At 38.2% G+C, this 94,763-nt stretch carries 76 protein-coding genes and 1 riboswitch (1 of these 77 cut by a window edge); of the genes, 57 read left to right on the forward strand and 19 right to left on the reverse strand.

Features of this window, described 5'->3' with window-relative positions; genetic code table 11:
* Positions 1-367: the 3' portion of a hypothetical protein gene (locus SPK86_RS08480; RefSeq protein ID WP_330949105.1), read on the forward strand. 209 nt of this gene lie to the left of the window's left edge; only the last 367 of its 576 coding nucleotides appear in the window; the start codon falls outside the window, past its left edge; it ends in the stop codon at positions 365-367.
* Between the two features lie 243 nt (positions 368-610).
* Here SPK86_RS08480 and SPK86_RS08485 read toward each other — a convergent pair whose 3' ends face one another.
* Positions 611-2,176 carry a BCCT family transporter gene (locus tag SPK86_RS08485; RefSeq protein WP_330949106.1) on the reverse strand — a complete coding sequence of 522 codons (1,566 nt, stop codon included), beginning with the start codon at positions 2,174-2,176 and terminating at the stop codon, positions 611-613.
* A 422-nt stretch (positions 2,177-2,598) separates the two neighbouring features.
* Positions 2,599-3,984: an NADP-specific glutamate dehydrogenase gene (gdhA, locus tag SPK86_RS08490; protein ID WP_330949107.1), complete on the reverse strand. Its 1,386-nt coding sequence runs from the start codon at positions 3,982-3,984 to the stop codon at positions 2,599-2,601.
* Between the two features lie 304 nt (positions 3,985-4,288).
* On the opposite strand from gdhA, the gene SPK86_RS08495 reads away from it, so the two are divergent.
* From SPK86_RS08495 to SPK86_RS08530, 8 genes are all read left to right on the forward strand, one after another.
* Positions 4,289-5,194 carry a LysR family transcriptional regulator gene (locus SPK86_RS08495; protein WP_330949108.1) on the forward strand — a complete coding sequence of 302 codons (906 nt, stop codon included), beginning with the start codon at positions 4,289-4,291 and terminating at the stop codon, positions 5,192-5,194.
* A 110-nt stretch (positions 5,195-5,304) separates the two neighbouring features.
* A riboswitch (cobalamin riboswitch) is annotated at positions 5,305-5,501 on the forward strand.
* Positions 5,502-5,667: 166 nt separating this feature from the next.
* Positions 5,668-7,905 carry a ribonucleoside-diphosphate reductase subunit alpha gene (locus SPK86_RS08500; RefSeq protein ID WP_330949109.1) on the forward strand — a complete coding sequence of 746 codons (2,238 nt, stop codon included), beginning with the start codon at positions 5,668-5,670 and terminating at the stop codon, positions 7,903-7,905.
* A 167-nt stretch (positions 7,906-8,072) separates the two neighbouring features.
* The gene (locus SPK86_RS08505) at positions 8,073-8,507 is read left to right on the forward strand and encodes a flavodoxin (RefSeq protein ID WP_284140244.1); all 435 of its coding nucleotides are present in this window, start codon (positions 8,073-8,075) and stop codon (positions 8,505-8,507) included.
* Positions 8,488-9,531: a ribonucleotide-diphosphate reductase subunit beta gene (locus tag SPK86_RS08510; protein WP_330949110.1), complete on the forward strand. Its 1,044-nt coding sequence runs from the start codon at positions 8,488-8,490 to the stop codon at positions 9,529-9,531. Before SPK86_RS08505 ends, SPK86_RS08510 begins: the two co-directional genes overlap by 20 nt.
* A gap of 464 nt (positions 9,532-9,995) precedes the next feature.
* Positions 9,996-11,057 carry a Fe(3+) ABC transporter substrate-binding protein gene (locus SPK86_RS08515; RefSeq protein ID WP_284140242.1) on the forward strand — a complete coding sequence of 354 codons (1,062 nt, stop codon included), beginning with the start codon at positions 9,996-9,998 and terminating at the stop codon, positions 11,055-11,057.
* A 361-nt stretch (positions 11,058-11,418) separates the two neighbouring features.
* On the forward strand, positions 11,419-12,999 hold the full coding sequence (locus SPK86_RS08520; RefSeq protein WP_443089769.1) for an ABC transporter permease: 1,581 nt from the start codon (positions 11,419-11,421) through the stop codon (positions 12,997-12,999).
* A gap of 4 nt (positions 13,000-13,003) precedes the next feature.
* Positions 13,004-13,741, forward strand: coding sequence for an ABC transporter ATP-binding protein (locus SPK86_RS08525; RefSeq protein ID WP_330949112.1), 738 nt, complete (start codon positions 13,004-13,006; stop codon positions 13,739-13,741).
* Positions 13,742-14,422: 681 nt separating this feature from the next.
* Positions 14,423-15,463 carry a MerR family transcriptional regulator gene (locus SPK86_RS08530; RefSeq protein WP_330949113.1) on the forward strand — a complete coding sequence of 347 codons (1,041 nt, stop codon included), beginning with the start codon at positions 14,423-14,425 and terminating at the stop codon, positions 15,461-15,463.
* A 78-nt stretch (positions 15,464-15,541) separates the two neighbouring features.
* On the opposite strand, the gene SPK86_RS08535 is transcribed toward SPK86_RS08530, so the two are convergent.
* The gene (locus tag SPK86_RS08535) at positions 15,542-16,627 is read right to left on the reverse strand and encodes an N-acetylmuramoyl-L-alanine amidase (protein ID WP_330949114.1); all 1,086 of its coding nucleotides are present in this window, start codon (positions 16,625-16,627) and stop codon (positions 15,542-15,544) included.
* Between the two features lie 191 nt (positions 16,628-16,818).
* Between SPK86_RS08535 and eutH the strand changes: the two genes are divergently transcribed.
* Complete coding sequence (gene eutH / locus SPK86_RS08540; RefSeq protein ID WP_284140237.1) at positions 16,819-17,901, forward strand: ethanolamine utilization protein EutH; 1,083 nt, start codon at positions 16,819-16,821, stop codon at positions 17,899-17,901.
* A gap of 70 nt (positions 17,902-17,971) precedes the next feature.
* Here the strand turns inward: eutH and SPK86_RS08545 are convergent, their stop codons facing one another.
* Entirely contained in the window at positions 17,972-19,216 is a 1,245-nt protein-coding gene (locus tag SPK86_RS08545) for an ABC transporter permease (RefSeq protein WP_284140236.1), read from the reverse strand.
* Positions 19,209-20,135, reverse strand: a complete 927-nt coding sequence (locus SPK86_RS08550) for an ABC transporter ATP-binding protein (protein ID WP_284140235.1) — start codon at positions 20,133-20,135, stop codon at positions 19,209-19,211. Before SPK86_RS08550 ends, SPK86_RS08545 begins: the two co-directional genes overlap by 8 nt.
* Before the next feature lie 345 nt (positions 20,136-20,480).
* On the opposite strand from SPK86_RS08550, the gene SPK86_RS08555 reads away from it, so the two are divergent.
* The 5 genes from SPK86_RS08555 to SPK86_RS08575 all read left to right on the forward strand — a co-directional run bounded on the left by SPK86_RS08555 (position 20,481) and on the right by SPK86_RS08575 (position 27,861).
* Complete coding sequence (locus tag SPK86_RS08555) at positions 20,481-20,987, forward strand: DoxX family protein (protein ID WP_284140234.1); 507 nt, start codon at positions 20,481-20,483, stop codon at positions 20,985-20,987.
* Between the two features lie 162 nt (positions 20,988-21,149).
* Complete coding sequence (locus SPK86_RS08560; protein ID WP_284140233.1) at positions 21,150-21,767, forward strand: superoxide dismutase family protein; 618 nt, start codon at positions 21,150-21,152, stop codon at positions 21,765-21,767.
* 143 nt (positions 21,768-21,910) lie between these two features.
* Entirely contained in the window at positions 21,911-23,095 is a 1,185-nt protein-coding gene (locus SPK86_RS08565) for an MFS transporter (protein WP_284140232.1), read from the forward strand.
* A 183-nt stretch (positions 23,096-23,278) separates the two neighbouring features.
* Positions 23,279-26,452 (forward strand): DEAD/DEAH box helicase, encoded by a 3,174-nt coding sequence (locus SPK86_RS08570; RefSeq protein ID WP_330949115.1) that lies wholly within the window; start codon positions 23,279-23,281, stop codon positions 26,450-26,452.
* 182 nt (positions 26,453-26,634) lie between these two features.
* A complete protein-coding gene (locus SPK86_RS08575; protein WP_284140230.1) occupies positions 26,635-27,861 on the forward strand; it encodes a TsoY family (seleno)protein in 1,227 nt (408 codons plus the stop codon).
* An 82-nt stretch (positions 27,862-27,943) separates the two neighbouring features.
* Here the strand turns inward: SPK86_RS08575 and SPK86_RS08580 are convergent, their stop codons facing one another.
* Both SPK86_RS08580 and SPK86_RS08585 read right to left on the reverse strand, forming a co-directional pair.
* A complete protein-coding gene (locus tag SPK86_RS08580) occupies positions 27,944-29,236 on the reverse strand; it encodes a hypothetical protein (protein ID WP_330949116.1) in 1,293 nt (430 codons plus the stop codon).
* Positions 29,237-29,491: 255 nt separating this feature from the next.
* Entirely contained in the window at positions 29,492-31,111 is a 1,620-nt protein-coding gene (locus SPK86_RS08585; RefSeq protein WP_330949117.1) for a long-chain fatty acid--CoA ligase, read from the reverse strand.
* A gap of 263 nt (positions 31,112-31,374) precedes the next feature.
* Between SPK86_RS08585 and SPK86_RS08590 the strand changes: the two genes are divergently transcribed.
* The 5 genes from SPK86_RS08590 (at position 31,375) to SPK86_RS08610 (ending at position 36,523) form a co-directional block, all read left to right on the forward strand.
* Positions 31,375-32,361: a TAXI family TRAP transporter solute-binding subunit gene (locus tag SPK86_RS08590; protein WP_284140228.1), complete on the forward strand. Its 987-nt coding sequence runs from the start codon at positions 31,375-31,377 to the stop codon at positions 32,359-32,361.
* A gap of 134 nt (positions 32,362-32,495) precedes the next feature.
* Complete coding sequence (locus SPK86_RS08595) at positions 32,496-33,032, forward strand: DUF1850 domain-containing protein (RefSeq protein ID WP_284140227.1); 537 nt, start codon at positions 32,496-32,498, stop codon at positions 33,030-33,032.
* Positions 33,025-35,025 carry a TRAP transporter permease gene (locus SPK86_RS08600; RefSeq protein ID WP_284140226.1) on the forward strand — a complete coding sequence of 667 codons (2,001 nt, stop codon included), beginning with the start codon at positions 33,025-33,027 and terminating at the stop codon, positions 35,023-35,025. Before SPK86_RS08595 ends, SPK86_RS08600 begins: the two co-directional genes overlap by 8 nt.
* Positions 35,026-35,348: 323 nt before the next feature.
* Positions 35,349-35,969 carry a lysozyme family protein gene (locus tag SPK86_RS08605; protein ID WP_284140225.1) on the forward strand — a complete coding sequence of 207 codons (621 nt, stop codon included), beginning with the start codon at positions 35,349-35,351 and terminating at the stop codon, positions 35,967-35,969.
* Positions 35,970-36,145: 176 nt separating this feature from the next.
* Complete coding sequence (locus tag SPK86_RS08610) at positions 36,146-36,523, forward strand: RidA family protein (RefSeq protein ID WP_284140224.1); 378 nt, start codon at positions 36,146-36,148, stop codon at positions 36,521-36,523.
* 80 nt (positions 36,524-36,603) lie between these two features.
* Here SPK86_RS08610 and SPK86_RS08615 read toward each other — a convergent pair whose 3' ends face one another.
* Both SPK86_RS08615 and SPK86_RS08620 read right to left on the reverse strand, forming a co-directional pair.
* Positions 36,604-36,849: a DUF1450 domain-containing protein gene (locus SPK86_RS08615; RefSeq protein ID WP_284140309.1), complete on the reverse strand. Its 246-nt coding sequence runs from the start codon at positions 36,847-36,849 to the stop codon at positions 36,604-36,606.
* 126 nt (positions 36,850-36,975) lie between these two features.
* Positions 36,976-38,169 carry an MFS transporter gene (locus SPK86_RS08620; protein ID WP_284140223.1) on the reverse strand — a complete coding sequence of 398 codons (1,194 nt, stop codon included), beginning with the start codon at positions 38,167-38,169 and terminating at the stop codon, positions 36,976-36,978.
* 263 nt (positions 38,170-38,432) lie between these two features.
* Between SPK86_RS08620 and SPK86_RS08625 the strand changes: the two genes are divergently transcribed.
* The 19 genes from SPK86_RS08625 (at position 38,433) to SPK86_RS08715 (ending at position 61,391) form a co-directional block, all read left to right on the forward strand.
* The gene (locus SPK86_RS08625; RefSeq protein WP_284140222.1) at positions 38,433-39,359 is read left to right on the forward strand and encodes a DUF1002 domain-containing protein; all 927 of its coding nucleotides are present in this window, start codon (positions 38,433-38,435) and stop codon (positions 39,357-39,359) included.
* A gap of 106 nt (positions 39,360-39,465) precedes the next feature.
* A complete protein-coding gene (locus SPK86_RS08630; protein ID WP_284140221.1) occupies positions 39,466-41,001 on the forward strand; it encodes an MFS transporter in 1,536 nt (511 codons plus the stop codon).
* A gap of 578 nt (positions 41,002-41,579) precedes the next feature.
* The gene (locus SPK86_RS08635; protein WP_284140220.1) at positions 41,580-42,587 is read left to right on the forward strand and encodes an ABC transporter ATP-binding protein; all 1,008 of its coding nucleotides are present in this window, start codon (positions 41,580-41,582) and stop codon (positions 42,585-42,587) included.
* The gene (locus SPK86_RS08640) at positions 42,584-43,516 is read left to right on the forward strand and encodes an ABC transporter ATP-binding protein (RefSeq protein ID WP_284140219.1); all 933 of its coding nucleotides are present in this window, start codon (positions 42,584-42,586) and stop codon (positions 43,514-43,516) included. Before SPK86_RS08635 ends, SPK86_RS08640 begins: the two co-directional genes overlap by 4 nt.
* Before the next feature lie 6 nt (positions 43,517-43,522).
* Positions 43,523-44,485, forward strand: a complete 963-nt coding sequence (gene opp4B, locus SPK86_RS08645) for an oligopeptide ABC transporter permease (protein WP_284140218.1) — start codon at positions 43,523-43,525, stop codon at positions 44,483-44,485.
* A 27-nt stretch (positions 44,486-44,512) separates the two neighbouring features.
* Positions 44,513-45,427, forward strand: coding sequence for an ABC transporter permease (locus SPK86_RS08650; RefSeq protein ID WP_284140217.1), 915 nt, complete (start codon positions 44,513-44,515; stop codon positions 45,425-45,427).
* A 440-nt stretch (positions 45,428-45,867) separates the two neighbouring features.
* Positions 45,868-47,655, forward strand: a complete 1,788-nt coding sequence (opp4A, locus tag SPK86_RS08655) for an oligopeptide ABC transporter substrate-binding protein (protein ID WP_284140216.1) — start codon at positions 45,868-45,870, stop codon at positions 47,653-47,655.
* Between the two features lie 374 nt (positions 47,656-48,029).
* Entirely contained in the window at positions 48,030-49,706 is a 1,677-nt protein-coding gene (locus SPK86_RS08660; RefSeq protein ID WP_284140215.1) for a peptide ABC transporter substrate-binding protein, read from the forward strand.
* A 333-nt stretch (positions 49,707-50,039) separates the two neighbouring features.
* Positions 50,040-50,975 (forward strand): ABC transporter permease, encoded by a 936-nt coding sequence (locus SPK86_RS08665; protein WP_284140214.1) that lies wholly within the window; start codon positions 50,040-50,042, stop codon positions 50,973-50,975.
* Complete coding sequence (locus tag SPK86_RS08670; RefSeq protein WP_284140213.1) at positions 50,975-51,898, forward strand: ABC transporter permease; 924 nt, start codon at positions 50,975-50,977, stop codon at positions 51,896-51,898. Before SPK86_RS08665 ends, SPK86_RS08670 begins: the two co-directional genes overlap by 1 nt.
* A gap of 16 nt (positions 51,899-51,914) precedes the next feature.
* Positions 51,915-52,943, forward strand: coding sequence for an ABC transporter ATP-binding protein (locus SPK86_RS08675; RefSeq protein WP_330949118.1), 1,029 nt, complete (start codon positions 51,915-51,917; stop codon positions 52,941-52,943).
* The gene (locus SPK86_RS08680; RefSeq protein ID WP_284140211.1) at positions 52,936-53,946 is read left to right on the forward strand and encodes an ABC transporter ATP-binding protein; all 1,011 of its coding nucleotides are present in this window, start codon (positions 52,936-52,938) and stop codon (positions 53,944-53,946) included. Before SPK86_RS08675 ends, SPK86_RS08680 begins: the two co-directional genes overlap by 8 nt.
* 340 nt (positions 53,947-54,286) lie before the next feature.
* Entirely contained in the window at positions 54,287-55,303 is a 1,017-nt protein-coding gene (locus SPK86_RS08685) for an ABC transporter ATP-binding protein (RefSeq protein ID WP_330949119.1), read from the forward strand.
* Positions 55,290-56,222: an ABC transporter ATP-binding protein gene (locus SPK86_RS08690; protein WP_284140209.1), complete on the forward strand. Its 933-nt coding sequence runs from the start codon at positions 55,290-55,292 to the stop codon at positions 56,220-56,222. Before SPK86_RS08685 ends, SPK86_RS08690 begins: the two co-directional genes overlap by 14 nt.
* 6 nt (positions 56,223-56,228) lie before the next feature.
* Positions 56,229-57,191 carry an oligopeptide ABC transporter permease gene (opp4B, locus tag SPK86_RS08695; protein WP_284140208.1) on the forward strand — a complete coding sequence of 321 codons (963 nt, stop codon included), beginning with the start codon at positions 56,229-56,231 and terminating at the stop codon, positions 57,189-57,191.
* Positions 57,192-57,205: 14 nt separating this feature from the next.
* Complete coding sequence (locus tag SPK86_RS08700; RefSeq protein WP_284140207.1) at positions 57,206-58,120, forward strand: ABC transporter permease; 915 nt, start codon at positions 57,206-57,208, stop codon at positions 58,118-58,120.
* 384 nt (positions 58,121-58,504) lie between these two features.
* Complete coding sequence (locus SPK86_RS08705) at positions 58,505-58,765, forward strand: hypothetical protein (RefSeq protein ID WP_330949121.1); 261 nt, start codon at positions 58,505-58,507, stop codon at positions 58,763-58,765.
* Positions 58,663-60,336 carry an oligopeptide ABC transporter substrate-binding protein gene (opp4A, locus tag SPK86_RS08710; RefSeq protein ID WP_330949142.1) on the forward strand — a complete coding sequence of 558 codons (1,674 nt, stop codon included), beginning with the start codon at positions 58,663-58,665 and terminating at the stop codon, positions 60,334-60,336. The genes SPK86_RS08705 and opp4A (SPK86_RS08710) overlap by 103 nt, the downstream gene beginning before the upstream one ends.
* A 296-nt stretch (positions 60,337-60,632) precedes the next feature.
* Positions 60,633-61,391: a 3D domain-containing protein gene (locus SPK86_RS08715; protein WP_284140205.1), complete on the forward strand. Its 759-nt coding sequence runs from the start codon at positions 60,633-60,635 to the stop codon at positions 61,389-61,391.
* A 71-nt stretch (positions 61,392-61,462) separates the two neighbouring features.
* Here SPK86_RS08715 and SPK86_RS08720 read toward each other — a convergent pair whose 3' ends face one another.
* Positions 61,463-61,591 (reverse strand): hypothetical protein, encoded by a 129-nt coding sequence (locus SPK86_RS08720; RefSeq protein ID WP_284140204.1) that lies wholly within the window; start codon positions 61,589-61,591, stop codon positions 61,463-61,465.
* Positions 61,592-61,952: 361 nt separating this feature from the next.
* Here SPK86_RS08720 and SPK86_RS08725 point away from each other — a divergent pair, with 361 nt between their 5' ends.
* Complete coding sequence (locus tag SPK86_RS08725) at positions 61,953-63,143, forward strand: glycine C-acetyltransferase (protein ID WP_330949123.1); 1,191 nt, start codon at positions 61,953-61,955, stop codon at positions 63,141-63,143.
* Between the two features lie 130 nt (positions 63,144-63,273).
* Positions 63,274-64,209, forward strand: a complete 936-nt coding sequence (locus SPK86_RS08730) for an L-threonine 3-dehydrogenase (protein WP_330949124.1) — start codon at positions 63,274-63,276, stop codon at positions 64,207-64,209.
* 208 nt (positions 64,210-64,417) lie between these two features.
* Here SPK86_RS08730 and SPK86_RS08735 read toward each other — a convergent pair whose 3' ends face one another.
* Positions 64,418-66,037 (reverse strand): ABC-F family ATP-binding cassette domain-containing protein, encoded by a 1,620-nt coding sequence (locus tag SPK86_RS08735; protein WP_284140201.1) that lies wholly within the window; start codon positions 66,035-66,037, stop codon positions 64,418-64,420.
* A 242-nt stretch (positions 66,038-66,279) separates the two neighbouring features.
* Between SPK86_RS08735 and SPK86_RS08740 the strand changes: the two genes are divergently transcribed.
* Both SPK86_RS08740 and SPK86_RS08745 read left to right on the forward strand, forming a co-directional pair.
* Positions 66,280-66,891 (forward strand): hypothetical protein, encoded by a 612-nt coding sequence (locus tag SPK86_RS08740; RefSeq protein ID WP_284140200.1) that lies wholly within the window; start codon positions 66,280-66,282, stop codon positions 66,889-66,891.
* Between the two features lie 81 nt (positions 66,892-66,972).
* Complete coding sequence (locus SPK86_RS08745; RefSeq protein WP_284140199.1) at positions 66,973-67,953, forward strand: helix-turn-helix transcriptional regulator; 981 nt, start codon at positions 66,973-66,975, stop codon at positions 67,951-67,953.
* A 65-nt stretch (positions 67,954-68,018) separates the two neighbouring features.
* Here SPK86_RS08745 and SPK86_RS08750 read toward each other — a convergent pair whose 3' ends face one another.
* The 3 genes from SPK86_RS08750 to rarD form a co-directional block, all read right to left on the reverse strand.
* Complete coding sequence (locus SPK86_RS08750) at positions 68,019-68,648, reverse strand: YpmS family protein (protein WP_284140198.1); 630 nt, start codon at positions 68,646-68,648, stop codon at positions 68,019-68,021.
* A 5-nt stretch (positions 68,649-68,653) separates the two neighbouring features.
* Positions 68,654-69,571: an SGNH/GDSL hydrolase family protein gene (locus SPK86_RS08755; RefSeq protein ID WP_330949125.1), complete on the reverse strand. Its 918-nt coding sequence runs from the start codon at positions 69,569-69,571 to the stop codon at positions 68,654-68,656.
* 186 nt (positions 69,572-69,757) lie between these two features.
* Positions 69,758-70,666: an EamA family transporter RarD gene (gene rarD, locus SPK86_RS08760; RefSeq protein ID WP_284140196.1), complete on the reverse strand. Its 909-nt coding sequence runs from the start codon at positions 70,664-70,666 to the stop codon at positions 69,758-69,760.
* A 440-nt stretch (positions 70,667-71,106) separates the two neighbouring features.
* On the opposite strand from rarD, the gene megL reads away from it, so the two are divergent.
* Positions 71,107-72,330, forward strand: a complete 1,224-nt coding sequence (megL, locus tag SPK86_RS08765; RefSeq protein ID WP_284140195.1) for a methionine gamma-lyase — start codon at positions 71,107-71,109, stop codon at positions 72,328-72,330.
* Between the two features lie 45 nt (positions 72,331-72,375).
* Here megL and SPK86_RS08770 read toward each other — a convergent pair whose 3' ends face one another.
* Positions 72,376-72,924, reverse strand: a complete 549-nt coding sequence (locus SPK86_RS08770; RefSeq protein WP_284140194.1) for a short-chain dehydrogenase — start codon at positions 72,922-72,924, stop codon at positions 72,376-72,378.
* A 121-nt stretch (positions 72,925-73,045) separates the two neighbouring features.
* On the opposite strand from SPK86_RS08770, the gene cls reads away from it, so the two are divergent.
* From cls to hutG, 7 genes are all read left to right on the forward strand, one after another.
* Positions 73,046-74,488: a cardiolipin synthase gene (gene cls / locus SPK86_RS08775; RefSeq protein ID WP_284140193.1), complete on the forward strand. Its 1,443-nt coding sequence runs from the start codon at positions 73,046-73,048 to the stop codon at positions 74,486-74,488.
* A 41-nt stretch (positions 74,489-74,529) separates the two neighbouring features.
* A complete protein-coding gene (locus tag SPK86_RS08780) occupies positions 74,530-75,051 on the forward strand; it encodes an acyl-CoA thioesterase (protein ID WP_284140192.1) in 522 nt (173 codons plus the stop codon).
* Positions 75,052-75,260: 209 nt separating this feature from the next.
* The gene (locus tag SPK86_RS08785) at positions 75,261-76,679 is read left to right on the forward strand and encodes an alanine/glycine:cation symporter family protein (RefSeq protein ID WP_330949127.1); all 1,419 of its coding nucleotides are present in this window, start codon (positions 75,261-75,263) and stop codon (positions 76,677-76,679) included.
* 336 nt (positions 76,680-77,015) lie between these two features.
* A complete protein-coding gene (gene hutH / locus SPK86_RS08790) occupies positions 77,016-78,536 on the forward strand; it encodes a histidine ammonia-lyase (protein ID WP_330949128.1) in 1,521 nt (506 codons plus the stop codon).
* A gap of 78 nt (positions 78,537-78,614) precedes the next feature.
* Complete coding sequence (gene hutU, locus SPK86_RS08795) at positions 78,615-80,264, forward strand: urocanate hydratase (RefSeq protein ID WP_330949143.1); 1,650 nt, start codon at positions 78,615-78,617, stop codon at positions 80,262-80,264.
* 21 nt (positions 80,265-80,285) lie between these two features.
* Complete coding sequence (hutI, locus tag SPK86_RS08800; RefSeq protein ID WP_330949129.1) at positions 80,286-81,569, forward strand: imidazolonepropionase; 1,284 nt, start codon at positions 80,286-80,288, stop codon at positions 81,567-81,569.
* Complete coding sequence (hutG, locus tag SPK86_RS08805; protein WP_330949130.1) at positions 81,548-82,504, forward strand: formimidoylglutamase; 957 nt, start codon at positions 81,548-81,550, stop codon at positions 82,502-82,504. Before hutI ends, hutG begins: the two co-directional genes overlap by 22 nt.
* Positions 82,505-82,592: 88 nt before the next feature.
* Here the strand turns inward: hutG and SPK86_RS08810 are convergent, their stop codons facing one another.
* Entirely contained in the window at positions 82,593-82,892 is a 300-nt protein-coding gene (locus SPK86_RS08810) for a winged helix-turn-helix transcriptional regulator (RefSeq protein ID WP_284140306.1), read from the reverse strand.
* A 248-nt stretch (positions 82,893-83,140) separates the two neighbouring features.
* Between SPK86_RS08810 and SPK86_RS08815 the strand changes: the two genes are divergently transcribed.
* The gene (locus tag SPK86_RS08815) at positions 83,141-84,388 is read left to right on the forward strand and encodes an aminopeptidase (protein WP_330949131.1); all 1,248 of its coding nucleotides are present in this window, start codon (positions 83,141-83,143) and stop codon (positions 84,386-84,388) included.
* Between the two features lie 67 nt (positions 84,389-84,455).
* Here the strand turns inward: SPK86_RS08815 and recQ are convergent, their stop codons facing one another.
* On the reverse strand, positions 84,456-86,600 hold the full coding sequence (gene recQ, locus SPK86_RS08820) for a DNA helicase RecQ (protein WP_330949132.1): 2,145 nt from the start codon (positions 86,598-86,600) through the stop codon (positions 84,456-84,458).
* Between the two features lie 679 nt (positions 86,601-87,279).
* Here recQ and SPK86_RS08825 point away from each other — a divergent pair.
* Positions 87,280-89,130, forward strand: a complete 1,851-nt coding sequence (locus SPK86_RS08825) for a cation:proton antiporter (protein WP_284140185.1) — start codon at positions 87,280-87,282, stop codon at positions 89,128-89,130.
* 30 nt (positions 89,131-89,160) lie between these two features.
* Here the strand turns inward: SPK86_RS08825 and SPK86_RS08830 are convergent, their stop codons facing one another.
* The gene (locus tag SPK86_RS08830; RefSeq protein ID WP_330949133.1) at positions 89,161-89,346 is read right to left on the reverse strand and encodes an SE1832 family protein; all 186 of its coding nucleotides are present in this window, start codon (positions 89,344-89,346) and stop codon (positions 89,161-89,163) included.
* Positions 89,347-89,469: 123 nt separating this feature from the next.
* On the opposite strand from SPK86_RS08830, the gene SPK86_RS08835 reads away from it, so the two are divergent.
* Both SPK86_RS08835 and SPK86_RS08840 read left to right on the forward strand, forming a co-directional pair.
* The gene (locus tag SPK86_RS08835) at positions 89,470-89,676 is read left to right on the forward strand and encodes a hypothetical protein (RefSeq protein ID WP_330949135.1); all 207 of its coding nucleotides are present in this window, start codon (positions 89,470-89,472) and stop codon (positions 89,674-89,676) included.
* Between the two features lie 33 nt (positions 89,677-89,709).
* Entirely contained in the window at positions 89,710-90,321 is a 612-nt protein-coding gene (locus SPK86_RS08840; RefSeq protein ID WP_330949136.1) for a GNAT family N-acetyltransferase, read from the forward strand.
* A gap of 86 nt (positions 90,322-90,407) precedes the next feature.
* On the opposite strand, the gene SPK86_RS08845 is transcribed toward SPK86_RS08840, so the two are convergent.
* The gene (locus SPK86_RS08845; protein WP_284140182.1) at positions 90,408-91,490 is read right to left on the reverse strand and encodes an AI-2E family transporter; all 1,083 of its coding nucleotides are present in this window, start codon (positions 91,488-91,490) and stop codon (positions 90,408-90,410) included.
* Between the two features lie 202 nt (positions 91,491-91,692).
* On the opposite strand from SPK86_RS08845, the gene SPK86_RS08850 reads away from it, so the two are divergent.
* Entirely contained in the window at positions 91,693-93,429 is a 1,737-nt protein-coding gene (locus tag SPK86_RS08850) for a phospho-sugar mutase (protein ID WP_330949137.1), read from the forward strand.
* Between the two features lie 407 nt (positions 93,430-93,836).
* On the forward strand, positions 93,837-94,610 hold the full coding sequence (locus SPK86_RS08855) for a TerC family protein (RefSeq protein ID WP_330949138.1): 774 nt from the start codon (positions 93,837-93,839) through the stop codon (positions 94,608-94,610).
* The last annotated feature ends 153 nt before the right edge of the window (positions 94,611-94,763 follow it).

Genomic DNA, 94,763 nt, shown 5'->3' on the forward strand with positions numbered 1-94,763 from the left:
ATTACATATGGATGAAATGGCTACGGATAAACATCCAGACCGTTTTCAAGTTATTGCTACCTCAGAATTTGTTTTGGCGATTGAAAAAAGCAAATTAATAGGCTTTATGACAGAAGCAGAAGATGCGCATACAACAGCTGGAATCGTTATGAATGACTCTGTTGATAAGCTAGTAAATAGCTACCCAAATTATACAATCTACCACGCGATGCAAACATATTATATGTTTGATGAAAATTACTTTTTACTATTTGATGCAGAAGATATGGTAATTAAACGAATCGGCTTATTTGCTCGAGACGCTTATTTAGATGCCGTACAAATGAAGCTAGAGGATCTAATAGCAGAGTCTGAAATATTCCATTAGTTCAAAACAAAATTGTAATGGTTTGATACAACTCACCATAAATATGTAATCAAATTATCCTCTGTTTAGGTATCTGGAACGAATGGGGCCTGAATTCGTTTCCGCGGAAAGCAGCCTCTGTAGTGTAAGTCAACAAAGGTGCTACCTCAAAGAGTGATAAAAAGACCTTATAAAAAGTCAGGCCGTCCATCAAAAGATGAACGATCTGACTTTTTTACATTTACTAGAATGCCTCAGCCCTTATTACTTTGTTTTGCGATTAATATAGATGGTTGGTGGATCATAATCTCGTGCCGCTCGTAAATCGTGATTAGAGGCCTTTAAAAAGGACCAAGCAAGTAAAAACATAATAAATATAACTGGAAACCCAGCAACAATACTTGCTGTTCGTAACGTTTCTAAATCGCCTACAAACATCAGTACGAGTGGTAATAAACATAATGTAAACGCCCAAAATAAACGATTCCAACGTAATGGTTCTGTTTGCACCTGTTTTTGAACGACAGAAGCGAGAATGTAAGACGACGAATCAAAGGTTGTTGCTAAGAAAATAATTGCGAGAACCGTAAATACACCGACGATGATATTGGACATTGGTAGCTGATGTAAAATAGCAATTATCGCTGCAGGTGCTCCATTAGCGTTCATAAAACTAATAACATCAAAGCTTCCTGTTAGCTGTAAATATAGACCGAAATTACCAAGAATACCAAAGAAAAGTAAGCAGCCTAACGTTCCGTATATCATTGTCCCTAATATCATTTCTTTTATTGTTCTACCACGAGAGATTCGCGCTACGAAAAGTCCAACAAATGGTGCATAAACAACCCACCAAGCCCAATAGAAGATGGTCCATGATTCGGGAAATTCGGTTTCGGTAAAACCAGCTAAATTTCCAAATGGTTCGAGCCATGTTGCCATATGGAAGAAATTATCCGCAATAAGCCCGATGCTTGTAAAAGTTGTTTCACTAATGAAAAGTGTTGGACCAAATATAAATATAAATAGTAATATAAAGATAGCTAACCAAAGGTTTACATCACTTAAGATTTTAATTCCTTTTCGTAATCCGGAATATGCACTTACAGCAAAAATGATCGTACATAAAAGCATAATTACCGCTTTCATCCCAAGTGTTATCGGGATACCTGTTAAATCATGGATACCTTCAGCAATCATAGGGGTTCCAAGGGCAAGTGTTGTTCCAGCGCCCCCCATAAGACCAAACATAAATAACACATCAATCACGACACCGAGCGGGGTATCCACGAGCTTACCAAGCACAGGTCTTACAGCTTCACTAATTTTTAATACAGGCTTTTTTCGAACATAGTAAAAATATGCGATCGGAAGAGCTGGCAATGTATAAATTGCCCATGCAATAGGACCCCAATGAAAAATCCCATATGTGGATGCCCACGAAATGGCTTCCTTTGAGCCAGCTTCAATCCCGAATGGGGGTGTTTGATAATAATACGCCCACTCGATCATTCCCCAATAAAGAATACTAGAGCCGATTCCTGCTGCAAAGAGCATGGCTGCCCATGAAAAAGTCCCAAACTCTTTACGGTCCTCACGTTTACCTAACTTTATATGGCCGTTTTTACTAAAGGCAACAAAGATAAGAAAGGCAAATGCAGCTAATCCGACAAGTAAATAAAGTATGCCGAAATTTCCTGTCATAAATGCGTTTGCCATATCTACAATTTTCTTGCCAGCGGTTGGATAAACAACTAATGGGATGGAAACGCCTAAAATAAGGATTAAAGCTCCAATAAAAGTAGGCCAATCAATTAACTTTGCTTTCATAACGATAATCTCCTTCGTGTTGTCTTTTTTAAATGTAGCATATTTGTTGTTCATACAATATGCGATAGAATGGTGTTGGTTTAAATGAATGTGTACAAATGGAGTTAATGTATGTAATCCAAGGAAGCGGAATGCAGAAGAGCATCACAATGCATATTTCAAGGGATGTATGATGCGAGCGTATATGTTCAAAAATAATGAATCTAAAAACCCAAAAAAACTCCATTTTAATTTACCCACTTATTACAAATGTGAAACATGTTCCGCTGAAAATGAAAAAAAGAGTAACATTTTAATCGCTATGTTACCCCTGTAAATAATATAGATGATTTTCAGACTATATTAAAAGATGCTAGCGATTCCACATTAAAACAAGCTTATCACAAAAGCGATAAGCTTGTTAAATGGACATAAAGAGTAAATTATATTACACCTAGATCAATCATCGCATCAGCTACTTTAATAAAACCGGCAATATTTGCCCCGACGATTAAATTTCCAGGTTGGTTGTATTCCTTTGCGGCTTCTTTACAATTTTGATAAATATCGGTCATAATTTCTTGGAGCTTCGTATCGACCTTTTCAAAAGACCAAGCCATTCGTGAACTGTTTTGTCCCATTTCTAAAGAAGAAACAGCTACACCCCCAGCATTTACAGCTTTGGCAGGACCGAACAAGACGTTGCTTTCTAGAAATATCCCAATTGCTTCAGGTGTGGATGGCATGTTCGCCCCTTCGGCAACCACTTTTACTCCGTTATTTACTAGTGTCTGTGCTGCAGCTGCGTCGATTTCATTTTGTGTAGCACAAGGAAGTGCAATATCACAGGCTATCGACCATATACCAGTACAGCCTTCTTGATAATGGGCATTTGGATGAAATTCTACATAATCATGAATTCTTCTTTTTTCGACTTCTTTTAACTGTTTGACCGTTTCCAAGGAGATTCCACTTTCATCATAAATATACCCGTCTGAATCACTGCATGCAATGACTTTGGCGCCTAATTCTATTGCCTTTTCCATTGCATAAATTGAGACATTTCCAGATCCTGAAATAACAACCTTTTTTCCAGCTATGTCAAAGCCATGATCCTTAAGCATTTCCTGAACAAAATAGATCGTTCCGTATCCTGTTGCTTCTTTACGGGCAAGACTCCCTCCATAGCTTAGGCCTTTTCCTGTTAGAACGCCAGCTTCAAAGGTGTTCCGCATTTTCTTGTATTGCCCGAATAAATATCCAATTTCCTTTGCCCCAACCCCGATGTCTCCAGCGGGAACGTCAATATCCTTGCCGATATGCTGCGCTAGTTCTGACATGAAGCTTTGACAAAAACGCATGATTTCACGGTCGGATTTTCCTTTAGGATCAAAATCACTACCGCCTTTACCACCACCAATTGGTTGACCAGTAAGTGCATTTTTAAAAATTTGTTGAAAGCCAAGAAACTTTACGATGCTTGTATTAACAGATGGGTGAAAACGGAGTCCGCCTTTGTATGGTCCAATGGCGCTATTAAATTGAACGCGAAAGCCTCGATTCACTTGAACGGTGCCATTGTCATCCATCCATGGCACGCGGAATGTAATTAAGCGTTCTGGTTCAACGATACGTTCCAAAATATTGTGGTTTCTATATGCGGGATTTTTCACTAGAGCTGGTTTAATAGAACGGAAGATTGTGCTTACAGCTTGGTGAAATTCTTTTTCATGTGGATCTCGTTTCACGATCGTTTCAAAAACCTCATCCATATATGCTTGGACAAGCTCTTCTTCCTTTGAAATGGTATCTTTTACGTATGCTTCCATACATTCATTCCCTCCTAAAAATAAATGAAATCGGCAAGTGTGCCGACTTTTTGTTTTAATCCGTATTCATAATGATACCCAATGCAAGAACCGTATAAAATCGCATCCGATCTCTAATACGTACCACCTGTTTGATTCAACGTCCGATAACGTTCTATAAGAATATACGATGTTACTATTCATTGTAACGGTTGAAAATGATCGAAGCAATATTAATTATAGATATAATTAATGCCGATATGAGATAATGAAAAGGAAAAGTCGGAATATAGTAACGAAGAAAAGTTTGGTAAGGAGGGACGTTATGGAGCTAAGGCAAATTAAGTATTTTATAGAAGTAGCAAAGCGAGAGCATGTTACAGAAGCAGCAAATGCGTTGCATGTTGCGCAATCTGCTGTCAGTAGACAAATTTTTAATTTAGAGGCGGAACTTGGAGTAGAGTTGTTTATTCGTGAAGGGCGCAATGTAAGATTAACGCCAATGGGACGGATTTTTTTAGATCATATGGAACAGGCTATGAATGTCATTAACAATGCCTTACAAGTTGTGGAGGAATATATGGAGCCAGAACGTGGAACGATTCACATTGGTTATACAAGTAGTATGGCTTCTTATCTGTTGCCAACAGCGATATCAGCATTTCGTGTGCAATATCCAAATGTAAAATTTGAGCTAAATCAAGGAGCATATCATGAATTAATTGATTGGGTTCATCGCGGAAACATTAACCTTGCGTTATTGGCACCATTACCAAAGGAAACGAAAGGCATGGAAGGAAGCGTTCTGTTTCATGAACGTATTGTTGCTTTATTGCCCCGAAACCATTCGCTTGCAACCGCATCCTCAATTAAATTAAATCAGCTTCGAACGGATGCGTTTATCTTTTTTCCGGAGGGCTTTATGCTTCGTGATATCACGTTAAAAGCATGCCAGCAGCATGGGTTTCAACCGGATATTGCCTTTGAAGGAGCGGATATGGATGCAGTGAAAGGAATGGTGTCGGCTGGTTTAGGAGTAGCGTTAGTGCCTGAAATAACATTGGTAGATAATATTCCTCGCTCAGCAGTAAAGGTTCCTATCGTAGATCCGAGTATTATGCGAACAGTTGGGGTTCTCGTTTCTGAGGAACGAAAATTACTGCCGACAGAAAAATTATTTCATACGTTTTTGCATCATTTTTTTAGAAGGCTAGAGCAATATCAAAAATAAAAATCGATTCTTTTATAAAAAATGAAATGATACGCTATTGCTTTTAAGAATGTTCTATGATAGTCTTTAAATACAATATATTGTTATTTTTAATAATTTAAACACTATATATAGTGTTTTTGAGTTACGGTGACAAGAAATTGTCTTAAAAGGGAATTCGGTTTAAATCCGAAGCTGCCCCCGCAACTGTAAGTGTGGACGAACGGGATATCCACTGTGTCGAAGTGCTTGATAGGCAGCGATATGGGAAGGACACCTAGTAGAAGGAAGCACAAGTCAGGAGACCTGCCATAATTCATTAGTTTCATTTCTTCGGGGTGATAGAATGGTGAAACGGTAGGAGTGCATAGGCTATTTCTGTCGTTTAATCCGTTCACACTGAAGGTGGGCGGTTTTTTTATTTGGGAATCCGTTTCTAGTAAAACGTGTTTATTAAGCTATATACATATTGTTTTTAAACAGGAGGAATTGCCATGACAACAGAAGCTCTGCAAAATCATCAAGAGCAAATGATTCACGTGATCGATGAAGCAAATAAGGGGTTACAGCTTGATACAGAAATGTATAAAGCAAAGGCGGTAAAAGCCATCTCTCCAGAATCTTCTATGGAGAAGACAATGGATGTTCTTGTAAAGAATGCACTAGAAAACATCGATGAAGCCAGTCCGGATTGGACTTTTTTAGCTGCGCGCATTTATTTGCAAGATTTATATCGACGTGCAGCGCGCAATCGAGGAGAAGCTGTATCTAATCAATATGGCAGTTTTTATAAACTAATAAATCGATTAATAGAGGAAGGAATCTATTCGCCACACCTCCTCGAACAATATACGCAGCGTGAGATCGAGCACTTTGCAAAACATATCGATCCGAAGCGAGATTTACTGTTTACATACCTTGGGATTCATACATTGGCAACCCGCTATTTAGCAACAGACCATGAAAAGAATCCATTTGAATTACCACAGGAGCGTTGGATGATTATTGCCATGCACCTCATGCAGGATGAGCCAGAGGAAAATAGATCAGAGCTCGTACTGGAAGCGTACTGGGCATTAAGTAACTTATATATGACCGTTGCTACCCCAACTTTAAACAATGCTGGAAAAACGCATGGACAGCTTTCTAGTTGTTTTATAGATACCGTTGATGATAGCTTGCAATCTATTTACGATAGTAATTCAGATATCGCCAAGCTTTCTAAAAATGGTGGAGGAATTGGTGTGTATATGGGGAAAATCCGTGGGCGAGGAAGCGCTATTAAAGGCTTTAAAGGAATGTCGAGTGGCGTTGTTCCGTGGATTAAGCAATTAAATAATACTGCAGTAAGTGTAGATCAGCTCGGTACACGTAAAGGTGCCATTGCGATTTACTTGGATGTGTGGCATACAGACATTGAATCGTTCCTTGATTTAAAGCTAAATAATGGTGACGATCGTATGCGTGCACATGATATTTTTACAGGTGTTTGTTTGCCGGATTATTTTATGGAACAAGTGGACAAGCGTGGTGATTGGTATTTGTTTGACCCGCATGAAGTAAGACAGGTCATGGGATTTTCTTTAGAAGACTTTTACGATGAGCAAAAAGGATCTGGTTCTTGGCGGAGCAAATACGAGGCTTGCATAGCTAATGAAACGTTATCTCGAAAGCAAGTTCCGGCAATTACGATTATGAAACGTATCCTAAAATCGCAATTAGAGTCAGGAACACCGTTTATGTTTTACCGTGATGAAGTAAATCGGCAAAATAGTAACGCCCATGCCGGTATGATTTATTGCTCGAATCTTTGTACAGAAATTACCCAAAATCAGTCTCCAACACAATTTATTGAAGAATTTATCGAACAGGATCAAACAATTGTTAAAAAATATCACGCAGGAGATTTCGTTGTTTGTAATCTAAGCTCGATTAATTTGGGTAGAGCAGTACCAGATGATGCATTAGAGCGCTTGATTTCCATACAGGTTCGTATGCTAGACAATGTAATTGATATTAATACGTTACCGATTTTACAAACACAGATGACAAATAAAAAATATCGTGCGATTGGCTTAGGGACATTTGGCTGGCATCACCTGCTTGCTTTAAAGGGAATACATTGGGAAAGTGAAGAAGCGGTAGCCTTTGCAGATGACTTATATGAACGAATTGCTTATTACACAATTAAAACAAGTCTTCAGTTAAGCAAGGAGAAGGGAAGCTATCCTGCTTTTGAAGGTAGCCAGTGGAGCAATGGAGCGTACTTTGAAACGAAGGGCTATCAGGATGAAAAATGGACTGCTCTAAAAGAAGAAATTAAGAGGCACGGAATTCGAAATGCGTATTTGATGGCTGTGGCACCTAATTCGTCAACATCCATTATTGCGGGGTCGACTGCCAGCATTGATCCGATTTTTAAACCTTTTTACCATGAAGAAAAGAAGGATTTTAAAATCCCGACGACAGCACCAGATTTAAGCCATCATACGTATGATGTTTATCGCCGGAGTGCTTATATTGTTGATCAGCGTTGGTCGGTAAAGCAAAATGCCGCTAGACAAAAGCATATCGATCAGAGTATTTCTTTTAATTTCTATGTGCCATATAACATCCGTGCTTCTGTACTTCTTGAGTTACATCTACAAGCATGGAAAGAAGGCTTAAAAACAACATACTATGTACGTTCAACAGCTAACGATGTGGAAGAATGTGAATGGTGTGAGAGCTAATTAGATTGTAACTTGTAAGTGATGGTTTTCTAATAAAAAGACCAGCGGTGACAGCATCCGCCTGTAGGGAAAGGTATTGGATTTATAACCCTTTGTATGCTTGAATAGGGTTCAGAATAATTAGGCTCAAAATCGATGCCTGGATTATTATATGAGGAGGGCTCACGTTGAGAGCGTTGGTAGCTTATTTATCATACAGCGGAAATACAGAAGAAGTAGCAGATTTCATTGCGAATAGGCTAACAATGGATGGGCTAGCAGTATCGATGCATCGAATTGGCATCGATCCTCCTGTCTTTCCTTCTGATTATGATTTCATTTTTATCGGTACATTTACGTGGGATCAAGGCAGTACGCCTGATGAAGTAAAGGACTTTGTAGCAGAAATTGGCTACAAGCCAGAAAATGTAGCTGTATTTGGAACAGGAGATACACAGTTTGGTGGAGATGACCTATTTTGTCTAGCAGTGGACAAGCTAGTGCGCTTTTATGAAAGTAAGTGGCCAGGATTAAAAATTGAACAATCTCCACGAGGAAATCAGGAATTGAAAATTGTTAATTGGTTGGAAGGGGTTCTTGAAAATGCCAAAGCTTTTGCTTGATCGTGCAAAAACATTAGAGCCGCGTAACCCGAATAAATCAACAGGTTTATTTGGCGGAGAATCGAGCGGGATTTTAAATTGGAATGATATTGCATATCCACATTGGTATAAAATGTACAAACGACTCGTAGGTAATTATTGGCAGGCTGACGAGGTGAATATGTCGAGCGACGTCAAGCAATTTTCTGCTTTATCAGCGGAAGAACGTGACGCATATTTGAAAATAATCGGGCTTTTGTCTACATTAGATGCACCGCAAACAAGAACAGCGTTGCTGCTATCCTTGTATGCAACAGATCCATCCGTGCAATCTATTATGGCGGTAATTGCTCAGCAAGAGGCCGTGCATAACGAAAGCTATTCTTATGTGCTTTCCTCTGTTGTATCATTGGACGAGCAAAATGAATCGTTTCAGCTTGGCAGAAAGGATCCAGTATTGCTGAAGCGAAACGAGCATTTAATGGCACAATATAACGCTTTTGTTGAAGAGCCTTCATTGGAAAATATATTGAAAACTTTAGTTTATACTGCCTTGTTAGAAGGAATGTTTTTTTACTCTGGTTTTGCCTTTTTCTATAATTTAGCTCGTAACAATAAAATGGTTGGTACGTCTACGATGATTAGTTATATTAACCGAGATGAATTAGAGCATGGTCGTTTTATCGCGGAACTGTTTCGTGCGACATTGGCAGAGCATCCAGACCACAATACGCCTGAATTTGTTAACTGGGTATACGACCATTTTCAACAATCTGTTGAACTTGAAATTGAGTGGTCTTCATATGTGTTAGCAGATGTAGATGGAATCGACCTAGACGAGATGGCAGGCTATATTAAATATCGGGCAAATAAAATGCTTCGTATAATGGGATTAGATGAAGTGTATTCAGAACATGTCGACAATCCAATGAAGTGGATTCGAGCATATGTTGATAATTTTGATGGAACGAAGACAGATTTCTTTGAACAGAAATCGAGACAATATACGAAAACAAGTGATTTAAACGGCTTTGATGATCTATAAAAAGATGGAACGCGAATGGTAATTAGTTCCGATATTGTGGAGAAATCTAAAATAAAAGTTGAAATATCATAAGAAAACACAGACTATTTATGGTCCAAATAACACTACGCATCCATCGGCTAAAGGCTACTTATCACCGATACTTACGAGAAAAAGGATGCGCAACAAATGAATGCAACGGAAGAAGTGAAAGTTTAGTTACCTTTCATTTCTTTTTTTCTGCAATGATTTTTTGCAGCTCACGCTCATCGTACATTATTTATTACCTCTTAAAAAACCGACCTTTAAAAAATATTCTTCCCCTTAGAGGAAGTTCAGGACTACTAGTTCCGATGACGCATGGCTCATACTTGTTTTACATATTTTATTAAAAAACGCTTGACTTGAGAATCGTTATCAATAATAATATGAGTTGTAATGATAATCGTTCTCAATAAAATCAATATAAAAAGGGGTTACATAACATGCGTAAAACGATTTTTTTCTTCAGTTTCATTTTCTTAATCGTCTTGTTATCCGCTTGTGGCAACCAAGAAGACACTAGTGATGATAGTAAAAACAAGAATGATGCTAGCAGTGAAGAAGTAAACCTTTACACAAGTCGGCATTATGATATTGACGATGAGCTTTATAACCAATTTGAAGAGAAAACAGGCATCAAAGTGAATGTTATTGAAGGAAGTGCAGATGAGTTAATCGAACGGATGAAGCGTGAAGGTGATCAAACAGCTGATTTATTCTACACAGCTGATGCGGGACGTCTCCATCGTGCAAAAGAGCAAGGCTTATTACAGAGTGTGGAAAACGATGTATTAAACAAAAATATTCCAGAAAATTTACGTGATGCGGATAACGAATGGTTTGGCTTAACGAAACGGGCCCGTGTTATCGTCTATCATAAAGACCGTGTGGACCTAAATGAATTATCTACTTACGAAGACTTAACTGATCCAAAGTGGGAAGGTCGTATTCTGATTCGGTCATCAGAAAACATCTATAACCAATCTCTTTTAGCTTCCTTTATCGATTTAAACGGCCGCGATGAAGCAAAAACGTGGGCAGAAGCGATTGTAGCAAATATGGCGCGTGACCCACAAGGTGGCGATCGAGACCAAGCGAAAGGCGTTGCCGCTGGCGAAGGAGATATTGCCGTTATGAACACTTATTACCTTGGTGGAATGTTAAATTCAGCAGATGAGGCAGAAGTGAATGTGGCAAAGCAGTTAGAGGTTTTCTTTCCTAATCAAGATACAACTGGAACCCACGTAAATGTTAGTGGTATTGGCATTACCAAGCAAGCGCGAAACAAAGAAAACGCAGTGAAGCTAATTGAATTTTTATCATCAGAAGACGTACAAGCACAATTTGCCAGTGCTAACTATGAATATCCAGTCAACCCGAATGTTGAACCTGACGAAACGCTTAAACAATGGGGCGACTTTAAAGAACAGGATATTAACCTATCTATTTTAGGTGAAAACAATACAGAAGCTGTAAAAATCTTTAACGAGGTTGGTTGGAAATAAGAAAATTTTGAAATTCATAAAACAAAACATCCATGTGAAATCGCATGAAGTCCAGTTTAAACACTTGATTTCATGCGGTTTGTTCATTTCAGTAGAAGTTCATGCCATAAAAAGAGCAGATTTATTTAAAAAAGTAGCGTACTAATATATGAAGCTCTCATGTAAAAAGCTTGCATTGTATAAGTATTTTCACACATAATTGGAAGTGGTTTTGTCAGCTTCTATTTTTGACTATATTTAAACATTTGAAAGAAGTAAATCATTCGATACAGATGTTTTGCTAAGGAAACAGTGTCAAGATCTGAAAGGCGTGAAACAGTTGAACTGGATTAGAAACATGAAAAGTAGCATAAACGGATGGATGATATTTAGCTTCGTATTTATTATCCTCATCATACTACCTAACATATCCATCATATTACAATTTTTCCATGAGTCAAATGACAATTGGGCCCACATAAAAGAGTATATGCTCAACACCTATATCATGAATTCATCGCTGCTTGTTTTAGTTGTCGGTTTATTGACGGCGATCATTGGCTCTAGCTTAGCGTGGCTAATTTCCGCCTATGATTTTCCGTTACGTGGTTTTTTTCAGTGGGGGATGATTTTACCGCTCGCTATCCCTCCCTATATTGGCGCTTATACGTATCATGGTATTTTAAATTACACAGGCGTCATTCAAACCACCTTAAGAAACCAGTTTGACGTCACGGTCAATCAACAATTCTTTAATATCATGAATATGCCAGGCGCAATTTTTATATTTGTTATATGCCTATACCCGTATGTTTTTACGATCACGAAAGCTTTTTTGGCTAGACAATCTACTTCTTTAATTGAAAATGCACGCTTATTAGGAAGTGGATCTTGGCGCATTTATTTTAAAATTGTTCTCCCAATTGCCAGAGCATCCATTGTGGCGGGGGTAAGTTTGGTCATTTTAGAAGTCCTCAATGATTATGGTGTGGTGAAATATTTTGGTATCCAAACATTTACGACGGCGATTTTTCAGACGTGGTTTGGATTCGGGGATCTCAACTCTGCAATCAAATTATCGGGTTCCCTTATGTTTATCATTTTAGGGCTTCTCCTACTCGAGCGACTATTACGAGGACGAAAACGATTCAGTTTTACGACGACAAAAGTAAAATTATTACAGCCGATTGCGTTAAAAGGACGCAAAAAATGGCTCGCGTTTGGTTACTGTATGTTTATCTTTGCCATTGCTTTTATTATCCCTTTCATCCAATTAATGGCTTGGGCTGTTTTAACGTATGATCAACTGTTTTCTCAAGAATTTTTGACGATCATCCGAAATACCGTTTTTGTTGCTTTTGTAGCGGCGACAGTTATTACCATTATGGCTGTTGTGATTAGTAACTTTTCACGGCTCCATCGCGGCTTAATGGCAAAGCTCTTTCCTAAAGTAACGATTTTAGGTTATTCTATACCTGGAGCAGTTATTGCAGTGGGCATCGTAACCCTTGTAACGGGTATTGATGCAAAAATTTACCAATGGGGCTGGGTATCCTCTTACATCTTAAGCACAAGTATCTTTATGCTCGTTTTTGCCTATATCATACGATATTTAGCCGTTGCATACAATTCCGTTGATGCTGGTTTTGAACGAATTGGCACAAAATTCACAGAAGCTTCACGCATGCTCGGCAACAATGTGACACAGTCATTTTTTAAAGTTGATATCAAAATGATTCGAGGCGCCATTTTTAGCGGTTTCATTCTGGCGTTTATCGATATACTAAAAGAACTACCATTAACATTAATTTTAAGGCCATTTAATTTTGAAACGCTAGCAACCAACGCCTTTACTTATGCAACAAATGAGATGATTCACGAAGCTGCCATTCCATCGATTTTAATTATTATCATAAGTGCTGTTTCGATTTACGTTTTCCATTATGTCTTAGAAAGGGTGTAAGCTGATGTTTATTCAAATTCGCGATTTACATTTCAAATATCCAAACGCAAATGATTTCACGATCGATGCGTTCAACTTAACCATTAATAAAGGTGACATAACCACGATATTGGGTGAATCAGGTAGTGGTAAAAGTTCGTTACTACGATTGATTGCAGGTCTAGAAATACCAACAAAAGGAACGTTTATGGTTGGCGATGACTGTATGTGCAGTCCATCGAAATTTGTGCAACCTGAAAAACGAGATATTGGAATGGTCTTTCAAGATTACGCGCTATTTCCTCATATGACAGTGGAAGAAAATATAATGTTTGGCTTGGTCAAATGGTCACGGAAAGAGAAAAAAGAACGATTGAAAGACGTACTTGAACTCATTGATCTTAATGGCTATGAAAAACGTTATCCTTATGAGTTAAGTGGTGGTCAGCAGCAACGAGTCGCTTTAGCACGTGCCCTGGCTCCAAATCCGAAATTATTACTTTTTGACGAACCATTTAGTAACCTTGATGCCGACTTACAAATTAGAATTAGAGAAGAATTACGCACGATTTTAAAAACAACTGGTGTCACGTCGATATTTGTCACCCATGATCAAGAAGATGCCCAAGCGATTGCTGATCGCATTGTTATTTTAAGAAAAGGAAAAATTACCGCGACGGGCACACCTGATGAAATCTTTAATACCGACTGCGACATCACCAAACGCCTCCCCATCAAACCGAGAGTGCTGTCTAGGCTATAAAATGGGTCTGTCCCCCGACCCTAAAGTGTTAAAAAAGAAGTGAATGGTGGCTATATAACCGGCTGAAAATAAAAAACAGAGGCCATTCTAATTAAACAAGGATGACCTCTATGTATAGCTATTCAAAACCTTTACTCCGTTTTCTTATTATATTTTTGAGTGGTTTATTTGTATTTTCGCTCAATCCTTATAGCGGTTTAGTCTATTAATCTTTCATCTTGCAGCAAGTGTTGTTTATTTTCATTTGTAAGTTTTTATTAACTCCTGCCTTCAGACTGCTCCTTTGCATTTCCTTGCAAACCATCCAACAAAGGTATGGTGCACAAAAGCAAAACAAATATCTGATAATAAAACCTTCGAGAATTTTTTGTGTTGTTTGTTGGCAACCCTATTAGTTAAATCCTCCTGCTTGTTTAAGAACATTTATTATATCCCAAAATTACAATTTCCTACCTGATACCAAACAATCAACCTTATAAAAGCAAAGGTCTAAATTTACAAAAATAGAATTGAAGAGGCAGCATGACAATAACTTGATTCACTAGCTTGCAGTATGTTTTCTTCCAATAACGGATAGACATAAATAAATATACGTTTATTTGGAAACGAGTCCTTGTTTAAAATTACACTTTACATTCTACTTACGTTAAGGTTTAGACTGAGTGGGAGGAGGGATTCACCATGCAAATAAAAGAAGTTGCAAAAGAATTGAACATTTCAGCAAGAACCATTCGTTTTTATGAAAAACAAGGGTTGATACAGCCGGCGAAAAAACCAGAAAATGATTACCGAGTTTTCTCAGAAGAGGATGTACTCCAGCTAACTACAATTACGGCACTGCGAGAGGTTGGGATGCCTATAAAACAAATTAAAGTAATATTAGAAAAGCCGGAGATGACGCTGCAAGAGCATTTGGAAATCCAGCGCACGGCATTACTTGAAAAGTGGGTAGAGATGAAAGATATGCTAGAAACGTTAGATGAAATGATTACTCGAACGAGTTCAACCGAATTTTCTTATCAAGCGCTTTATCCATTGGCAGCTCACTTGAAAAAAATAAAAGAAATTCGCTATCAGTGGACAGATCGGTGGAATTTTGATGGGCAAGCGCATAAGTATGATCAACGTATTAAAACAGAAGGGCACGTATTTAATGTGCATGAAGGCTATGAAGCAGCTTTAGCCATGGTAGAAAACATCGTTCAAAAGGGGCGGGAGGCAACCTGTTTGGATATTGGTATCGGTACAGGCAATCTTGGTTCCCGATTTTTATCGTATGATATGAAGGTAATCGGTGTAGATCAATCAGAGAAAATGCTCGAAAAATGTAAAGAAAAGCATCCAGAAATAGAATGTCGCAAAGGACATTTTCTTATGCTTCCTATTATAGATAATCAGATTGATGTCATTGTAACGAGCTATGCGCTCCACCATCTCCCGGACGAAGAAAAGCTACTTGCTCTTGAAGAAATGACACGTGTATTAAAACCTTTTGGACAAATTTGCATTGCTGATTTAATGTTTGTAGATGAGGTACATCGCCATAAAGTATTAGAAGGCTATCGAGAAAGGGGCAATACGGTAGCGGTTGAATCGATTGAGGATGAATATTATGCGAATCAAGCCTTGCTTGTTAGCTGGTTTGAGCATCATGGCTTTCTCGTAGAAACATACCAATTCAACGATATTTTAAGTATGATTTATGCCAAGTGTAAAAAATGAAGCATATTTACAAAAATAAAAACAAGCTGTCTAAACAGATCTGGAACGCGTTTGTTTAGACAGCTTAAAGTTACACCATTACTCATTTTGAAAATATTGATTTAACCCTTCTGCAATTGCTTTTGCTATTTGATCTTGATATGAAGCAGTTTGAATTGCTTCAAGGTCATTCTGATTTGTCATAAATCCGAGTTCAAGAAGTACGGCAGGTATAGTGCTATCTCGTAATACGAGATAGTCAGATTGCCTTACATTGCGATTATTTCTATCTGTATTTTTAATCACAGCGCTGTGAATCATTTTGGCAAATTTATAGTCTCGCTGTGCATGATAATAGTGTGTGCTAATTCCACCGACGTTATTTTTAGGAAAGGCATCAAAATGGATACTTATAAATGCATCCGCATTACTTGCATTGCTTTTTTGTACACGTTCCTCTAGTGAAATAAAAGAATCAGTGGAACGGGTTAGCATTACCGAAGCGCCTTCTTTCTTTAAGTGATCGGCGACTTTTTGTGCTGCTTGTAAGGTTAAATCTTTTTCAAATACACGATTGCTAACAGCACCAGCATCCTTTCCACCATGTCCAGCATCTAGGACAATTTCAAATCCAGCTAATCTATTACCAGATATGGTGATGGCATTTTCAGAGATTTTCACCTTTCTTGATTCCATTGTCTTTTCAATATTTTTGGGTATTCGAACGAAAGGCTCATCAGGTAAAAAGGGCGTATCAATGACAGTGTCCGCTGTTTCTTCTTTTTCAGAAGAAGGCTTATCTTTTTGCGGTGTGGATAAGCTTCCGTTTTGTTTCGAATCTTTATTGGGACTGCTTTCGTTCTCTTTCATATCCTTTTGATCTTCTTCCTTGTCTTCCTGGGTAATAACAGTAAGATAATCCTTTGCTACCCACACAGGCTTGCCTTGGAAAAACGTTTTTACCCAGCCTTGCTGCTCTTCAAATACAGTTAATCTACTACCATCAAGTAATTGGCCAACGATTGTTGCTCCATTAGAAGGTTCTATTCGCATGTTAAGCTGTCCTGTATTCACCTCATATAGCTGACCATCTGCTGCATGAGCTGTTGATATAGGCAGAAATAAAAAGAACAAAAACAACAGGAGGCTAACAATCGTTATCGGTCGGTTAAACAATTTTTTCATGAGTTATCTCCTATCCTTCCTATTAAATTTGTAAACTAGTAAACTAGCATGTCCAGAAAAAGAAGGAGATATACATGCATTCAAAAAATAGAAAGCTAGAAATCTGTGATAGAAGTCCATTGAAAAAGTCACCTAAAAAATAGGCCACATATGGTATGATAAGTTTAAAAATCTAGAAACGGAGTAGTAATATGGGAATTAACGACATCATTGTTTATATCGTAGTAATATTTCTTTGCTTAGGGGCAATCGATAAAATAATCGGAAATAAGTTTGGGTTAGGGGAGCGGTTTATCGAGGGTTTCCAAGCAATGGGGCCGCTCATGGTAGCAATGGTTGGTATTATTTCGTTAGCTCCTGTGCTCGCTTCGATTTTAACGCCGATGATTACTCCGTTTTATCGTATGATTGGTGCGGATCCAGCTGCTTTTGCAAACACGATTTTGGCAATTGATATGGGCGGATATGCATTAGCGAAGGAAATGGCATTAAGCCATGATTCAGAGGTGTTCTCATGGGTTTTTCTCGGAACAATGATGGGACCAACCATTGTGTTTACCATTCCAGTCGCACTAGGAATTATTCGTAAAGAGGATCATCCATACTTTGCAAAAGGCATTCTTATTGGGTTGATTACTGTACCAATTGGAAGCTTAATAGGTGGTCTAGTTGGACAGCTTAGTCTGGAAATGATTTTGAAAAATCTTGCGCCAACGATTTTGTTTTCGTTGTTGATTGCACTTGGGCTATGGAAAAAGCCTCAACGAATGATTACAGGCTTTTCTCTTTTTGGGAGACTTGTTGAGATTGTAGCCATTATTGGATTAACCGCAATTATTGTAGAAACGTTAACAGGCTATGTGCTTATTCCAAATATGGCGCCATTAAGCGAAGGTGTGCTTATCGTCGGTCAAATTGCTGTATTTCTTGCAGGGGCGTTTCCGATGGTTGCGTTTATTCAGAAGGGAATGCAAAAAGCCCTCGCAAAAATCGGTGCGCTTTTAAGAATTGATGATACGTCGACAACTGGTCTTGTCGCATCACTTGCGCATAATATTCCAATGCTCGCAATTTTAAAGGATATGGAGCCACGTGGAAAAGTAATTAATGTTGCTTTTGCTGTAAGCGGTGCATTTGTATTTGGTAGTCATCTCGGATTTGTCGCGGGAATAGAGAAGGAAATGGTGTTTGCAATGATTGTGGGGAAGCTAACGGCAGGTGTTAGTGCTGTTGTATTAGCAATGCAAATAATGAAGAAAGATAAGAACATATAAGAGAGATTCATCGTAATATCATCATAAGTATAAAAGCACCTTCACTTTTAAGTGAGGTGCTTTTGTACGCTTACGCTCGTAGCCATTTCAACATTTCCTTTGGAGACGCATTTTTACCATACATTAAAATACCAACTTTGAATATTTTTCCTGCTAGTTTCATAAATATCCAAATACTTACCAATAAAATCACTAGTGAAATACCGATTTGCATCCATGGCCATACATCTAGTACGGTTAAGCGAAGTAGTAGAACACCAGGTGCAGTAAACGGGATATAGGTACCAACCTGAGCGACGATTCCACTTGGATCACTTAGCACAGGTCCTATAAATACAAATGGTAGGAATGGCAACATCATAACAAATCCTTGGAATTGACCAGCAGAGCTCATATCTGCCATTGTCGCTCCTATTCCAACGAAAATAGAAGAGAAAAGTAAATATCCAAGCACCGCAATGGAAACGAGAAGTAATGTTTCTGGAACGAATAAATACTCGAATACAGGTATTTCAAGTTTAATAATCGCAAATGGTAGCGCAAAACCTAGAAATACAACGGCCTGCACAATGCCTAATACAAAGTAGCCAATGATTTTCCCTTGCATTAATTCACCAGGTGTCACCGAGGAAAGAATAATTTCGGCGATCTTATCCTTTTTTTCCTGTGAGGCACTTTGAAAAATATACATGCCAGCAAAGACGATTGATAATAAAATGATTCCAGCAAATAAGCCAGGGACGAATTGTTCTAATGGATCTTCGCCTAAAGAACCACTTTCAGCCGTCTCGCCATTTCCATCTGTTTCCGTTGTTGCGATAGTTTCGTCAAAAACGATCCCCGTCGTAACAGCAGCAAGCTGTTCATCACTAAGTCCAAGCTTTTTCATCTGTAATGCTTTAACGGGTGCTTCTAATACTTGTACTTGATTCATAAAAAAAGGACTCATTTCCTCGCTTGCATAAACAGGAATTACTCCCTCTGAATATGCACGATCATCGAAATAAAGATAAGCGGTATTTTCTGATTCTATTAGCTCTTTTTGAATGTCTTTCTCTGCAATATCGGTGGCTTGAATCTTCCAATCAAATTCATGCTGCCGAGCAGTCGCCTCAATTGCTTCATAAACCCCTAATTCATCATGGACATAAACATGTGTAGTTACAGCTGATTCACCAGAGTCATCACCAAATAGGCTACCAATAAGCATAAATCCAAAAAATAGAATTGGTGTTAAAAATAAACCAATTAAAAATGATTTATTTTTTAAATTGCGCTTTATTTCCCACTTTGCTACCTTCATTGCATTATGCATGTATTTCACCTGCTTCCTGTAGTAAATTTTTATCTGTAGCAATATCAATGAAAATTTCGTGTAAAGATATACGATCGATACGTAGTTCTTGGATTGTTAAATGATCAGGTAAACTTTTTAACCATGTTGCTGGATGTGTGTTTTTAGATAAATGTAAAATGGTTGCATCTTCTTTCTGATCAATTCGGCGCACCTCAGGTATTTGTTCAAAGGCAGAAAGCTCATTTTTCCCACGAATAGTGCATTTAAAGCTGGCATATTCTGTTTTCACATCATCTAATGTTCCGTAGATAACTTTTTGTCCGCGTTGAATCATAAATAATCGGTCACACATTTCTTCTACCAGATTCATTTGGTGCGAGGATAATAAAATCGCTGTTCCTTGATCTGCAAGGGAACGGATTTCTTCCTTGAATAGGTCTTGACTTACTGGGTCGAGTCCGGAAAATGGTTCATCTAAAATAAGCAGCTCTGGTTCATGGAGGATAGAAGAAATAAATTGAACCTTTTGGCTCATTCCTTTTGAAAGCTCTTCAACATTTACATTTTCCTTTCCTTCTAAGTCGAATTTCTTTAAGTAAGCTAATGCACGTTCCTTTGCTTTATGTAGTGGATAATTTTTTAGCTCAGCAAGATAAAGCAGGATATCCATTACTTTCACATTTTTGTATAGACCACGTTCCTCTGGTAAATAGCCAATCTTATGTCGTGGGATGTCTGCGTGGTTTTGAAATGAAATTGTTCCAGCATCAGGGTACATGATTCCCATAATATTACGAATGGTCGTAGATTTACCAGCTCCGTTTGGCCCAAGAATCGCCATGATTTCTCCTTTATGTACATCAAAGGATACTCTTTTTAGTACTTGTTTGTCTTTAAAGGACTTCTCTAAATCCTTTACAGATAGCATCGTTTCCATGTAATCGTCCTTTCTATCTTTAGTTGTCATGCACCTAAGGAATGCACGTGTAAACTTTCTCTCCTATTAGTTCATTAAAATGTAATACGAATAAGTATTAAAAAGGTTTCTCTTTTTTTATTCCGTTTATAATTGGAGGTAGCCATGTATGGTTTGATGATTAATCCCTATTTACGTTGTGTGTATAGCCTTTGTTCACAATCCCGACACAACTTTGTTTCTATATTGTGAAATGATTCACAAACTTAATGTGAATTGTATAGCGAGATGTTATTATAATATTGTAATAAAGATACAAATTAATTTAAAGTATGTGAAAACAATAACAAAGAGGAGATGAGGAAGATGATTGTAAATTTCATTCGTAACAATAAGGTGTTCGCTGGTGTATTAGCAATTATACGTGTTTATATCGGGTATGCGTGGTTAACAGCTGGATTAGGTAAAGTTACAAATGGCTTTGATGCAAGTGGATTCTTACAAGGGGCGATTGCCAGCGCGGGAGGAGAACATCCAGCGGTTCAAGGCTGGTGGGCAGCATTTTTAGAGCATGTCGCACTTCCAAACGCAGGATTATTTAGTTTTCTAGTTGCTTGGGGAGAGGTTCTTGTAGGAATTGCACTTATTCTCGGTATCTTTACAAACTTTGCAGCTCTAATGGGAATTACGATGAACTTTGCATTCTTGTTCAGTGGTACAGTAAGTACGAACGCACAAATGGTTCTCTTAACGATATTCTTACTTGTAGCAGGATATAATGCAGGTAGATATGGTTTAGATAGATGGGTGCTTCCTTTTATAAAAGCTTATAACCCAGATAAGAAGCAGAAGAAAGATGTAATACCGGCATAACAAATCACTAAAACGGTCTTATACCGGAAGTCAGCCTCCAAACGGGGACAATGTTTGGAGGCATTTTTATATGGATTAAAAGAACAGCCACTAATTAAAATGGAATGTTTATTCCTCGTCTAATTTGTGAATAATTGTAATAACATGTCGAGGAGGGATGTTATGAAAATAAAGCTGTGGAGTATTGTCGTATTGTTCAGCATGGTTTTGATTCTGGCAGCGTGTGGTAACGCAGATAATGATCAAAATGAGCAAGAAAATACGGATCAAGAAAAAACAGAACAGGGAATGGAAGCTTCTGTACAGCCTAGTTCAGAAGGTGTGCAAGCAGAGGCGATTCTCATTAATGGTGAAGGAGAAGAAATTGGCAAAGCGATGTTAGAACAAACAAAAGAAGGCGTTAACATTACACTTCAGGCATCAAAGTTAACCCCTGGCGTTCATGGTTTTCATATCCATGAAAAAGGAATTTGTAATCCACCAGATTTTAAGACGGCAGGTGGACACTTTAATCCAACAAATGCAAAGCATGGATTTAATGTGGAAGGCGGACCACATGCAGGCGATCTTCCGAATATAGAAGTGAAAGAGGATGGAACCGTTGAAGTAGAGGTTACAGCAAAGATGGTAACCCTTGAAAAAGGAAAAGAAAATTCACTATTAAAAGAAGGTGGAACAGCACTAGTCATTCATTCTGGGGCGGACGACTATGAATCTCAGCCTGCAGGAGATGCGGGTGAACGTGTTGCATGTGGAGTCATTAAAGGCAAGGGTGAGTAAGCCACTTGCCTTTAATTATAGAACCTAGTAAATCAGGATTATTACCCGGTATATTCGGATGGAGCAATCCCGCATATCGTTTCTATTTTCAACCACTGCACACTCCTGTATAATAAACTTCGACTATCGAAGGAAGTGAAATGATGAGTGTGCAACAAAATAATTCAGTAAAACACGAAAAAATTTGGACACGAGATTTTATTATGATTTGTGTGGCGAATTTTTTTATCTTTTTAGGATTTCAAATGACATTGCCGACACTACCTATATTCGTGAAAGAGTTAGGTGGAAGTGATCAAATTATCGGTTTAATTGTCGGGATATTTACCTTTTCTGCATTAATTTTCCGGCCATATGCAGGACATTCATTAGAAACAAAAGGTCGACGCTTTGTCTATATGCTTGGCTTATCCATTTTTGTTATATCCGTCGGTTCGTATGCCTTTATTACGACAATCGGGTTTTTATTTGTAATGCGGATGGTGCAGGGGGTTGGCTGGGGATTGTCAACTACAGCTACAGGAACAATTGCAACGGATTTGATACCGCCAAAACGACGAGGAGAGGGAATGGGTTATTTCGGTTTATCCGGGAACCTTGCATTAGCATTTGGTCCTTCGCTCGGACTTTATCTTGTTGGGGTTATTTCGTTCAAAGCTTTCTTCCTTATTTGTGCGGCATCCGGGTTGGTAGCATTTCTATTAGCAGCCAATATTCGTTATAAAAAAGTGGAGCAATCCGAACATAAATCGGTTACCGTGAAATTTGATATTTTTGAGAAAACGGCATTACAGCCTGCTATTTTGTTATTCTTTATTACGGTTACTTTTGGAGGGATTGCATCCTTTCTTCCTTTATATGCTGCTGAAAAGCAAATTACTGGTATCGAGTCCTACTTCCTCGTATATGCCTTATTCTTATTACTATCTAGAACGTTTGCAGGGAGAATTTATGATATGAAAGGGCATCTGTACGTGTTTCTTCCAGGGGCCCTGATGATTTTTATTGCGATGCTTCTTTTAGCATGGCTGCCAAATACGTTTATTCTTTTACTTGGAGCGGCCTTTTATGGATTGGGGTTTGGTAGTGTGCAGCCTGCCTTACAAGCATGGGCAGTTGATAAAGCGCCAAGCAATCGAAAGGGAATGGCGAATGCAACATTCTTTTCCTCATTTGATCTAGGTGTCGGCTTAGGTGCTATTGTGTTTGGGCAGTTAGCATTTGTATTTGATTATGGAATCATATACATTACATCGGCTGTTTCTGTTCTGATTTCCATGCTCCTATACATTTACTTACTCCTTCAAACAAAAAGAAAAGCAAGTTAATAAATAGCATCTTTGAAGTCATTACCTCGTAAGGAACGTAACTATAAATCCAAGCTGCTTTACGGCTTGGATTTATTTGCGTATGAGAAAGTCATGAAAAAAAGTAAATTTTTGCTATGGTTTTAAAACGTATCATTCTTGTATACAATAGAAGAAAAGTGATAAAAGGTAGGTTGCTAGATTTTGAAGAAACTGAGCGATATTAATTTAGAACGATTGTTTCCAGCTTCTGTATATAAACGAGGATTACAATACTTTAAACAAGATCGAGTGAATGACTTGCTTTTTGATATAAATCATCAGGTGTGGACAGCAACTGTTGATGGAACGGAACCATATTTTGTAGAAATTGATTTACAGCATATGGAAAAAGGAACGGTTGATACGTATTGTGATTGTCCAGCTTTCGATACGTTTCAAACATGTAAGCACATCGTAGCGGTGCTCCTCAGCGTTGTTCAAAAAGAACGCAACAACCCTTCCCACGAAGCACGTCCAAACTATAAATTAGCCGAACAGTTTATGCAATCATTAGGAATGATCAAACAACAGGAGCGAGCAAACGATTTTTTTCCTGACAAAAAAGAGCTCCATATCGAATATATTGGTAAATGGGGCTATGAAAAAAACCTGATTTTAGAGCTGAAAGCAGGTGAAAATCGTTCCTATGTTGTAAAGGATATTGTTGAATTTTTACATGATGTACACTTAGGGAGAGGGCATTTTTTTACGAAAAATTTCATTTATTCACCAGAGCATCACTATATTTTACAACAAGATATGCAAATCCTAGAAAGGTTATTTTCTATCGTTCGCAACGAGGAAATATATCGGGAGCCGGCTTATTATCATTATCTTAATAAAGGAAGCGAGAAGCGCTCAATTGTAATTCCACCGCTCGTAGCTGAAGAGCTCTTGGAACAATTAGTCCAAAGAGATTTTATTGTTGATAATAAAGAGAGTGAAAATGAGCAGCCACTGCAAATTGTCAAGGATCAGCTTCCTTTTCGTTTTTCCTTATCTAAAAACGAACAAAAAGATCTTACGTTGAATTTGCATCATATGGAAGGTGTAACGTATTTTGATTCTTATCAAATGCTTTATGATAAAGGAACCTTCTATTTTCCAAGCAAAGATCAGGTTCCTATTATTGAGCAAATCATGAAATTTAGTCTGTTGGGAGATACACTTCCAATTGCTAACGAGCAAGCAGATATGTTTATTTCCGAGGTTGTTCCGTCATTAAAAAAAGTAAGTGAAGTAGATATTGCCGATAATGTAGCAGCTGACATCATTCAAGTCCCTTTAAAAGCAAAGCTATATTTAGAAGTAAAGAATGATTGGATAATTGGAAAGCTACTGTATCATTACGGAGCAGAAGAAATTGATCCATTTAATGGTAGAAAACAGAATGACGTCATGATTATTCGTGATGTTGAAAAAGAACAAAAGATTATGCAGCTTATTGAGCATGCTAATTTCCATTACAACGGCAAAGAACTGTATATAGCTCCTGATGATGAGCAACTATATGAATTTCTTTATCGTTATTTACCGATGCTTGATGAGCAGGTTGAATTATTTCTTACATCCGAGCTCCGAAGTATGTTTCTTGAAACAGAACCTACTCCAAGCACTAGTGTTCGTGTGGAATCTGCAAATAATTTACTGGAGGTTGGATTTGATATTGAAGGCGTTAATGATGATGAGGTCTCCCGTATTTTAGATGCAGTGATTGAAAAAAAACGCTATTATCGAATGCAGGATGGTGCAATCATATCGCTAGAGGGAGAAGATTTTTCTTCAATCAAGCAATTTTTTGCGGACTTGAATATTAATAAAGATGATGTTCAGAATGGGAATATTCAAATGCCGGTTTATCGAGGTATGCAAGTTGATGAACTGCTTGATACAAAGAAAAATTATGATCCAACATTTCGTGCGCTCTTGCATCGGTTAAAATCACCGGAGGAACAGGTCTATCCATTGCCGGAAAAGCTACATGCTACCTTGCGAAATTATCAAGTAACAGGATATCAATGGTTCAAGTCGTTAAGCTCCTATCAATTAGGGGGGATTTTAGCGGATGATATGGGGCTAGGAAAAACATTGCAAAGTATAGCCTATATTGTTTCCGAGCCAAGTGACTATCCACATATCATTGTCGCGCCATCTTCGGTCGTTTATAATTGGAAAAATGAAATAGAGAAATTCTCACCGTCTTTATCTGTAGCAATTATGACGGGAAATCCAGTTGAACGCCATGCACGAATCAAGCAATCCCAAGCAGTCGATGTATGGATTACATCTTATGCGACACTTCGGCAAGATATTGAAATTTATATGGAGCAGCAATTCCAGACACTTATTTTAGACGAAGCGCAATTTATTAAAAACTATGCAACGAAAACGTCTCAAGCGATCCGCAAAATGAAAGCAAGTCGTCGTTTTGCTTTAAGCGGGACTCCAATAGAAAATTCAATTGATGAGCTGTGGGCAATTTTTCAAGTAGTGTTACCAGGTCTAATGCCTAATCAGAAGCAGTTTCGTCAATTAGAGCATGAAAAAATCGCGTCATTAACAAAGCCATTTATATTACGTCGCTTAAAAAAGGATGTATTAAAAGAGCTTCCTGATAAAATTGAATCTGTACATGTATCTGAATTAACCGATGAGCAAAAAAATCTGTATGTTGGGTATTTGCGTCAGCTACAACAAGAGGCGGCTCAATCGATGCAAACGAACAGTTTTCAGAAGAACAGGATGAGAATTTTAGCAGGACTTACTCGATTACGCCAAATCTGCTGTCATCCAGCTCTATTCATTGAAAATTACGACGGTCCTTCTGGTAAGCTGGCTCAACTGATGGAGACGGTTCAAAATGCAATCGAAAATGGAAAAAGAATGCTGATTTTTTCTCAGTTTACGAGCATGCATGAAATAATTATCGAAAAGTTAACAGAAGCAGGTATTGGGTATTTTTATATCCACGGACAAACAGCTGCACAAGAAAGAGTTGAAATGAGTGAGCGTTTTAATAATGGGGAAAACGATGTATTTCTTATTTCACTAAAAGCAGGTGGAACAGGATTAAATTTGACAGGTGCTGACACGGTTATTCTCTATGATCTTTGGTGGAATCCAGCAGTCGAAGATCAGGCAACTGGACGGGCACACCGATTTGGCCAAAAAAATGTTGTGCAAGTAATTCGTTTAATTACGGAAGGAACGATTGAAGAAAAAATTTATGATTTGCAGCAGAAGAAACGTGAATTAATTGATAAAGTAATTCAACCAGGAGAAACAATGCTTTCCAGCTTAAGTGAAGCAGATATTCGCGAGCTGTTAAATATTTAACGAAAAGTCATTTTGAAGTACCTCTGAGGTTGGCGCTCGCCATCCTTCGGAGGTGCTTTTTGATTGAATGAGCTATGTATAGGGGAATCCCCCTAAAAACACTTGAAAGGATTGTTTATTTCTCTTTTGCCATTTATAATATATACCCATGTGGGTATAAAAAAAGGGGGAAACAATAGAAGATGAGAAAGAATTTAGGAAGCAATTATAATCCGCTCTACTTTTTAGCCTCATTAGGAAGTGGTGGATTAGCAGTATCATTTTATATGTATTTTATGTTCATGGTGCAGCATCCAGGAAGACCGATGGCCAATTTTGAACACGTATTTCCGCTGATTGGAAAAGAGAATATGGCAGTATCACTATTGATTGTCATTGCAATAATGGCAATTATTTTTATGGGATACAAGCATGTTCAACTATTACTATGGAATATAAAAGAATATCGCGCATTTAAACAAACCGAAGCATTTGAGAAGCTGAAGAACTCAAATGCCGCAGTATCACTCATGGCTATTCCGCTTACATTGGCGATGACAATAAATGTGTTACTTATTTTTGCAGGATTGTTTATACCAAATCTATGGAATGTGGTGGAATACATGTTTCCATTTGCATTGCTTGGATTTTCAGCAGTAGGAATTTATGCATTAATCATTTTTAAAGGATATATGACGCGCTTCTTGATGAAGGAAGGGTTTGACCCAGTAAAAAACAATAGCCTTAGTCAGCTTCTAGCAGTCTTTGCTTTTGTTATGATTGCGGTTGGCTTTGCGGCACCTGGTGCGATGAGTAGCACGTTATGGGTGTCAACGATAGGAATAGTATTCTCTATCTTTTTCGCTACATTAGCAATTGTATTGTTTGTCGCCCATTTAATCTTAGGAACGGCTGCAATGTTTGAGCATGGAATTGATAAAATCGGCAGTCCAAGTATTTGGATGGCTATTCCGATTATGACGATTCTAGGTATTACATTTGTGCGCTTGTTCATGGGCGTGAATCATAATCTGCTTCAAGAAGCAAACCCTTCTCCACTTCCGCTCTTTATCGTGTTAGCTGTCTTTGTTTCGATTCAGCTTGTATTTGGAATTATCGGCTATGCTGTTTTGAAAAAGATTGGCTATTTTGAGGATATGATCCATGGAGAAGGAAAAAACGCAGGCACATATGGATTGATTTGCCCAGGAGTGGCATTTATGGTGCTCGGTATGTTTTTCATCCATTGGGGATTTGTGCAAAATGGAATAGTCACGAAGTTTTCACCAATTTACTTTATTATGCTCGTTCCATATGTCTTTGTTCAGCTTAAGACCCTATCGATTATGTTTAAAATAAACAAAAAGCATTTTTCCGTTTCAAGCAAGGTGCTTGTGGCTAAAGGACAATCAATCTTGAGAAATGAATAGGTGCGCTCTGGTGGTTAAGGTCAGAACCTTTTAAAGAGGAGCATCAATGGCCTTGTTTAAGGTTCATGATGCTCCTCTGCTTTTACATATTAATTTGAAATAGCTTTCGTGGGCGTCCTTTTACATATGGCTTTTCTTCGCCGACAACTTTTATTACATCCCCAATTAATAGCTTGTTTATCGTTCTTTCAGCACTTCGTTTTGTGACACGATAATACGTGGCAACATCATGTGAAGAAAAAGGCTCATTGTTTCGTAAAGTCACGAAGTCGATAAAATTGTAGGAAAGCTCATTATTTAACCGCGCTTTATGAATGAGCGCTTGATAAAGTCTCGATGTATCGAAATGCTTTTTTACACCGAGTGGTCCAATAATATCCTGACGATCATTTACGATATAACAGCTACTTCCTTCTGACTCTCCGCTTATATCTAATGCTTGTTGTGCGTGGTCCTCTGCTTGTTTGGCAGTAAGGCCAAGACCAAAGCCGATTTCTACTGGTACCTTTATCCTCGTTTCGATCTCTTGTAGAAGTGGAAAATCACGATAATGGTTTGTTATATGATCTAAAATCCCACGTGTACCAAATAATACGAACTGATTTTCATTATTCGTTAATAATGTTGCATATGTTTTTTCGGTGAATCTGACAAGAATACTAGAAAGTTTGGATTGAAGTTCTCTCACTTTATGTATGCCTTTTATTTTTTCTATTTCTTGTAAATGTTTAATTCGTGCATACCCTGCCACAATTTGTGCACTTTGGCTTTTGTTAAAAGTAACCAACGATTTAGCTTGCTCCATTGCATGGAGTATATTCGTTTTTGGTATGATCATACAGCTACTTGGAATGGCTCGTTGTTTTAATTGCTTATCAACTTCAATAATAGAAGTAAGGGCATAGTCTATCTTTCCTGCCTCCCAAAGTTGTACATGGTGCGATACAATTTGGTCTATATTTACTTGCGACATGTCGTTATAACTATACGTATAAAATGCACGATCTAGCATTTCTAACTCGGAGAGTACTTCGGTAACATGTGTACCATTATGAATGTCAATTGATATTCGTTTTAGTTCTTGCTTCTCATAATTTCTTACACGATACAATGAAGTGAGAACCATGTATTCATCAAATGTAATTTGAACAGCAGGTAACCGTTTCTTTTGGATTTTTTCTTTTGCATGCAAGTAAGATAAAGGGGTAGTAAATAAATAGATATCACACATAAAAGCTTGGTCAATTAATAGATTCACATCGATTTCTTTTGTATAAATAAATGGAATAATTTCAATATCCTGTTGTTCCTTTACACAATCTTCTACCCGTTCTATAATTTCCTTTCTTCCAAAAACAGCAATTTTAATCGTCACTTCTTCCACCCCCTTTCCCAATTTGTTTAAAATAATTAATTATTCTGAAAAAATAACCCGATGAAATGTTTTCAGATTGATATACTAAAATATATCGTATTGAATTTTCATAATATTGTCAAGAAAATAACGATGTAAAAACTGGTTTTAATATAATAAAATGGAATATTTTTCTTTAAGAGATGGAGTAGCTTACAGAGAAAAATTCTCTGCAAGCTAAACAAGGGTAATACGTGAAGCGATAAAAAACATCCTTTATTCATTCAATTGATAATGAGCTTTAACTTGCTCTCTCAGCTGCCTTTTTAAAAACTTTCCGACAGACGTTTTCGGTATTTCTTGGAGAAAGAGAATATCATCTGGTAACCAGAATTTAGGGAATTGTGGCTCTAAATACGTAATAAATGTCTCTTTGGAAACCTTGTCTTCATAACCGTCATTTAATACAATACAAGCAATTGGACGCTCCTGCCACTCGGGATGAGGGATAGCAACAACACTCGCTTCAAATATCGCTTCATGCGCCATCAAGGCATTTTCAATATCAACGGAAGATATCCATTCCCCACCACTTTTTACTAAATCCTTTGTGCGATCGACAATTTTAATCGTTCCTTCTTCATCTACGGTAACAACATCTCCTGTATGAAACCAGCCATCTATAAAGGCTTGTTCACTTCGCTCATCGTTGTAGTATCCATCTGCAATCCAAGGGCCTTGTAATAAGAGCTCTCCCATTTCCTCATCGTTCCAAGCAACTTCGCCATTATTTCCAACTACCTTCATTTTTAATCCGGGGACAAGGATTCCCTGTCTTGATCTTTCTTTAAGTATACCTTCCTCATCGAGGTTTTGTTGATAGCTTTTTAGGCGGGAAAAGGTAACGAGCGGAGTTGTTTCCGTTGCCCCATATGCATGATAAAACGGAATTCCAAACCGTTTTTCAAATGTTTTAATTAATCCTAGAGGAGCTGCGGCCCCCCCACAAAGAATAGCGCGCAGACTAGAAGTATCATAATCGCCCTGCTCTAACTCTCGTGCTAAGCCAAGCCATATTGTTGGCACACCAGCAGTGATGGTGACGCTATATGCTTCAATAAATGCTGCTAATCTTTTTGGTGTAAAGCGGGGACCAGGCATGACCTGATTACTGCCAAACCATGTGCAAGCAAACGGCGTCCCCCATGCATTCACGTGAAACTGTGGTACAACAGCCATCATGACATCCTTTTCCGAAATACCTGCTGAATCTGCTAGTCCTAAGGCTAAACTATGTAGCACAATGCCGCGATGCGTATATAAAACGCCTTTTGGTTTTCCGGTTGTTGCAGAGGTATAACACATTCCTGCTGGATCATTTTCATCAATTTGAGTTGTAAATGGATAAGTTTCATCACCTGTAGAGAGTAGTTCTTCATAGGAGTAAAGTGGGGCTAGCGAAGATGCTGGAAGCTCATTTTTATCTGTCATAACGATAAACGCTTCAACTGTCGGTAGCTGATCTTTTATCTTATCGATAAGCGGTAAAATATCTTCATCAATAAATAAAACCTTATCTTCTGCGTGATTAATAATGTAAATAATATGCTCTGGGGAAAGGCGGATGTTAATTGTATGCAATACAGCTCCCATTCCGGGTGCGGCAAAGTAAATTTCTAAATGACGATGATGGTTCCAAGCAAGCGTTCCAACACGATCTCCTTTTTGAATACCGAGTTGTGCTAATATACTCATTAGTCTACGTGTTCTGCTTCCAATTTCTTTATAGGTTAAACGGTGCAGCTTGTCGTGTGTTTGCGAGATGACTTCCTTTTTAGAAAAAAATGTTTCCGCATGCTCTAGCATGGAACCAACTAATAAAGGCACTTGCATCATGAATACCAACTCCTTTTCATTTGTTCTTTCATAATATCACATTATTCCAATTATTTTAATAATAAAAATAATTAGTCAGAGACTTTCATCATTGAAGAAAGAAAGAGCGTGAAAAATCCTTTCTGAATCAAAAGAAAGCTACTCATTTTGCTACCTTGTAACTAGGTTATTTGTCTAAATTTTCACAATGTAATAGATTGACAACTTTATTCATTATTTTGTACAATGATGAAAGCACAAAATTATACTAAGGGGGACTATGCATGAAAAAGAAAAATTTTATGCTTTCATTTGCAATGTTGCTCGTACTATCACTTTTTTTAGCAGCTTGTGGATCTGATGATAAAGATGATGCAGCTAAAGGTGGCGACAAGGGAGATAAGCCAGAATTTCTCCAATTGCTAACTGGTGGAACAAGTGGTACATACTATCCGTTAGGCGGCCAAATGGCGAAAATCATTTCTGATGAAACAGGAATTGAGACAACAGCTGCTACGTCGAATGCTTCGGCAGACAATGTAATCGCTTTATCAAAAGGTGAAGCTGAGCTTGCTTTTGTTCAAACGGATGTTGTTGCAAATGCAATCGAAGGAAAGAACGCTTTTGAAGGAAAAAAAGTAGATAATGTCTTAGCATTAGGGTCTTTATATCCAGAAACAATTCAAATTGTAACGACGGCAGATTCTGGCATTGGCTCTGTAGAGGATTTAAAAGGAAAAAAAGTATCCGTTGGAGCACCAGGATCAGGAACATATATTAATGCGGAACAAATCTTAGAAGTACATGGGATGACCATGGATGATATTGATGCGCAAAATTTAGACTTTGGTGAATCTACTGGTGGTATTCAGGATGGGAACATTGCAGCAGCGTTTATTACAGCAGGAACACCAACAGGTGCTGTAGAAGGGTTATCAGCTACAGAAGATGTTCGTATCGTACCAATTGCACAGGATAAAGTGGACGAATTAGTAAATAAGTACCCTTATTATGCTGCTGATACGGTGAAAAAAGGAACATATAAGTTACCTGAAGATGTAAACACAGTAGCAGTACTTGCAATGCTAGCAGTTACCGATGAATTATCTGAGGACGTAGTCTATGATATTACGAAAGCCATTTATGACAATACTGATAAAATTGAACATGGCAAAGGTGAATTTATCACACTTGAATCAGCATTAGACGGTATTGGGATTGATCTTCATCCAGGTGCCAAAAAATATTTTGATGAAAAAGGAATAAAATAGTTTTTTTCGAATAAGAAGAATTGAAGGCCAGTTGTCGATCGATTGTTAGACAAACGCTGCTGGCCTTCCTTTTTACGTCCGATATAAATCCACTGCCAATCATTCTCCCTTGTATTATGGATAGGATGGTCCAAATGAAACTTCAACAAAAGCATGTACGACTTACTGCTATTTCTCTTCTCACGCTTATCATCATTATAGGTGCACTTTTCGTCCCTTTTCGGACTGCCCTTGTTTTTTATAAAGAAAACTCGAATTCTATTATCGCTTATCTTCCGCTCAAGGAGGGAGGGAATTTTCAGATTGTTTGGAAACACTCTATCCACTTAACGGATGTTGTCGAAAAATATCAAATTCTTCCTGACCATTCCATGAAGCAGTATGAAATCATCTATGAGCATTTTGGTATTGGTATGCCTAGTAACGCCGAGAATGGAGAGGAGTTTGTTTACGAAGATGGCAAATACCATATAAAGAATTTAAATAATATTTTTCCATCATTTGTGCTACGAAATGGCAAAACAGTATCTAACCATCGCCTTCGCTGGGGGCGAAATGGACAATCGGAAATTCAATTTAACGATTACTTCCGCCCAGGCGGATTTTATAAGTTAAAGGTAGACAACTTATCTCTATGGCAACTTATGAAAGGAGTGAAAATCCATGAGTGAATCAAAGAAAATGGATAAGCTTACACAAGAACAGCAAGAGGAACTTCTGCAAAAGTATGATACAGAATCCAATACACGAAAACTTACTGGAATTATGTCGTTAGTAATTATCGGGATTTTAATTGCTTTTTCGGCATTTCAAATATACACTGGTTGGTTTGGAGAAAAAACAGCCTATATTCAACGTACTGTTCACTTGGGATTTGCGCTAGTTTTAATTTTTTTGCTTTTCCCTGCACGAAAAAAAGGACCAAAGCGAAAAATTGCTTGGTATGACTATCTATTAGCTATACTGTCGATTATCGTAACCGGGTACTGGCCGATGTTCTATGATAAGCTCGTACAGCAATTTGGTGGAATCGATCAATTTCAAATGATTATTGGGATTGGGGCAATTCTTCTCGTGCTTGAAGCAACAAGAAGAGCTGTAGGACTTCCAATCGTCATTATTGCGAGTCTATTTCTTATATATTCCTTGTTTGGTCCATATATGCCAGGCATGTTGGCTCACCGGGGACTTACTCTTGAACAATTAGTTCATTCGATGTATTTTACAACGGAAGGCATTTTAGGAACCCCGTTACAGGTTTCCTCGACTTACATTTTTCTTTTCTTGTTATTTGGAGCGTTTCTTGTAAAAACTGGAGTAGGAGACTATTTTAATGATTTAGCAATTTCATTGGCAGGTAGAAGAACTGGTGGTCCAGCAAAGGTGGCTATTTTTTCAAGTGCGCTAAATGGAACCATTTCTGGTAGCTCTGTGGCGAATACGGTTACGACAGGGTCTTATACGATACCGCTAATGAAGCGTTTGGGCTATCATAAAAACTTTGCAGGCGCAGTAGAAGCCGCATCATCTACTGGTGGACAAATCATGCCACCTATTATGGGTGCAGCTGCCTTTTTAATGATTGAGTTTGCTGGGGTAGGCTATTGGGAAATTGCCAAAGCAGCATTAATTCCAGCGATTTTATATTTTTCTGGGATATGGATAATGACGCATTTTGAAGCGAAGAAATTAGGACTACTTGGCTTGCCAGAAGAAGAAATCCCATCGAAGAAAGTAGTATTTAAAAAGCTACATTTACTGCTTCCTATTGTTGCGATTGTTTGGTTTTTATATGATGGTTTTAGTATTTCTAGAACAGCGTTATATGGAATCATTGCTGCAATCGTTGTTAGTATGTTCTTGAAAGAAACACGGATCACACCACGTAAATTTGTCGAAGCATTGACTTCTGGTGCAAGAACAGCACTTGGTGTTGCAGCAGCAACTGCAAGTGCAGGAATCATCGTCGGTGTTGTGACGAAGACAGGCTTAGGGCTAAAGCTAGGAAACGGACTTGTAAGTATGGCAGAGAGTTTCACCTCTAGTCCTAATGGTTTATTGCTATTGACCCTATTTTTTACGATGATTGCATCGATTATATTAGGAATGGGTTCGCCAACAACAGCAAACTATATCATCACCTCAACAATCGCTTTGCCAGCTATACTGGCATTAAACGATCAGCTTGAAGTTGCCATTCCAGTTTTAGCGGCGCACATGTTTGTTTTCTATTTTGGAATTGTTGCGGATATTACACCGCCTGTTGCCCTAGCTGCTTTTGCGGCTACTGGAATTTCAGGTGGAGAACCAATTCGAACGGGGGTAAATGCATCAAAGCTAGCGATTGCTGCATTTATTATTCCGTATATGTTCGTGTTACAGCCGGAGTTGTTAATGATCGATACAACAATTACAGAAGTAATTTGGATTTTATTTACGGCTATCACAGGTATGCTTGCGATTGGAGCGGGATTAATTGGTTATTGGTATCGAAAGCTTTACTGGATAGAACGGATTGCAACAGTAGCCACTGGTCTATTTCTTATTTACCCGGAGGGGAACTCTGATTTGATCGGATTAGGAGGCTTTGTAGTAATGCTTGTATTGCAATTTGTGCTTAAACGAGAGTCAGAGCCTGATAAATCGCAAGTAGCTTCCGAATAAGAGGGAAGCTATACGAAAGCAATGAACATATAAAAGAAGCTGTCTTCATGTGATAAATGATGCTTTCAATATGAAATTGGTGTCTCTATACCATTTCGATGAAATAGTCTAGTCACAAAGATAGCTTCTTTCGTTGTTCATCTTGTCATTTGCGTAATAACTACTAACACCTCATTTCAGATGAAGTTTTAGTTATTCACAGCGTGTGGATAAAGCTTGAGGGAAAGCTGCTTTTCTATGAATCTCTTAAGAATTGATAAATCCCTTTCTGTGGATAAATCTGTGTATAATAGCTTTTCATAAAACAGAAGGATACGATAGAAATGAGAAAAAAAACAAAAACAGCGATAAAAAAAGCATTTCTAGTTGCTGCTTTTCTATGCGTGGTACTATTTGCGCTATCAGTGACAATGCATAACGATATCGAACCTCAATCACAGTATGACAGCACAGCATTCGTAAGCGAAGCGGTATATGGTTATCAACCGGTCGTGAAGAAATACGCTGAACAATATGGTGTATCCAATTATGTAGATGTTTTGTTAGCTATGATGATGCAAGAATCTGGTGGACGTGGTCAAGATCCAATGCAATCGTCCGAAAGCTATTGTGGAAAAAGAGGCTGTATTAAAGATCCGGAGAAGTCGATTAAGCAAGGTGTTTATTATTTTTCGGAAACGCTTCAAGCTGCGGACGGAGATGTGGAATTAGCAATTCAATCCTATAACTTTGGAAAAGGGTTTGTTTCATTCGTCAAGAAACAGGGGTCCAGCTATTCACAAAATCTAGCGATCGAATTTTCAAGAAAAATGTATGAGCAAGCATCAGATCCTACTATTTATTCATGTCTTCGCAAAGAAGCCAAGCAGTATAATGCGTGTTATGGAGATATTTATTATGTTCGTGATGTACTTCAATATCGCAACGCTATTGCTTTAAATTAGGATATTCTAGTCATGAAAGTAGTTATTGCAAGGAAGCCTTGCATTAAAGCTGATAAAGATGACGGCGATAGAACGCGATTTTTCCATATAACAAGCAATGAGAGATGTGAACATGTTATTATTAAAAAAGACAAGCTTGCATTTAATAATTTTTCGGATGGGGAGGAGAATAGACCATGATTAAAGAAATTTATGCGAAAGATGCTCCAGCAGCTATTGGACCTTATTCGCAAGCAATCCAAGCAGGTGACTTTGTTTACGTCTCGGGTCAGATTCCAATTGATCCAACAAATGGAGAAGTGGTAAAAGGAATCGAAGCACAAACAAAGCAAGTATTAGAGAATTTAAAGGCGATTTTAACAGAAGCAAATACTGATTTTTCGCAGGTTGTTAAATTTACAATTTATCTTTCGTCCATGGATGACTTTGCAACGGTAAATGAAATCTATGGATCTTATTTAAAACAGCCATATCCTGCACGTGCAACAGTTGAAGTTAGCCGCTTACCGAAGGATGTTATGGTTGAAATGGATGCTGTTGTGTATAAACAGTAATTATGAAATTAATCGTTCGACAATATTTCCCAGGAAATAAGATGATTGCTATGAACTGTCGAAACAAAGAAGAACTGCTCTTATTGATAAAGAGTCAGTTCTTCTTTAATTGCTTCTCTTATTTTAGCCAAGCATTCTTCAGGAGTATTTCCAAATACACGTTTGTTATTCACTAATGCATATGGTTTTACTCTGCACAAGCCGCAAAAGGATAAACAATCATTTACTAATACAGCGACTTCTGGAAATTCAGCTTCAAGAATTTCCTCTATATTTAAAGTTGTAATTTGATTTCCATCACACACTTCAACGATGACGATACCCAAATAATCACGTTCTTTCTGCTTCATAATACTAAAAACACTGCTTACTTTGATAGTTGTAACACAGATAGAGCCGGAATTCAATGATTGGTAATTAGTCAGACTAAAAAAAGGCATTTCCTCTTATAATTAGGCTTCATCGAAATGGGCCTGCTTTTCGCGATTTTGATGTTTAAGCCAAGCAGAGAGCATGATGCCCCCGCTCAATAAGAGCAAGGAGCTTGTAACAAAAAATACGGAAGAAAAACCAAAAAAACCTGCTAGAGCTCCACCAAGTGCTGGCCCGATAATATTACCTAAAAATCGAAGACTTGTATTATAGCCGAGCACCTCTCCTTGCATGGATAAAGGTGCAGCCTGTCGAATGTAGGCAATTCTTACAGGAATAATACCGCCGATTGAAATGCCTAGCAAGAAACGAAGTACGATAAGCTGCCATATATTTGTGACAAATGCACCCGGGAAATATACGATACCTGCCATAAATAATAGAATGATTAAAATTTTAATATACCCTAAGCGATCACCTAGTCTTCCCCATGAACGAGTCATGAGTAAGTTCCCTAGTCCAGCAGCAGAAAATGCCAACCCAGAGAAAAACGCAATACTAGCGGTACCGTGAATTTCTGCTACATACAATGATAGAATGGGTTGTATACTGAAGTGAGCCACTTGAACGAGTACGGAAATCAGCATTACGACAAGTAATAAAGGGTGTTTAATTATATGAAGGAATACTTCCTTACTAGAATAGGATTGATATTCTTTGCTATCTACTTTAGGGAGACGTTGCTCTTTTACGCCAATCCATACAATAATAGCAGAAATAAAGACGGTGATGGAGGTCCACTTGAAAGTGGTAGAAAAGCCAATGGTGTCAGCTAATACACCGCCAAGCATCGGCCCCATTAAAGAACCAGTAATACTTCCGGTCTGTAAAGTGCCTAACACTCTACCAGCAATATGACGTGGAGTTTGTGTAGAAATCAATGCCTGGGACATCGGAATAAAACCTGTAAATATTCCCATTAATAATCGGAGGAGAAACAGTTGCCAAACATTAGAGGCAAAGCCCATTAAAAAGACAGATAGTCCTAATCCAATGGCAAAAATAATGAGTAATGGTTTCCTGCCGTACTTGTCCCCAACTCTTCCCCAAATTGGTGCGAAAATAAAGGCTGCAACAAAGGTAATTCCGAATATCCATCCTGACCAATTTTGCACATAAGCATCAGAAAAACTTCCAAACGACTCAACATATAAAGAAATAAATGGCAGTACCATGGTAATACTTCCGGCAATAAAAAAGTTTGCTAGCCACATAATTGTTAAATTTTTGTTTTTCGTTATTGGTTGATTGTTGATTATAAAACCTTCTTTCTACCAATTTACTTCGACGCTCTAAATATATATAATTTGGGAGTTAAAAGAAAGGATTATGCTCAGGTCAAAGAGTTTTTATCTACTTATATAGGAGAAATTTTCAAAGTGAGTAGAAAAGGGTATAATGATGAAAAGATGAAAAAATAAGTTGGACGAGCATATACATGGAGTAATCAAATGATGAGTAAAGGGGACAAGATAAAATGAAACGTAACCTAAGAAAAATAGCAGTTGCTACGATGCTTTTTGGTCTTATTCTAGGTATTTATGCGCCAGCATTTGCTGACAATGGTGGAGATAGTTCTAAAAGCGTTAATGAAAAACTTGGTGTACCAATTGTTGTATTAGGTGAAAAGCTAACTGAAAAGCAAAAGGAAGAAACACGTAAACTATTAAAGGTTTCTAATGATGATACAGTTGATGAATATATTGTAACGGGAGAGGATGGAGCAGCATATATTGGCGGTAATCCAAACTCCAATATGTATTCTTCAGCTAAAATAACAGTCGAGGAGTCGGGAAAAGGACTCCAAATCGATATCGTGACACAAGAAAATATTACAGAAGTAACAAATGAAATGTATGCAAACGCATTACTAACTGCTGGTGTAGAAAACGCAACGGTTCTTGTTGCTTCTCCTGTAAAGGTAAGTGGTCATTCAGCGTTAACTGGGATCTATAAAGCATTTGATGTCAAGGGAGTGGCGCTTGATAAAGAGCGAATGGAGCTAGCCAATGAAGAGCTTGGGATTGCTTCGGAATTAGCAAAAAAAGAAGGACTTAGTCAAGAAAAAGTAAGTGAGCTACTAACAGAAATTAAAACGGCTATTGCTGAACAAAATCCAGCTACAAAAGAAGACGTAGAAAAGATCGTAAAAGAGCAGCTTGATAAATTGGAAATCTCGTTAAATGAAAAAGATCGTCAGCTATTGATTGATTTATTCGAGAAAATGCGAGATTTAAATATCAATTTTGATAATGTAAAGGAACAATTGAATGATATAGCTTCAAAAGTTCAAGATAAATTAGGTGAATTAGTAAATGATGAAGGATTTTGGCAAAACGTTGGCAATTTCTTTAATCAGATTTTTGAGGCGTTAAGCAACTTTATTAAAGGGCTATTTAGCTAATATACGGCATGCAAACAGGAGGAAGCAAAGGGCTCAAAAATAGAGGTCTTTGCTTTTTTCAATAATAAATGGTTTCATCTCATCCAATAAGAAGGGAGCTGTACATATGACGGTACAGAAAAACACACAAGGGTCACAAAAATGGCCGCTAACTTTATTTACAATTGGTGTTTTTATGGCAGGCTTGGATAATGGCATCATCAGTACAGCGTTATCAACCATTAATGCTTCCTTTGGCGTTTCACCTTCCTGGGGAGCATGGACGATTACCTTGTATACGCTTGGGATTGCTATAAGTGTGCCAATCATTGGAAAACTTTCTGACCGATTTGGAAGAAAGCGTTTATTTTTAATTGAAATTACTATTTTTGGAATTGGCTCTTTGCTCGTTGCAATGAGTCCAAACTTCACATTTTTGCTTGCTTCACGATTAATTCAAGCTATCGGTGGAGGCGGAATTTTTATTATTGGTAGCTCACATATTTTGGCAACACTACCGAAAGAAAAGCAAGGGAAAGCGTTAGGTATACTTGGCGGAATGAATGGACTCGCCGCTGTCATTGGTCCTAATCTTGGAGCAATTATTTTAGATCTAACTGGATCATGGCATTGGATGTTTTTAATTAATATCCCGATTGCAGTTTTTCTTGTAATCTTTGGCACTATTAAGATAAACGAAACGACCTCGGTCAATACGAAGCCGCTTGATTTTACAGGAAGCTTATTATTAGGTGCTGGAATTTTAGCGTTTATGTATGGGATAACTAATTTAAATAATGCAGCCTTTCTAGGCGGGATCCTTCAATTAACGGTTCTTCCTTTTCTACTTTCTGGCGCTTTGTTGTTCGTTATCTTTCTCCGATTTGAAAAAAAGGTAGAAAAAGAGGGTGGCGATCCAATCGTAGCCTTTTCTCTACTGAAAGGTAAAAAGTTTCAACTCACACTGCTATTAGGCTTTCTTTCCGGAGGTTTTTTAGCAGGAATTATTTTCATTCCCTCTTATGTACAACAAGTGCTACAAATTCCAGTAGAACAGGCAGGTTATTGGCTCACACCTATGGCAGTAGCGTCGGGTATTGGCGCAGGAGTTGGTGGTGTGTTAACAGATCGATATGGAGCAATCAAAACGGTTATTCTTGCAGGTATAATTGGAATTATAGGCTTCTTTCTATTCCCATTTATTGCGGGCTTTTCGTTATTTTTCGTTGCTAGTACTTTGGCCGGAATCGGACTTGGTATTCTGCTTGGCGCTCCGTTAAATGTCCTGGTTGGAGAAAGTGCCAAACATGGCGAGCAGGGCTCAGCACTTGGCACACTGTCCTTAATTAGACAGGTTGGATTAACTTTGTTTCCAACTGCTTATGCAGGGTTTATTACCGGAGCATTTGTGAAGGTACAACCTGTACTGGATAAGAAATATGATTCTTCGCTATTTAACTTTTCCGGTGGAGCCTTAGAGGGGAATTATGAAGCGCTCGTTTCGCAAATCAACAAAATAACGGATCCAACAATTCAGAAGGAAGCTTTGAAAATTGTTGCTAATGTTGTTGAAAAGGGGTATTCCAATGTTTATATTATGGCAGGCACATTAGCAATTATTGTAACGGTTATCGGAATTTATCTTCATGCAAAACAAGAATAGTGGCATAAAGCGAAGCAAAAGTTGTCGTTAAATAGATAGGATATCATCCTTTACAACTACTTTCTACAGAGAGTAAATGTTTAAAGGGTGATTTTTTATGTCTAGTGTCGTTAAATGAAATTATCTCTGAAAGTATTGTTTATCAAAGAGGAAACTAGTGACAGTTTTTAAACAAAGAAACTTTAATAAAACGTATAAAATGAAGGTTTAAAAGGCTGATTTTCATGAAAAATCGGAATATATTAAATTAAAAAATATCGTTTTTTTCAAAAATTTTTATAAAGAATGGGGTGCAATATTTTTAAAATGGTAGTATAATAGTCCTCATAATAAAAATAATAAAAGCAAATTATCAGAATATTCATCGGCTTTCTACGAGTGTATATTCTGAATTTTCTATTATAATCACGTTTTATATTATATAGAAATTGGGTAACCTAAGGAACTGTTATTCGTCTTAATAAAATAAAAATATACGGTGTTTTTTTATTTTGAGGCAAATCTATATTCAATGTTCAGGCACAATAATCGAAATGCTACATTTAATTTAGAAACAAACAAGGTGGAGGGAATTGAAATTGTCTAATCAATTATTGGAAATAAAAAACCTGAAGACGTCGTTTCGTATAAAAGATAATTATTATGCAGCTGTTGATGATTTAACATTAACAGTAAATAAAAATGAAGTACTGGCAATAGTAGGGGAATCAGGCTGTGGAAAGAGTGCATTAGCATTCTCTATTATGGGACTTCATAACCGTGCGAAAATTGAAGGGAATATTCTTTATAAAGGCCAAGACATTGCCAATATGCCTGCATCAAAGCTAAATAAACTACGTGGTAAAGATATGGGGATGATTTTCCAAGATCCGTTAACTGCATTAAATCCGTTAATGGAAGTTGGAGAGCAAATCGGCGAAGTGTTAATGCTTCATAATAAAAGCATGTCGAAAACAGAACGGGTAGAAAAAGTAATAGAGTTGTTAAACAAAGTTGGTATACCGCGTGCTGCGCATACGTTTGGCCAATTTCCACACGAGCTATCTGGAGGAATGAGACAGCGTGTTGTTATAGCAATGGCGATTGCGAATGAACCGGAGCTTCTCATAGCAGATGAACCAACGACAGCTCTTGATGTAACCATCCAATCGCAAATCTTAGATTTAATTAAAGAGCTAAAAGAGGATATGCATGCTGGAATTATTATGATTACGCATGATCTTGGTGTTGTAGCAGAAATGGCTGACCGAGTGGCGGTAATGTATGCTGGTCAAATCGTTGAAATTGCCGATGTCCAAACATTATTTTCCAATCCGAAGCACCCTTACACGAGATCATTATTAAATTCTGTTCCAAATGCATCAGAGACACAGTCAAAGCTGCATGTTATCCAAGGAATTGTACCTGCATTGCAAAACCTACCTCGTAAAGGCTGTCGTTTTAGCCCGCGAGTTCCATGGGTCGATAAAGATGCACATGAAGAAAACCCAGTATTGCATGAAGTAACCCCAGGACATTTCGTTAGATGCACATGCTATAAAGAGTTTCAGTTTCCGGATGAATCGCAAGGAGGAGCAACATCATGACATTTTTGCAAGTGGAGGATTTGAAGGTACACTTTCCAATTAAAGGTGGTATTTTTGGAAGAACTGTTGGCCACATCAAGGCTGTAGATGGCGTATCCTTTTCATTGGAAAAAGGAAAAACATATGGCCTTGTTGGAGAATCAGGATCAGGAAAAACAACAACTGGCCGAGCAATCATTGGCTTGAATAATATAACCTCAGGAAAGGTTGCATACAACGGCCATGATATTACGAATATTAAAAAGGCAAAGCTTGATATTCGCAAGGACATTCAAATGATCTTTCAGGATCCATATTCTTCTTTGAATCCGAAAAAACGTGTTTTGGATATAATTGCAGAGCCATTACGTAACTTTGAAAAATTATCGAAGCAGGAAGAAAAAAAGCGCGTACAGGAGCTTCTAGAATTAGTGGGTCTTAGTCCAGAAAGTATTCTAAAATATCCGCATGAATTTTCTGGTGGTCAAAGACAACGGATTGGAATTGCTAGGGCGATTGCTTTAAAGCCTAAATTGATTATTGCGGATGAACCAGTATCTGCACTTGATGTTTCTGTACAGGCTCAGGTGCTCAATTTTATGCAAGAGATTCAAAAAGAATTGGATTTAACCTATCTCTTTATTAGTCATGACCTAGGAGTAATCAAACATATGTGTGACCATATCGGAATCATGTATAAAGGTCGTTATGTGGAAGAAGGAACTACTGCAAATATATTTGATAACCCACAGCACATTTATACAAAGCGGTTAGTTGCTGCAATTCCGGATATTGATCCAAACAAACGGGAAGCGCAAGCACAATTCCGTCAAGCAGTAAAAGAGGAGTATGAACAATCATATAATGATTACTTTGATGAAGAAGGCTTAGCTTACAAATTACAGCCTATATCTGAAACGCATTCAGTGGCTTTACCGGAGAAAGGTTGATTTTAAATGTGGAAATTTACAGTAAGACGAATTTTAATAATGATACCTCAAATAATACTATTAAGTGTGCTCGTGTTCTTAATGGCTAAAATGATGCCAGGCGATGCATTATCTGGATTAATTGATCCGAATATCGATGCAGAAACAATCGAGGCAAAACGAGAACAGCTCGGCTTAAACGATCCGTGGTATGTACAATATGGAGATTGGGTAGAAGGATTATTTCATGGAGATCTAGGTCAATCGTTCCGATTTAAAATGCCTGTTTCAGAGCTGATCGGCCAACGTCTTGCAAATACATTCTGGTTATCCTTAGCTACATTAATCTTAATCTATGCGATTTCAATTCCACTAGGGATTATCAGTGGTCGTTATAATGACTCTTGGGCAGATCAATTTATAACAGGCTACACATACATTGGGTTTGCAACACCATTATTTATTTTCGCTTTAGTTATGCTTTGGATTTTTGGTTTTCACTTTAGCTGGTTCCCAACTGGGGGAAGTGTCGCGCCTGGGATGGAGCCAGGCACGTTTGAATATGTCATGAGTAAAATACAGCATTTATTGCTTCCTGCGATTTCGATGGCCTTAATTGCAACCGTTGGTACCGTGCAATATTTGCGAAATGAGATTATAGATACGAAGCAAAAGGATTTTATCTTAACTGCAAGAGCAAAAGGTGCATCCGAATCAAGGGTTTACAATCGACATATTTTACGAAACTCCTTACTACCGATTGCCGCCTTTTTTGGATATGAAATTACGGGATTGATTGGCGGAACAGTGTTTGTGGAAACTATATTTAGTTATCCAGGAATGGGACAACTATTTTTAGAATCGATCACGATGCGTGATTACAGTGTAGTAACTGCACTTGTGTTGTTATTTGGAATAGCAACCATTTTAGGGGCACTCTTATCAGATATTATTTTAAGTTTAGTTGATCCACGTATTCGTATTAAATAAGTTCGAAAGACTCTGAGGTGATGAAAATTGATAAAAGATAGTAGTGCAGTAGCTGATACAGAGCAGGTTGAGAAAGCAAGCAAGAGTCCCTCGGGCTTTCACATTCTTTGGCGTGAAATTGTAAGAGATAAAATAGCGCTCGTATCACTTATTTTTTTAGTGCTAATTACTGTGACAGTATACGGGGTTTCCTTCTTTCTAGATTATAAAGAGATTGTAAAGGTTGATCTACTTTCGATTCACCAGGCACCAAATGATGAATTTATATTAGGAACCGATTATGGTGGTCGGGATGTTTTTGGACAATTACTAATTGGAACAAGAAATTCCTTGTCCATAGGTATCCTTGTAACGCTAATGACAGGTGTTATTGGTATTATTTATGGCCTTGTTTCAGGTTATTTCGGTGGTACTGTAGATAATATCATGATGCGTATTTTAGACTTTTTTATGATTTTACCATTTCTTATGATTGTTATCGTTTTTGTAGCGATGGTACCGAAATATAGCGTTATTTCTTTTTCATTAATTATGACAGCTTTTTTATGGATGGGAATCGCAAGACTCATTCGATCGAAAGCATTGCAAGAGAAAGAATTGGATTATGTACAGGCTTCTAAAACGCTAGGCTCATCCAACTTAAAAATTATGTTTACACAGGTTCTTCCTAATCTAAGTTCGATTATTATCGTTAACATGACATTAAATCTAGCTGGAAATATTGGATTGGAATCAGGATTATCGTTTCTTGGCTTTGGATTTCCTGAAGACACACCAAGTCTTGGAACACTGCTAAGCTATGCAACAAACCCGCAAACATTAGAATATCGTTGGTGGATTTGGGTTCCGGCAGCTATTTTGATCTTATTCCTTATGTTAAGCGTTAATAATGTTGGACAAGCATTAAAACGAGCAACAGATGCAAGACAACGAAGAGGATAATATTTAATAGGTATAAAAGAATTTTTATTCGGAGTAAATGGTACTAATGTGCAGTGGAAATAGGTGAGACTCCGACGGAAAAGGCACTAGGGGAACGCAGACTAAAATCGCTACGTCCTGTACGTCGAAAAATCCACTTGGAAAAGAGAGTACGCTTTTCCAAGTTAGTTGAGGCTATGTCCGTGGGAAGCGAACCTATTTTTCGCACTGCAATGTAATGGATTGTTTAGGAGTAGGGAATGTCATTTTGTTCTAGCTCCGGTATATTGTTATTTTTCTGAATTGCATCACAATAATGTTGATTTTTAGGAGGTGAGGCTTGCGATAGCTGTAGCCTAGTAAAATGTTACCTACATCTATTTAGATGTTGAGTATAAATTTGTTGGTCAAGCGAATCAACGCGAGACATATACAACAAGAAAATAAAAGGAGGAGTCAACATGAGAAAGTCAACGTTAGGAAAAGTGCTATTGGCACTAATGCTTGTAGCGCTACTTACGCTTGCAGCGTGTGGAAAAGACGATTCAAAAGGCAAAGAAGAAGAACGTCTATATTCCATCGAAGATTTTAGCACCGATAAAACAAATGAGGGAGAAGCCATTGACGGTGGAGAAATTACGTATGGTTTAGTTTCTAGCAGTCCGTTTGCAGGAACATTAAACTGGAATTTCTATGATGGTAATCCAGATTCAAAAATTCTTGAGTGGATGGATGAGTCTCTATTAGACATGGATAATAACTACAATTATACTCAAGACGGTGCAGCTACTTTTGAAGTAGAAGACGGACGTATTTTTACTTTTACGATTCGTGATGGTGTAAACTGGCAGGACGGAGAGCCTGTAACAGCAGAAGACTGGGCGTTTGCTTATGAAGTGATTGGTAACGCAAAGTATGATGGTGTACGTTATGATTCCACTTTCAAAAACATTGAAGGAATGGAAGAGTATCACGCAGGAAAAGCGGATACGATTTCAGGAGTTGAAGTACTTAATGACAAGCAATTAAAGATTACCTATAAAGAATCAAATCCATCTCTATTAACTGGTGGAATTTGGCCGTATGCTTTACCAAAGCATATTTTCAAGGATATTCCAGTAGATAAAATGTCTTCATCTGATGAAGTTCGTAAAAATCCAATTGGATTCGGACCTTTTAAAGTAGAGAACATTGTACCTGGAGAGTCTGTAACATTGGTGAAAAATGCCGATTACTGGCGTGGAGAGCCCAAGCTAGATAAAGTAACAATTAAAGTAATTGCTCCAACTGTTGTAGTGAAGGAATTGGAAAGCGGAAATATCGATTTAGTAAGTGAATTTCCAACTGATCAATACCCGGATAATGCAGAAATGTCCAATGTAGAATTTTTAGGAAAAATTGATCTTGCTTATTCTTATACTGGCTTTAAGCTAGGTACATGGGATAAAGAAAAGAAAGAAGTAAAGCCAGATCCAAATGCGAAAATGGCAGATGTTAACTTAAGAAAAGCAATGTGGTATGCGGTAGATAATGATGAAGTTGGTAAGCGTTTCTACCACGGTTTACGTTGGAGTGCAAACACTTTGATTCCACCATCACACCCTGCTTATCATTCTGATGATGTTGATGCACCAACATTCGATCCAGATAAGGCAAAGGAAATTCTTGATGAAGCAGGCTATAAAGATACAAATGACGACGGCTTTCGTGAAAATCCAAAAGGAGAAGAGCTTGTCATTAATTTTGCAACGATGGAAGGCGGAGACACTGCTGAGCCATTAGCAAAATACTATATTCAAGCTTGGGAAAACGTTGGCTTAAAGGTTGAATTATTAGATGGACGTTTACATGAATTTGAAACATTCTACAACCGTGTAGGTAACGGTGGTAACGATGATCCAAAAGTTGATATTTACCAAGGTGCATGGGGAGTAGCAAGTGATGTTGATCCATCTGGACTTTATGGTCGCGATGCAATGTTTAACTTCTCCCGCTATGCAAGTGAGAAAAATGACGAGCTTCTAGCAGAAGGATTATCTGAAAAAGCCTTTGATCCAGAATATCGTCAACAAGTGTATAAAGAGTGGCAAGAAATGATGGTAGAAGAAGTTCCAGTCTTCCCAACGTTATACCGTGCTGCTTTAGTTCCTGTAAATAACCGTATTGTAAATTATTCAATTGCTAACGCACCTACGTATCATCTCCATGAAATTGGTGTGACACAAAAAGAAACATTAGCAGCAGAATAATATGCTATAAAAGTGTACGAGGATGAATTTCATTCTTCGTACACTTTTTTATGCATTTAACCATGAAATTTTTTTATATTTAGATACAGAAATATCTCATCGTAATTTAATTTGTCTTCTCAGAATAAAAACAAATCCTTTAGAACTATAAAAGCGCTAAACAAGTATAAAATAACCAGGCTAAAAGACCTTAAAATAGCTTAAAAATGCCAATAATTTTAATTAAAAACTAATTTACCAATAAAAATAATATAAAAAATTGAAAGAATAGGATGAAATATTTAAAAAATAGTAGTATAATAATGGACATGGGTAAATTGAAAGATAATTCTGTTTACCAAAAAAATAAAACAATAACCTAGGGAGGTCTTTTCATGAAGTGGAAAAAATGGTCTTTGCTTCTTGTCTTGGTTGTTGCGATGAGCTTGTTCTTAGCAGCTTGTGGCGGAGATGATGAAGCAAATAAAGATGAAAAAGATAATGGCAAGAATGCGGAACAAAGTGAGGGAGATAGTGCGAGTGGTGATTTGGCAGCAGATCAAACACTTAATGTAAATATTCGTGAGGAACCACCTTCCTTGCATCCAGGTTTAGCAACGGATACAACCTCAGGAGCTGTATTGAATCAGGTGTTTGAAGGTTTAATGCGTGTAAACCAAGAAGGAAAAGTAGAACCAGCGATCGCTGAGTCTAATGAAGTGTCTGACGACGGTTTAACGTATACATTTAAGTTGCGTCAAGATGCGAAATGGTCCAATGGCGATCCTGTAACTGCAAAAGACTTTGAATTTGCATGGAAATGGGTATTAGACCCTGCTAATGCAGATACCGATTATGCTTATCAGCTATACCCAATTAAGGGAGCGCAAGATGCAAAAGAAAATGGTGGTTCCCTTGATGATGTAGGAATCACAGTAAAAGATGACCATACTTTAGTAGTTGAATTAAATCAACCAACTGCTTACTTTTTAGAGCTAACAGCATTTTATACTTATTTTCCAGTTAATCATAAAGTAGTAGAAGGAAATAACAAATGGGCACAAGACGTATCAGATAAATATGTAACGAATGGTCCATTCTTACTTGATACATGGAAGCACAAAGATGAAATCGTGCTTAAGAAAAACCCAGAATATTGGGATGCTGATACAGTAAAGCTTGAAACGATTAACATGTACATGATCGATGATGAAAATACTGCAAAGCAAATGTATGACAGTGGTGAAATAGATTGGTTGGGAGATCCAACAGATACGATTCCATTAGCAGCCATTCCAGCATATAAGCAGGAAGGTAAATTAAATATTGCTCCAAAGGCTGGAGTATATTATTACGCGTTTAACACGGAAGCAGAGCCATTTACAAATGTAAATATTCGTAAAGCCTTTGCCTTAGCAGTTAATCGTCAAGGAATTGTGGAGAACATTACAAAGGGTGAGCAACAGCCTGCAATGGCACTTGTACCACCTTCTATTTTCCCAGAAAATAAAGAAGGCTATTTTAAAGATAATGATGTAGAAGAAGCGAAAAAGTATTTAGAAAAAGGCTTAGAAGAATTAGGCCTAGATAAGCTGCCAACAGTTAAGCTTTCTTATAACACAAGTGAAGCACATGCTGCAATTGCACAAGCGGTGCAGGATATGTGGAAGAAAAATCTTGGTGTTGAAGTGGAGCTTAATAATGAAGAGTGGGGTGTATACCTAGATTCGATGGGAGCAGGTGATTTCCAAGTTGGTCGTATGGGCTGGATCGCAGACTTTAATGATGCGATTAACTTCCTAGAAATCTTTGAATCCAAAGGTGGAAACAACTATACAAACTGGGAAAGTGCTGAATACCAAAAAATCTTACAACAAACAAGAGAAGAAACAGATGTAGCCGCTCGTGAGGAATTGCTTCATAAAGCAGAAGATCTTTTCATGGAAGAACTTCCAATTGCACCGATTTATTTCTATACAAATGTATGGACACATAATGAAAAGGTTAAAAACGTCGAAGTATCACCACTTGGTGTAGTACAGTACAAGTGGGGCTATATCGCAGCAGAATAATGAATGGTGAAGTTGAGGGAAGATTGCTTTCCTCAACTTTCCCTTCCGTTTTAACCAAGATCCCAGAAATCTATTCTACAACAAGAATAACAAACACCTTTGATAAATCTTGAACTGCCAGTGAAATTGTTGTTTTGGTAAATGAACTATGTATTCACTAATTTTTGCTTCCTTGAATGTCGAGTGTGGCAGAATGAGTGTGTATTTCAGGGGTGATTTGTTGTCACCCCTCTTTTGTTTTGAAAAGATAAAATATTCTGATGAAATAAACAGAAATATGTCGATAAATAATTATTTGGCGGATCGACGAAAGGATGATGGAGGTGTTCATACATGGCTAGATATTTATTAAAGCGATTTGGCTATATTTTAGTTTCTTTGTTTTTTATCATCACCATAACTTTTTTACTCATGAAGCTTGCTCCGGGGGGGCCATTTACCTCGGAAAGAAAAACATCCCCAGCCATTGAGCAGCAGATGCTCGAAGCTTACGGATTAAATGATCCCTTGTATAAACAATATTTTGATTACCTGATTAATGCTGTGCAGTTGGATTTTGGACCATCCTTTAAATACGATGGACAAGAGGTAACAGATATCATTGCAAGAAGTTTTCCATACTCTTTAATTTTAGGGCTGGAAGCGATTTTTATTGCTGTTGCCTTTGGTGTGTTTTTAGGTGTTATTGCCGCCTTGTGGCATAATAAGTTTCCGGATTATACAGCAATGGTTCTTGCAGTAATGGGGATTTCCGTACCGAGCTTTATTATGGCAACCATTCTTCAATACGTATTCTCTATTAAACTAGGGATGCTACCGATTGCCAGATTTGAATCGTTTGCACATACGATTTTGCCAGCGGTTGCATTAGCCTCGACTCCACTTGCTTTCATTGCTAGGTTGATGCGTTCTAGCATGCTTGAGGTGCTACATGCAGATTATATTAAAACAGCGAAATCGAAAGGCTTAGGAAAGCGGATTGTTACTTACCGTCATGCGCTCAGAAATGCGATTTTACCAGTTGTTTCGTACATGGGGCCATTGGTTATTTCTGTGTTAACAGGTAGCTTTGTAATTGAAAAGATATTCAGCATTCCCGGTTTAGGAAATGAATTCGTTGTAAGTGTAACGAATCGCGATTATACAGTCATTATGGGAACAACTGTCTTTTTTAGTGTTTTACTACTTGTAACCATTCTCATAGTCGACCTTATTTATGGATTAATTGATCCACGAATAAAAGTAGCATCAAAGGGGGCGAAAGAATAATGTCGCAAGTAAAACTACAGCAGGCAGATTTTGAGCCATTACATGTGGAAGGAAAAGATGCTGAACGAATTGCGGGCGAAAGTACCTCCTATTGGAAGGATGCTTGGCGGCGGTTTAGAAAAAATAAACTCGCATTATTTGGTGTCGTTGTTATTATCTTGCTAGGAATTATGTCGTTTATTGGTGAACCGATATCGGGTCAAAACTATAGTGAAAATGACTTGATAAATGCAAATCAATCTCCCTCTTCGGAGCATTGGTTTGGAACCGATAACTTAGGAAGAGATGTATTTGCCAGAACATGGTATGGCGCTAAAATCTCCTTGTTTATCGGATTGATGGCATCATTGATCGATCTTGTAATTGGTGTTATTTGGGGTGCTGTAGCAGGGTTTTATGGTGGTAAAGTGGACGAGTATATGATGCGTATTGCAGATATTTTATACAGTGTTCCCTATTTACTTGTTGTAATATTACTGATGGTTATCATGCCGCAAGGTCTTTGGACATTAATTATAGCAATGACGATTACCGGATGGATTAATATGGCAAGGATTGTACGCGGACAAGTGATGCAGCTACGCTCTGAGGAATATGTAATGGCTTCTCGTTCCCTGGGTGCGAGTAATTCACGATTAATGTTTCGACATCTCGTGCCAAACACACTAGGTCCAATTCTTGTTACGCTAACATTGACCATTCCTAGTGCAATCTTTACAGAAGCCTTCTTGAGCTATCTTGGACTAGGAGTTCCTGCTCCGAAAGCGAGTTGGGGTACCATGTCCTCTGATGCACTTTCATCTTTCCAATACTATCCATACCAGCTTTTCTTCCCGGCTCTCTTTATCTGTCTAACGATGCTTGCATTTAATATCGTTGGCGATGGTTTAAGGGATGCGCTAGATCCAAAGGAACGTAAGTAATGGGAGGGATACGATAATGAAAACAATTTTGGAAGTTAAAGACCTGTCTGTATCATTTGATACGTATAAAGCAGAAGTAAAAGCAGTGCGGGGAGTTTCCTTTGATCTCAAAGAAAAGGAAACGTTAGCGATTGTTGGTGAATCTGGCTCTGGAAAAAGTGTCACTGCACAATCGTTAATGCGTTTAGTTCCAATGCCACCTGGAAAGTTTACTGGAGGAAGTATAATATTTAATGGGGAGGATTTAACCCAAAAATCCGAAAAGCAAATGGAGAATATTCGTGGAAAAGAAATAAGCATGATTTTCCAAGACCCGATGACGTCTCTTAATCCAACGATGACCGTTGGAAGGCAAATCTCTGAAAGCTTAATTAAGCACCAACGCATGTCAAAAAGCGAGGCACACCAACGTGGTATAGAGCTATTAAAGTTAGTTGGTATTCCTAATCCAGAAGCGCGAATTAAGCAATATCCACATCAATATTCAGGAGGAATGCGGCAGCGGGCAATGATCGCTATTGCACTAGCTTGTAATCCGAAGATATTAATTGCTGATGAACCAACAACGGCGTTAGATGTAACTATTCAAGCACAAATTCTAGATTTAATGCGTGGATTGCAAGAGGAAACCGGAACCGCAATTATTTTAATTACCCATGATCTAGGTGTTGTTGCAAATGCTGCACATCGCGTAGCAGTAATGTATGGCGGGAAAGTTGTTGAAACAGGCAATGTAGACGAAATATTTTATAATCCGAAGCATCCATATACATGGGGACTATTAGGCTCTATGCCAAAGCTTGATGGCAAGGAAGAAGAGCTGCAGGCAATTCCAGGATCACCACCTGATCTAGCCGACCCTCCAAAAGGTTGTCCATTTGTAACCCGCTGTCCATTTGCGATGAAGGTATGTCAGGAACATATGCCTGCTTATACCGATGTGAGCGAAACTCAGAAGACAGCATGCTGGCTTTTGGATGAGCGTTCTCCTAATGTGGAAATACCGGAATCTGCTTTAGTAGGGGGGACAAAGACGCATGGCTGAAGCGAGAGAAAAACTATTAGAGATTAAAAACTTACAAAAGCACTTTAAAATTGACCGTACGAATGTATTAAAAGCGGTGGATGGCGTTACGTTTGATATTTTTAAGGGAGAGACGTTTGGCCTTGTTGGAGAATCAGGCTGTGGTAAATCAACCGCAGGTAGAACAATCCTCAGATTATACGAAGCTACTGGTGGAGAAGTTCATTTCCAAGGTGAAAATGTCCATGCAAAAAAATCAAAAAAGGAATTGAAAAAGTTTAATCGTAGCATGCAGATGATTTTTCAGGATCCGTATGCATCCTTAAATCCAAGGATGACGGTAAAAGATATTATTGCTGAAGGAATTGATATTCACGGTCTTGCTAAAACAAAGCAGGAGCGTTCTGATCGTGTGAATGAATTATTAGAAACCGTTGGCTTGAATAGTGAACATGGTAATCGCTATCCACATGAATTTAGTGGTGGGCAGCGTCAGCGAATTGGTATTGCTCGTGCACTAGCAGTGAATCCAGACTTTATTGTTGCCGATGAACCAATTTCCGCACTGGATGTTTCAATTCAAGCTCAAGTTGTAAACCTTATGAAGAAACTTCAAAAAGAGCATGGACTTACGTATTTGTTTATTGCCCATGACTTATCGATGGTAAAGCATATTAGCGATCGTGTTGGCGTAATGTATTTAGGTAATATGGTAGAGATTGCAACAAGTGATGCGCTATATGAAGAGCCTTTGCATCCATATACGCAAGCGCTATTAAGCGCGATACCTGTTTCAGATCCACAGGTAGAAAGAACCCGGGAACGAATCATTATTGAAGGCGATATTCCTAGTCCAATTAATCCACCAAGTGGCTGCCGCTTTCGTACAAGATGTCCATTTGCCATGGATGTATGTGGAAAGGTAGTGCCAGAGTTTCAGGAATATAAAAAGGACCATTGGGTTGCTTGTCACCTATATAATGAAACATATAATAAGGATGCAAAAGCTTCCAAAACACAATAACCAAAAGGGCTCATTTTGCGACAGTGAGCCCTTTTAATTTTGTTCCAATATAGAACATTTCGTGGTTATTTTGAAAAAAATAGATAAAAATATTATAAATTTACTTTTAAAAAACTTGTAATAAGTCAGAAAATATTATATACTCTTAAACAATCGTTAGTATATTACAAATTTATTACGCAATTTCTTTTACTGTCATTTATTGCCTAGTCATAATTAGGTTAAATTATTTGAATATTATAATACATAGAAAGTGCATGTGTTGAACGTCATGCTGTGATGAGATTATCATAGGATGATTTGTTCAAAGACTAAAGTAGTAATATAAAGGAGGATTAAATTGACAGAGGAATTATTGAAAGTACAGCATTTAAAAACTTCTTTTCGCATCAAGGATGATTATTATGCCGCGGTTGATGACGTTACATTGACCCTAAATAAAAATGAAGTATTAGCAATTGTTGGAGAATCAGGATGTGGGAAAAGCGCACTAGCTTTTTCAATTATGGGATTACATACGAAAGCAAAAATTGAAGGGAATATTTTATATAAGGATCAAGACTTAGCAAACATGTCATTAGCAAAATTAAATAAGCTACGTGGTAAGGACTTAGGTATGATTTTTCAGGACCCATTAACTGCGTTAAATCCGTTAATGGAGGTTGGAGAGCAAATCGGAGAAGTATTAATGCTTCATAATAAAAATATGTCGAAAACAAAACGGGTAGAAAAAGTAATAGAGTTGTTAAACAAAGTTGGCATACCGCGTGCAGCGCATACGTTTAGTCAATTTCCACACGAGCTATCTGGAGGCATGAGACAGCGTGTTGTCATTGCTATGGCGATTGCAAATGATCCAGAAGTACTTGTCGCTGATGAACCGACAACGGCTTTGGATGCTACGATCCAATCCCAAATTTTAGACCTGATAAAAGAATTAAAGGATGGAAGCCAAGCTGGAATTATATTAATTACGCATGATTTAGGTGTTGTAGCTGAGATGGCCGATCGAGTAGCGGTTATGTATGCTGGGCAAATTGTAGAAATTGCGGATGTGCATACATTATTTAATCACCCATTACACCCATATACAAGATCATTGCTTAACTCCATTCCCAATGCGGAACGGGAAGGAGAAAAGCTTCATGTTATTCAAGGCATTGTTCCTGCCTTGCAAAAGCTACCTCGCAAAGGCTGTCGCTTTAGTGCAAGAATTCCATGGATTGATGCATCGGAGCATGAGGAAAACCCTGAGCTGCATGAAGTAGCTCCAGGACATTTTGTACGTTGTACATGCTATAAAAATTTTCATTTTCCTGATGAGAGCAAGGAGGCAGCGCATCATGGCATTTCTTGAAGTGGAGGATTTAAAGGTTCACTTTCCAATTAAGGGGGGAATCTTTGGTAGAACAGTTGGACATGTAAAAGCAGTTGATGGGGTTACATTCTCCTTGGAAAAAGGGAAAACGTACGGATTGGTTGGTGAATCAGGTTCTGGAAAAACGACTACAGGAAGAGCCATTATTGGATTAAACAATATAACAGCAGGGAAAATAAAATTTCAAGATAAAGAAATTACAAATCTTCATAAGTCAAAGTCGGAATTTCGTAAAGATGTCCAAATGATTTTTCAAGATCCATATTCGTCTTTAAATCCAAAGAAACGGGTGCGAGATATTGTAGCCGAGCCACTACGAAATTTCGAATCTCTATCAAAAAGCGAAGAAAAAAAGCGCGTACAGGAGCTATTGGAATTAGTCGGCTTAAGTCCAGAAAGTATTTTAAAATATCCACATGAGTTTTCAGGTGGACAACGGCAACGAATCGGAATTGCAAGAGCAATTGCATTAAAGCCGAAGCTGATTATTGCCGATGAACCGGTCTCTGCCCTTGATGTATCGGTACAAGCACAGGTGTTAAATTTTATGCAAGACATTCAAAAAGAGTTAGATCTAACCTATATGTTTATCGGACACGACCTTGGTGTAATCCGTCATATGTGTGATCAAATTGGAATTATGTATAAAGGGCGTTTTGTAGAAGAAGGCACAACAGATGAGATTTTTACGAATCCACAGCATATCTATACAAAGCGACTTGTAGCAGCAATTCCTGATATCGATCCAAAGAAGCGGGACGAGCTTGTGAAATTCCGTGAAGAAGTAAGAATGGAATACGAGCAATCATATAATGATTACTTTGATAAGGATGGCTTAGCCTATCAATTACAGCCAGTGTCTGATACGCATTTGGTAGCTTTGCCTGAGAAAGGTTGATATAACATGTGGAAGTTTTCAGTTCGGAGAATACTAATTATGATTCCGCAAATTATTTTATTGAGTGTCTTAATTTTTATCATGGCGAAGATGATGCCTGGTGATGCATTATCTGGATTGATTGATCCAAACATTGATCCAGCCACCATCGAGGCAAAACGAGAACAAATGGGATTAAATGATCCGTGGTATCAGCAATATGGAAGATGGGTAGATGATTTGCTTCATGGAGATCTTGGACAATCGTTTCGATATAAAATGCCTGTTACAGAATTAATTTCGCAGCGTCTTATGAATACGCTCTGGTTATCATTAGCAACTTTAATTTTTACATATATTATCGCAATTCCACTTGGGATTATAAGTGGAAGATATAATGATTCATTAGCTGACCAAGCTATTACTGGTTATACGTATTTAGGATTTGCAACGCCACTATTTATTTTTGCGCTTGTTATGCTTTGGTTGTTTGGATTTCATTTCGGTTGGTTTCCGACAGGAGGAAGTGTCGCTCCAGGGATGGAACCGGGAAGCTTTGCTTATGTGCTGAGTAAAATTAACCACTTGTTATTACCGGCAATTTCCATGTCTTTAATCGCAACAGTGGGAACGGTTCAATATTTAAGAAATGAAATTATTGATACAAAGCAAAAGGACTTTATTCATACTGCACGTGCAAAGGGTGCGCCAGAAACAAGAGTTTATAACAAACACATTTTTAGAAACTCCTTATTACCGATTGCGGCATTTTTTGGCTATGAAATTACGATGTTAATTGGTGGTACAGTCTTTGTTGAAACCATTTTCAGCTTTCCGGGAATGGGACAGCTATTTTTGGAATCAATCACGATGCGTGACTACAGTGTGGTAACATCACTAGTCTTACTGTTTGGAATTGCCTCCATTTTAGGCGCATTGCTATCAGATATTATTTTAAGCTTGGTTGATCCGCGCATTCGAATTAAATAAGTGAGGTGATAATAATGGGAAAAGACGTTGGTGTTATGACAGACAAAGAGGAACTACAGCATGTAACGAAAAGTCCCTCAGGGTTCTCTATCGTTTGGCGTGAAATTGTTCGTGATAAGCTCGCGTTAGTATCGTTAATTTTTCTAATATCCATTACAGCTTTTGTATTCGGTACATCCTATGTATTAGATCAGGATGAGATTGTATCGGTTGATTTATTCTCTATCCATCAACCGCCATCAGAAGAATTTTGGCTCGGAACGGATTATGGTGGCAGAGATGTATTCGGGCAGCTTATTATAGGCACGCGAAACTCATTATCGATTGGTATACTCGTTACATTAATGACAGGACTTATTGGAATTATTTTCGGTCTCGTTTCTGGCTATTTTGGTGGACATATCGATAACGTATTAATGCGGATACTCGATTTCTTTATGATCTTGCCATTTCTAATGATTATTATCGTTTTTGTAGCAATGGTACCGAAATATAGTATCGTCTCGTTTTCATTGATTATGACCGCCTTTCTATGGATGGGTATTGCCAGGCTAATTCGTTCAAAGGCATTGCAGGAAAGAGAACTTGATTATGTACAGGCCTCTAAAACACTAGGTTCTTCCAATTTGAAAATAATGTTTACACAAGTACTGCCTAATCTGACGTCCATTATTATTGTAAATATGACGTTAAATCTAGCGGCTAATATTGGATTAGAATCAGGACTTTCCTTTTTAGGCTTTGGGTTTCCGGAAAGTACTCCTAGTCTTGGGACATTATTAAGCTATGCAACAAATCCGCAAACACTTGAATTTCGTTGGTGGATTTGGATGCCAGCAGCTGCACTTATTTTATTACTCATGTTAAGTGTGCGCAACGTTGGAGAAGCATTAAAACGAGCTACAGATGCACGTCAGCGAAGAGGATAGATGTAAAAGATATGATGTACGCGCATCATATCTCTTTCACCATAAATATTCAAAATATTAGATTAAACATAAAATTTGTGAAATTTAGTTAAGGGGATCAATTAATATAAGAAGTTCTAGTTTTATAGTAAATTTAGATCCGTTTTAAAAAGATAGTAGTGAACAAAATGATGAAATAGACTCAAAAAATAAAAAAAGCTTCTTTATTTTAATAATGCTTATATAAATGTAAGAAGACAAAAAAACAAGTTAAGGGGGTGAGGCGGGAGGAGCGAATCATTACAAGTAACAGGACTACTAATTGATTTGTTTTCTCACCACCTCAATCGAGCGAGAGGTGAGGTACAAATAAAAGTGTAAGGAATAAAAAGGGAGGGTACATGAATGAAAAAGACAAGGGTAGGAAAGCTGCTATTTGCAATAATGCTCGTTTTAATGCTGGCGCTTGTTGCTTGTAGCAATGACTCTGGAGGCGATGCTAAAGGAGACGGGAAGGAAAGCAGGAAGAGAAAAAAGGCGAAAAAGAAGATAACCTATATTCTATCGATGATTTCAAAACAGCTACTTCAAATACTGGAGAAGCGATTGAAGGTGGAGAGGCTACTTTTGGGCTTGTTACCTCTGATCCATTTAAAGGAACTTTAAACTGGAACTTTTATGATGGAGCGCCAGATGCAGAAGTTATTGCTTGGTTTGATGAGTCATTATTAGATGTTGATGAAAACTATAATTATACCAAGGATGGAGCAGCGACCTATGAGGTAGAAGATGGACGTATTTTTACATTTAAGATTAAAGATAATGTGAATTGGCATGATGGTGAGCCAGTGAAAGCAGAAGACTGGGCTTTTGCACATGAAGTAATTGCTAACCCAGATTATCCAGGTGTGCGTTATGATTCCTCATTTAGAAACATTGAAGGAATGGAAGAATTCCATAATGGGGAAGCAGATAGCATCTCTGGTATTGAAGTAATTGACGAGAAGACGTTAAAGATTACGTACATCAAGTCAACGCCATCCTTACTTACAGGTGGAATTTGGCCATATGCTTTACCAAAGCATATTTTCAAGGATATTCCAGTGGAAAAAATGCCGGAATCAGATGCAGTTCGTAAAAACCCAATCGGATTTGGTCCATACAAGGTGGAAACAATTGTGCCAGGTGAATCCGTTGTTTATTCGAAGTATGAAGACTATTGGAGAGGGGAACCAAATCTTGACAAGCTCACGCTAAAGGTTGTATCTCCTTCAACAGTCGTACAGGAATTAGAAAAAGGGACAGTCGACTTTGTTGATAGCTTCCCAGTGGATCAATTCCCTGACAATGCGAATATGTCGAATGTAGAGTTCTTAGGTCAAGTTGATCTAGCATATACGTATATTGGTTTTAAGCTTGGAACATGGGATAAAAAAGAGAAAAAAGTAAAACCGAATCCAGATGCAAAAATGGGTGATGTGAATCTACGAAAAGCAATGTGGTATGCAGTAGATAATGATGCTGTTGGTAAAAAGTTTTATAATGGATTGCGCTGGGCTGCAAATACGTTAATTCCACCATCCCACCCTGCATATCATGCAGATGATGTGGAAGCACCAACCTATGATCCTGAAAAAGCAAAGGAAATTTTAGAAGAAGCAGGATACAAGGATACAAATGATGACGGCTTCCGTGAAACACCAGATGGGGAAGAACTAGTTATCAATTTTGCCTCTATGTCTGGTGGTGACACTGCAGAGCCGTTAGCAAAATATTACATTCAAGCTTGGGAAAATGTAGGTTTAAAGGTAGAGTTATTAGATGGACGTTTACAGGAATTTGAAACCTTCTATGACCGCGTAGGAAATGGTGGAAATGACGACCCTAAGGTTGATGTTTATCAAGGTGCATGGGGCGTTGGATACGATGTTGATCCATCTGGATTGTATGGACAGGAAGCAATGTTTAACTTCTCACGCTTTGCTAGTGAAGAAAATGATCGCCTGTTAGAAGAAGGCTTATCTGAAAAAGCATTTGATGTAGAGTATCGTCAAAATGTTTATAAAGAATGGCAGGAGTTAATGGTAGAAGAAATTCCTGTATTCCCAACACTTTATCGCTCTGTGTTAGTTCCAGTAAATAACAGAATTACAAACTGGGATATCGCTGTTGAAAAAGTAAAAGAAGCAAGATATCAGGTTGGGGTAACAGAAGAAAAGCCAGCTGTAGCAGAGTAATAGATTTGATAATTGATAAAATGCTCGCATATTATGCGGGCATTTTATTTTGGTCATGGTATTTATTGTAAAACACGTTTGCCTACGAGCGTGTTACTAGGAATAGTATGACGAAATGGTGTAATAGATCCTAATATCTGTCATCATCTAGTAATATTGTCACAAATCTATTATTTTTGTAATAAATATTCGTTTTTTAGGTAATCCTTGTAATGGACTTTTAAAAGTCTTGTAAATTCGTTGTCTATCTTTCTATGGTACGATAGGCAATGTCAGAATTTAAGGAGGGACTACCTATGAAGAAAATGGTAGCGACAATAGCTACAGGTGTCATTATTGCTGGCGCAGCTGTAACGAATGTTTCAGCGGAAGAATATAATGTACAAAAAGGAGATACGCTCTGGGCAATAGCAGAGGCGTATAATACTACCGTAGATGAGTTAGTTAAAATAAATGAGTTAGATACTACAGTTATACAACCAAATCAAAAACTATTTATTAATGAGACTTATGTGGTAGTAAGAGGAGATACATTGACTGCAATTGGTAAGCAATTTGATGTATCTGTTAAGGATTTAAAAAAGTGGAACAACTTAAAATCCGATTTGATCGTTATTGGTCAGGAACTTGAAATTAAAGGAGTAAATGTTCCAGAGCAGGACAAGTCAGCAACAGAAATTGAAAAAGCAAGTAAGTCAACCGCTGCTAAAGAGGTTAACGAACAAGCTAAACAAAAAACAAGTAATGCAAGCGAGGCACCAGAAGGAAAAACAATTTCTGTTACCGCAACTGCATACACCGCAAAATGTGATGGATGTTCAGGGATTACGTCTACTGGAATTGATTTAAATGCAAATCCAAATGCGAAGGTAATCGCTGTTGATCCAAATGTCATTCCGTTAGGATCAGAAGTGTATGTAGAAGGTTATGGTTATGCAACTGCAGCAGATATCGGTGGCGCTATTAAAGGGCATAAAATCGATATTCACGTTCCAACAAAAAAAGAAGCATATAATTGGGGCGTTAAAAAAGTAAATGTAACGATTGTTAAGTAAATAATTCGCGTCAGCAATAAAGGGAAAGGGTCATTGATGATCCTTTCCCTTTTCTATATCATGTATAGATTTTAAGATTGAACGGAAATGGTTGGCGTGTTTGGTGATTTAATTTGTAACTTTGTTGACGTTTGTGTAAATCCGATAATACTAAAGCCAATAATGAACAGAATGAAAAATGCCAATAACCATCTTTTCATTAATTTATCCTCCTTATAAGCACTAAGAAAATTATAATAAAGGTTGCATGCATTCTCCATTATTTTTTGAGGGAATTACAGTGGTAAATATTCCGAATTAAAACGAAACCAACCACTTCTACCAGTTATCGGGAAATTTTGTAGCTCTGGGCTTTAAATGGACTTTTTTACGTATGAACTGTTTCTCTACATCCATACTAACATCGAATACTTGTCTTATGAAACGTGTTCTTTTGCAATAAACATTATTCGTGTAATATGATAGAATATAAATAAAATAAACGCTTGCTATTCTATATTGTACACATGAGAAGGACAAGTGTATATGAAGCGCTTACATTATAAGAGGAGGTAGTAGGAAATGACAAGTAAGACGTTAGATTCTTTTTTAAATGAAAATATTGCCGATTTAAAACAACGTGGGTTATATAATGAAATTGATCCGGTACAAGGAGCAAATGGGCCACAAATTACAATTACCGGAAAAAAACTTATTAATTTATCGTCAAACAATTATTTAGGTTTAGCAACAGATGCTCGGTTAAAGGAAGTAGCAAAGGCAGCGGTAGACTCTCATGGTGTAGGAGCAGGAGCTGTGCGTACCATTAATGGTACATTAGACCTTCATATCGCACTCGAGAAGAAAATTGCTCAGTTTAAAGGAACAGAAGCAGCAATCGCTTATCAATCAGGATTTAATTGTAATATGGCAGCAATATCTGCAGTTATGGATAAGCATGACGCGATATTGTCAGATGAATTAAATCATGCATCGATTATTGATGGCTGCCGATTATCGAAGGCGAAGATTATTCGTTTTAATCATTCGGACATGGCTGATCTGCATGAAAAAGCAAAAGCAGCTGTAGAGTCTGGACAATATAACAAAATAATGGTCATTACGGATGGTGTCTTTTCGATGGATGGAGACATTGCAAAGCTACCGGAAATTGTGGAAATTGCCGAAGAGTTTGACCTCATAACGTATGTGGATGATGCACATGGGTCTGGTGTTACTGGAAAAGGTGCTGGGACAGTGAAGCATTTTGGTCTTCAAGATAAAGTAGATTTTCAAATGGGTACATTATCTAAAGCGATTGGCGTTATTGGAGGATATGTAGCTGGAAAGTCTAACTTAATTGATTGGCTAAAGGTTCGTTCTCGTCCGTTCCTTTTTTCTACTGCTGTTTCGCCTGCAGATGCAGCTGCAAGTAGAAAAGCAATTGAATTATTGATGGAAAGCACAGAATTACATGATAAGCTTTGGGAAAATGGCCGCTATTTAAAAGAAGGACTCAAAAAGCTTGGATTTGATATTGGTGAAAGCGAAACACCGATTACCCCATGCATTATTGGCGAAGAAAAAGCTGCACAGGAATTTAGTAAACGGTTGTTTGAGGAAGGGGTCTATGCAAAATCTATTGTTTTCCCAACCGTTCCACAAGGGACTGGAAGAGTTCGAAATATGCCGACTGCTGCTCATACGAAGGAAATGCTTGATGAAGCAATTGCTATTTATGAAAAAGTAGGGAAAGAAATGGGCATAATTTAACAACCTGCTTTCCATTTGGATTGATTTGTAGCTTCTTTTTTCTAAAGTAAGCTTGCTTTTTAATAAGCTTCCGATTTTATATAGAACGGAATAGATAGAAAACATTTTATATATCGAGAGAGGTTTTTACATGAAAAAAATACTAATTACTGGGGCACTAGGTCAAATCGGTTCAGAGCTTATGACACACCTACGTAGTATATATGGTACAGATAATGTAATTGGTACAGATATCCGCAAAGGAGAGCAGGACGGCCCGTTTGAAATTGTTGATGTAACCGATGCGAAGCGTCTGCATGAGGTTGCAAAAGCATATAACGTAGACACTATCATGCATTTAGCGGCCCTTTTGTCTGCGAAAGCAGAAGAAATGCCTCAAAAAGCATGGGATATTAATATGGGCGGTTTAATGAATGCCTTGGAAGTAGCTAGAGAGTTAGAATTACAATTTTTTACGCCTAGCTCAATCGGTGCTTTTGGCCCATCAACGCCAAAAAACAACACACCACAGGATACATTACAGCGCCCAACGACCATGTATGGTGTTAACAAAGTAGCTGGTGAATTGCTTTGTGATTATTATTATGACCGTTTTGGAGTAGATACGCGTGGTGTCCGCTTTCCAGGGCTTATATCGTATGTTGCACCACCAGGCGGAGGAACAACAGATTATGCGGTGGAAATTTACTATGAAGCGATAAAAAATAAGGCGTATACATCCTTTATCGGAGAAGGCACTTACATGGATATGATGTATATGCCAGACGCGTTACATTCAATCGTACAGCTTATGGAGGCAGATGCATCCAAGCTTCAGCATCGAAATGCATTTAATATAGCTGCGATTTCAGCTGCGCCAGAAGATTTTGCTGCTGCGATTAAAACGTATATTCCTGAATTTCAAATGGATTATCAAGTAGATCCAGTAAGACAAAAAATTGCCGAAAGCTGGCCGAACAGTATTGATGCCTCAGCTGCACAAAAGGAGTGGGGCTTTAAGGCGGAATATAATCTAGATGCAATGACAAAGGATATGCTAGATAAATTAGCGGTAAAACTAGGTTAAAGAGTTCATTCTACAATTGTTTAATGAGCAATTGCAAGAGAGGATGGAGCAGTGTCCGCGGAAAGGAAGCTCCTGCAGTAGAAGTGAATATCAGTGATTGGCAAGAAAAGAAACGATTATCCTATTCATAACAAAAAGTCAGATCATCCATCACTAGATGAACGATCTGACTTTTTTTATTTTAGGGATTTGGCCTGGCTTCTTTTTATTATTGGTACATGCTTGTTATTTTTTTCTGTAGCTCACGATCGCTAACATACTCATCATAGCTCATCTCTTTATCGATTAATCCATTTGGTGTAATTTCAATCAAGCGATTTGCAATACTATTGATAAATTGGTGATCATGAGAGGTAAATAAAATAGAGCCTTTGAATTTCATTAACCCATTATTTAATGCTGTAATTGATTCTAAATCAAGGTGGTTCGTAGGCTCGTCTAATAGAAGCACATTTGCATTAGAAAGCATCATCTTAGAAAGCATGCAACGTACCTTTTCTCCACCGGAAAGTACATTTGCTTTTTTGAGTGCTTCCTCTCCGGAAAATAACATACGACCGAGAAAGCCTCGTAGAAACGATTCGGTTTCATCTTGTGGAGAAAATTGGCGTAGCCAGTCAACAAGAGATAAATCGCTTCTTTCGAAAAACGCACTATTATCCTTCGGGAAATATGATTGTGAGGTTGTTACTCCCCATTTAAACGTTCCAGCGTCAGGCTCCATCTCACCCATTAAAATTTTGAATAAGGTTGTTTTAGCGATATCATCTTTTCCAACGAACGCAACCTTGTCATCTTTATTCAACGTAAAGCTAACATTATGGAGAACTTGTTTGCCGCCAATTGTTTTGCTTAATCCGTCAACTAAGAGTAAATCATTTCCGATTTCTCGTTCTGGTGTAAAGGCGATATATGGATAGCGTCGTGAGGATGGCTTAATATCATCCAATGTAATATTCTCAAGTAGCTTTTTACGAGATGTTGCTTGCTTTGACTTCGATGCATTTGCACTAAAACGCGCAATAAATGCTTGAAGCTCTTTTATTTTATCTTCTTTTTTCTTGTTTTGCTCCTGAGCCATTCTTGCTGCTAATTGACTTGATTCATACCAGAAGTCATAGTTTCCTATATAAATTTCGATCTTCCCAAAATCAACATCTGCAATATGTGTACATACCTTATTTAAAAAGTGTCGGTCGTGCGAAACGACAATAACGGTATTTTCAAAGTTAATAAGGAATTCCTCAAGCCATTGAATCGCTTGAATATCAAGCCCGTTTGTAGGCTCATCCAATAGCAAAATATCAGGATTTCCAAAAAGCGTTTGTGCAAGAAGCACCTTTACCTTTTGATCTCCACTTAAATCAGCCATTACTTTGGTATGGAGTTCTTCCCCAATGCCAAGCCCTTTCAAGAGAATAGCTGCATCCGATTCAGCTTCCCATCCATTCATTTCGGCAAATTCGCCTTCTAGCTCGGCTGCACGCATACCGTCTTCTTCAGAGAAATCAGCTTTCATATAAATAGCATCCTTCTCTTGTTTAACGGCATATAATTTTTCATGTCCCATTAATACAGTATCTAGCACCTGATGTTCCTCAAAAGCAAAGTGATCCTGCTTTAAAACGGCAAGTCGTTGTCCCGGAGAAATGGAAACATGACCAGATTGAGCATCTATTTCACCAGATAAAATCTTTAAGAATGTAGATTTCCCTGCCCCGTTTGCTCCAATAACACCATAGCAATTTCCTGGGGTAAATTTTAAATTCACATCTTCAAATAGTTTTTTATCACCATATCGTAAACTCACATTAGAAACAGTTATCATTATGTTCGACTTTCCTCCATCAAAATAAATGTAATCAAAGCAAGCTTACGGGATAAACAACGTTTCGTCAATGCTAAAACAAACATATAATTGAAGAAACCCTATATTTTTATTGCTAATAGAAGTATAATGATGGAAAGAAGAGGTAGAAATATATGAATATTGCAATGAAGGAAAAAGAAAAATCGTCTATTCGTTGTAATATAGAAGTCTTTTAAATTGGGGAATGCTGGAGGAGTGTTATGGGAGAGAGGACGATTTATTTTCTTTTTACAGATACAGGTACCTACTTATCACGGACAATTAACTACTTCACGAATAAATCTTTAAATCATGTTTCAATCGGGTTTGATCCGGAATTAAAGGATGTATATAGTTTCGGACGGAAGCAACCAAGCAATCCATTTAGTGGTGGTTTTGTTAGAGAAGATATTCGGGGAGATTTTTTGAAGAAAGCTTCTTGCGCCATTTTTAAGTATCGGTTATCCGACAAAGATTATGAAAAAGTTATATCCAATATTAAGGCGATTGAAGCAGAGCAAAACAAATACAAATATAATTTTATAGGATTAATCGGATTTTTATTAAATATTGAAATTAATCGGGAATATGCGCTTTTTTGCTCGCAATTTGTAGCTAGGGTTATGAAGGATAGTGAGACATTTCAAGTATCAAAGCCAAGCTGCTTTGTAACACCAGCAGATATTCGCGAGCAAGCTGGCATGGAATTGATTTATCAGGGCAAGCTAGAATTTTATTCTTATGGAACTGAAGTGAGCAGTCCATCTATTTTACGAAAGCAATCATTTATTTTTTTCTTATCAAACAAAGTAAAACAATTTGTAATGAAATAATCTGGAACCATTTTCCTAGCTAAATGGTTCTTTTTTTACAATGAATAATAAAGCGCTTACAAATGGTGGGGTGTGAATAGAATGGAACGCATGAATAGTTATCGGATGTTGAAGCTGCGAGAGCTCTTGTTTCATGAAACAGATGATGATAATGAACTTGGAATGCAGCAAATAAAGGACAAGCTTCAATATTATGCGCCAGAGGTACTTTGTGATAATCGTACGATAAAAAAGGATCTTGAAGTTTTGGATACGCTTAATTTTGAAATTGTTGAAAACAAGGGGAAGTATGGAAAGAAGCTATATAGTCATCAAGCAAGGCTGTTTGAAACCTACCAGCTACGCTTAATTATTGATGCCATTTTATCTGCTCGTTTTATTACACCGAAGGAGAAAAAGCATTTGATTGAAAAGGTGAAAAAGCTAACGAGTAAGCATATTGCAAAAACGTTGCCAGAGCCATTTTTGTTTCATTTATCTAGTAACCAGGATTATGAAATGGTCAAGCTGAACATCGATCATATTCATCGAGCGATTGCTAGTTCACATGTATTAGCATATCAATATGGTAGATTTAATGTGAATAAGGAATTTGTATTTGGACGAGATGGGGCGCTTTATTTTGTAGAACCATATGCACTCATCTGGCAAAATGACTATTATTATTTAATTGGAAGGTTCCAAGAAAATGATGAATTGCGTCATTATCGTCTTGACCGTATTCGAAATATCCAAATAACAGACGAAACGTTCACCAAGAAGGAATTTCACCTGCAGGAATATGTGGACCAAAGCTTTCATATGTTCGCTGGTGAGGAAATCCGAATTAAAATCCAATTTCATATCGATCTAGTTCATGTTGTATTAGATCGTTTTGGTTTAGATGCTTCAATTAAGCAAGTAGATGAAGCACATTTTGTTTTATCCACAAAGGCAAAGCTATCCGAAGGTTTGATCAATTGGATCCTAACGTGGGGAAGTCAAGCAAAAGTGTTGGCTCCAGATCATTTGGTGCAAACAGTAAAGGGAAAAATAATCGAGATGGGGAAGGTATACGAATAATCAAATCATGTGCAATGAATTAAAAGCGCTCATGGCTTTTCATTAAGTCATGAGCGCTAGTGTCGTTATTCCTCCAAAGTAGGGCTATCAATTCCGAGTGTTTGATAAGGCACCTTTATTTTAAGCGCAAGATTGTTTGCTTCTAAATCAATATGCTCTACACTCACATGGAAATTACTTTTAATGTCCATTTTTGTAACAGCTACATAAATTTCTTCTTTCTTTGGATTGACAGTTACCCATTCCGGCATTGGTAAGTATTTTTTCATATATTCCATAATTTTTTTGTTCGGTAGCTGTAACAATCCGATTGAGATGGAGCGTTGCTTTAAAATAACATCACCATTTTTTTGTACAAATGGTTCTAGATGAACAGAAAGTGGCACAGTACTTGAGAATACAGGTAATTCACCTTGCAAATGGACATCGTCCTCTAATGTAATTCGATAACGATGCTTTGTGCCTTGGAGTAATTCATCCAAATAAGCGTTAACAAGCTCATTTAAATTTTCTTTTGTCGTTCGAATAAAAAATTCTGAGTTTGGTTGTTTATTCTCATCGATATCCTGTGGGATTGTCACTTCTTCGACTGGCCACAATATCAAAGTGGTTAATAAAACGACAATCGAACTATTTACAGTGAGCAAAATGTAAAAGCGTTTCTTCCAATTGGCTCTTTTTTTCTCCTTTGGCATTCGGCTCACCTTTCTTCACGATTTGTTATATATTCAAGAACACGTTGCGCCATTCGTTGATAGCCCTGTTGGTTCGGGTGGAAATGATCCGCAGCGAAAAGTGTTTTCTCTTTGCTGTTAAATAAATCCTTTGTCGGAATATAGGTTGTATGATTGTATTGCTCAGTTACTTTTTTACTCGTTTTATTCCACTCATTAACGATCATGCTGAGTTCTTTAATTTCTTGAAAATATCGTTCGAATGGATTATAAAATCCAAGTAAATATACTTCTGCATGGTTATTGTTTGCTTGAATTAGACTAAAAATAGCGTGAAGTCGCTTTTCATAGTTTGTGCGTTCTTTTTCAAAGGCTTCATAAGTTATATTTGTTATATTTTCTTTTAACACTTGCATAATGTCATTGGCGCCAATGGTAATTAATACAATATCTGCTTCCTTTAAAGAAGTAGCAATCTTTGGGTCTTCCATTCGTTTTAACAACTGATCCGTTCGATCGCCCCGTTTACCAAAGTTCGTGACATGTGCCTTTTTGTTTGTTTCATTAATCGATTGCTCGATTAAACCGACATAGCCGCCTTGTTCAGATGAATCACCTATTCCTTGAGTAAGGGAATCTCCAAGTGCAACAATGTTAACCTCTTGATTGGTGAAGAAATCGACCGTTTTTTTAACAGCTTCTGTTATTGTATTTGTAAGTTTGTTTTCATTTTCTTCGGCTGTTTCATTTTCTGCCTGTTTATTCGTTTCGTTTGTTTGCTCTTTTTTTGTTGTCTCATTGTTTTCGTTTGCATGTAATTGCTCACTAAGCTCTGATAATTTTTTTTCAGTCGCTTGTTCATGTCGAATATACATGAATAATACAACCCCGATCAACACAACGCCAACCGAAAGGGATATAATAAGCAAATTCTTTTTCATCATAACCACACCAATACTTAAAGTATTCTTTCTTTATCTTATGTTTATAGGATTGAATTATCTACCTATCCCATTATATAATTCCCCAAATATCCTGTCTTTTAACATCAAGTTATAGTTACCCGTTATGAAGATAAATCGACGATTAAAAACGGACAGTATTTAAAAAGAAAAACATGCCGGTGAGCTCTAGACTCTCCCTCTGATACGACGCTTTGTTGGCCGCCGATATACGGAGCCAAGATAGAGAATGAGTGCTAACCATATGAGAGCGAAAGAAATTAGATGTGCTTGTGAGAAGGTTTCATCGTACACAAATACACCTAAAATTAGCATCAGCGTTGGTGCAATGTATTGCAGAAAACCTGCTAAGGCCAATGGGATGCGTTTGGCACCACTTGCAAAAAGTAAAAGCGGAATGGCAGTAACAATTCCGGCTCCCATTAACAGGACCGTTGGCATGGATGGGAATGTCTCACTAAACGTATTGCTCGGTAAACGGAAGAGATAGATGATGGCTATTGGGGTTACAAGCATCGTCTCTAACGTTAGTCCGTACATTGCTGATATGTCTACCGTTTTTTTCAATAAGCCATAAAGCCCAAAGGTAAGTGCAAGTAATAAGGAAATCCAAGGAAAGACGCCATAGCTAAAGGTTAAATAGATTACTCCGACGGTAGCTAAAAGAACCGACAGCAATTGCCTTCTTGTTAATCGCTCTTTTAAGAAAAGGATGCCTAATAAAACGCTCACTAAAGGATTAATATAATAGCCAAGACTTGCTTGAATCACGTGATTATTATTTACTGCCCATATGTACGCGAGCCAATTTAAGCTAATAAAGATGGAGGCGAACAGGATACCGACTAATTTTTTTCTATCTTGCATAATGAGGAGACATTCTTTTATAAATGCACGTCCTTTTTTCAAGCTAACTAAAATGATGAGCATAAATAGAAAAGACCAAATAATCCGATGTGCGAGAATTTCTCCAGCAGGAACCTCGTCAAGTAACTTCCAGTAAATCGGTAAGAACCCCCAAATCAAATAAGCAAGCGCTGCATAAATGATTCCTGCTTTTTCTTTATGATGGTCCATCTTTAATCCCCCTCATATATTATGTTTTGGCACTATTTTTTCGCCTATTGTTTTAAACCCGTTACTTTGCACGATAGGTAGACGCTTTTAGCGAACATGGCTTGAGCCTCCTCGGAAGTCTCAAGTCTTATGCTTTTCCCACAGGAGCCACTGCCTTTCGTTTTAAGTAACTAAATATGTGTTCAAATCCTGTGGACGCTCCGTGATATTCCTAGATAATGGTCCAGTTTTGTGTTGTCTTATTAAGTTCATTGTATCTTGGAAAATAATTATCTTCTAATTTTTTTCATTTTAGTTCATGTAAATAAATCTCATTTTAGAGGGAATCGCAAAAAAAATCAAAAAGAGAATCTTTTCTTAAAAAAGAAAACGCTTTCAAAATAGAGATAATTCGAATAAGATGAGAGTAGAAATTTATTTTTGACAAGGGGGAATTTTCGATGAATCGGAAATATAAGCACTTGGAGACAGCGGTTATTCATGAAGGCTATACTGCAAAGGAGATGCTTGGCAGTCTCACTACACCAATTTTTCAAACATCGACTTATACGTTTGATTCAGCAGAGCAAGGAGAACGCCGCTTTGCAGGGGAGGAATCAGGCTATATATACTCTAGGTTAGGAAATCCGACAGTTACGGTGCTTGAAGAAAGGATAGCCGCATTAGAAGGCGGGGAACGCGGGTTAGCATTTTCTTCCGGAATGGCAGCAGTTTCGGCAGTGCTCATTGCGTTGACGAAAGCAAATGACCATGTACTATGCTCGGCAGGCTTATATGGCTGTACATTTGGCTTGCTCACCATGCTCCAAGAAAAGTATGGTATCGAACATGATTTTTCTTCTATGCAAACAAAAGAAGAAATCCGAAAAAGCATTCGACCTGAAACCGTATGTATTTATGTAGAAACACCAATTAATCCGACAATGCAACTAATCGATCTGCAATTGGTGGTAGAGGTTGCAAGGGAATATGGTATTCCGGTAGTGGTGGATAATACCTTTGCATCACCATATTTACAGCGCCCAATTGAATTAGGCTGTGATGTTGTTATTCATAGTGCAACGAAATATATTAGTGGGCACGGAGATGTAATTGCTGGCTTAGTTGTTGGGAAAAAGGAATTTTTAGATTCAGTAGCGATGACCACACAGAAGGATATAGGAGGCGTTCTTTCCCCATTTGATGCATGGCTACTGCTTCGAGGATTAAAGACGTTACCAATTCGAATGGATCGTCATTGTGATAATGCTATGCAAATTTTTAACCAGCTGCAACAGCATCCGACCATTGCTGCTGTTTATTATCCAGACGATAAAAATCATGCTCAATATGCGATTCGAGAAAAACAAATGACACGTGGAGGTGGCGTGCTATCCTTTGAAATAAAAGGAACGAAAAAAGCGGCACAACAATTGCTTAATGCACTTTCTTTCGTGAAAATTGCCGTTAGTCTTGGTGATGCCGAAACGCTAATCGAACATCCAGCAACAATGACACATGCGGTTGTTCCAGAAGCATCACGTCTTGATATGGGAATAACGGATCAGCTCATTCGACTTTCTGTTGGATTGGAAGCGTGGGAAGATATTTGGGCGGATTTAGAACAAGCGTTACGTCTGATTTCCACACAAGAGCCAGTATCTGCTGGATTCAACGAAAAATAAATAATTTTTAAAAACACAGCCCATGACGAGCACCAGTTGTTCGCTTCATGGGCGTTTATTCCAAGGCTGAAGTGTTCCTACAATCGTTTCTGAGGCATCCGTCCGAATCGCTTTCATAACTCCTTCTGATATCTCATCATGCGTTAACCAGCGTGATTGCTCATTTTCAACAATGAATCCCAAATATACCCGTCTATACGTGCAATTTTCAGGCACTGTGAGACGCTCTTTTACAAAATAAGAAGAACTACCTTGGACATGAAATAATTTCCAAGGTAGTGAATCATTCGCACGTTCACGAATAATAGTGGGCAATGCATAAGGGGCAGAAGAATGTATCCAGCTAATGATTAGCTCTGGAGCACCATGTATGGAAAATGCTTTCTTGACACCCGCTTCAAGTGCTCGATAATTATGATAATCCACACGAATGCTATACAACTGATCAGGAGCTGGACTAGATGCTTTCATCGCTTCAAAATTACGTGTGTTGCGATTGATTACAGATAAGAAGTAGTTTTGCGCTACAAGCCAATGTGACACATTTTGTAACATGCCTGTTCCGCCAATAATTAAAGCATGTTTCCGATGCATTCGCTTCACCCGCTCTCCATTCATTCATACCAGTTATTATACCTTATATCCATCGTAGTAACGAAGAAATTCATTTTGTGCTATATTAAGAATATGAGTTTTGTTGAAAGGAGACGGAAGTATGGATATCATGCCCTATCTATTAGGTTCTATTATTGTATTCAACATTGCTTTAGGAATGTCGATTATCTTTTTAGAAAGAAAAGATGCGAGTTCCACATGGGCATGGTTGATGGTATTGCTTTTTATTCCCATTGCGGGTTTTTTTCTTTACTTAATTTTTGGGAAACCAATTAGTAGAAGACGTATTTTTACATGGGATACGAAAAGCAGACTAGGTGTTAAAAAAGCGGTTCAATCACAGCTTCGGGCAATTGAAGAAGATACGTTTGCGTTTAAACATAAGGAATTAGTTGCTTATAAAGATTTGTATTATTTACATTTAAGAAATGACGATGCGATTTTCACTCAAGATAATCAGGTTGATATTTTTACAGATGGTAAAGAGAAGTTTGAATCACTGCTACAGGATTTACAAAAAGCAAAGGATCACATTCATCTGCTTTACTATATTATCCGCCATGATCAGCTAGGACAACGAATTGCAGAAGTTTTGATTAAAAAAGCGAATGAAGGGGTAGAGGTACGTGTGCTTTACGATGATATGGGGTCACGTATGCTTAGACCGAAGTATATTCGTCGACTACGAAAAGCGGGCATTCTTGTCGAAGCATTTTTCCCACCTAAAATTCCGAAAATCAATTTTAAAATAAACTATCGAAACCATCGTAAGCTGGCCATTATTGATGGGAAAATAGGTTATATTGGTGGATTTAATATTGGAGACGAATATTTAGGGAAGAATAAAAAATTTGGCTACTGGCGTGATACCCATTTGAGAATTCGTGGTGATGCGGTTCATAATATGCAAACACGTTTTATTCTTGACTGGAATCAAGCGTCGCGTAACGATATCCTATATGAGGATCGATACTATGCTGCTGAGCCTCGAGGAGATGTTGGTATTCAAATTGTTTCCTCCGGTCCAGATTCAGATTGGGAACAAATTAAAAACGGATACATTAAAATGATTTTATCTGCAAAAGAATATGTCTACATCCAAACTCCATATTTTATTCCAGATGAAAGTCTCCGAGATGCACTTCGAATCGCTGCACTGTCAGGGGTAGACGTTAAAATTATGATTCCTAACAAACCAGATCATCCGTTTGTTTATTGGGCAACACTTTCCTATATTGGTGACTTATTATCCGCTGGAGCAGACGTTTATGTGTATCAAAAGGGATTTCTGCACGCAAAAACAATTGTGGTAGACGGAAAGATTGCCTCAGTTGGTACTGCAAACATTGATGTCCGAAGCTTTCGATTAAACTTTGAAGTAAATGCTTTCTTGTATGATGTTGGACTAGCGCAACGCCTAGTTGCTGCATTTGAAGCTGACATCGAAGATTCTACACAAATGACGAAAAAGCTATATGATAAACGATCGCTTGGAATTCGCCTCAAGGAGTCTATTTCACGGCTGTTATCTCCAGTATTATAGTAGAAATTTTAACATGATATCTTGCAGAAGGAGGAGTTTTTATGGAGGGTAAGCCCATTTCTAATTCTTTAGCGGTAAAAACATCCCATGTACTACCGCCGGATACAAATTCTCATGGAACTTTATTTGGTGGAAAGCTAATGGCACATATTGATGATGTTGCAGCAATAGCAGCAGTTCGCCATGCCCGACAGCTTGTTGTAACGGCATCAACAGATTCTGTTGATTTCCTTCAGCCTGTCAAAGAAGGTGACTCAATTTGTATTGAAGCTTTCGTAACATGGACACACAATACTTCGATGGAAGTGTTCGTCAAAGCAGTAAATGAAGACCTATTAAGTGGAAAGCGGAAGGTATGTGCGACAGCATTTATGACGTTTGTTGCTGTAGATGAACATGGGAAACCAATTCCCGTTCCTCCGATTTACCCAGAAACAGAGCTAGAAAAACATCTACACGATGGCGCGCCATTAAGAGCGGAGCGACGTCGAGAGCGAAGAAGCCAGTCAAAAGAATATGCGACCATGTTTGGCACAGATTTCCCATGGAAAAGTAATAAATAAATTTGGTATGTAATGATAAAAGTATACTGCGGTGCTTCCTAGAAGTATTTATTGTTCTGGGAAGCTTTTGTTTTTGAATGAATGAGGTAACACTACATATAATGTAGTACATGTACCATATCTTGGTTGATTAATCATCCTGCAAATAGGGTAAATAGGATGTTAAGTCTTAGCATGGATTATATAAAGGATGAAAGGGGATTACGCATTTGTATTTTTTAGAGAATTTGATTAGCGATGTAAATACGATCTTGTGGACATATGTGTTAATCGCAGTATTAATTGGGCTTGGACTTTGGTTTACCGTACAAACAAAGTTTGTGCAATTCCGGTACTTTCCGGAAATGTTTCGTGTGTTATTCGATAAACGAACAATCGATGCTTCCGGTAAAAAAGGCACCTCATCATTTCAAGCATTTGCCATAAGTGCTGCATCGAGAGTAGGAACAGGGAATCTGGCTGGTGTCGCCTCAGCAATTTCCATTGGTGGGCCTGGTGCGTTATTTTGGATGTGGGTGCTTGCTCTAGTCGGAGCAGCATCAGGATTCGTAGAAAGCACACTCGCACAGATTTATAAAGTACCTGAAAAAGATCAATATCGTGGTGGACCTGCATATTATATAGAAAAGGGCTTAAATAAGCGCTGGCTTGGTATTGTTTTCGCCATTATTATTACATTAACATATGGTCTTGTTTTCAATTCTGTTCAATCCAATACAATTAGTCTTGCGTTTGCAGGTGAATTTGCTGTAGATAAGCGTGTTATTGCAGGAATACTCGTTGTATTAACAGCAGTTGTTATTTTTGGTGGTTTAAAAAGCATAGCGAATGTAACGCAATTTATTGTACCTATTTTAGCGATTATTTATATTTTCATTGCACTTTATGTGCTTGTTGTAAATATAACGGCGATTCCAGACATGGTTTCCTTTATTTTTGCGAATGCTTTTGGGATTCGTGAAGTTGCTGGAGGCGGATTTGGAGCGGCAATTATGTACGGAATAAAACGCGGGCTATTCTCCAATGAAGCAGGGATGGGGAGTGCTCCAAACGCAGCAGCGACTGCTGAAGTGACACATCCCGTAAAACAGGGACTTATCCAAGCATTAGGTGTGTTTTTTGATACGATCCTTATTTGTAGTGCAACAGGATTAATCATCATGACAGCAGGTGGATTTGAAGGAAGTAAGCTGGATGGTATTCAGCTAACGCAAAATGCTTTTTCCCATCATATTGGTGATTGGGCGGGAATATTTATTGCAGTCGCCATTTTCTTGTTTGCATATAGCTCGATCTTAGGTAACTATTATTATGGGGAAAACAATATTGGCTATATAAAAGATACAAAAATAGGCTTATTTATATACCGTATAGCGGTTCTACTCATGGTTGTGTTCGGTTCCGTGGCAACCTTTGATCTTGTATGGGCACTTGCGGATGTAACGATGGGCATTATGGCACTCATTAATTTATATGCCATTACGAAATTGTTTAAAGTTGCTAAACGAGCTTTGCAGGATTATCAAGAACAACGGAAAGCTGGGAAAGATCCTGTATTTTATCGAGATACATTAGAAGATCAAACTGGAATCGAATTTTGGGGAAGAGATCAAACTGGAGATAAATAATAGCGGTATGTAAGAAAAGGCTTTGATCATTGATTTTTGGTGATCGAGCCTTTTTTGTTGCAGTTATTTGATTTGCTTCCATTAGATACAGCTTACCCTTAGCTTTCCATTCTTTTTCACTGAACAAGAGTTTAGTAAATAAATGAAACTTTCTAAAAATTACTTGCAATTCAAAAAGGAAACGCTTACAATGAGGAGAGAGTTGGAGAGGGGTCTAATGATGAAGATCCAAACGGAGAATCGATATTTTTTAAAAATAGGAGGCATGGTTCTGATACCATCGCCTCCTTTATTTATGGACTTTAACATGGTAAAGCGTTACAACGGAGGTGCGCCATGATTTATCTTACTGGAAATAATCTAACGATGGATACTGTCGAGCGCGTTGTATTTCAAAAAGAGAAAGTCGCGCTTGAAGGAGCAGCAAGATTAGCGATTCAAAAAAACCGCAGCACAGTGGAAGCGCTAATAGCTAGCAGAGATACAATGTATGGCATTAACACTGGTTTTGGAAAGTTTAGTGATGTGATCATTGATGAGGCTGATTTAGATACATTACAGCTTAACCTACTATATTCGCATGCTTGTGGTGTTGGTTCTCCTTTCTCCGAATCCATTTCGAGAGTAATGCTGCTTTTACGGGCGAATACACTGGCAAAAGGACATTCAGGAGTTCGCATAGAACTAGTAGAGCAATTAATCGCTTTCCTCAATGCTGAAATCCATCCAGTTATTCCACAGCAAGGCTCGCTTGGAGCGAGTGGTGATTTAGCACCTTTGTCTCACCTTGCGCTAACACTGTTAGGAGAAGGAAGCGTTTATTACGCTGGAAAACAACAGGATGCTAACGTAGCTATCCGAAAAGCAGGACTATCTCCAATTCGATTAAAAGCGAAGGAGGGGCTAGCGTTAATAAATGGTACGCAGGCAATGACAGCGGTTGGTGTAATTGCATATATAGAATTTCACCGCCTTCTAATACAAAGTGAACACATTTCCGCTATGACATTTGAGGCGCTTCGTGGAATTATTGATGCATTTGATTCAGCACTTCACGCTGCTCGTGGGCATAAGGAGCAAGAGATGGTAGCTGCACGAATGCGTATACTTTTAGCAGATAGTAAGCTGATTACCAAGCAAGGGGAGCTCCGTGTGCAGGATGCATATTCATTACGCTGTATCCCTCAAGTATTAGGCGCATCATGGCAGACGTTGTTGTATGCGAAGGAAAAACTAGAAGTAGAAATGAATGCGGTAACCGATAATCCGCTCATTTTTTCTGAAATAGAAAAAGTAATCTCTGGTGGGAATTTTCATGGACAGCCGATTGCATTCGCAATGGATTTCTTAAAGCTTGGCATCGCCGAAACAGCCAATATAGCGGAACGAAGAATTGAACGACTTGTAAATCCGCAACTAAACGATTTGCCTCCATTTCTTAGTCCTAATCCAGGATTAGAATCAGGCGCAATGATTATGCAATATACAGCTGCCTCGCTTGTTTCTGAAAATAAAACACTTGCCCATCCAGCAAGCGTGGATTCCATCCCATCCTCTGCTAATCAAGAGGATCATGTAAGTATGGGGACAATCGGTGCCAGACATGCATTCCAAATGCTACAAAATACAAGAAGAGTCATTGCGATTGAATTAATTTGTGCGATGCAGGCCGTCGAATATCGTGGAATTGATCGTATGTCGCTTTCTACAAGGAAGTTATATAAGGCTGCACGTTTACAAGTTCCGAGCATTACGCAGGATCGCATTTTTTCTAAGGATATAGAAACACTTGCTAATTGGCTAAAGCACAGCTGGCACAAAATTGATGAACAACAGCCTGTACAACAGAAATGGTAGCTTCGTGTTGCATATTTTGTATGGAGATAAAAGAGGATAAAAATTGCGGAAAGGTGGTTTTATCAAGTGAAACATACGATGGTAAGGGCGAAGAAAGGACTTACAGTTGAATGTAAAGGGTGGGAGCAGGAAGCGGCACTACGTATGCTTTACAACAATTTAGATCCAGAGGTTGCTGAAAAACCAGATGAACTCGTAGTGTACGGTGGAATTGGAAAGGCGGCTCGAAGCTGGGAAGCTTTTGATGCGATTGTATCGACATTACGGACGCTGGAAAATGACGAAACCATGCTCATTCAATCGGGAAAACCAGTTGGAGTGTTTAAAACACATCCTCGGGCGCCCAGGGTATTGTTATCCAATTCAGTACTCGTTCCGCAATGGGCGAACTGGGAGCATTTTCATGAACTCGATCAAAAAGGATTGATGATGTATGGACAAATGACAGCAGGAAGCTGGATATATATTGGGACACAAGGCATTTTGCAAGGAACATATGAAACATTCGCAGCAATTGCAAGAAAGCATTTTGATGGATCACTTCAGGGGACGATTACACTTACCGCTGGCTTAGGTGGCATGGGAGGCGCGCAGCCGCTTGCTGTAACGATGAATGGTGGCGTAGTCATCGCTGTAGAAGTAGATGAGACAAGAATTAACAAGCGTATCCAAACAAAGTATTGTGATGTAGAAACGAACAGTGTGCAAAAAGCAATCCAGCTTGCAAAGGAAGCAAAGAAAGCAGGAAAGGCACTTTCGATTGCATTACTTGGAAACGCAGCTGAGGTACACCAGCAAATGTTACAGGAAAATATAAAAATCGATATTGTTACCGATCAAACCTCTGCTCATGATCCGTTAAATGGATACGTTCCGATTGGGTACACGGTGGAAGAAGCCGCAAGCTTACGAATAAAGGATCCGCAAACCTATATTGAGCTTGCTAAGAAAAGCATGGCACGGCATGTAGAAACAATGCTTGCCTTTCAAAATCGCGATTCGATTGTCTTTGATTATGGAAATAACATTCGACAAGTTGCAAAGGATCAAGGGGTGGAGGATGCATTTCAATTTCCTGGCTTTGTACCAGCTTATATTCGTCCATTGTTTTGTGAAGGGAAAGGACCGTTTCGGTGGGCTGCGTTATCCGGCGATCCAACAGATATTTATCGGACCGATGCACTGATTCGGGAATTATTTCCAAAAAATAAAGCATTACTTCGTTGGATTGACATGGCACAGGAAAAGGTGGAATTTCAAGGGTTACCTTCACGTATTTGCTGGCTCGGTTACGGAGAGCGTGTGAAAATGGGGCTAGCGATTAATGAACTTGTTCGGAATGGGGAGTTAAAAGCACCAATTGTCATTGGAAGAGATCATTTAGATTGTGGTTCGGTTGCCTCTCCGAATCGAGAAACAGAAGGAATGAAAGATGGAAGTGATGCAGTGGCAGACTGGGCAGTGCTGAATGCGTTAATAAATACGGCTGCAGGTGGTTCCTGGATTTCCTTTCATCATGGTGGAGGAGTAGGGATGGGTTATTCGTTGCATGCCGGGATGGTTGTTGTAGCAGATGGCACGGATTTGGCACGAGAACGATTAGAAAGGGTGCTAACAACCGATCCAGGAATGGGAATTATCCGTCATGCGGATGCAGGATATGAATCTGCGATGGAGTTTGCGAAGCAACACCATGTTCAAGTTCCGATGGCGAGAAATGAAGAATAACCGATTTGTTAAGAGGGAGGTATGAGTGGATTGGAACACTATGATATTTTAATCACAAATATACGGGAACTACTCCCAATGGATCAGGGAGGACCTGTTAAAGGGGCTGCGATGAACAAGCTTACGATATTACAGGATGCTGCCCTTGCTATTCGAGATCGACGTGTCGCGTGGATAGGTACAACAAAAGAAGCGAAGACACTTTCGGCTGCAACAACGATTGATGCAACGGGAAAACTAGTTACTCCTGGTCTAGTTGATCCACATACACATCTTGTATTTGGTGGATCGCGTGAAGAAGAAATGGCGTTAAAACAGCAAGGGGTACCATATCTAGAAATCCTGAAGCAAGGAGGAGGCATTTTAGCTACAGTCGAAGCGACACGTGCAGCAAGCTATGAGGAACTTTTACAAAAAGCGTGCTTTCATTTGGACCGGATGGCGATGCACGGGATAACGACAGTAGAAGCAAAAAGTGGCTATGGCTTAGATAAGGAAACAGAGTTAAAACAACTTCGTGTTGCCAAGCAAGCAAATATCGAGCATCCAATCGATGTGGTGTCTACCTTTTTAGGCGCACATGCGATTCCAACCAACTTTAAAGATGACCCCGATGCGTTTCTTCAAGAGATGGCCAGCTTGTTTAATCTGATTCGTACAGAAGGTCTTGCGGAATTCATAGACATTTTCACAGAAACGGGAGTGTTTACCGTTGACCAATCACGTCGTTACCTTCAGCTTGCAAAGGATCATGGCTTTCAGCTTAAACTACATGCAGATGAAATTGATCCATTAGGAGGAACGGAGCTTGCTGTCGAATTAGGGGCAATAAGTGGTGACCACTTAGCGGTTGCAACAGATCTTGGCATTGAGAAATTAGCCAACTCGGATACAATTGGAGTTATTTTACCTGGAACAAGCTTTTATTTAGGGAAAGATAGCTTTGCACCAGCTAGAAAAATGATTGATAAAGGGGCGGCAATTGCGCTTTCCACCGATTTTAATCCGGGAAGCTGTGTGACAGAAAATCTACAGCTCATCATGGCAATGGCATCATTAAAACTAAAGCTGACGCCAGCAGAAATTTGGCATGCTGTCACGATAAATGCGGCACATGCTATTGGGAAAGGAAAGGAAGCGGGAACAATTGCCATTGATAGAAAGGCAGATGTAGTCATTTGGGATGTTCCTAACTACATGTATATTCCATATCATTATGGAGTGAATCATGCGAACACCGTCATAAAAAATGGGGAAGTGATTTTTGAAAGGCAGGAGATAAGATGCAGCAAATACGCCACTTGAAGCCTGCAGGGAAAGCGATTTTTAAGGATCGTTATACAAAAAAGGCAAACGAACTACTTATCCCTTGGCCAGAATCTAGAAAAGCTCCTTATGCGCTTGTAGGATTACCGCTTTCAAAGTCCTCCATTAGTCATTCTGGTGCATCGTTTGCTCCTGGAGTTATTCGGGCAGCATTAGCAAGCTATACGACGTATTCTGGTGAGTTTGATAAGGACCTTGTGGAAAATATAATTGATTTTGGGGACTTATATATGGATCCGACAGCTATTTCTCGAAACCAGGAATGGCTTTATGAAGGAATGCTAGATATTTATCATACGGAAGCGGCGCAAAATTGGTTTTTACTAGGAGGTGATCATTCAATCAGTTATGCGTCCATTCGTGCATTTGCAGAACAAAGAGGAAAAGTTGGTATCATTCAATTTGATGCACATCATGATTTACGTAATGTAGATGATGGTGGACCAACGAATGGAACACCTTTTCGTAGATTGCTAGAAGAGCAAGTTATCGATGGAAGTAACCTTGTCCAAATCGGCATTCGTGATTTTATGAACGCAAAAGCATATCATACCTATGCTGATGAACATGGCGTTCAGTTGTATTCGATGGCGGATATTGAGACTAGGACGATTCATGCTATTCTGCAAGAAGAAATAGAGCGACTTTCTAAGCGGGTAGATAGTATTTATTTATCTGTAGATATGGATGTACTCGATCAAGCCTTTGCGCCAGGCTGTCCAGCCATTGGACCTGGTGGAATGGATAGTAGCACTTTAGTAGATGCGATATTTATAGCAGCCCAAACTGACAAAGTGCAGGCGATGGATATTGTGGAGATTGATCCGACGATTGATTTTCGGAATATGACGAGCAAGGTTGCAGCGTATTTATTATTAACCTATATGAAGGGAATGAAATGTAGAAATGGATAGAAAGGGAATGCGACCCTTTAAAGGGAGTTCTAAACAGCAAGTGGGGTTGAAATAAAAAAAAGAAGCAAAGCTGCTTCTCTTTCATGTTTTATTTCGAATTAGTATGTTCGCTCGCTGTTAACGTTTCCCATTTATCCGCCCAGCATTGAATTTCTTGAATAACAGGTTTTAATGCTTTTCCTTTTTCAGTTAACGAATATTCTATTCTAACAGGAAACTCGGAATAAACCTTACGCTCAACAATGTTTTCTTTTTCAAGCATTTTTAAGCGATCAGAGAGTAGTCTACCACTAATAGGCAAGTCTGCTTCCATTTTTGAAAAACGCTTGCTTCCTTTTAGCAATTCTGAAAGTATTAGGCCAACCCAGCGTTTGCTAAGCAGTTGCATGGCCTTTTCAAAACGTGGACACAATTCTCCCAACAGGATCACCCCAGTCTAGTTTCTGCATTCAATGATTTTAAAAAACTACTTACCAAAAGTAATTAAAATAATCATAGCATAACATAGACGTACTGTAAAACAATCAGGGAAAAGGAATAGCGTGGAGGAAGGAGAAAAGATAGTTGGTAATTTAGCCGATTTGTGGAATAATAACGTTATACAAAAAACGAAATAATATTATTGGAGGTTTCATAATGGTTGATGTAAGAACGCAAGAGAAATATGCTGAATTGGCGCTCCGAACCGGAGTGAATTTGCAAAAAGGGCAGGCATTAATGATTAATGCACCTATAGAAGGAGCCGATTTCACGAAAATTGTTGTTAGAAAAGCATGGGAGCTTGGTGCAAAGGATGTACATATTAACTGGGTAGACGATGAACTCACGTTATTAAAGTATGAAAATGCGCCAGACGAAGTAATTGCGGATTATCCAGAGTGGAAGGTGTTACTACACGATACGTTTGCAGAGGATGGAGCGGCAGTGTTAAACATTCGTTCTACAAACCCAGATTTGTTAAAGGATATTGATCCAACAAAAGTAGCGATGGCTAATAAAGCAGCAGCTTTAGCAATGGTTAACTTTCGAAAGTATACGATGAATGATCGTATTACATGGTCTATTATTTCGATTCCAACCGGCGACTGGGCACAAAAGATTTTTCCAGATAAGTCTCGTGAGGATGCAATTGAAAGTTTATGGGACGCAATTGTTAAGATCGTTCGTGTCGATCAAGAAGATCCGATTGCGGCATGGGATAAGCATAATCAAACCCTCGCAACAGCACGCGAAATTTTAAACGAAAAGAATTACAAGAAATTAGTCTTTCGAGCACCTGGTACCGACCTTGAAATGGAGCTTCCAGAAGGTCATATATGGAAAGGTGGATCAGCAGAATCAGAGAAAGGAATTATTTTCAATCCGAACATTCCGACGGAAGAAGTATTCTCCTTACCACATAAATATGGCGTAAATGGAACTGTAGCAAGCACGAAGCCATTAAATTATGGAGGCAGCTTAATCGACAACTTTAGTTTAACATTCAAGGATGGGAAAGTAGTCGACTTTAAAGCAGAGCAAGGGGAAGATACATTAAAGCACTTATTAGAAACAGATGAAGGTGCTACCCGATTGGGTGAAATTGCACTTGTGCCACATGAGTCACCGGTATCACAGTCTGGTTTGATTTTCTATAATACATTGTTTGATGAAAATGCATCCTGTCATATTGCATTAGGAAAGGCATATCCTACGAATTTAGAAGGAGGCTCTTCCATGAATGAAGAAGAGCTTGATAAGCATGGTGTCAATGACAGTCTGACACATGTTGATTTTATGATCGGTTCTGAAAAGCTCGATATTGACGGTGTAAAAGCAGATGGTACAACAGAAGCTGTATTTCGAAATGGTACATGGGCATTAAATATAAAAGAAAAAAATTAAGCTGAAAAGGGCTTCCTAAAATTAGGAAGCCCTTTTGTAATAGACGCTTAACAACAATTTATGTTAGCTATTCTATCCAGCCATTTTTAACCAATACTGCTTTTATTTTCGTATAGTCATATTGATCGGGAAGTTTTTCGCGTAACGATTTTAAACTCGGTTCATCCAACTCTTTGTGCGCTTTTAATATCGTTTGCTCTTCTTCAGAGGTGAAAAAAATGTCCCAAGCAATTGGAAACCCCTCACGGAAGGCTTTAAATAGATGTCCTTCAATTGTCTGTTCGTTCATCTCTCGAATCATAGCAATTTCCTTAATAGATTTTCCGGATTGAAATAATTGATAGGAAACGAGGTGACTTGGTCGGTCATCAGCTGTGATAGTACGTTTTCGGACAGGTGCATTAATTTGAATGCTTGGCTTAACCGCTGGATTGTCACGACGCCAGTTTTGGATGACAGATAGGAAAGCAGCACCGTATTGCTCAAGTTTTTTCTCGCCGACTCCTTTAATATAAAGCATGTCCTCTGTTGTCTCAGGAATATAGCGGCTTAGTTCTTTTAAAGTTGCATCAGAAAAGAGTACATAGGGTGGTACCCCTTTTTGATCAGCAACTTCTTTGCGCAGCTTTCGAAGCGCCTCAAACAGGTCTGGGTAATAATCCTTTGCTTCTGTAGATGGAATAGGAGAAGTGAACATTGTTACAGATCGTTTTCCTTTTAGAACATCAACAGAATGCTTGTTTAATTTTAATGTAGGATATTTCCCATCCTCTGTAGCTAGGATATTTTCTGCAATAAGAAATTGAATCCGTTCGGTGAGCTCCTTTTCCGTATAAGCAGATAAAATACCATATGTAGTTAAGGAGTCTAACCGAAACTCTTTTAGTTTTTTATCTTTAGACCCCTTTAATACTTTTGCAGTCATCCCTACACCAAACCGTTCTCCCATCCGTTTTACACAGGAAAGAATCATTTGCGCTTCTTCTGTAATATCTGCTTTTTCCTGCCGTCCAACACAATTACTACATTTCCCACACGTTGTTTGTTCGGCATTCGTATCATGAAAATAGTCGAGCACATAGTTTGTTAAGCATCCATGTGTATGACAATAATTAACCATTGCTTGTAGCTTACGGTATTCATTTTGTTTTGCATGATCGTCCATCATTGATTGGTCAATTAAGAACTTTTGTAGCTGCACATCCTGGGAGGAGAAAAGAAGCAAACAATCACTTGCTTCCCCATCTCTTCCAGCCCGTCCAGCCTCTTGGTAATACGATTCAATGTTCATTGGCATTGCATAATGAATGACATAACGTACATTCGACTTGTCGATTCCCATGCCAAAAGCATTCGTGGCAATCATTATTGTTTTTTCATCATGGAGAAAAGCACCTTGTGCTTGTTTTTTATCAGGATCCGTCATCCCGGCATGATATTTTACAACAGCATGCTTTCGTTTACTTAATTGATCATGTAGATGATCTGCCTGTTTCCGAGTTGCGGTATAAATAATTCCAGATTCATTTGGATGTTCTTCGATAAAGGAACGAATGTAAGATAGCTTATCCTTTCCTTTAATAATATGAAATGCCAGGTTTTCACGTTTGAACCCAGTATTAATAACGTGCTTATCCTCAATTGTTAGTAAAGCTTGAATATCAGAAATAACCTCTTTTGTTGCTGTAGCGGTTAATGCCATATATACAGGTATATTTCGCAGCTTCTGTAATATCGGTACAATAGAACGATAGCTCGGGCGAAAGTCATGTCCCCATTGTGAAATACAGTGTGCCTCATCAAATGCAACTAATGAAATTTGAATCTTTTTTAGGATGGAAAGAAATCGAGAAGATTCAAATCGTTCTGGTGCTGCATAGACGAATTTATATTTTCCAGCAGCGATGTCTTGCATCCGAGCTTGCTGCTCTTCATTAGTTAACGAGCTATTAATATATGTAGCTGCAATTCCGAGTGCGTGTAAGCTGTCTACTTGATCCTTCATGAGTGATATTAAAGGAGAAATTATGATTGCAGTACCTTGCAAAATGAGTCCTGGTACTTGGTAACAGATAGACTTTCCGCCACCCGTTGGCATGACAGCCATTGTATTACGCTGCCCCATTACAAAGGAGATTACATCCTGCTGTCCTGGACGGAAGGATTCATAGCCAAAATAAGTTTGTAATATTTGTTCTTGTTGGCGTTTCATTTAGACGCTCCCTTTCTTCTTCCAATATCCTATCATATTTTGACAGGAACAACAGCAGGAGGGCAAAAGGAATTATAAAAATTTGCTAGCAAAGATATAATTACTTATTTTTAATAGAAAAGGATATAATGTGTAAAGGAAAGAAGTGTTTAAAATAACCGAAATATATGAGAAGGGAATGGGTATGGGTTGCCTAGCATCCTATTTTTTATCTTTGTTATTTTATATGGAATCGGTATCCACTTTTATATACGCAAAGATTACGACGAAAAGAAACAACTTACAAATAAGGGGTATGCTAAACTATTTAAAGCATTCGGACTTTTGCTTGTTCTTATTGCCATCTTTGTTTTTGTAATGGAATCTTTATAAAAACGAATCTATAATGCACGATAATGTAATATTGGATTTTTATTTTTCTCCTATTCTAGCCTAACGAAGCTAGAGGGAGTCCTTTTTTGGGAAAAAATAGGCTGTTGGAAGATAAATGTAGCCGATTATGAAAAAAATATTTTTGTAAGAGAAACTAATGACGGATATAGGTTTCTAGCAAAATCGTTTCAACGGAAAAAACAATTTCAGTTAATAACTGTTTACAATCTTATTTTTCCCATTTAAAATGTCTTTATATTTAAATGGAGGAGCTATTAACAAAATATGGATATGAAGGGAGCATGAGATGGTTCCATCACTTTTATTTGAAATTATGCTTATCGGCCTCTTAGGGATAGGGTCTCAATGGTTAGCCTGGCGTTACCGGTTACCAGCAATTGTAGTCATGTCAATTACCGGTTTATTAATCGGGCCAATATTAGGCTTTATTAATCCTGAAGAGGACTTCGGTAGTTTATATAGTCCAATTATTTCAGTAGCAGTAGCGATTATTCTTTTTGAAGGAAGCTTGAATTTGAATTTTAAAGAGCTTCGTGGACTAGGACGTCCAGTTTTCCGTATTTCAACGGTAGGAGCTTTTATTGCTTGGATTCTAGGATCATTGACTGCGCATTATATTGCTGGCCTATCGTGGGCTGTAGCGTTTATTATCGGGGGCTTGTTCATTGTAACCGGTCCAACTGTAATTATGCCACTTTTACGACAATCAAAGCTTAAGCCTCGACCAGCAAAGATTTTAAAATGGGAAGGTATTATTGTTGATCCAATTGGAGCGCTTTTAGCTGTCTTTGCATTTGAGATTATTGCCTTTTTAACGGCAAATGATCCAGATGGTACGAAGTTAATAATGTTCTTTATTGCTTCAATCTTTGCGGCGATCTTTGGTTGGCTTTGTGGTCGTGGGATTGGTTGGATGTTCGAAACAGGACATATTCCAGAATTCTTAAAGTCACCAAGTGTGTTTATCGTTGTGATTTTATGTTTTACGATTCCAGATACGATTGTCCATGAGACAGGACTTTTATCAGTAACCGCAATGGGAATGACACTTGCAAACATGGGGATTAGCTCTGTTGCCGACATGCGGCACTTTAAGGAGAATATCACCGTTCTTTTAATCTCCGCTATTTTTATTATGCTTACCGCTTCTTTACAAGTGGAAACCTTGTTGCAAATTTTTAGTCCGAGAATTATCGGGTATGTATTATTAATGATGCTAGCCGTACGTCCTTTATCGATATTCCTATCAACAATTGGCACGAATTTGACAACAAATGAAAAACTTCTTGTTGGCTGGATTGCTCCACGAGGAATCGTAGCTTTAACTGTGTCCAGTTATTTTGCTGGAATTCTATTAGATGCGGGTTATGAGGATGCCTCCATTTTAACAACCTTAACCTTTGGACTCGTATTCTTTACTGTATTGGCACATGGTTTCTCTATTCGATGGATGGCGAAAAAACTACATCTATCAATGGAAGGTAGACCAGGTACATTAATTGTTGGTAGTAATCGTTTTACAGTGGAATTAGCCAAATCACTTACAAAGTCAAATGCGCCAGTTATTATAGTCGACTCTTCATGGGAGCGACTACGTTGTGCGCGTGAAGGCGGTGTTCCTTTCTATCATGGAGAAATGCTTTCAGAGCAAACGGAATATCATTTAGATACAATTCCATATGAATATATGATTGCTGCAACAGATGACCATGCATATAATGCATTAATTTGTACCACGTTCATGCCAGAGTATGGTCGAACAAATGTCTTTAAAATTAGCCCTTACGATCAGATGAACGGGGGCGATGAAATGGTTTCAAAGGTGGCTGGCCGCTTGCTCTTTAGGCAAGATGTGACGATTGAAGATTTAAATGCCATGCTTGAAGCAGGATTTGTGTTTCGCCGTACGACATTAACAAGTCAATTTACGTATGCGCAATACAAAAAAGAAAAAGACGAGGCAACGGTTTTCCTTTATTTGATTAAACCTTCAGGTCAAATTAAGTTTTATTCTGAAGCTATGCGAACGGTTCCAGATTCGGGAGATGTCATCGTAAGTATTACACCACCAAGTAAGGAAATAGCCAAAATAAAAGCGAAGCTGGAAAATCAGCGCAATGGGAATGGAAACGAGTAAGGCAATTCGCCTTACTCGTTTTATAATGACTTAATCAAATGCCTCTAATTGTTTATATATATGAGCGATTTCCTTTTCTAGTCGAATAAGCTGAGCTTCGGCAGATGAAACTCTCCCACGCACATATTCTAACTTATCCATATCACTTTGAATGCGCACATAATCTGCTTTTAAATTATCTAGTTCATCCTGCAGCGCTGCTTTTGATTTTCCCATCTTTACTCACTCCCTTTAAATAAAGTGTAGCAACATGTTAGATCTTGTTCAACTTCTCATCCAAAAAGTATTTACAATGATTAAAAGATTGGTATAATCATGGAAACGTAAGGGGAGAAAATAATGGAAATTTCATGGGAGCAGTCTGTTCTTACTTTTGCAGAGCAAGTGGAGGGATTATTGTTACAAAAAGAGTCGTGTAATAATCTCATGCTTGGAATAATTGAAAGGCTGAAAGCGGAAAAAGAGTCTATTTGTGCCTGTTTTGGGGTTGTCGAGGAAAAAGGGCGAGTTATCTATGCGTTTATGCGAACTCCACCGAACCAATAGATAATAGCCGATGTAGCAGATGCTTCAGATGATATGATAGATAAAATTGTGCACTTTTTTTGGTCTCAAAAGCAGGATGTACCAGGAGTCATAGGTCCTGTCTCTTTAGCAACCCGTTTTGCCCAAACATGGGGGCGCCTTACCCGGCAAAAGGCAATCATACAGATGGAACAATTCATTTATCAGCTTGATAAGCTAGAAACTCCAGCTTTAGTGGAGGGAAGACTCGTGCTTGCTAAGGAGTGTGACCTGCCTTTAATCGCTAATTGGCTCTTTCAATTTGGAAAGGAAACCGGTATTCACACTACAAGAGAACAAGCACATACAACCGCACGGTATTTCATCGCAAAACAGTCTGCTTTCTTGTGGAAGGTAAATAATGACCCTGTTTGTATGGTAAACAATGCACGTACTACCCGAAATGGTGCGACGATTAATGCGGTATTTACACCAGACAAATTTAAGCGAAATGGCTATGCATCGAGTGCAGTTGCAGCCTTATCTGAACACCTGTTGAAGTGCGGAAAACAGTTTTGTAATTTATACACGGATTTAGCAAATCCCACATCAAATGGAATCTATCAAAAAATCGGCTACAAACAAGTTGGTGCATCGATTGTATTTCAGTTTCAAAGATCATCGTAGCTTATATAATAATGTCTACCTACAGTTTCCCATGAAAAAGCACGGATGGGAGCAACTTATTTTGCTTCTTCATCCGTGCTTTATTGTTAAATGAGACCATCCTTCTCGTTTTCCCTCGAGTTTAGATACGTATTATAAAAGTGAACAATAATCACCTTAACAACAGCGTAAAATGGTACCGCAAATAAAATACCTAGGAATCCTGCAATGCTTCCAGCAGCAAGGATGACCGTAATAATGGTTAAAGGATGGACACTTAACGCACGTCCCATCACATTTGGCGAAATGAAATTACTCTCAATTTGCTGTGCAATGAGCATAATTAAGGATACCCATACAATCATAAGCGGGTCTTGAAAAGCACCAACAATGAGCGCTGGGGCAACGGCAATAAATGGTCCTAAAAAAGGAATTACATTCATGACCATAGCAAACAAGGTGAGTGTTAAAGAATATTGCAAATTAATTATTTGATACCCAACGAACAAAAGAAGGCCGATACAAAAGCTAACAATCAGCTGACCTTGGATATAAGCTGTTAACGTATCATCAATCTTTCCAAGTAATTGACGAATATTCTCTGCTTTCTTTTTACTGAAAATTTGCGTAACAAAAGGAACGAGTTTTTCGCCATCTTTTAGCATGAAGAAAAGGAAAAACGGAATAAGCACTAATGCTGCGACAATGCTAATTAACTGCCCGATAAATCCAAAAATATAGTTTAGCACTGCTTCAATATGGGATTGTAAATTATTCATAAAATCATTTATTGCTTGGTTTACTTCATCCGGAATAATCGTTTGATTTGTTTGCCAGTAAAAAATCAACTCCTGTGCCCAATCGACCATTTTCGGGATATTATCAACGAGATTTGCAAATTGGACTTGTGTAATTGGCACAATATACATAGAAACAAGTGTACCGAGTAAAATCAAAACGACAAATACAAGTAAAATGGAAAACGGACGCTTTATTTTAAATCGTTCAAAAAAATACATTAAAGGCTTTGTTAAGTAATATAAAATTCCTGCACCAACGAAAGGAATCGCTACTGCACCAATGTATTTAAAAATAGGATCAAATATAAAATTCGTTGCTGAAATAAGCAAGATTAGTAGAAAGACAAGTATAAAGAATACCAGCGTTTGAAACCAGCGTTTATGAACCAAAGTTTTCCCTACTTTCCTAGTGTAATCTAATATTTATAGTTTAACGGTTGTAAGTCTAAAGTGGAAGGACGTTTTGAATATTTATTTTATCATTGTTTCCGGCAATCGTTCATTTAAAACCCTTTTAGAATCCCCTGTTAGAATAATTTAGCGAATTATGCTAGAATTTGAGCATATATAAACATTTTGGAGGACACATAGGATGAGGAATTGGGAATTAGCGTTGGAGAAGTGGGAAGCATTCAAACAGCTTGATCCAGCCTTACGAACACAATTAGATAATCTAGCTGGTAATCGGGAAGCTTTAGAAGAGGCTTTTTATAAAGAACTTACGTTTGGAACAGGTGGAATGCGCGGTGTGCTTGGTCCGGGAACGAATCGTATGAATATTTATACGGTGCGAAAAGCAGTAGATGGGCTTGCTCGATTTTTACTTTTTGAATGTGTAAATGTCAAGGATCGAGGTGTAGTCGTTGCCTACGATTCTCGCTATATGTCTCAGGAGTTTGCTGTTGAAACAGCAAAAGTACTTGGAGCTTATGGGATTAAAGCATATGTTTTTGAGTCGTTACGTCCGACACCATTATTGTCATATGCTGTCCGTTATTTCGGAGCAGTAGCTGGGGTTATGATTACTGCTAGTCACAACCCACCTGAATATAATGGTTTTAAGGTCTATAATGAAACTGGTGGACAAATGGTGCCACAGGAAGCAGATAAGGTTATCGCAAAAATCCAGGAAGTAGAAAATGAATTATTGATTCCGGTAGTAGAAGCGGAAACGTTGGAAGCCGAAGGGCTGCTATATTGGATTGGTGATGAGGTAGATAATGCTTATTTAGATCAGCTAGCACTAATCTCAAAAATGAAGCCGACTGAGATGGAGGAGTCGAAGGATCTTGGCATTGTTTTTACGCCACTTCATGGAACAGGACATCACCTCGTTATGCGTGGTTTGGAGCAATTGCATTTTGAAAATGTTAACGTTGTAGCAGAACAAGCGGTACCTGATCCTGAGTTTTCAACGGTCGATTCCCCTAATCCTGAGGAACATCAAGCGTTTGCAATGGCTATGAAACAAGGGATAGAGCTTCAGGCAGATATTCTTCTTGGGACGGACCCCGATGCAGACCGTTTAGGGGTAGCAGTAAAAGATCAGACGGGATCCTATAAGGTGCTTACCGGAAACCAGCTCGGTTCCTTGTTAATTGATTATATTCTTTCACATACGGAACCGGTCTTATTAAAGAATGGACGCGTGCTTAAAACGATTGTAACAACGCAATTCGGTCAAGCAATCGCTAAATCCTATGGGGTAGAAACGATGGATACGTTGACAGGTTTTAAGTATATTGCCGAAAAAATCCGTCATTTCGATGAGACTGGTGAAACCTTCATGTTTGGCTTTGAGGAAAGCTATGGCTATTTAATTAGTAGCTTTGTACGTGATAAGGATGCGATTCAAGCAGCAGTTATGGCTTGTGAAATGGCTCATTATTGGAAAAAGAAAGGAAAGACATTATTAGAAGCACTTGATTTATTAAAAGAAAAACATGGGTATTTCTTAGAAGGTATGTCTTCGCTTACGCTAAAAGGAATTGAAGGCTCGCGTCAGATCGCACATATCATGGAATCTTTTCGCAAGGAAAAGATAACCAATATTGCTGGCCTTACAATTGAGAATGTTGAGGATTACCTTGCAGGCGAACGCAATAATTTGATAACAGGTAGCATAGAAGAAATTGAGCTTCCAAAGGAAAATGTGTTGAAATTTAATTTGGAAAACAACAGCTGGGTTTGTTTACGCCCCTCAGGAACTGAACCGAAAATAAAGTGCTATTATGGTGTTTGCTCGACGAGTAATGAAGAAAGTGAAGCATCACTAGCTAAATTAAAAAAAGAAATGGATGAGCAGATTCAAGCGCTTATTAATGCATAAAATTGATTGTTCCGGACAAATTAAAGGAAATTGGATATGGTAAAGGTTAAAAAAGATTTGACAAGTTTCCTGTGAAAATGGTTTAATAAGATTATTATATTCCTAAAGGGGAGTAGCTGGACAGTTTAAGTCGTCATTACGAGAGAAATCTCCGGCTTATTCTGGCAACGGACGTTGTTAGCGAGACCTTTACCATGGATGGTAAAGGTCTTTTTTGATGGTCTTTACCTATCGGTGGAGACCATTTTTTATTGGTTTAATATGCACTTGTTACGGGGATTTGTTGGATAGATGGCTGGTATTAGTAGGAATTGTGGGATTCATATTAATTATTAACCTCACTATCACTTTAATCAACTGTATTAGTGTCGTGCTTAAGCCATAATGACGAAGGAGAGAAAGATAACATGGATGTACAATTACTTGTAGAGTATTTATGGGTACTGGTCGTATTAATCGGTCTTGAAGGTCTCTTGGCTGCTGATAATGCATTAGTGCTAGCAATTATGGTAAAGCACCTGCCAGGTGAACAACGGAAAAAAGCGTTATTTTACGGGTTGTTAGGAGCCTTTATTCTGCGCTTTGGATCGTTATTTATCATTTCGTTCCTTGTAGACGTTTGGTGGGTACAAGCATTAGGTGCTGCCTATCTTTTATTTATGTCTATTAAGCATTTATATGACAAGCTTTGGAAAAAGGAAAAAGAAAAAAGTACAAAAGAAGCTGCTGGCAGTGGTTTTTGGATGACAGTAGCAAAGGTAGAATTTGCGGACCTTGCTTTTGCTGTTGATTCTATTTTGGCTGCAGTTGCTTTAGCTGTTGCGTTGCCAGCAACAGGGCTTGGTCAAGTTGGAAGCTTAGATACAGGACAATTTCTCGTTGTTTTAGCAGGAGGAATGATCGGGCTAATCATTATGCGTTTTGCGGCAAACGTGTTTGTAGAATTACTTAACAAGCGTCCTGGCTTGGAAATTGCTGCGTTTGTTATTGTCGGTTGGGTCGGGGTTAAGCTAGCATTAATCGTATTTGCTCACCCAGACATTGCTTTGATTCCATATGGTTTCCCACATTCGACAACATGGAAGTTGATTTTCTATACAGTACTTGTTGGAATCGCAGTTGTTGGTTGGTTTCTTTCTGGAAGAGACAGCAAGAAAAAAGTACAACAACAAGATTTATAAATTCCAAGCGAATTACTAATGTATGGACCATTTATGGTAGGACTGGACAAGTTCTAGATGAAACCAAGAAACGGACGCTTTTTGCGTCCGTTTTTTATTTACTGGTTTTAAAACCACAGGCTCTGCCTGTGTGAGAATTCAACTTGTAGAGTT

Source organism: Virgibacillus sp. MG-45, assembly GCF_036409425.1.
Taxonomy (GTDB): domain Bacteria; phylum Bacillota; class Bacilli; order Bacillales; family Amphibacillaceae; genus LDC-1.

Coding starts and splice junctions, on each gene's coding strand:
- SPK86_RS08485 (WP_330949106.1), bottom strand. CDS start 2,176: ATGAAAGCAAAGTTAATTGATTGGCCTACTTTTATTGGAGCTTTAATC.
- gdhA (WP_330949107.1), bottom strand. CDS start 3,984: ATGGAAGCATACGTAAAAGATACCATTTCAAAGGAAGAAGAGCTTGTC.
- SPK86_RS08495 (WP_330949108.1), top strand. CDS start 4,289: ATGGAGCTAAGGCAAATTAAGTATTTTATAGAAGTAGCAAAGCGAGAG.
- SPK86_RS08500 (WP_330949109.1), top strand. CDS start 5,668: ATGACAACAGAAGCTCTGCAAAATCATCAAGAGCAAATGATTCACGTG.
- SPK86_RS08510 (WP_330949110.1), top strand. CDS start 8,488: ATGCCAAAGCTTTTGCTTGATCGTGCAAAAACATTAGAGCCGCGTAAC.
- SPK86_RS08515 (WP_284140242.1), top strand. CDS start 9,996: ATGCGTAAAACGATTTTTTTCTTCAGTTTCATTTTCTTAATCGTCTTG.
- SPK86_RS08520 (WP_443089769.1), top strand. CDS start 11,419: ATGATATTTAGCTTCGTATTTATTATCCTCATCATACTACCTAACATA.
- SPK86_RS08525 (WP_330949112.1), top strand. CDS start 13,004: ATGTTTATTCAAATTCGCGATTTACATTTCAAATATCCAAACGCAAAT.
- SPK86_RS08530 (WP_330949113.1), top strand. CDS start 14,423: ATGCAAATAAAAGAAGTTGCAAAAGAATTGAACATTTCAGCAAGAACC.
- SPK86_RS08535 (WP_330949114.1), bottom strand. CDS start 16,627: ATGAAAAAATTGTTTAACCGACCGATAACGATTGTTAGCCTCCTGTTG.
- eutH (WP_284140237.1), top strand. CDS start 16,819: ATGGGAATTAACGACATCATTGTTTATATCGTAGTAATATTTCTTTGC.
- SPK86_RS08545 (WP_284140236.1), bottom strand. CDS start 19,216: ATGCATAATGCAATGAAGGTAGCAAAGTGGGAAATAAAGCGCAATTTA.
- SPK86_RS08550 (WP_284140235.1), bottom strand. CDS start 20,135: ATGGAAACGATGCTATCTGTAAAGGATTTAGAGAAGTCCTTTAAAGAC.
- SPK86_RS08555 (WP_284140234.1), top strand. CDS start 20,481: ATGATTGTAAATTTCATTCGTAACAATAAGGTGTTCGCTGGTGTATTA.
- SPK86_RS08560 (WP_284140233.1), top strand. CDS start 21,150: ATGAAAATAAAGCTGTGGAGTATTGTCGTATTGTTCAGCATGGTTTTG.
- SPK86_RS08565 (WP_284140232.1), top strand. CDS start 21,911: ATGAGTGTGCAACAAAATAATTCAGTAAAACACGAAAAAATTTGGACA.
- SPK86_RS08575 (WP_284140230.1), top strand. CDS start 26,635: ATGAGAAAGAATTTAGGAAGCAATTATAATCCGCTCTACTTTTTAGCC.
- SPK86_RS08585 (WP_330949117.1), bottom strand. CDS start 31,111: ATGATGCAAGTGCCTTTATTAGTTGGTTCCATGCTAGAGCATGCGGAA.
- SPK86_RS08590 (WP_284140228.1), top strand. CDS start 31,375: ATGAAAAAGAAAAATTTTATGCTTTCATTTGCAATGTTGCTCGTACTA.
- SPK86_RS08595 (WP_284140227.1), top strand. CDS start 32,496: ATGAAACTTCAACAAAAGCATGTACGACTTACTGCTATTTCTCTTCTC.
- SPK86_RS08600 (WP_284140226.1), top strand. CDS start 33,025: ATGAGTGAATCAAAGAAAATGGATAAGCTTACACAAGAACAGCAAGAG.
- SPK86_RS08605 (WP_284140225.1), top strand. CDS start 35,349: ATGAGAAAAAAAACAAAAACAGCGATAAAAAAAGCATTTCTAGTTGCT.
- SPK86_RS08610 (WP_284140224.1), top strand. CDS start 36,146: ATGATTAAAGAAATTTATGCGAAAGATGCTCCAGCAGCTATTGGACCT.
- SPK86_RS08620 (WP_284140223.1), bottom strand. CDS start 38,169: ATGTGGCTAGCAAACTTTTTTATTGCCGGAAGTATTACCATGGTACTG.
- SPK86_RS08625 (WP_284140222.1), top strand. CDS start 38,433: ATGAAACGTAACCTAAGAAAAATAGCAGTTGCTACGATGCTTTTTGGT.
- SPK86_RS08630 (WP_284140221.1), top strand. CDS start 39,466: ATGACGGTACAGAAAAACACACAAGGGTCACAAAAATGGCCGCTAACT.
- SPK86_RS08640 (WP_284140219.1), top strand. CDS start 42,584: ATGACATTTTTGCAAGTGGAGGATTTGAAGGTACACTTTCCAATTAAA.
- opp4B (WP_284140218.1), top strand. CDS start 43,523: ATGTGGAAATTTACAGTAAGACGAATTTTAATAATGATACCTCAAATA.
- opp4A (WP_284140216.1), top strand. CDS start 45,868: ATGAGAAAGTCAACGTTAGGAAAAGTGCTATTGGCACTAATGCTTGTA.
- SPK86_RS08660 (WP_284140215.1), top strand. CDS start 48,030: ATGAAGTGGAAAAAATGGTCTTTGCTTCTTGTCTTGGTTGTTGCGATG.
- SPK86_RS08665 (WP_284140214.1), top strand. CDS start 50,040: ATGGCTAGATATTTATTAAAGCGATTTGGCTATATTTTAGTTTCTTTG.
- SPK86_RS08670 (WP_284140213.1), top strand. CDS start 50,975: ATGTCGCAAGTAAAACTACAGCAGGCAGATTTTGAGCCATTACATGTG.
- SPK86_RS08675 (WP_330949118.1), top strand. CDS start 51,915: ATGAAAACAATTTTGGAAGTTAAAGACCTGTCTGTATCATTTGATACG.
- SPK86_RS08680 (WP_284140211.1), top strand. CDS start 52,936: ATGGCTGAAGCGAGAGAAAAACTATTAGAGATTAAAAACTTACAAAAG.
- SPK86_RS08690 (WP_284140209.1), top strand. CDS start 55,290: ATGGCATTTCTTGAAGTGGAGGATTTAAAGGTTCACTTTCCAATTAAG.
- opp4B (WP_284140208.1), top strand. CDS start 56,229: ATGTGGAAGTTTTCAGTTCGGAGAATACTAATTATGATTCCGCAAATT.
- SPK86_RS08700 (WP_284140207.1), top strand. CDS start 57,206: ATGGGAAAAGACGTTGGTGTTATGACAGACAAAGAGGAACTACAGCAT.
- SPK86_RS08705 (WP_330949121.1), top strand. CDS start 58,505: ATGAAAAAGACAAGGGTAGGAAAGCTGCTATTTGCAATAATGCTCGTT.
- SPK86_RS08715 (WP_284140205.1), top strand. CDS start 60,633: ATGAAGAAAATGGTAGCGACAATAGCTACAGGTGTCATTATTGCTGGC.
- SPK86_RS08720 (WP_284140204.1), bottom strand. CDS start 61,591: ATGAAAAGATGGTTATTGGCATTTTTCATTCTGTTCATTATTGGCTTT.
- SPK86_RS08725 (WP_330949123.1), top strand. CDS start 61,953: ATGACAAGTAAGACGTTAGATTCTTTTTTAAATGAAAATATTGCCGAT.
- SPK86_RS08730 (WP_330949124.1), top strand. CDS start 63,274: ATGAAAAAAATACTAATTACTGGGGCACTAGGTCAAATCGGTTCAGAG.
- SPK86_RS08735 (WP_284140201.1), bottom strand. CDS start 66,037: ATGATAACTGTTTCTAATGTGAGTTTACGATATGGTGATAAAAAACTA.
- SPK86_RS08740 (WP_284140200.1), top strand. CDS start 66,280: ATGGGAGAGAGGACGATTTATTTTCTTTTTACAGATACAGGTACCTAC.
- SPK86_RS08745 (WP_284140199.1), top strand. CDS start 66,973: ATGGAACGCATGAATAGTTATCGGATGTTGAAGCTGCGAGAGCTCTTG.
- SPK86_RS08750 (WP_284140198.1), bottom strand. CDS start 68,648: ATGCCAAAGGAGAAAAAAAGAGCCAATTGGAAGAAACGCTTTTACATT.
- SPK86_RS08755 (WP_330949125.1), bottom strand. CDS start 69,571: ATGATGAAAAAGAATTTGCTTATTATATCCCTTTCGGTTGGCGTTGTG.
- rarD (WP_284140196.1), bottom strand. CDS start 70,666: ATGGACCATCATAAAGAAAAAGCAGGAATCATTTATGCAGCGCTTGCT.
- megL (WP_284140195.1), top strand. CDS start 71,107: ATGAATCGGAAATATAAGCACTTGGAGACAGCGGTTATTCATGAAGGC.
- SPK86_RS08770 (WP_284140194.1), bottom strand. CDS start 72,924: ATGCATCGGAAACATGCTTTAATTATTGGCGGAACAGGCATGTTACAA.
- cls (WP_284140193.1), top strand. CDS start 73,046: ATGGATATCATGCCCTATCTATTAGGTTCTATTATTGTATTCAACATT.
- SPK86_RS08780 (WP_284140192.1), top strand. CDS start 74,530: ATGGAGGGTAAGCCCATTTCTAATTCTTTAGCGGTAAAAACATCCCAT.
- hutH (WP_330949128.1), top strand. CDS start 77,016: ATGATTTATCTTACTGGAAATAATCTAACGATGGATACTGTCGAGCGC.
- hutU (WP_330949143.1), top strand. CDS start 78,615: ATGGTAAGGGCGAAGAAAGGACTTACAGTTGAATGTAAAGGGTGGGAG.
- hutI (WP_330949129.1), top strand. CDS start 80,286: ATGAGTGGATTGGAACACTATGATATTTTAATCACAAATATACGGGAA.
- hutG (WP_330949130.1), top strand. CDS start 81,548: ATGCAGCAAATACGCCACTTGAAGCCTGCAGGGAAAGCGATTTTTAAG.
- SPK86_RS08810 (WP_284140306.1), bottom strand. CDS start 82,892: ATGCAACTGCTTAGCAAACGCTGGGTTGGCCTAATACTTTCAGAATTG.
- SPK86_RS08815 (WP_330949131.1), top strand. CDS start 83,141: ATGGTTGATGTAAGAACGCAAGAGAAATATGCTGAATTGGCGCTCCGA.
- recQ (WP_330949132.1), bottom strand. CDS start 86,600: ATGAAACGCCAACAAGAACAAATATTACAAACTTATTTTGGCTATGAA.
- SPK86_RS08825 (WP_284140185.1), top strand. CDS start 87,280: ATGGTTCCATCACTTTTATTTGAAATTATGCTTATCGGCCTCTTAGGG.
- SPK86_RS08830 (WP_330949133.1), bottom strand. CDS start 89,346: ATGGGAAAATCAAAAGCAGCGCTGCAGGATGAACTAGATAATTTAAAA.
- SPK86_RS08835 (WP_330949135.1), top strand. CDS start 89,470: ATGGAAATTTCATGGGAGCAGTCTGTTCTTACTTTTGCAGAGCAAGTG.
- SPK86_RS08840 (WP_330949136.1), top strand. CDS start 89,710: ATGATAGATAAAATTGTGCACTTTTTTTGGTCTCAAAAGCAGGATGTA.
- SPK86_RS08850 (WP_330949137.1), top strand. CDS start 91,693: ATGAGGAATTGGGAATTAGCGTTGGAGAAGTGGGAAGCATTCAAACAG.
- SPK86_RS08855 (WP_330949138.1), top strand. CDS start 93,837: ATGGATGTACAATTACTTGTAGAGTATTTATGGGTACTGGTCGTATTA.